The organism is Thermomicrobiales bacterium, assembly GCA_037045155.1.
Lineage (GTDB): Bacteria > Chloroflexota > Chloroflexia > Thermomicrobiales > CFX8 > JAMLIA01.
Window position 1 is genome coordinate 1,266,316 of record JBAOIG010000003.1, and the last position, 115,343, is coordinate 1,381,658.

103 protein-coding genes, 1 tRNA gene and 1 pseudogene (2 of these 105 only partly in view) are annotated in these 115,343 nt (G+C 64.9%); 49 read left to right on the forward strand and 56 right to left on the reverse strand.

Annotated elements, in window-relative coordinates:
• Window positions 1-75 carry the 3' end of a thioredoxin gene (gene trxA / locus V9F06_09105; GenBank protein MEI2617774.1) on the forward strand. 249 nt of this gene lie to the left of the window's left edge, so the window shows 75 of its 324 coding nt (coding positions 250-324); the start codon falls outside the window, past its left edge; it ends in the stop codon at window positions 73-75.
• 70 nt (window positions 76-145) lie between these two features.
• Here the strand turns inward: trxA and V9F06_09110 are convergent, their stop codons facing one another.
• The 23 genes from V9F06_09110 to V9F06_09220 all read right to left on the reverse strand — a co-directional run bounded on the left by V9F06_09110 (window position 146) and on the right by V9F06_09220 (window position 26,941).
• Window positions 146-1,192, reverse strand: a complete 1,047-nt coding sequence (locus tag V9F06_09110; GenBank protein ID MEI2617775.1) for a hypothetical protein — start codon at window positions 1,190-1,192, stop codon at window positions 146-148.
• Between the two features lie 72 nt (window positions 1,193-1,264).
• Window positions 1,265-1,744 carry a transcriptional regulator NrdR gene (gene nrdR / locus V9F06_09115; protein ID MEI2617776.1) on the reverse strand — a complete coding sequence of 160 codons (480 nt, stop codon included), beginning with the start codon at window positions 1,742-1,744 and terminating at the stop codon, window positions 1,265-1,267.
• A gap of 96 nt (window positions 1,745-1,840) precedes the next feature.
• On the reverse strand, window positions 1,841-2,959 hold the full coding sequence (gene ftsZ / locus V9F06_09120; protein MEI2617777.1) for a cell division protein FtsZ: 1,119 nt from the start codon (window positions 2,957-2,959) through the stop codon (window positions 1,841-1,843).
• A 79-nt stretch (window positions 2,960-3,038) separates the two neighbouring features.
• On the reverse strand, window positions 3,039-4,400 hold the full coding sequence (gene ftsA, locus V9F06_09125) for a cell division protein FtsA (GenBank protein MEI2617778.1): 1,362 nt from the start codon (window positions 4,398-4,400) through the stop codon (window positions 3,039-3,041).
• Window positions 4,401-4,538: 138 nt separating this feature from the next.
• Complete coding sequence (locus tag V9F06_09130; GenBank protein ID MEI2617779.1) at window positions 4,539-5,288, reverse strand: FtsQ-type POTRA domain-containing protein; 750 nt, start codon at window positions 5,286-5,288, stop codon at window positions 4,539-4,541.
• Window positions 5,281-6,408, reverse strand: coding sequence for a D-alanine--D-alanine ligase family protein (locus V9F06_09135; protein ID MEI2617780.1), 1,128 nt, complete (start codon window positions 6,406-6,408; stop codon window positions 5,281-5,283). Before V9F06_09135 ends, V9F06_09130 begins: the two co-directional genes overlap by 8 nt.
• A complete protein-coding gene (murB, locus tag V9F06_09140; GenBank protein ID MEI2617781.1) occupies window positions 6,405-7,373 on the reverse strand; it encodes a UDP-N-acetylmuramate dehydrogenase in 969 nt (322 codons plus the stop codon). Before murB ends, V9F06_09135 begins: the two co-directional genes overlap by 4 nt.
• Window positions 7,374-7,425: 52 nt before the next feature.
• The gene (gene murC, locus V9F06_09145) at window positions 7,426-8,817 is read right to left on the reverse strand and encodes a UDP-N-acetylmuramate--L-alanine ligase (GenBank protein ID MEI2617782.1); all 1,392 of its coding nucleotides are present in this window, start codon (window positions 8,815-8,817) and stop codon (window positions 7,426-7,428) included.
• A complete protein-coding gene (ftsW, locus tag V9F06_09150) occupies window positions 8,814-10,145 on the reverse strand; it encodes a putative lipid II flippase FtsW (protein ID MEI2617783.1) in 1,332 nt (443 codons plus the stop codon). Before ftsW ends, murC begins: the two co-directional genes overlap by 4 nt.
• Window positions 10,145-11,557, reverse strand: coding sequence for a UDP-N-acetylmuramoyl-L-alanine--D-glutamate ligase (gene murD / locus V9F06_09155; protein MEI2617784.1), 1,413 nt, complete (start codon window positions 11,555-11,557; stop codon window positions 10,145-10,147). The genes ftsW and murD overlap by 1 nt, the downstream gene beginning before the upstream one ends.
• A complete protein-coding gene (gene mraY, locus V9F06_09160; protein ID MEI2617785.1) occupies window positions 11,554-12,606 on the reverse strand; it encodes a phospho-N-acetylmuramoyl-pentapeptide-transferase in 1,053 nt (350 codons plus the stop codon). Before mraY ends, murD begins: the two co-directional genes overlap by 4 nt.
• A gap of 2 nt (window positions 12,607-12,608) precedes the next feature.
• A complete protein-coding gene (gene murF, locus V9F06_09165; protein ID MEI2617786.1) occupies window positions 12,609-14,006 on the reverse strand; it encodes a UDP-N-acetylmuramoyl-tripeptide--D-alanyl-D-alanine ligase in 1,398 nt (465 codons plus the stop codon).
• A complete protein-coding gene (locus V9F06_09170; GenBank protein MEI2617787.1) occupies window positions 14,003-15,721 on the reverse strand; it encodes a penicillin-binding protein 2 in 1,719 nt (572 codons plus the stop codon). Before V9F06_09170 ends, murF begins: the two co-directional genes overlap by 4 nt.
• Window positions 15,718-16,224 carry a hypothetical protein gene (locus V9F06_09175; protein MEI2617788.1) on the reverse strand — a complete coding sequence of 169 codons (507 nt, stop codon included), beginning with the start codon at window positions 16,222-16,224 and terminating at the stop codon, window positions 15,718-15,720. Before V9F06_09175 ends, V9F06_09170 begins: the two co-directional genes overlap by 4 nt.
• On the reverse strand, window positions 16,221-17,228 hold the full coding sequence (gene rsmH / locus V9F06_09180; GenBank protein MEI2617789.1) for a 16S rRNA (cytosine(1402)-N(4))-methyltransferase RsmH: 1,008 nt from the start codon (window positions 17,226-17,228) through the stop codon (window positions 16,221-16,223). The genes V9F06_09175 and rsmH overlap by 4 nt, the downstream gene beginning before the upstream one ends.
• 51 nt (window positions 17,229-17,279) lie before the next feature.
• Window positions 17,280-17,708, reverse strand: coding sequence for a division/cell wall cluster transcriptional repressor MraZ (gene mraZ, locus V9F06_09185; protein ID MEI2617790.1), 429 nt, complete (start codon window positions 17,706-17,708; stop codon window positions 17,280-17,282).
• Between the two features lie 374 nt (window positions 17,709-18,082).
• Complete coding sequence (locus V9F06_09190; GenBank protein ID MEI2617791.1) at window positions 18,083-19,828, reverse strand: biotin carboxylase N-terminal domain-containing protein; 1,746 nt, start codon at window positions 19,826-19,828, stop codon at window positions 18,083-18,085.
• A gap of 219 nt (window positions 19,829-20,047) precedes the next feature.
• Window positions 20,048-20,218, reverse strand: coding sequence for a hypothetical protein (locus V9F06_09195; protein ID MEI2617792.1), 171 nt, complete (start codon window positions 20,216-20,218; stop codon window positions 20,048-20,050).
• Window positions 20,215-21,789, reverse strand: coding sequence for an acyl-CoA carboxylase subunit beta (locus tag V9F06_09200; GenBank protein MEI2617793.1), 1,575 nt, complete (start codon window positions 21,787-21,789; stop codon window positions 20,215-20,217). Before V9F06_09200 ends, V9F06_09195 begins: the two co-directional genes overlap by 4 nt.
• 63 nt (window positions 21,790-21,852) lie before the next feature.
• Window positions 21,853-22,455 carry a hypothetical protein gene (locus V9F06_09205; protein MEI2617794.1) on the reverse strand — a complete coding sequence of 201 codons (603 nt, stop codon included), beginning with the start codon at window positions 22,453-22,455 and terminating at the stop codon, window positions 21,853-21,855.
• Window positions 22,456-22,686: 231 nt separating this feature from the next.
• Complete coding sequence (gene pepF / locus V9F06_09210; GenBank protein MEI2617795.1) at window positions 22,687-24,525, reverse strand: oligoendopeptidase F; 1,839 nt, start codon at window positions 24,523-24,525, stop codon at window positions 22,687-22,689.
• 109 nt (window positions 24,526-24,634) lie between these two features.
• A complete protein-coding gene (locus V9F06_09215) occupies window positions 24,635-25,741 on the reverse strand; it encodes an alanine racemase (GenBank protein MEI2617796.1) in 1,107 nt (368 codons plus the stop codon).
• Between the two features lie 66 nt (window positions 25,742-25,807).
• Window positions 25,808-26,941, reverse strand: coding sequence for a Gfo/Idh/MocA family oxidoreductase (locus V9F06_09220; GenBank protein MEI2617797.1), 1,134 nt, complete (start codon window positions 26,939-26,941; stop codon window positions 25,808-25,810).
• A 140-nt stretch (window positions 26,942-27,081) separates the two neighbouring features.
• Here V9F06_09220 and V9F06_09225 point away from each other — a divergent pair, with 140 nt between their 5' ends.
• Window positions 27,082-27,432: a PspC domain-containing protein gene (locus V9F06_09225; protein ID MEI2617798.1), complete on the forward strand. Its 351-nt coding sequence runs from the start codon at window positions 27,082-27,084 to the stop codon at window positions 27,430-27,432.
• 26 nt (window positions 27,433-27,458) lie between these two features.
• Here the strand turns inward: V9F06_09225 and purN are convergent, their stop codons facing one another.
• Window positions 27,459-28,094: a phosphoribosylglycinamide formyltransferase gene (gene purN, locus V9F06_09230; GenBank protein MEI2617799.1), complete on the reverse strand. Its 636-nt coding sequence runs from the start codon at window positions 28,092-28,094 to the stop codon at window positions 27,459-27,461.
• 71 nt (window positions 28,095-28,165) lie between these two features.
• On the opposite strand from purN, the gene V9F06_09235 reads away from it, so the two are divergent.
• Complete coding sequence (locus V9F06_09235) at window positions 28,166-28,582, forward strand: RusA family crossover junction endodeoxyribonuclease (GenBank protein MEI2617800.1); 417 nt, start codon at window positions 28,166-28,168, stop codon at window positions 28,580-28,582.
• 16 nt (window positions 28,583-28,598) lie between these two features.
• On the opposite strand, the gene V9F06_09240 is transcribed toward V9F06_09235, so the two are convergent.
• Window positions 28,599-30,248 (reverse strand): cellulase family glycosylhydrolase, encoded by a 1,650-nt coding sequence (locus V9F06_09240; GenBank protein MEI2617801.1) that lies wholly within the window; start codon window positions 30,246-30,248, stop codon window positions 28,599-28,601.
• Window positions 30,249-30,428: 180 nt separating this feature from the next.
• On the opposite strand from V9F06_09240, the gene apbC reads away from it, so the two are divergent.
• From apbC to V9F06_09275, 7 genes are all read left to right on the forward strand, one after another.
• The gene (apbC, locus tag V9F06_09245; protein MEI2617802.1) at window positions 30,429-31,520 is read left to right on the forward strand and encodes an iron-sulfur cluster carrier protein ApbC; all 1,092 of its coding nucleotides are present in this window, start codon (window positions 30,429-30,431) and stop codon (window positions 31,518-31,520) included.
• 485 nt (window positions 31,521-32,005) lie between these two features.
• On the forward strand, window positions 32,006-34,075 hold the full coding sequence (locus V9F06_09250) for a vWA domain-containing protein (protein ID MEI2617803.1): 2,070 nt from the start codon (window positions 32,006-32,008) through the stop codon (window positions 34,073-34,075).
• 15 nt (window positions 34,076-34,090) lie between these two features.
• The gene (locus tag V9F06_09255; protein ID MEI2617804.1) at window positions 34,091-37,216 is read left to right on the forward strand and encodes a tubulin-like doman-containing protein; all 3,126 of its coding nucleotides are present in this window, start codon (window positions 34,091-34,093) and stop codon (window positions 37,214-37,216) included.
• Window positions 37,213-39,426 (forward strand): hypothetical protein, encoded by a 2,214-nt coding sequence (locus V9F06_09260; protein MEI2617805.1) that lies wholly within the window; start codon window positions 37,213-37,215, stop codon window positions 39,424-39,426. Before V9F06_09255 ends, V9F06_09260 begins: the two co-directional genes overlap by 4 nt.
• A gap of 23 nt (window positions 39,427-39,449) precedes the next feature.
• On the forward strand, window positions 39,450-43,175 hold the full coding sequence (locus tag V9F06_09265) for a Zn-binding domain-containing protein (GenBank protein MEI2617806.1): 3,726 nt from the start codon (window positions 39,450-39,452) through the stop codon (window positions 43,173-43,175).
• A gap of 145 nt (window positions 43,176-43,320) precedes the next feature.
• On the forward strand, window positions 43,321-44,256 hold the full coding sequence (locus V9F06_09270; protein ID MEI2617807.1) for a fumarylacetoacetate hydrolase family protein: 936 nt from the start codon (window positions 43,321-43,323) through the stop codon (window positions 44,254-44,256).
• Window positions 44,253-45,143: a fumarylacetoacetate hydrolase family protein gene (locus V9F06_09275; protein ID MEI2617808.1), complete on the forward strand. Its 891-nt coding sequence runs from the start codon at window positions 44,253-44,255 to the stop codon at window positions 45,141-45,143. Before V9F06_09270 ends, V9F06_09275 begins: the two co-directional genes overlap by 4 nt.
• Window positions 45,144-45,220: 77 nt before the next feature.
• Here V9F06_09275 and V9F06_09280 read toward each other — a convergent pair whose 3' ends face one another.
• Window positions 45,221-46,960 carry a dynamin family protein gene (locus tag V9F06_09280; protein MEI2617809.1) on the reverse strand — a complete coding sequence of 580 codons (1,740 nt, stop codon included), beginning with the start codon at window positions 46,958-46,960 and terminating at the stop codon, window positions 45,221-45,223.
• Window positions 46,961-47,146: 186 nt separating this feature from the next.
• Here V9F06_09280 and V9F06_09285 point away from each other — a divergent pair, with 186 nt between their 5' ends.
• Complete coding sequence (locus V9F06_09285) at window positions 47,147-48,103, forward strand: DUF6789 family protein (GenBank protein ID MEI2617810.1); 957 nt, start codon at window positions 47,147-47,149, stop codon at window positions 48,101-48,103.
• Between the two features lie 60 nt (window positions 48,104-48,163).
• Here V9F06_09285 and V9F06_09290 read toward each other — a convergent pair whose 3' ends face one another.
• Window positions 48,164-50,098, reverse strand: coding sequence for a S9 family peptidase (locus V9F06_09290; GenBank protein ID MEI2617811.1), 1,935 nt, complete (start codon window positions 50,096-50,098; stop codon window positions 48,164-48,166).
• 164 nt (window positions 50,099-50,262) lie between these two features.
• Here V9F06_09290 and V9F06_09295 point away from each other — a divergent pair, with 164 nt between their 5' ends.
• The gene (locus V9F06_09295; GenBank protein MEI2617812.1) at window positions 50,263-50,778 is read left to right on the forward strand and encodes an RNHCP domain-containing protein; all 516 of its coding nucleotides are present in this window, start codon (window positions 50,263-50,265) and stop codon (window positions 50,776-50,778) included.
• Between the two features lie 12 nt (window positions 50,779-50,790).
• Here the strand turns inward: V9F06_09295 and V9F06_09300 are convergent, their stop codons facing one another.
• Together V9F06_09300 and V9F06_09305 are read right to left on the reverse strand one after the other, a co-directional pair.
• Entirely contained in the window at window positions 50,791-52,722 is a 1,932-nt protein-coding gene (locus V9F06_09300; GenBank protein ID MEI2617813.1) for a beta-galactosidase, read from the reverse strand.
• A gap of 10 nt (window positions 52,723-52,732) precedes the next feature.
• Window positions 52,733-53,776, reverse strand: a complete 1,044-nt coding sequence (locus V9F06_09305; protein ID MEI2617814.1) for an SIS domain-containing protein — start codon at window positions 53,774-53,776, stop codon at window positions 52,733-52,735.
• Between the two features lie 105 nt (window positions 53,777-53,881).
• On the opposite strand from V9F06_09305, the gene V9F06_09310 reads away from it, so the two are divergent.
• The gene (locus V9F06_09310; GenBank protein MEI2617815.1) at window positions 53,882-54,316 is read left to right on the forward strand and encodes a VOC family protein; all 435 of its coding nucleotides are present in this window, start codon (window positions 53,882-53,884) and stop codon (window positions 54,314-54,316) included.
• Window positions 54,317-54,867: 551 nt separating this feature from the next.
• On the opposite strand, the gene V9F06_09315 is transcribed toward V9F06_09310, so the two are convergent.
• Entirely contained in the window at window positions 54,868-56,058 is a 1,191-nt protein-coding gene (locus V9F06_09315) for a CoA transferase (GenBank protein ID MEI2617816.1), read from the reverse strand.
• A 69-nt stretch (window positions 56,059-56,127) separates the two neighbouring features.
• Window positions 56,128-57,024, reverse strand: a complete 897-nt coding sequence (locus V9F06_09320) for a serine hydrolase (GenBank protein MEI2617817.1) — start codon at window positions 57,022-57,024, stop codon at window positions 56,128-56,130.
• Window positions 57,025-57,422: 398 nt separating this feature from the next.
• Between V9F06_09320 and V9F06_09325 the strand changes: the two genes are divergently transcribed.
• Window positions 57,423-57,854, forward strand: a complete 432-nt coding sequence (locus V9F06_09325) for a hypothetical protein (GenBank protein ID MEI2617818.1) — start codon at window positions 57,423-57,425, stop codon at window positions 57,852-57,854.
• 172 nt (window positions 57,855-58,026) lie between these two features.
• Window positions 58,027-59,541 carry a leucyl aminopeptidase gene (locus tag V9F06_09330; protein ID MEI2617819.1) on the forward strand — a complete coding sequence of 505 codons (1,515 nt, stop codon included), beginning with the start codon at window positions 58,027-58,029 and terminating at the stop codon, window positions 59,539-59,541.
• Window positions 59,542-59,608: 67 nt separating this feature from the next.
• On the opposite strand, the gene V9F06_09335 is transcribed toward V9F06_09330, so the two are convergent.
• Complete coding sequence (locus tag V9F06_09335) at window positions 59,609-59,980, reverse strand: hypothetical protein (GenBank protein MEI2617820.1); 372 nt, start codon at window positions 59,978-59,980, stop codon at window positions 59,609-59,611.
• A complete protein-coding gene (gene ispH / locus V9F06_09340) occupies window positions 59,952-60,908 on the reverse strand; it encodes a 4-hydroxy-3-methylbut-2-enyl diphosphate reductase (GenBank protein MEI2617821.1) in 957 nt (318 codons plus the stop codon). The genes V9F06_09335 and ispH overlap by 29 nt, the downstream gene beginning before the upstream one ends.
• Before the next feature lie 164 nt (window positions 60,909-61,072).
• Between ispH and V9F06_09345 the strand changes: the two genes are divergently transcribed.
• A tRNA-Cys gene (locus V9F06_09345) sits at window positions 61,073-61,143 on the forward strand.
• Between the two features lie 124 nt (window positions 61,144-61,267).
• Window positions 61,268-62,725 carry a hypothetical protein gene (locus V9F06_09350; GenBank protein ID MEI2617822.1) on the forward strand — a complete coding sequence of 486 codons (1,458 nt, stop codon included), beginning with the start codon at window positions 61,268-61,270 and terminating at the stop codon, window positions 62,723-62,725.
• A 239-nt stretch (window positions 62,726-62,964) separates the two neighbouring features.
• Here V9F06_09350 and V9F06_09355 read toward each other — a convergent pair whose 3' ends face one another.
• A complete protein-coding gene (locus tag V9F06_09355) occupies window positions 62,965-63,189 on the reverse strand; it encodes a DUF2905 domain-containing protein (protein ID MEI2617823.1) in 225 nt (74 codons plus the stop codon).
• A 49-nt stretch (window positions 63,190-63,238) separates the two neighbouring features.
• Here V9F06_09355 and V9F06_09360 point away from each other — a divergent pair, with 49 nt between their 5' ends.
• The gene (locus V9F06_09360) at window positions 63,239-64,009 is read left to right on the forward strand and encodes a class I SAM-dependent methyltransferase (GenBank protein ID MEI2617824.1); all 771 of its coding nucleotides are present in this window, start codon (window positions 63,239-63,241) and stop codon (window positions 64,007-64,009) included.
• Here the strand turns inward: V9F06_09360 and V9F06_09365 are convergent.
• The 3 genes from V9F06_09365 to V9F06_09375 form a co-directional block, all read right to left on the reverse strand.
• A complete protein-coding gene (locus V9F06_09365; protein MEI2617825.1) occupies window positions 64,006-65,151 on the reverse strand; it encodes an aminotransferase class V-fold PLP-dependent enzyme in 1,146 nt (381 codons plus the stop codon). The genes V9F06_09360 and V9F06_09365 overlap by 4 nt on opposite strands.
• A gap of 173 nt (window positions 65,152-65,324) precedes the next feature.
• Window positions 65,325-66,470 carry an aminotransferase class V-fold PLP-dependent enzyme gene (locus V9F06_09370; GenBank protein ID MEI2617826.1) on the reverse strand — a complete coding sequence of 382 codons (1,146 nt, stop codon included), beginning with the start codon at window positions 66,468-66,470 and terminating at the stop codon, window positions 65,325-65,327.
• A 65-nt stretch (window positions 66,471-66,535) separates the two neighbouring features.
• Window positions 66,536-67,156 carry a PRC-barrel domain-containing protein gene (locus tag V9F06_09375; GenBank protein ID MEI2617827.1) on the reverse strand — a complete coding sequence of 207 codons (621 nt, stop codon included), beginning with the start codon at window positions 67,154-67,156 and terminating at the stop codon, window positions 66,536-66,538.
• 203 nt (window positions 67,157-67,359) lie between these two features.
• Between V9F06_09375 and V9F06_09380 the strand changes: the two genes are divergently transcribed.
• The 4 genes from V9F06_09380 (at window position 67,360) to V9F06_09395 (ending at window position 71,237) form a co-directional block, all read left to right on the forward strand.
• The gene (locus V9F06_09380; GenBank protein ID MEI2617828.1) at window positions 67,360-68,070 is read left to right on the forward strand and encodes an HAD family hydrolase; all 711 of its coding nucleotides are present in this window, start codon (window positions 67,360-67,362) and stop codon (window positions 68,068-68,070) included.
• Window positions 68,071-68,072: 2 nt separating this feature from the next.
• Complete coding sequence (locus tag V9F06_09385) at window positions 68,073-69,212, forward strand: polysaccharide deacetylase family protein (protein MEI2617829.1); 1,140 nt, start codon at window positions 68,073-68,075, stop codon at window positions 69,210-69,212.
• A 328-nt stretch (window positions 69,213-69,540) separates the two neighbouring features.
• The gene (locus tag V9F06_09390; GenBank protein MEI2617830.1) at window positions 69,541-70,686 is read left to right on the forward strand and encodes a hypothetical protein; all 1,146 of its coding nucleotides are present in this window, start codon (window positions 69,541-69,543) and stop codon (window positions 70,684-70,686) included.
• A gap of 254 nt (window positions 70,687-70,940) precedes the next feature.
• A complete protein-coding gene (locus V9F06_09395) occupies window positions 70,941-71,237 on the forward strand; it encodes a hypothetical protein (protein ID MEI2617831.1) in 297 nt (98 codons plus the stop codon).
• A gap of 2 nt (window positions 71,238-71,239) precedes the next feature.
• Here the strand turns inward: V9F06_09395 and V9F06_09400 are convergent, their stop codons facing one another.
• The 4 genes from V9F06_09400 to V9F06_09415 form a co-directional block, all read right to left on the reverse strand.
• Complete coding sequence (locus tag V9F06_09400) at window positions 71,240-72,256, reverse strand: N-acetylmuramoyl-L-alanine amidase (GenBank protein MEI2617832.1); 1,017 nt, start codon at window positions 72,254-72,256, stop codon at window positions 71,240-71,242.
• Window positions 72,222-73,169, reverse strand: a complete 948-nt coding sequence (locus V9F06_09405) for a cation diffusion facilitator family transporter (GenBank protein MEI2617833.1) — start codon at window positions 73,167-73,169, stop codon at window positions 72,222-72,224. The genes V9F06_09400 and V9F06_09405 overlap by 35 nt, the downstream gene beginning before the upstream one ends.
• A gap of 193 nt (window positions 73,170-73,362) precedes the next feature.
• On the reverse strand, window positions 73,363-74,106 hold the full coding sequence (locus tag V9F06_09410; protein ID MEI2617834.1) for a YebC/PmpR family DNA-binding transcriptional regulator: 744 nt from the start codon (window positions 74,104-74,106) through the stop codon (window positions 73,363-73,365).
• 101 nt (window positions 74,107-74,207) lie between these two features.
• Window positions 74,208-75,491, reverse strand: coding sequence for an MFS transporter (locus tag V9F06_09415; protein ID MEI2617835.1), 1,284 nt, complete (start codon window positions 75,489-75,491; stop codon window positions 74,208-74,210).
• A 93-nt stretch (window positions 75,492-75,584) separates the two neighbouring features.
• Between V9F06_09415 and V9F06_09420 the strand changes: the two genes are divergently transcribed.
• A complete protein-coding gene (locus tag V9F06_09420; protein MEI2617836.1) occupies window positions 75,585-76,010 on the forward strand; it encodes a hypothetical protein in 426 nt (141 codons plus the stop codon).
• 28 nt (window positions 76,011-76,038) lie between these two features.
• Here V9F06_09420 and V9F06_09425 read toward each other — a convergent pair whose 3' ends face one another.
• On the reverse strand, window positions 76,039-76,776 hold the full coding sequence (locus tag V9F06_09425; GenBank protein MEI2617837.1) for a helix-turn-helix domain-containing protein: 738 nt from the start codon (window positions 76,774-76,776) through the stop codon (window positions 76,039-76,041).
• Between the two features lie 120 nt (window positions 76,777-76,896).
• Here V9F06_09425 and V9F06_09430 point away from each other — a divergent pair, with 120 nt between their 5' ends.
• Window positions 76,897-77,217 carry a nucleotide pyrophosphohydrolase gene (locus V9F06_09430; protein MEI2617838.1) on the forward strand — a complete coding sequence of 107 codons (321 nt, stop codon included), beginning with the start codon at window positions 76,897-76,899 and terminating at the stop codon, window positions 77,215-77,217.
• Here the strand turns inward: V9F06_09430 and V9F06_09435 are convergent.
• Entirely contained in the window at window positions 77,214-77,432 is a 219-nt protein-coding gene (locus V9F06_09435) for an SDR family oxidoreductase (GenBank protein ID MEI2617839.1), read from the reverse strand. The two genes, V9F06_09430 and V9F06_09435, sit on opposite strands and share 4 nt — an antisense overlap.
• Window positions 77,433-77,511: 79 nt before the next feature.
• Between V9F06_09435 and moaC the strand changes: the two genes are divergently transcribed.
• From moaC to V9F06_09465, 6 genes are all read left to right on the forward strand, one after another.
• Window positions 77,512-78,000, forward strand: coding sequence for a cyclic pyranopterin monophosphate synthase MoaC (moaC, locus tag V9F06_09440; protein ID MEI2617840.1), 489 nt, complete (start codon window positions 77,512-77,514; stop codon window positions 77,998-78,000).
• A 104-nt stretch (window positions 78,001-78,104) separates the two neighbouring features.
• Complete coding sequence (locus V9F06_09445) at window positions 78,105-78,926, forward strand: HipA family kinase (protein MEI2617841.1); 822 nt, start codon at window positions 78,105-78,107, stop codon at window positions 78,924-78,926.
• Window positions 78,868-79,332: a DUF3037 domain-containing protein gene (locus tag V9F06_09450; GenBank protein MEI2617842.1), complete on the forward strand. Its 465-nt coding sequence runs from the start codon at window positions 78,868-78,870 to the stop codon at window positions 79,330-79,332. The genes V9F06_09445 and V9F06_09450 overlap by 59 nt, the downstream gene beginning before the upstream one ends.
• Window position 79,333: 1 nt before the next feature.
• The gene (locus tag V9F06_09455; protein MEI2617843.1) at window positions 79,334-80,179 is read left to right on the forward strand and encodes a methyltransferase domain-containing protein; all 846 of its coding nucleotides are present in this window, start codon (window positions 79,334-79,336) and stop codon (window positions 80,177-80,179) included.
• Between the two features lie 11 nt (window positions 80,180-80,190).
• Window positions 80,191-80,664, forward strand: a complete 474-nt coding sequence (locus V9F06_09460) for a RidA family protein (GenBank protein ID MEI2617844.1) — start codon at window positions 80,191-80,193, stop codon at window positions 80,662-80,664.
• A gap of 237 nt (window positions 80,665-80,901) precedes the next feature.
• Entirely contained in the window at window positions 80,902-81,678 is a 777-nt protein-coding gene (locus tag V9F06_09465; protein MEI2617845.1) for an SDR family oxidoreductase, read from the forward strand.
• A 242-nt stretch (window positions 81,679-81,920) separates the two neighbouring features.
• On the opposite strand, the gene V9F06_09470 is transcribed toward V9F06_09465, so the two are convergent.
• Both V9F06_09470 and V9F06_09475 read right to left on the reverse strand, forming a co-directional pair.
• Complete coding sequence (locus V9F06_09470; protein MEI2617846.1) at window positions 81,921-82,508, reverse strand: GNAT family protein; 588 nt, start codon at window positions 82,506-82,508, stop codon at window positions 81,921-81,923.
• Window positions 82,501-83,055: a hypothetical protein gene (locus V9F06_09475; protein MEI2617847.1), complete on the reverse strand. Its 555-nt coding sequence runs from the start codon at window positions 83,053-83,055 to the stop codon at window positions 82,501-82,503. The genes V9F06_09470 and V9F06_09475 overlap by 8 nt, the downstream gene beginning before the upstream one ends.
• 135 nt (window positions 83,056-83,190) lie before the next feature.
• On the opposite strand from V9F06_09475, the gene V9F06_09480 reads away from it, so the two are divergent.
• Window positions 83,191-83,925 (forward strand): SRPBCC family protein, encoded by a 735-nt coding sequence (locus tag V9F06_09480; protein MEI2617848.1) that lies wholly within the window; start codon window positions 83,191-83,193, stop codon window positions 83,923-83,925.
• On the opposite strand, the gene V9F06_09485 is transcribed toward V9F06_09480, so the two are convergent.
• The 3 genes from V9F06_09485 to V9F06_09495 all read right to left on the reverse strand — a co-directional run bounded on the left by V9F06_09485 (window position 83,926) and on the right by V9F06_09495 (window position 86,037).
• Window positions 83,926-84,585 (reverse strand): hypothetical protein, encoded by a 660-nt coding sequence (locus tag V9F06_09485; protein ID MEI2617849.1) that lies wholly within the window; start codon window positions 84,583-84,585, stop codon window positions 83,926-83,928.
• A gap of 1 nt (window position 84,586) precedes the next feature.
• A complete protein-coding gene (locus V9F06_09490; protein ID MEI2617850.1) occupies window positions 84,587-85,198 on the reverse strand; it encodes a hypothetical protein in 612 nt (203 codons plus the stop codon).
• A 236-nt stretch (window positions 85,199-85,434) separates the two neighbouring features.
• Window positions 85,435-86,037, reverse strand: a complete 603-nt coding sequence (locus V9F06_09495; GenBank protein ID MEI2617851.1) for a hypothetical protein — start codon at window positions 86,035-86,037, stop codon at window positions 85,435-85,437.
• A gap of 159 nt (window positions 86,038-86,196) precedes the next feature.
• Between V9F06_09495 and V9F06_09500 the strand changes: the two genes are divergently transcribed.
• Window positions 86,197-86,907 carry a GNAT family protein gene (locus tag V9F06_09500; GenBank protein ID MEI2617852.1) on the forward strand — a complete coding sequence of 237 codons (711 nt, stop codon included), beginning with the start codon at window positions 86,197-86,199 and terminating at the stop codon, window positions 86,905-86,907.
• A gap of 200 nt (window positions 86,908-87,107) precedes the next feature.
• Here V9F06_09500 and dnaA read toward each other — a convergent pair whose 3' ends face one another.
• Entirely contained in the window at window positions 87,108-88,526 is a 1,419-nt protein-coding gene (gene dnaA / locus V9F06_09505) for a chromosomal replication initiator protein DnaA (protein ID MEI2617853.1), read from the reverse strand.
• A gap of 335 nt (window positions 88,527-88,861) precedes the next feature.
• On the opposite strand from dnaA, the gene V9F06_09510 reads away from it, so the two are divergent.
• The 3 genes from V9F06_09510 to gltX all read left to right on the forward strand — a co-directional run bounded on the left by V9F06_09510 (window position 88,862) and on the right by gltX (window position 92,461).
• Window positions 88,862-89,176: a hypothetical protein gene (locus tag V9F06_09510; GenBank protein ID MEI2617854.1), complete on the forward strand. Its 315-nt coding sequence runs from the start codon at window positions 88,862-88,864 to the stop codon at window positions 89,174-89,176.
• A 95-nt stretch (window positions 89,177-89,271) separates the two neighbouring features.
• Window positions 89,272-90,714 (forward strand): amidohydrolase family protein, encoded by a 1,443-nt coding sequence (locus tag V9F06_09515; protein MEI2617855.1) that lies wholly within the window; start codon window positions 89,272-89,274, stop codon window positions 90,712-90,714.
• A 232-nt stretch (window positions 90,715-90,946) separates the two neighbouring features.
• Window positions 90,947-92,461 carry a glutamate--tRNA ligase gene (gene gltX / locus V9F06_09520; protein ID MEI2617856.1) on the forward strand — a complete coding sequence of 505 codons (1,515 nt, stop codon included), beginning with the start codon at window positions 90,947-90,949 and terminating at the stop codon, window positions 92,459-92,461.
• A 367-nt stretch (window positions 92,462-92,828) separates the two neighbouring features.
• On the opposite strand, the gene V9F06_09525 is transcribed toward gltX, so the two are convergent.
• The 4 genes from V9F06_09525 to dinB all read right to left on the reverse strand — a co-directional run bounded on the left by V9F06_09525 (window position 92,829) and on the right by dinB (window position 96,245).
• Window positions 92,829-93,914 carry an FAD-dependent oxidoreductase gene (locus V9F06_09525; GenBank protein MEI2617857.1) on the reverse strand — a complete coding sequence of 362 codons (1,086 nt, stop codon included), beginning with the start codon at window positions 93,912-93,914 and terminating at the stop codon, window positions 92,829-92,831.
• 54 nt (window positions 93,915-93,968) lie between these two features.
• On the reverse strand, window positions 93,969-94,625 hold the full coding sequence (locus V9F06_09530; GenBank protein MEI2617858.1) for a sigma-70 family RNA polymerase sigma factor: 657 nt from the start codon (window positions 94,623-94,625) through the stop codon (window positions 93,969-93,971).
• Between the two features lie 130 nt (window positions 94,626-94,755).
• Window positions 94,756-95,019 carry a hypothetical protein gene (locus tag V9F06_09535; protein MEI2617859.1) on the reverse strand — a complete coding sequence of 88 codons (264 nt, stop codon included), beginning with the start codon at window positions 95,017-95,019 and terminating at the stop codon, window positions 94,756-94,758.
• A 5-nt stretch (window positions 95,020-95,024) separates the two neighbouring features.
• Window positions 95,025-96,245 (reverse strand): DNA polymerase IV, encoded by a 1,221-nt coding sequence (gene dinB, locus V9F06_09540; GenBank protein MEI2617860.1) that lies wholly within the window; start codon window positions 96,243-96,245, stop codon window positions 95,025-95,027.
• Window positions 96,246-96,435: 190 nt separating this feature from the next.
• Between dinB and V9F06_09545 the strand changes: the two genes are divergently transcribed.
• The 7 genes and pseudogenes from V9F06_09545 to V9F06_09575 all read left to right on the forward strand — a co-directional run bounded on the left by V9F06_09545 (window position 96,436) and on the right by V9F06_09575 (window position 102,811).
• The gene (locus V9F06_09545; GenBank protein ID MEI2617861.1) at window positions 96,436-97,191 is read left to right on the forward strand and encodes a metallophosphoesterase family protein; all 756 of its coding nucleotides are present in this window, start codon (window positions 96,436-96,438) and stop codon (window positions 97,189-97,191) included.
• A gap of 344 nt (window positions 97,192-97,535) precedes the next feature.
• Window positions 97,536-97,799 carry a hypothetical protein gene (locus V9F06_09550; GenBank protein MEI2617862.1) on the forward strand — a complete coding sequence of 88 codons (264 nt, stop codon included), beginning with the start codon at window positions 97,536-97,538 and terminating at the stop codon, window positions 97,797-97,799.
• Window positions 97,792-100,089, forward strand: coding sequence for a penicillin-binding transpeptidase domain-containing protein (locus tag V9F06_09555; protein ID MEI2617863.1), 2,298 nt, complete (start codon window positions 97,792-97,794; stop codon window positions 100,087-100,089). Before V9F06_09550 ends, V9F06_09555 begins: the two co-directional genes overlap by 8 nt.
• Before the next feature lie 32 nt (window positions 100,090-100,121).
• The gene (locus V9F06_09560) at window positions 100,122-100,592 is read left to right on the forward strand and encodes a VOC family protein (GenBank protein MEI2617864.1); all 471 of its coding nucleotides are present in this window, start codon (window positions 100,122-100,124) and stop codon (window positions 100,590-100,592) included.
• A gap of 632 nt (window positions 100,593-101,224) precedes the next feature.
• Window positions 101,225-101,443 (forward strand): annotated as a pseudogene (locus V9F06_09565) (methylmalonyl-CoA mutase family protein).
• 58 nt (window positions 101,444-101,501) lie between these two features.
• A complete protein-coding gene (locus V9F06_09570) occupies window positions 101,502-102,410 on the forward strand; it encodes a methylmalonyl-CoA mutase family protein (GenBank protein ID MEI2617865.1) in 909 nt (302 codons plus the stop codon).
• Entirely contained in the window at window positions 102,386-102,811 is a 426-nt protein-coding gene (locus V9F06_09575; protein MEI2617866.1) for a methylmalonyl-CoA mutase family protein, read from the forward strand. Before V9F06_09570 ends, V9F06_09575 begins: the two co-directional genes overlap by 25 nt.
• A gap of 87 nt (window positions 102,812-102,898) precedes the next feature.
• On the opposite strand, the gene V9F06_09580 is transcribed toward V9F06_09575, so the two are convergent.
• Complete coding sequence (locus tag V9F06_09580; protein MEI2617867.1) at window positions 102,899-103,840, reverse strand: LLM class flavin-dependent oxidoreductase; 942 nt, start codon at window positions 103,838-103,840, stop codon at window positions 102,899-102,901.
• Window positions 103,841-103,985: 145 nt separating this feature from the next.
• Here V9F06_09580 and V9F06_09585 point away from each other — a divergent pair, with 145 nt between their 5' ends.
• On the forward strand, window positions 103,986-104,228 hold the full coding sequence (locus V9F06_09585; GenBank protein ID MEI2617868.1) for a hypothetical protein: 243 nt from the start codon (window positions 103,986-103,988) through the stop codon (window positions 104,226-104,228).
• A gap of 222 nt (window positions 104,229-104,450) precedes the next feature.
• On the opposite strand, the gene V9F06_09590 is transcribed toward V9F06_09585, so the two are convergent.
• Together V9F06_09590 and V9F06_09595 are read right to left on the reverse strand one after the other, a co-directional pair.
• The gene (locus V9F06_09590; protein ID MEI2617869.1) at window positions 104,451-105,668 is read right to left on the reverse strand and encodes an MFS transporter; all 1,218 of its coding nucleotides are present in this window, start codon (window positions 105,666-105,668) and stop codon (window positions 104,451-104,453) included.
• Between the two features lie 90 nt (window positions 105,669-105,758).
• On the reverse strand, window positions 105,759-105,914 hold the full coding sequence (locus tag V9F06_09595; protein MEI2617870.1) for a hypothetical protein: 156 nt from the start codon (window positions 105,912-105,914) through the stop codon (window positions 105,759-105,761).
• 242 nt (window positions 105,915-106,156) lie between these two features.
• Here V9F06_09595 and V9F06_09600 point away from each other — a divergent pair, with 242 nt between their 5' ends.
• From V9F06_09600 to V9F06_09625, 6 genes are all read left to right on the forward strand, one after another.
• Entirely contained in the window at window positions 106,157-106,927 is a 771-nt protein-coding gene (locus V9F06_09600; protein ID MEI2617871.1) for a DNA methyltransferase, read from the forward strand.
• Between the two features lie 752 nt (window positions 106,928-107,679).
• Window positions 107,680-108,903: a hypothetical protein gene (locus tag V9F06_09605; protein ID MEI2617872.1), complete on the forward strand. Its 1,224-nt coding sequence runs from the start codon at window positions 107,680-107,682 to the stop codon at window positions 108,901-108,903.
• Window positions 108,900-111,824: a DEAD/DEAH box helicase family protein gene (locus tag V9F06_09610; protein MEI2617873.1), complete on the forward strand. Its 2,925-nt coding sequence runs from the start codon at window positions 108,900-108,902 to the stop codon at window positions 111,822-111,824. The genes V9F06_09605 and V9F06_09610 overlap by 4 nt, the downstream gene beginning before the upstream one ends.
• A gap of 426 nt (window positions 111,825-112,250) precedes the next feature.
• Window positions 112,251-113,267: a pyruvate dehydrogenase (acetyl-transferring) E1 component subunit alpha gene (gene pdhA, locus V9F06_09615; GenBank protein MEI2617874.1), complete on the forward strand. Its 1,017-nt coding sequence runs from the start codon at window positions 112,251-112,253 to the stop codon at window positions 113,265-113,267.
• 57 nt (window positions 113,268-113,324) lie between these two features.
• On the forward strand, window positions 113,325-114,371 hold the full coding sequence (locus V9F06_09620; protein MEI2617875.1) for an alpha-ketoacid dehydrogenase subunit beta: 1,047 nt from the start codon (window positions 113,325-113,327) through the stop codon (window positions 114,369-114,371).
• 112 nt (window positions 114,372-114,483) lie between these two features.
• A protein-coding gene (locus tag V9F06_09625) for a dihydrolipoamide acetyltransferase family protein (GenBank protein ID MEI2617876.1) crosses the window boundary here: on the forward strand, window positions 114,484-115,343 show its 5' portion. Its footprint extends 478 nt past the window's final position; the window shows 860 of its 1,338 coding nt (coding positions 1-860); its start codon is at window positions 114,484-114,486; its stop codon lies off the right edge, out of view.

The window sequence follows — 115,343 nt, forward strand, 5'->3', positions numbered from 1 at the left end:
GGCCAGCCGGTCGAGAAGATCGTTGGCGCATACCCGAAGCCACGCATCCTCGAGAAGGTCGAACCGCACCTCTAGGACGCGATCGCGACATCTGTCTCATCACGCTGCCCGGGTTCTTCGGCCCGGGCAGCGCATTCTGTTTGCGTTAGCCCCCCCGCTCACGATGTCGAGCGAATAGCGCCGACGCAACGGTCGCGAATATGGCCGTCCCCCGGCTCATATATTCCCGTTGCCGGATAGCAATCATCCCGACGTTGTCTTGCTCCATCGACACAAGGGCGCCGTAGCTGTATCGGTTGCGCCGCAGATCGAACTCGATGATCCGCGGCTCACCAGCATCGATCAGATCCGGGCGGTTTGGGTCGTACACTGCGATCCAGCCTCGCTCATCGCTCTCCTGGACGAGGTGGTACGGGACGACGGTGTGTCCCTGCTCGACGAGGGCAGTCGCCACATCGCGCCGCCAAGGCTTCGGAACTCCGATGTCGAGCGCTCGGTCGGTTGTTCCAGCGCGCAGCAGGTCGTCGCGGACGGCGAAGAAAGCCGCCCGTGGCGAGGCGCGAAGGAACCAGCCGGCGGCTGCTAGCAACGACCGATCAAGAAGCTGCCGGCCATGATAGACCGCGATCCGCTCCAGCGCGGCTGCCTGCGTCGGCGGAGCCGGCTCTTGCCCCTGCCCACGGGCGATGGCCCAGCGCGCCATCCCGGTACAAAGACCGCCTGTCGGAGCAACGGAGCGGATAAACACGATAGCCGAGTACAGGCCCTCAAAGAGCAGCCGAGCTGCGAAGTCCGGCATCGGCGCGTAGGTCTGGTCGAAGATCTGTCGGTCGGGCTCGACGTCCCCGAGAGCGCCAGGGCTGTTGGGCAGAGAAAACGCATGCTGTCGGATGTCGAATGAGCTGCGGAGGTCGAAAGTCAACGGCACACGAACCGACCCGCGGACAGTATCGCGAGTGTCCACCAGACGGAACTCGGCGTTCTGGCCGACTCTCACCCGATTGGCGCGCGCGCGCCAGTGGCCGGGCCCGACGGGTTCGATCTGCCAGCCGGCCGGCCCGACTACCCGCAGATCATCGTCCGTCGCATTCTGGGCCCCGAAGGTGGTGGCTTCGAGATCGATCCAGTCAACCCGAACGCGCGGGGCGTCGAGTCCGTTCCTCGTAATCAGCACCGGCCTCACGAGCGCCATCGGCCCTCCCTGCTTCGTCGCGCACGATGAGTGTCCGGGATCGATCTGGGACAACACAGCGGGGATTCGCTGCTACGAGGAAGGTGCGTCGCTCGCGCGCCTCGTCTCGTCCAGCGTCGCCATCTCTCGGCGCCAGTCGTCCAGATCGCGGAACTCGCGATAGACCGACGCGAACCGGATGTAGGCAATCTGGTCAAGCTCCTTGAGCTTGACGAGCACGAGCTCGCCGATATCGGTGCTCGACACTTCGCTGGCGTTCCGGTCGATCAGCTCGGTCTCGATCTCGCGCACGATTCGCTCGACCTCAGTCATCGGCACGGGTCGCTTGGTCAACGCGATCAGGAGCTTGTCCGTCAGCTTGCGCTGGCTGAATGGCTCACGACGCCCATCACGCTTGACAACGACCAGCTCGCGCGCTTCGACCGTCTCGTAGGTCGTGAATCGACGGCCACAGACGACGCACTCTCGACGACGTCGAATCGACTCGCCATCGCGGACATCCCGCGAGTCAACGACGCGCGAGTCGGGCTTCCCACAATATGGACATCTCATGACCCCTCCTCGCCGCCTGACGACGAAACGGGACAACCTGCCGCGGCCCTGGCCCGACGCAGCATCGCCCCGCCTCGCATGAAGTCGTATCCGTTGCTATTGACGTTCGCGGAGGAACCGCAGGATCGCAGGCTCCGCCCACTCATCATCTGGCAACACCGGAGTCCGCGGCGGCGCGCTGCCCTCGATCGCGCGCTGCGAGCGTCGCTCCGATCGCTCTGAACGTTCCTCGCGAGGGCGCTGGCGGGTCGGCCGCGCTCCCTGGAAGCCGGTTGCAATGAGTGTGATCGTGATGTCGCGACCCAGAGATTCGTCGATCGACGTGCCGAAGATGATCTCGGCATCGTCATCAGCCGCCGAGCGGATGATCTCCGCAGCCTCGCCAACCTCGGCGATCGTCAGATCGCTGCTGGCGGCAATGTTGTAGAGCACGCCAGTAGCGCCGTCGATGCTCATCTCCAGCAGCGGGCTCTCGATCGCCATCCGCGCGGCGTCTGTCGTCCGGTTGTCGCCACTGCCGTGGCCAATTGCCATCAACGCAGAACCGGCGTCGCGCATGATCGTCTTCACGTCGGCGAAGTCGAGGTTGATCATTCCCGGCTTGACGATCAGATCCGAGATTCCCTGAATACCCTGCCGGAGCACGTCGTCCGCGATGCGGAACGCCTCGGAGAATGGGGTTTTCGGATCGACCATCTGCATCAATCGTTCGTTGGGGATCGTGATCAACGCGTCGACGTGCTCGCGAAGGGCCGCGATCGACTCATCTGCGACACGGCGGCGCTTGGCGCCCTCAAAATCGAACGGCTTGGTCACGACACCAACGGTGAGCGCGCCGGATTCGCGGGCGAGCTTGGCAACGATCGGTGATGCGCCACTGCCGGTGCCACCACCCATGCCGGCGGTGATGAATACCATGTCTGCGCCGCGAATGACCTCCGCCAGCGTCTCCAGGCTCTCCTCGGCCGCGCGTTCGCCGATTTCCGGCCGGCCGCCCGCGCCGAGCCCTTTGGTCAGCTTGTCCCCGATACGCAGCGTTATCGGCGCGTTGGAGTTGATCAGCATCTGGGCGTCGGTATTGATCGCGACGAATTCGACCCCGTCGACTCCGGAGTCGATCATGCGATTGATCGCATTCCCGCCACCGCCACCAACACCAACAACCTTGATCCTCGCGAAGTTTGCCGTGTACTCGTCCCCATGCCCGTCAAACATGTGATTTCCCTCCGGGTTACCCTGCCACTCCGTCAGGCCACGAACCCAAACAGCGCACCAGCGCTGGTATTATGTGTCGCTAGTCGTCGGGGCTGACCGGGACAAACTCGCGAACCCAGTCTCTGAAGATCCGGCCCCAGTCTCGTTGGCCGCTGTCATTCGACCGCGGTCGTTGTCGCATTACGTCAATTGTATCGTGTCGCGCGAATGGGTTCATCACCAGCGGATGAACGAACCCAGCCGCCGCCGGGCTGCGCTGGCGCGTCGGCGTTGGCCCGACCGACCGGCCAGACACGTAGCGGATAAGCCCGACCGCGGCGCTCACTCCCGGGTCAGCGATGCTCGGGAATCCGCGCCCTGGCAGCACCTGACCTGCGCGGGCCGTCGTGCCGAGGATCGCCCGGGTGATGTCGATGATGCCGATCAGCTGCGCAGTGCCGCCGGTCAGGATCACGCCGGCCGGAAGGCGGCCCGTGTCGTCCAGCGCGTCGAGCGTCTCCTTCACCTTGTCGATGATCTGAACCGTGCGCGCGGCGACGATCGACCGCACCGCGAACCCGGGTATCGTCCCGTACTTCGCCTGGCGCTGCAGCGCCGCGATGGTTTTCGGTGTCCAGTCGATCAGCTCTTCGTCGACATCCTCGCTGATCGCGCCGTGCTCGCGCTTCAGACGATCGGCTTCCTCCACCGGGATCTGCAGGATCGACGCGACGTCGGCCGTGATGTGGTGACCGCCGAGCGGGATCGATGCCAGATGCTGGAGCTCACCGTTGAGATAGACCGCGATGTCGGTCGAGGCGCTGCCGATATCGACAACGGCAACGCCGGCCTCGCGCTCTGATTGCGACGAAACGGCCGCAACGACGGCAACGCCAGTCGGGACGAGTGTATGTACGCGAATCCCGGCAATATCGGCGGCCCGCCGCAACCCCTCGGTCAGCTGAGTCGGAACGGCAAAATCTCGCATCCAGACGTCCAGCCGGCGTCCGACGCGACCAGAGGGATCGTCGACCGGCTCGCCATCGATCGCGAAGGCGCGAACGACGCGATGGATCGTCGACCAGCCACCCGCGTCACGTCCGCGCGCGTCCTCGATCGCCCGACGAATATCGCGCGCCTCGATCGGCCGACCAGCGTTCAGCTCGACCCCGCCCATCCGCTCGAGCGTCTCGACCCGAGCGCCTGACACCGTCGCCACGATATCCTCGACGCTAACGCCGATGAGATAGCGTGCCTCCTCGACCGCGCGCTTCAACGCGCCGCCCAACGCCTCCGGGTCGGCGATTTCGCCGGCGCGCAAACCGCCAGACGAGGTGCTGCCGTGACCGACGTAGCGCACGCCGCCATCGCGATCGCGGAGCGCCACAGCCGAGCAGAGCTTGCTCGCGCCAATGTCGATACCGACGATGAACTGGTCAGGCACGGCTGCTACTCCGGTCATTCGTCTCGTCGCGGCCTGCGCGAGCGTCCGCTCCTCATCGCCTGACGGTGATTTCGATCGTACCCCACCCGCGACCCTACGAAACTCAACATGAGACTGCTCTCAACCACTGTACCACACTGTACGTACACTCTGCATCTACTTATAATACGGACGGTCGGGTTCGCGCAAGTCCAGTAGTTGCCAGGCTGCGCCGCTACCGACGACGGTCTGGTAAACAGCCAGCTTCATTGGCATCCGGTCGGGCGATCCCAGGATGACGTGCCGCCCGTCGCGCAGCGTGGCGACGAGGCCATCGTCCCGAGTCCAGCGCACCTCGGTCGAGACCGTCCCGAGCATCTGGGTAGCAGCAACTCCCGCTGCGACGATCGCAGGGTCGAGCGTGCCTCCCACCGCTGGCGCGTCCATCTCGCTGACAATGGTCGGGACACCATCCGGCACGGGCGCGGACCCTGTGAGGATATGACCACGCGTGTCGACCAGCCAGACCTGCCCGCCGGCCTGCCAGGCAAGCACTGGTTGGCGCTCGACGACGGTGATCGTCACCTTATCCGGGAAGCTGGTGCGAACGGTAACCCGCTCGACGTAGGGCAGCCGGGCGACCCTCCCAGCGGCCTGGCTGGCGTCGATGCTGAAGATCGGCTCACCAATCGCATCGGCGACGGTCGCCACTTCGGCCGGATCCCCGAGGCTCGTGCCACGCACCACAACCGACGCGACCAGGAAATCGCCGGAGAACAGAAAGCCGTAGAGCAAGATGCCGCATGCAACAACGATGACACCGGCTGGAATACGACCCGAGCGCGCGACGCCGCCGCCATGCCGGCGCCGGCCACTCGCGATGCTCGACGCGGGCAGTGCTCCAGCGGACGAGCGTGGCTCAGCCACCGCCTCGTAGCTCCTCGTGGCGCTCGATCGCCAGCCCGATCAGCCGCTCCACCAGATCCGGCAGCGGGATCCCGCTTGCTTCCCAGAGCTTGGGGTACATGCTGATCGCGGTGAAGCCCGGGATCGTGTTGATCTCATTGAGCAGCACCCGATTCGTCTGCCGCTCGAGGAAGAAATCCACGCGGGCCATCCCTGCACAGTCGAGCGTGCGGAACGCGCGTATTGCCAGTCCGCGGACCTCTTCGGCCACCTCATCAGGGATCATCGCCGGGATGATCAACTGCGAGGAGTCGTCGACATACTTGTCCTCGTAGTCATAGAACTCGTGGCCGGGGACAACCTCACCGACGGTCGACGCGGTCGGCTCATCGTTGCCAAGAACGGACACTTCCAGCTCGCGGGCGTCAACCCCCTTCTCGATCACGATCTTGCGGTCATGCCGGCCGGCCTCGGCCATCGCCGCCGGCAGCTCGCTGGCGCTGTGCGCCTTGGTGACGCCGACACTCGACCCCAGGTTGGCAGGCTTGACGAAGCATGGGTAGCCCAGCTCACGTTCGACGTCGGCAACGACAGACTCCGGGAACCGATCCCACTCTTTGCGGAGCACCGCCAACCACGGAGTCTGCGGAATGCCGGCATGCGCGAGCACCTGCTTGGAGATCGCCTTGTCCATCGCAACGGCCGAAGCCATCACGCCGGCCCCGACATAGGGCAGGCCGGCCAGCTCGAACAGACCCTGGACGGCGCCATCCTCACCCATCGGGCCATGCAACACCGGGAAGATCACGTCGAAGCTGCCTGCCCAGTTTTCAGCCGGGATCACCGCCACCTCGGCCGAACCGCGAGCCCGCAGCGAAAGCTCCTCGACCTCATCCAGCACCGAGCCGCGCGAACGACCGTCGTCCGTCAGCGCGAATAGTGGCGACTGGGCCTGAAGCTCACCCATCGGGTCGCCGCTGGTCAGCCACGCCCCCTGGCGGGTGACGCCGATCGGCACCACCTGGTGGCCGGCCGCCTCAAGCGCACTCATCACTGTCTGCGCCGAGCGCAACGAGACGTCGTGCTCGCCAGACCGGCCGCCGAAGACAACCCCGACTCTGACGCGACGGCGGCCGGTCATGACCAGTCTCCTGTTCGTTCGACTTCCGGATCAAGCCGGATGCCGGTCTGGCGCTCGACCTCGTCCTGGACGAGGCGGATCAGCTCGATGATATCGGCCGCGGTGCCCTTCTCATCGTTGACGATGAAATTGGCATGCATGGTCGATACCGTCGCGCCGCCCACTCGCGCGCCCTTCAGGCCGGCTTGCTCGATCAGCCTTCCGGAATAGTCTCCGTCCGGGTTCTTGAAGATCGACCCGGCGCACGCGCCGGTTGGCTGCGTGCGATGACGATACTCAGCGTACTCGTCCGCCTCTGCCAGTAGCTCGACCGCCGAACGCTTGGCAAACCGGAACGTCGCGTCCACGACAACGATCGTCTCTCTGTGCGCGGGATACTTCAGCCGGGTGCCACGATAGCGTGGCTGAAGCCAGTCGCGATCGTGCTCGACCAGCACACCGTCCTCGCCAACGACCCGGACCGACACGAGGAAGTCCGAGATCTCGCCGCCGTGCGCCCCGGCGTTGTTGACAACCGCGCCGCCGACATTCCCCGGCAGCCCGACCAGCCAGGCGAGTCCTGCCCAGCCGCGCTCTGCGGCAGTCCGGCCAAACCAGCTCGACGGCGCCGACGCTGGCACGCGGACGAGAACGCTCTTGTCGTCCTCCTCCAGCACCTCAAGACCGGCCTCGGCATCCTTGCCGGGCCGGCGGACCAGCACAACCAACCCACGGATGCCACGATCGCTGACCAGCTGGTTCGATCCGCCACCGAAGATAGTGACCGGTAGACCGTGCTCTCCCGCCCAGCGTAACGCGAGGCCGATCTCGTCTGCCGTTCCTGCCCGGACGAGATAATCAGCCGGCCCTCCGACCCGAAATGTGTTGTAGAGGTCGGTCCGTGCCTGTGGCTGGATCTTGATCGTCGCGTCCTGCTCGGACACCTCGATCGGGGGCACGCTCGCCGCGCGCGTTCGTCCGCTCATGATTATGGTCCTGCCTTCCGCCACCACCGCCGGCCTGCCCGCCAGTAGTGACTCAGTCTTCCGGCGTATCGTCGCCAGCAAGCGCCTCGGCCGCCTGATAGATGTCGCCCGCTCCCATCACCAGGACGACATCGCCTGGCTGCAGCAGCGCGCGCGTGCTGTGCGCGGCGTCACTCGCCTGGTCCACAACGGACGGCTGACGCTGCATCCGGACGGCGATATCCGCCGATGCGACGCCGAGCGAATCCACCTCCCGCGCCGGGTAGATCTCGGCCAGCACGACTATGTCCGCCGCATCGAGCGCGGACGCGAACTCGACGAGCAGCGCGCGGGTGCGAGAGTACGTGTGCGGCTGGAAGATGGCGACAATTCGCCGCCCCGGATAGCGCTCCCGCGCCGCGGCGATCGTCGCTGCCACCTCGGTGGGGTGATGCGCGTAATCGCTGACGACCGTAAGATCGTCGTCGCGCAGGATCTCGAACCGGCGACTGACACCGCCAAACGAATCGAGTCCGGCAACCAGCCGGGTAGCATCAACCCCAAGCCCGTCGGCCGCCGCCAACACCGCCAACGCATTCAGAAGATTGTGCCTGCCTGGCACCGCGAGCCGCAACTCGAACACCTGCCCGGCCGGCCCGGAGACAGTCGCGCCCGACTCGCTGCGGTTCACCCGCCAATCGCCATCATGCTCGCCGAACGTGATGATCTTCCGGTCGTATCCGCCTCGCTCAAGCCGATCGTAGAGGGCGTGACTGCCCGCGTCCTCGGCCGGCAACACCAGCGTCCCGCCGTGTTGGATACCGGCAGCGAAGCGTTCGAAAGCATGCAGCACGGCGTCGAGATCGGGGAAGATATCCGGGTGATCGTGCTCGATATTGGTGACGATCGCAACACGGGGTCGAAGCCAGAGGAACGAATAGTCGTACTCATCGGCTTCGACGACGAAGTGCGGGCCGGCGCCCGATCGTGCGTTCGTGCCGAGCTCTCGAACGGTCGCTCCGACGGCGAATGACGGATCCAGGCCGGCCCGCTCAAGCGCCAGCGCGGCCATCCCCGATGTAGTGGACTTGCCATGTGAACCAGACACGGCCAGGCACACCGCCGGGTTGGCGAGCAGACCAAGCACCGCGGCGCGCTTGACGACGCGGATACCCCGTCGTGTCGCCTCGATGAGCTCCGGATTTTCCGGCCGCAGCGCCGCGGTCATCACAACCAGCTCGGCGTCACCGACGTTAGCCGCGTCGTGGCCGACGGCAACGGGGATGCCTTCCGAACGCAGATCGCGGACGGTTGGCGAGTCATTCAGATCAGAGCCAGTCAAGGTATAGCCACGCCTGGCCAGCATCCGGGCCAGCCCGCTGACGCCAACTCCGCCGATCCCGATCATGTGCAACCGGGCCGGCGGGTCAGGGAGGCGCAGATCGCCGAGATCGAATCCGCTCACGACCACGGCTCCGACCACTCGGATCGCGGGCCAGGCGACAGCGATTCGGCCGGGCGCCGCTCCGACGGTTGGCGACGCGGTGTCCGGCGATGGCTCGGGCGGGATGGATGGGGTCGATAGGCTGGCTGTGTCACGATGGCTGGTTCGGGACGCGTGTCGGGTTGCGCGACGCTGACTGGACGAAGCTCTGCCTCGGAAAGCGTCTGGCGCGAGATGTTGAGCAGCACGCCAACGGCGGTCATCGCAACGACGAGTGACGAGCCGCCGGCCGAAATGAACGGCAGTGGGATCCCGGTGAACGGAATCGCCAGCGTGACGCCGCCGATGTTGTATGCCGCCTGGAACGCAATCCAGGTTGTAATACCGACCGCAATCAGCGTTCCGAACGTGTCCGGCGCACGCATGGCGATCCGGTAGCCGTGGTAGGCGAGGATGATGAACAGGCCAACGACGACGACCGCGCCGACCAACCCCAGCTCCTCGCCGATGACAGCGAAGATCGCGTCGTTGTGCGCCGCCGGTAGCCAGGAGAACTTCTGCCGGCTGGCGCCCAACCCAACGCCGAAAAGCCCGCCGGACCCGAGCGCCAGTCGCGCCTGAAACAGTTGCCAACCCAGATTCTGCAAATCGGAGTCGGGGTTGAGAAACAACAACAGCCGGTCGCGTCGGTACGAGGCGCTGAGCGCCATTGCCAGGAAGCCAGCGGCCCCGGCGATCAGCAGCGCCGCGAACTGGATGGGCGCGGCCCCGGCGACGAAAAACATCGCCACGCCGATTGTCGCCACCAGCGACGCCGTGCCCAGATCCGGTTCGAGCATCAGCAGCCCGATCAACAACCCCAGGACGACGCAGAATTGCGCCAGACCCGACGAGACCGAGCGGACTTTGCCTCCCTTGCCGGCAAACCAGGCTGCCATATACAGAATCATCGCCAGCTTGGCCATCTCGCTCGGCTGGATCGAGATCGGCCCGACGAATATCCATGCCTTCGCCCCGTACACCTCAGCGCCGACGCCAGGGACGAAGACGAGAGCGGCCAGGACGAACAGAATTGCGACCATCCCGACGAGCGACCAGCGCGCGTAGCGGTGATAGTCCACCTGCATCGCGACCAGCAATCCTGCCGTGCCGATCAGAACGTAGATGATCTGGCGGGCGAGGACGCTGTACTGACCGACACCGCCGGTGCTGGCAGTGTCGGGGAATGTCGCGGAAAAGATCATCACGGTGCCGAACATGACTAGCGTTGCCAGCACCGCGAAGAGCCACCAGTCAGGGTCGTGATACCGTGGCCGCGCCGCGGCCGCCGAAGCAGGACGTCGCCTCATCATTGAGCGTCCCGTTCCAGCCGCTGCACCGCGGCGCGAAACTCCTCGCCCCGGTGGAACTCATCGCGAAAGAGGCCGAAGCTGGCGCAACCAGGCGACAGCAGGACGATATCGCCGGGCTCGGCCAGCGACGCCGCTCGGTCGACCGCCTCCTGCATTGAGCTTGCAGGCGCGCCGGCAGGATGCACCGCGCGCTCGGCCAGCAGTCGCTCCAGCGTCGGTGTCACCGTCCCGGCGAGCAGCACAATGTGACGCGCCGAGCGGGCCAGCTCGTCGGCAACGTCCTCCATCGGCAGCTTCTTATCAAACCCGCCGGAGATCACGACGATCCCACGGCCGGCGAAGGCGCGCAGGGCGGCGATAGCAGCCGCCGGAGCGGTGGCGGCAGTGTCGTTGACAAACTCGACCCCGCCGACCGTCGTCACCGGCTCCAGCCGGTGTGGCACGCCGGCGAATGCGGCGATCGCCTGCCGGATCTCCCTGGCCGACACGCCGACCGCCAGCGCCGCGGCGGCGGCCGCCATCGCATTCAGCCACAGATGCTGACCAGGGACGCGCAGCGCAGAAACGGGGCCGAGATCAACTGGCTCGTGCTCCCAGGCTGCCCAGAAGTGACCATCCTCCACCCAGACATCGGGCTTCAGTCCGTGACCGTACCCCGAGCCAAACAGCACCCATTGGCCAGGCGCGTCCGCCGTCAATGCCTTGACGCGAGGATCACCGGGATCAAAGACAACATAGTCGACTCGCGGCGTCTGCCAGCGGAATATCGCCGATTTCGACTTCGCATAGTCGTCGAAGCTGGAGTAGCGATCGAGATGGTCTGGCGACAGGTTGGTCAGAACAGCGACGTGCGGCGAAAGTCGGTGCTCGTCGAGACCCTCAAGCTGAAACGAGGACAGCTCGATTGCGACCGGCACGCCGGTTTCCAGATGGGGAAGCTGCTGGAGCGCGGAGACACCCATATTGCCGGCCAGCACTGATCCGGGCCAATGCTGACGGAGCATCGCGTGGAGGAGCGTCGTTGTCGTCGTCTTCCCCTTGGTGCCGGTGACACCAACAATCGGCGCGGGACAGGCGCGGAAGAAAAGGGTCATCTCCATCTCGACCGGCTTGCCCAGCGAACGGGCCAGCGCCAGCCACGGAGATTCGGCCGGCACAGCCGGATTGCGGACGACGACATCGGCCCAGGCGATGTCCTCTTCCCGGTGAGCGCCGAGGGTCCAACCGATTGGAAGCCCGGCCAGGTCGGCCAGCGACGGCGCGAGCTGCTCCGCGTTGCGCAAGTCGGTGACGCGTACCTCGGCGCCCTGCTCGACAAGATAGCGGGCAACACCGACCCCACCCTGGCGACCGCCGAGGCCGATCAGCAGCACTCGCCGGCCGGCGAGCGCCAGCGGCTTCTGCCTCATACTGGCCCTCCGACCGCCAGCGCAACGCCGAGGAGGCCGGCCATCATGCCGATCAACCAGAAGCGCAAGGTCACCTGTGTCTCGCTCCAGCCGAGCAATTCGAAATGGTGGTGAAGCGGCGTCATGCGAAATAGACGCTTGCCGTGCGTGCGCTTGAAATAGGCGACCTGCAGCATCACCGAAGCAGTCTCGGCGAAGAACACCGCGCCAACGACCGGCAGCAGAAGCCACTGGCCGGTCATGAACGCGACAGTCGCCAATGACGCGCCGAGGGCCAGCGAACCGGTGTCTCCCATGAACACTTGCGCGGGGTGCGCGTTGAACCAGAGGAATCCAAACAGGGCGCCGACCATCATGAAGCAGAAGGTCACTACCTGCACTTGCCCCTGGAGAAACGCGATGATCCCGTAGGCGGTGAAGGCCACCGCGGCCGTTCCGCCGGCCAGCGTATCCAGCCCGTCGGTGAGATTCACCGCGTTGGCTGTGCCGGAGATAACGAGAATTGCGATCGGGATATAGAACAACCCGATCTCATACCGGCCGATGAACGGCACATAGATGCTGTGCAGACCCAGAGGGTAGTACAGCACGAGCGCGCCGATACCGGCGAAAAGCAGCAACCAGATCATCTTGAAGCGCGCCGTCAGCCCCGTCCTCTGGCCGCCGACGAGATTGAGCCGATCGTCGATCCCTCCGAGGATGGCGGTTCCGATCAGCACTCCGAGAGGCAACAACATCGAAAGCCGGCCGATCAGATTGAAGACGATCGTCAGAATGACGACCGTCGAGATGAAGATAACCCCGCCCATCGTTGGCGTGCCGGTCTTGGTCATATGCCCTTCGGGACCTTCGATCCGGATCTGCTTGCCGATCCCACGCGCCCGGAGGAAGTCGATGCACGGGCGTCCGATCGCGACGGACAACATGAAGGCGACCCCTGCCAGCGCAAGTGAAATAGCCAGATTGTCGAGAGGATCGAGCGGAAGCAGCGAGTTGTGGACCACATGATCCTCTATCGCGCGCACCAGCTCGATGGCATACGTCGGCATCGTCAATCCGTTTCCTCAGCCATCTGGTTGCGAAGCGCCGACACCAGCGTCTCCAGCTCCAACCCTCGCGATCCCTTGATGAGGACCAGGTCACCCGGACGCAGATCGCGCCGCAGCGCGTCTTCGAGCGCGCGCTTGTCGTCGAACATCTCGACCGGCAGGTCTGGTCGCGCCTTGACGGCTTCGGCCGCGATCAATCGAGCCAGCGGTCCCATCGTATAGAGCGCGTCCACTGTCTCGGCGGCACGACCGCCGACTCGTCGGTGGCCTTCCTCCTCATATGTCCCCAACTCGTACATATCGCCAAATACAGCGACTCGCCTGGTCGCGTCCAGCTCGGCCAACAGGTTCAATGCGGCGACGCAGGAGGCGGGGTTGGCGTTGTAGCTGTCATCGAGCACGGTCGAGCCATTGACACCCGGCAGAAGCAGCAGCCGGAGCTGGATATCCGGCGCCTGAAAGCCGCGCAGGATGTCGGCCAGCGAGAGCCCGAGCTCCGTCCCGATCGCCACACCCACCAGCGCCATGTGGACGCTATGTCGCCCCATGAGCGGCACGCTCACGTAACTCTGGACATCGCCGTGGTGCAAGGTGAACGAGATGCCCTCGATCCCGTGGCTCTCCAGCTCAGTCGCGTAGTAATCAGCGGCAGGGTCGGTGCCGTAGTAGACGACGCGGCACTTCGCTCGCTCCGCCATGGCGCGGACACGCCGGTCGTCGATATTCAGCACTGCGAGCCCGTCGGCCGGCAGCGCCTCTACGAGCTCGGTCTTGGTCTTCGCGATCGCGTCGAGAGAGCCCATCCGGCCAAGGTGCGAGTGCGACACATTCGTGACGACGCCGATCGTCGGCCGGGCGATCTGAGCGAGATGGCCGATCTCGCCGAAGGCATAGGCGCCGCCCATCTCCAGCACAACGACATCCGTGTCCGGCGTCATCTCCAGCACCGATAGCGGCAGGCCGATCTCGTTGTTGAAGCTCTTTCGGCTGCGCGTTACTTCGTAGCGCTGCGCAAGGACGGCCGAGATCACCTCCTTGGTGCTCGACTTGCCGATACTACCCGTGATACCGATCACCCGGGCTTCGCTGAAGAGCGACCGCCAGTAGGCGGCCAGCGACTGTAGCGCCACGAGCGTGTCCGGCACGACAATGACCGGCAGATCGCCCAGGTCGAAGCGCCGAAACCAGCTCTCGTCCACCATCACCGCGCCAGCGCCCGCCTCGAGCGCATCCGGCACGAACCGATGACCGTCCGTCCGCTCCCCCTTCAGGGCGATGAAGAGATCCCCCTTATCGACGTCACGCGAGTCGTGGACGACTCGTGCCAGCAGATCATTCCGCGAGATACTGCCGAACAATCGACCGTGTGTCCCAGCAAGGATGTCGTGCACGCGAATCACGGCGCCGCCTCCAGATCATCCGGTGGAATCCCATAGAGCAGGAAGAGCTGCTCGAACACCTTCTGGAGGACGGGTCCGCTGACCTGGAGCCCCGTGCCCTCCTCCTTCGGCCAGTCGATCTTGACCAACACGCTGAAGCGCGGGTGCTCGACCGGGCCGAAGCCGATGATCGATGCGATCGTCGCGTTGTCGATATAGCCTCCGGCCGGCGACGGAACCTGAGCCGTCCCGGTCTTCGCGCCGATCCGATAGCCCGGGACAGTCGGATAGAGGCTGTTCGGATGATCGACGACGCTCTCGAGCATTGTCCGCATTGTCGACGACGACGTCTCGGAAATCACCTGTCGGACGACCTGAGGCTGGGTCACTGTCGTCCCGTTCGCAGAATGAACCTCGCTGACGACATAGGGTGTCATCAGCCGGCCACCGTTGACGATCGCGGAAAAGGCGTTCACGAGCTGAAGCGGCGTGCAGGCGATTCCCTGCCCAAAGGAGTTCGTCGCGTAGAGCGCGTCATTCCAGCCCATCTCGCCGGGCAGCGTCAGAATACCCTGTTCCTCGCCCTGCAGATCAACGCCGGTCGGTGTTCCAAAGCCAAACGCCTGGATGCCATCGTAGAACCGCTCGCGGCCGGTCTTCTCGGCAACATAGATGGCGCCAAGGTTGGACGACCGCTGCAGGACCTCGGTCATCGTCTCGGTGCCCCAGACCGCGCCTTCGAAGTTCGTGATCCGGCTGCCGTCCGGCAGCTCCACGTACCCCGGCTCGTCATTGTGCGTGCTGTCAGGAGTCACCGCGCCACTGTCGATGCCGATCGCCATGACGACCGACTTGAACGTCGATCCCGGCTCATAGACAGCAGAGATGGCCGGGTTGAGGAAGGTGGATGCGTTCTTGACGTCTACGAAGGCGTTCGGATCGAAGCTCGGCGCGCTGGCCATCCCGAGAATGGCTCCGGTGTTCGGGTCCTGCACGATGATCGTGCCGCCGATCGCGCGCTGCTCCTTGATCGTCTGACGCAGGATGACCTCGATCGCCTCCTGGACAGCGCTATCGATCGTCAGCGTCACGTCCGAGCCATCGACAGGCGGATCCCAGGTGGACTGGGTCAGGGCGATGACGTTGCCCTGGCCATCGCGCTCTCCGATGAGCTTGCCCGGAGTTCCACCCAGGAGGGAGTCATACTGCCCCTCGACCCCGTAGTTGCCGGCCATCGCGTTGTTCGTGAAGCCAAGCAGCTGGCCCGCGAAATCGCCGAACGGGTAGACCCGGCTCGGTTCAGCATCGAGAACGATGCCAGGCAGGTTCAACGCCCGCACCTTGTCGCCATCCTCGGGCGAGAGATTCCGAGCGAGCACGACCCACTCGATATCCTTCTGGTTCAGCGCGTCAAGCACGTCGGCCGGCGTTCGCCCGATCAGCGGCGCAAGCTGCTGGGCGGCAAGCGCACGGTCGGGAATCTGATCGACGATCGCGGATACGCGGGCGGCCGGCATGTTCGTCGCTAGCCGGACACCATGGCTATCGTAGATCTCGCCGCGGCGCGCCGGGACGATGTCCTGCTGCATCCGCTCGGCGACCGCCCAGCGGCTGAACTCGCTCGATCGAACAACCTGGACGGCGACGACGCGATAGCCGATCAACGCCATCAACAGAATGAAGACCGAGAACAGCACCATGATCCGGCTGTGTGGCTTGACGTGTGGCTGGTTCATGGCGTTATCTCGATCGGGTGATTCGCTTCGGCCTCGCCGGTCAGCCGGTCCCAGAGACGCTCACCGAGAGACCGGGTGCGCCCTTCCTGCGGCGACGGCAGCTTGAGCTGCTCGCTGGCGGGCGCGGGAACTGTCAGGTAGACATGCGCGTCCATCGGCTGCATATGCAGATCGTCGAGCGCCATCTTCTCAATCGCGGGGAGTGACTGGCGCCGCGCAATCTCATAGGTCAGCCGTTGATTCTCCAGCGCGACATCCATCCGCTGGCGCTCCAGCCGGCTCACCTCATAGCCAAGGCCCGCGACATGGCTGGTCTGAACCAGGTACAGGAGCCCGACGACCGAGATCGTCAGGACGATCAGAACGAACATCATCGCGTTGTTGAGCCGCCGCGGCGCAACCGTCGTCACCGGCGACGGGCGTTCGATCGCGGGGATCACCGGCGTCTCGGCGGTTTCACCGTCCAGCGCCGGCCAGCCTGTCGTCTGGCGCGATCCACTCACGGCAGGCGCTCCACAACGCGCAGCCGTGCGCTGCGCGCCCGCGGGTTGCGGGCAACCTCGGCCTCACTCGGCCGAACCCCTTTGCCGACGTGCCGGACGAGCGGGACGCGGCCGCAGACACAGACTGGCGTCTCGCGAGGACAGATGCAGCCGCGTGAAGCCTCCGCGAACGCGCGCTTGACGATGCGATCCTCCAGAGAATGGAACGAGATCACCGCCATGCGTCCACCCGGGCGCAGCAGGTCGATTGCCGCCTTGACGCCACGCTCGACCTCGCCGAGCTCATCATTGACGGCGATGCGCAATGCCTGAAAGGTTCGGGTGGCGGGGTGTATCCGCGCGCCTGGCCGGCGGCCGATCGTGCGTTCGACAAGCGCGGCCAACTGCGTCGTCGTCTCAATCGACTGGCGCTCGCGCGCAGTGACGATGGCGCGGGCGATCCGGCGGGATTGACGCTCCTCACCATACTCAAACAGGATCCGAGCCAGCTCGAACTCGCTCGCCGTGGCGATCAGATCCGAGGCCGAGCCACCACGGCTCTGGTCGAAGCGCATATCGAGCGGCCCCTCGGCCTGAAAGCTGAACCCTCGTCCGGCTTCGCCGAGCTGCATCGACGACAACCCGAGATCGAGCAGAACGCCGTCGATCCCGTCGAGCCCGAGCCGGTGGACGATCGCTGTCATGTTGGCGTAACTGTCGATAACGAAGATGGCGCGTTCGGGGAAATCGGCAACCAGAGCGCCGAAGTACCGCTCGACGTCCGGGTCGCGGTCGATGCAGATGACGCAGCCATCCGGCCCGACCCGCTCGGCGATCCGCCGGGCGTGGCCGCCAGCGCCGAATGTGCCGTCGATGTAGACCCCTCCCGGGCGCACAGCCAGCGAGTCGATCGCTTCGTCGGCGAGGACGCTGATGTGACTTTCTGTCACATCAACCGGCGGCGCAACATGCACTTTTGCCCCGGCCACGATGGGCTGGGCGTTCTCAGGCTCTTGTTCGTTCACGACCATGCTTCATCACCGCATCCCGCCTGCAACGGAACCACGGCTCAGTTATCAGACCAGCGCCGCCAGCCGTTCGGCAATCGACGCCCCATCGCGCTCGACCAGCTCATCCTGCTCCGCCCACTTCGCGGGCGACCAGATCTCGAGGAACGCATGCATACCTGCGACGATCGCCTCACGCTCCAGCTCCGCATGGACCCGCAACTCGGCTGGAACCAGGATGCGTCCCTGGCGATCGAGCTGAACGTCGACCGCGTTCGCGAAGAGCATGCGGCGTAGAACTCTGCCATCCGGATCGCCAATCGACAACGCTGATACACGCTCGGCCAGTGGGATCCAGGCTGCCATCGGATAGACAAGCAGGCATCGGTCGAAGCCGCGTGTGACGACGACTCCGTCCTGCAGCTCCTCGCGGTACTTCGCTGGCAGGGCGAGTCGGCCCTTTTCGTCCAGATTGTGTTGGTGACGTCCGAGAAACACCGGTCGTCCGCCTCATCTGCCTGCCGGCGCGTCACGCCGCGTCGTCGCTATCGCCAATCGGGCGGTTATCCACATACCGCCCCACTTATCCCCACTTCCCCCCACAGTTATCCACAGTATGACATGAAAAGGGTGTACGTACAAGCATCAGGCGACCGAGGTCGCGCTCTTGGCCAGCCCGCATGAGTCGAACCGCGCAGCAAAAGATCCTCCCCCAGCCGGCGGCAAACGGGGGAGGATCCGGTGCGTGCGAGATTACGATGACAGGTGAACGACGTGACGACCGATCCGCCAGATTGGCCCTGACAGGCTACCGCCGCTGGCGTTCGGACATGCCCACTCGGGAGGGGCGCAATCCGTCCAGGTTCGAAGAATCAGTCCGCCGGCATGATAACGGCGATTGTCGCGCCGGTCTGGATCGTTGCGCCCGGCTCGACCGCCAGCTCGGTGACGGTGCCGGACTGGTGCGCCGTGATCTCATTCTCCATCTTCATCGCCTCGACGACGCAGATGAGCTGACCAGTCTCAACGGCCGCACCCTGCTCGACCGCGATCGACAGCACTGTCCCCTGGATCGGGCTACGGAGCTCGTTGCTGGTCGGCGCGACGACTTGCGCCCCACCCGACCGCCCCGCCCGCGCAGGCCGGCGCGCTGCCCGGCTGCTGGACGCGACGCCGAGACCATCCGGCAGCCGGACCCGGTAGGCGCGACCGTCAACCTCAACCATCACCACGCCATCGTCCACCGGTTCGATGGACGGCTGGGTGAATGGCGCGACTCGAGCCGCCAGGCCGGACTGTTCGAGTGTTCGCGTGTCGTAGTCACCGGAGGCGAACTTCGGCGTGCGTATCAGCGCGCGAAAGAGCGGTATCGTTGTCGCGACCCCCTCGACCTGAAAGTCCTCCAGGGCCCGGTCGAGTCGCGAGAGCGCCTCTGCCCGATCGCGACCCCAGACGATCAGCTTAGCGATCAGCGAGTCGAAGCGCGGGTCGATCGCGCCACCTTCGTCGAAGCCGGTGTCTACGCGAATTCCGAACCCTTCTGGCCGGCGGAATGCGCGAAGCGGCCCGGGAGTCGGCTTGAAGTCATTCGCCGGGTCCTCGGCATTGATCCGGCACTCGATCGCGTGGCCCCACGGCTGCGGCGCAGCGTCGAACGACAGCGGCTTGCCGGCCGCGACCCGCAGCTGCTCGCGGACGAGATCAATCCCGGTAACCTGTTCGGTAACCGGATGCTCGACCTGGATGCGCGTGTTCATCTCCAGAAAGTAGAACTTGCCATCCTGGACAAGGAACTCGAGCGTTCCGGCGCTCACGTAGCCGACAGCGCGGGCGAGCTGCTCTGCGGTGCGGTTCATCGTCGCGCGCATCTCGGCGTCGATCGCCGGGGACGGACTCTCCTCGACCAGCTTCTGGTGTCGACGCTGGATCGAGCAGTCGCGTTCGCCGAGGCCGACGACAGCGCCGTGCTGGTCGGCCATGACCTGGATCTCGATATGGCGAGGATGGTCAAAATAGCGCTCGACGTAGACGGCCGGGTTACTGAAGTAGCGCGTCGCCTCGCCGCTGGCGCCCCGCCACGCGTCGTCGACCTCGTCCGCCGACCAGGCGACACGGAAGCCTCGCCCGCCACCACCGGCCGACGCCTTGATCGCGATCGGGTATCCGTGCTCGTCGCCGAATACGCGCGCGCCGGTGACGTCCACCTCGCCGTCGGTGCCGGGGACGACAGGGATGCCGGCCGCGAGCGCTGTCTCACGAGCGCGAACCTTGTCGCCCATTGTCGCGATGGCGCTGGCCGGCGGGCCAACGAAGATGAGTCCCGCCTCTGCACACGCGCGGGCGAAGACGGCGTTCTCGGCCAGAAAGCCATAGCCTGGGTGGACCGCGTCCGCGCCCGTCTCCGTCGCTGCCCGCAGGATCGCGTCCATGTCGAGATAGGGTAGCGGGTTGGCCGAGACCAGCGTCACCACCTCGTCTGCATAGCGTGCGTGGCGCGGACTACCCTCCCCCTCGGAGACGACTGCCACGCTGACGAGCCCCTCTTCGCGGCAGGCCCGCATTACCCGAATCGCAATCTCTCCACGGTTGGCGACCAGGACTTTGCGCAAGTCAGGCATTGGCCCTCACCCCCTGCCCCCTCTCCCAACGCTGGGAGAGGGGGGATGTCATATGTCTCACGTGTCGGTTGCCATTCTCAGTGCCACTAACCCACCCGCCCCTCTCCCAACGCTGGGAGAGGACGGATGTCGGATGTCTCACGTGTCGGTTGCCATTCTCAGTACCGATAACCCACTCTCCCCTCTCCCAAGGTTGGGAGAGGGGCCGGGGGTGAGGGCCTACCGCCCCCACTCCGCATCGCCGCGCCATGTCGGAGCGACAAGGCCCGACCGCGCCCAGTCGGATGCCTCTACCGGCTCGTCATCCCTCCCGTTGACGCTTGCGAGGAGGGCGACGATGGCGGCGACAACGGCCTCGGGCAGGTCTTCGTGTTCGGTGTCGCGGGTCATAGCGGGATGTTCCCGTGCTTGCGCTTCGGGCGTTCCTCGCGCTTGTTGCGCAGCATCTCCAACGATCGGATCAGCCAGCGTCGTGTTTCGCGCGGAGGGATAACCGCCTCGATATAGCCACGGCCGGCCGCCTGCCATGGGCTGGCAAACTGCTCGCGGTACTCGGCGATCAGCTCACGCTCCTTCGCCGCCGGGTCATCCGCTGCCGCGATCTCGCGTCGCGAGATCAAGCGGACCGCCGCATCGGAGCCCATCACGGCAATCTCGGCTGTCGGCCAGGCGACGCTCAGGTCGGAACGAATCGACTGCGAGCTCATCACGACATAGGCCCCGCCATACGCCTTGCGGGTGATGACCGTCACCTTCGGCACGGTCGCCTCGCAGTAGGCGTAGAGCAATTTCGATCCATGACGGATGATCCCGCCGTGCTCCTGGTTGACGCCCGGCAAGAATCCGGGAACATCTTCGAACGTCACCAGCGGGATATTGAACGCATCACAGAAGCGAACGAAGCGGGCAGCCTTCTCGGACGCATCGATATCTAACGTGCCGGCCAGCACTTTCGGCTGGTTCGCGACGATGCCAACCGGCCGCCCGTTCAGTCGAGCGAACCCGATGAGGATGTTCCGCGCCCAGAGCGACTGCACCTCCAGGAATTCTCCGTCGTCCACCACCCTGCTGATAACATCGCGCATGTCGTATGGCTTGGTCGACTCCTCGGGGACGATCTCATCCAGCTCAGGATCGTCGCGATCGGGATCGTCGGCCGGCGGGAACGCTGGCAGGTGGTCGAGATTGTTCGATGGCAGATAGGAAAGGACGGCGCGAACGAGCTCGAAGGTGTCCTCCTCGTCGCGCCCGAGGAAATGGGCGACACCCGATACTGAATTGTGCGTCATCCCGCCACCGAGCTGCTCGTGGGTCACGTCCTCACCGGTGACTGTCTTGATGACATCCGGGCCGGTAATGAACATCTGCGAGATGTCCTCGACCATGAAGACGAAGTCGGTCATGGCCGGCGAGTAAACCGCTCCGCCAGCGCACGGGCCGGCGATGATCGAGAGCTGCGGGACGACGCCGGAGGCCTGGACATTGCGCCAGAACACCTCGCCATAGCCGGCCAGCCCCTCGACCCCCTCCTGAATCCGCGCCCCGGCCGAGTCGTTGATGCCGATGATCGGACAGCCGATCTTCAGCGCCAGATCCATGATCTTGACCATCTTCTCGGCAAATGCCTCGCCAAGCGAGCCGCCGAGAACGGTGAAGTCCTGCGAGAAGACGGCAACGTCGCGACCGTCGATCTTGCCGACGCCGGTGACAACCCCATCACCGTAGGGCCGCCGCTCCTGCATCCCGAAGTAGGTCGAGCGGTGCTGGACAAAAGCGTCGTACTCGATGAACGAACCGGGATCGAGCAGCCGCTCGATGCGCTCGCGGGCCGAGAGCTTGCCGCGGCCGGCTTGCTTGTCGGCTGCTGCCGCGCCCTGCTCCTCCAGCTGCTCATGCCGCTCGCGATATTGCCCGGCGCGGGATTGCGCAGGCGCGTTCAATTGCTCTGGTGTTTGTGCCACGCTCGCGTCCCCTTGTCCCTCGACGTCTATCAGATCAGAGTCTAGCAGGACGAGGGGTGGAGGCTAGGAACGCCGAGCCATCATCTCCCAGAGCCAGAGAGCGGTCGCCAGGACAACGAGCGACGCCAGCCAGACGCCGAGGCTTGTCATGCCCTCTGCCCGGGTTATGACATCACTGGTTCCGTACGACACGTTGCCATTCGTCCATGAACGGGGATCCTCGTGCTGGAAGAGCGCGAGGAAGGCGAGGACGCCAGTCGCGACGATCCAGACCGCGATCAATGCGGCCGGCCACTCCGGAGACGTGTCCCTCGCTCCAAGCGCCTGAATTGCGGCTGCGAGCAACAGCCCGCCCGGAAGGATCAGCACGAGGCTCACGCCAGAAAACGCGACGATCGATCCTGCCAGGCCGAGCGCCCCACACCCCAGCCAGACGGCCGCGCGCATCGTTGCGCGGTTCAGCCGCAGTGCACCGAGCGCGAGGGCAAACGGCGCCACGAAGGCAGCCAGGAACGCGAGGTTGCCGGTCGAGACTGCGTCCGGCGAGTCATCGAGAAACATCCGCAACGACCCGAGCCCCGCGCCGAACACCAACCCGATCAACGCGCCACTGCGGCCTAGCGAGCGTCCGCCGCTATTGTCGCTGATCTGCGTCAAATTGGCCATCGCCCGCCGATGCTCCCCTCGCTGCCCTCTACGTTGCCACACTCACAGCAGCGGGTACGCGATCCAGCCCGCGTCGGGCGCCCACTGGGTCCAAAGATCTCCCCACTCTGCTGCATACGACCGTGGGGAGATCCTTCACTGCGGTTCAGGAAGACAAATCGAGAGTGAGGTTCCCGATCCAGCAGATTGGCGGTGACAGACTACGTGGTGAGGCGAGATCGCCCGTAGACATCACCCGACCAACTGCTCCAGCCGGTCGACGTAGCCGGCCAGGATGTCGAAGGCGGCCTGGATCGGGGCCGGAGTGCTCATGTCGATGCCGGCCTTCTTCAGCGCCTCCACCGGATAGTCGGCGTCGCCGGTCTTCAGGAACTCGATGTACCGCGCGGCGGCTTCCGGTCCGCCGCTCCGCACCTGCTGGGCAAGCTGAGCGGCAGCCGCGATTCCTGTTGCGTACTGAAACACGTAGTAGTTGGCAAACAGGTGCGGGAAGCGCGCCCAGGTGATTCCCTGACGTTGGCGATCGAGGGCAACCGCATCGCCATAGGCCTCTGCATACAGATCGGCCATCAATTCGATGAGCCCCTCCGCCGTCAGCGCCTCGCCGTGCTCGATGCTCGTGTGCGTCTCCAGCTCGAATCTGGCCAGGATCGGCATCGTGAAGAGATAGCGCAGATTGTTGCCCATGCGCTCCTCGATGACGGTGGTCAGGAAGTAGGGATCGTCCACGGTCTCCAGCAGGTGAGCGCCCATCAGCGCCTGATTCATGTTGGAGGCCACCTCGGCGACGAACATGCTGTAGCTGGAATAGACCAACGGCTGGTTGTTCCAGGTGTAGTGAGAGTGCAGCGAGTGGCCAATTTCGTGGATCAGGGTCGAGACGCTGCCGAGATCATCGTGCCAGCTCATCATAATGAACGGGTGGTGACCTGGCATACCGGTCGAGAATGCGCCACCCACCTTGCCCGCGTTGACGGCGTAGTCGACCCAGCGGTCCTCGACACCCTGCTGAACGGTGCGAACGTAGTCAGCGCCGAGCGGCGCCAGGGAGGCGGAGACGATGTCGATGCCTTCGTTGAAGCCGATCTTCCGCTGCGGCGGCGCGCCGGCCGGCTGGATCGGCGACTCGGAAATGTCCCAGGCGTGCGCCTGATCGATCCCGAGCAGCTTCGCGCGCACCCGGAAGTAGCGCTGCCAGGTGGGGAAGTTCTTCCAGACTGTGTCGAGAAGGTTGTGGAAGACCTCCAGCGGGATCGCGTTCGGCGATAGCGATGCCGCAAGCGCAGACTCATAATTGTGCGCGCGGGCCATCAGAACCGCGCGCTTGACCGCGCCTGAGTAGTTGGCGGCGAACGTGTTCTTCATCGACAGGTAGGCATCGGCCGATGTCTCCCAGGCGGCTTGCCGGACCCGTCGGTCGGCGTTATGGATGTACTCTGCCAGGCTGCCCTGGCCAAGCTCGACCTTCGCGCCGTGGGCATCCTCGATCGTGCCGAGCTTCAGGTCGGCCTCGGACAGCGCCGTGCGAACCGACGAGAAGGTCGCCAGCGGCTCGCTGGCCATCGCCAGAACCTGCTCGACCTCGGCCGAGCGCACATGCGGGCGCTGCCGGCCCAGCTTGTCGAGGTAGTGGGCGTACTCGCGCAGGCCGGTGGTTGATTTCACCCAGCCGGCCAGCATCTCCGGATCGATCGACAGAATCTCCGGCTCGACAAAGGCCGCTGCCGCCTCAATGCGCGAAAACAGGCCATCGGCCCGGTCGTTGAGCGCCAGGGAGGCACCGTTGGTGGCGTCCTCAGCCACGCGCATGTTTGCGTAGAGCGCCAGCTGCCAGACGTCGGCTATCAGCGCGTCGCGCCGGACCAGCGCTTCCAGCAGCGTGTCTGCCGACTCGCCGAGCCGGCCGTGATAGACGTCAAGCTCTCCGGTTCGGGCGGAAACAGCGGAATACGACGCCTCCCAATCCGCTGCTGTGGCAAAGATGCTCTCGATATCCCAGGTCTGTTCCGGCGCGACATCGGCGCGCTTCGGCAGGCTTGTGGCCATCCGTGCCTCCTTGTTGGCGCTCATTCCCGACTCCTCTCCCAGCATCGAAAGCGGGATGACTCGGGATGGGCATTCTTTTGACACTCTCCCCCTCTCCCAGAATTGGCAGAGGGGGCAGGGGGTGGGGGCCTCGCTATCGCACCTTGCCCCGCGCGATCACCGGCCACGTCTCGACGACTTCGCCGTCGCGGACGAGATAGATCTCATCTTGCAGATTCACGGTCGGGCAGACGTGATTCGGAATGATCTCGACCTTGTCGCCGACCTTGAGTCCCTGTGCCGACTCCGGCAGTTGCATGACGCCGTGCTCCTCGCTGATCCGGACGATCACGGCCTCGGGGTACTCGACGATGAGCCCGTGGCCGGGGATGCCCATGGCCATGTCGCTGGTAAGTGTCTTCGAGCCGGCGTCAACGATGGCGCGGTCGGGCGCGGGGCGGCTGGTGACGGTCGCGAGAATACGCAACGCGCAGTCGTCGGGGCTGAGGCCGAAGCGCAGGTAGTTGCGATCGTTGAACACGTAGGTGCCGGGTCGCATCTCGCTGACGCCTTCGAGCGTCGTGGTTGTGAACGCGGCCGGCGTCGAGCCAACGCTGACGACACTGATGTCGAAGCCGTGCTCACGCAGCAGTTCGGCAGTGTCGATGATGGCGTGGCCGGCGGCGAGGGCGGTCTCAGTCATCCCCTCGATCCCCGCGGTGTTGTTGACCTGCCCCTCGTGGGTCATCAACCCGATGACACGCAGATGCGGCATCCCCGCGCGGATCACCTCGGCCAGCGTCAGCGCCTCGTCGCCCGGCCTGATCCCCGCTCGATCCTGGCCGGTGTTCAGCTCGATGATGACGTCCAGCGTCTTGCCCGCATCGGCCATCGCTGCGTTGAGGCCGGCGGCCACGTCCGCGGTGTCGACGGCGACGCGGACTTTCGCGCGGTCCATCAACGCGACAAGTCGCTTCAGCTTGAGCGGGCCGACGATCTGGTTGGCGACGAAGAAATCATCGTAGACGCCAGCATCGGCCAGCGCCTCGGCCTCGCCGAGCTTGGCGCAGGTGATGCCGCCAGCGCCCAGCGACTTCTGCATGACGGCAACCGCCGCGGTCTTATGCGTCTTGAAGTGCGGCCGCAACGCGATTTCTTTCGCCGCGGCATAGTCGGCCATCCTGTGCAGGTTGTGCTGGAGGATTTCCTCGTGCACCACCAGCGCCGGGGTATCAAGGTCCTCACGGTATCCCAAGGTCATGCTCCGCTCTTGTCGAGATACGTCTCACGCGATCCAGCTATACTGTGCCACGAGAATCGACGACCGTCAGACGGGCCACTTGTTGCCGCTGAGGTCGATCCAGCGGCTCAACTGCTGTGAGCGCGACACCGCGTCCAGCACCTCTTGCACCTTCGCGCCGTCGTCGAACGAAGGCGACGCCTCCGCGCCCGTGCGCATCGCCAGGATCCACTCACCAACGAGGATAGAGAACGCGCGGATATGACGCGCCGGGCCGGATCGATCACCGGAGCCGGGGACATAGGCCGGCAGCAGGTTCTGAATCCGTTCGCCACGGCGCGCGCCGAAGAGCCGGCCATTGTCCTGGATGATCAGGACACCGTCACTCCCTGTGGCGATGATCTCCTCGCCGATATCAACCGCTGAGGTATAGGAGATATGGACAGAGCCGAGCGCTCCGTTGGAGAAGCGCACGACAAACGCCGTGTTGTCGTCGGCATCAACCGGCAGCAACCCCTCGCGTCCACTAATCGCGCGTTCCGGGATGGCGGTTGACACTGCGCCGGCCACCCAGTGGATATCGCCGAACCACCAGCGCAGCGCGTCGATATAGTGCGAGCCAATCGCCGAAAGGACACCCCCGGCGCTCGCAGCGTCGGTCAGCCAGCCGGATGTGCGCCGGGTCGGGTCGGCGAGCGCCGAACGGTAGACCATGACGGACACCGAGTGCAGCCGGCCGATGAATCCGTCATCCAGCAGCTCTTTGAGCCGGTGGCGCGCGGGATCGTGGCGCATCTGATGGGCAACGGCATGGCAGACCCCGGCCTCGCGAGCCATCCGCAACATGTCGCGCGCCTCAGCGACGCTACGAGCCATCGGCTTCTCGCAAAGGACATGGAGGCCAGCTTCGCAGGCGGCCAGCGCCACTGGATGGTGAAGGTGTGGCGGCGTTGCGATCGTCACCGCGTCGATGGCGCCGGATTCGAACAGCTCACGGTAGTCGCTAAATGAAGCAGGGATCTCCAGCTCCGCGGCGACATCACGGATCCGGCCGGCGTGAGCGCCGCAAATTGCAGCGACGGTAACCCCCGGCACGCGTCGCAAGGCAGGAACATGGACGCTCGCTCCAAAGCCTGCGCCAATGACACCGACCCGAATCGTCTCGCGCTCAACCGGCCGTCGCACGACGGCGTTCGTAACGACGTGTTCCGACAGACTCACGCGGCCTTCCTGCTCTCCTTCAACATCGCAGCCAACGATCCTCCCACTGACGAACGTATACAACTGGCTCAGCCGCCACGCAACCACACTGCTCGCGCGGACGTTGTATGATCGTGCCACGCACTGAAATGGAGGGAAAAATGGACGAGAATCAGCCTGCTGATCTCAACGTGACCCCAACGCCGTCGAAGAAACGGCTTCATCGCAGCTCGTCGGACAAGATGCTCCTCGGCGTCTGCGGCGGGATCGGCGAGCACTTCGACATCGATCCGACGTTCCTTCGGTTGATCTTCGCGGTCGGAGTCTTCCTCGGTGGCTCAACAATTCTGCTCTATGCCGTGCTGGCGATCATCATGCCATCCGATCATGGGTTGGACCTGGAGCCACGCGACGCGGCCCACGAAACGATGGACGAGGCAGTTACCGAGATTCGCTCGGTGACGGGAAAGCTGGGCGCGAAGCTAAAGGGGCTTACCGGCAAGCTCGGGTGATCACCCGGCCCACCGGAGCGGCGGGCTCAGATTGGCGCATCGATCACGCGCACACGCCGTCCCTCGATGCGCAATCGCCCGGTCTGGAACATCTGGATTGCCTCCGGGTACGCCACCTGTTCGGCGGCGAAGACACGCGCGCCGAGCGTATCGGGCGTGTCGTCCTCGGCTACCGCCACGCACCGTTGGAGGATGATCGGGCCGGCGTCATACTCCGCGTCTACGAAGTGGACCGTGCAGCCAGAGACTTTCACCCCGGCCGCCAACACCGCCTCATGAACCCGCCCACCGTACTGGCCATGACCACCAAACAGGGGCAACAGCGACGGGTGGACGTTGATCATCCGCCCTTCCCATTCCGGGAGGATCTCAAGCCGCGACAGATAGCCGGCCAGAGCGATCAGTCCGATGCCGTGCGGCGCGAGCAGCTCACGCAGCCGCGCGCTCATCGCCGACGGAGTGGGGCACTGTTTGCGCGTGACGACGTGGGTATCGATTCCAGCCGCTTGCGCGATCTCGATGCCGCGGACCGACGGTCGGCTGGAGACGACGATCGGGATGTCGATATCCAGCTCGCCCGTTGCCCGACGATCCAGCAGGTTCTCCAGCGTCCGGCCTGTGCCGGACAGCAGCACCGCGACCTGCAATCGCTCGCTCGCCATCGAATCGCCCATCCCTGCATCATCACCACTGCGCCAGGCCCGGCAGGGCACGATGATACATGGCGTCGTCGGTGAAGACTCTGCGACTGACCCTTCCGCTGCCACCGAGCGTCAACAACCAGTACGTCACGGTTGGCCGCCGTCGGGTGCTCAGCAGCGAGGCAAAGGCATTCCGCAAGGACACCCGTGTCATCATCCAGCGGCTATTGGAGCAGGGCACAATCGGCGAGGGCTGGCTCGACGAAGTGCGTGGCCGGCCGTTCGCCTGCGACCTTGCCTTCTACTTCGAGACCCCGTTCAAGCGTGATCTCGACGGTGGCCTCAAGATCGCGCTCGACGCGCTCTGCGACTGCCTCGACCTTGACGATCGCCACGTCGTCTCGCTGACCCTCGAAAAACGGATCGACCCGCTTCGCCCACGGCTGGAGCTGGAGCTCGGGCCAGCGCTCGATTGGCAGATGGACCAGGAATACGTGCTGCTGGAGTAGGCCGCAGCGTCGACGCTTACCCGCTTCGCGCGCGTTGCGCTCGGTAGTCGCGAATCATCCACACGACCGACGCGATATTCAAGACGATCGCGACCGCCAGCGCTCCATTGATCCATGGGTAAATCCAGCCCTGGATCGACGACGCCGACACGATGAAGCCGATCGGAACGAGATTAGCCCCGGACGATGGGCTGGCGCGGAGCACGACATCGTGGACTCCGTCGCCAAGGCCGCGAGCAAGGGTGACGCGGCCGGTGTCGTCAAGCCGGACATCCCCCCGTTCGACCCCGTCGATCGTTACCCCGAACGTCCCAGCGCCGCCGGCCACCAGGTCGATGCGATCCCCGACGACGCGGAGCTTGACCGACTCGCGATCCAGAAGACGCTCGACCTGCGCGTTGGAAAACGGATGCGACCCGACTCCGGTCGCGTGGATCGTCGGAGCAGCACGCTGGAGGGCCGTGTAGGCCGGCTGTGGCGAGAAATCGTGATTGACGATGCCGAACCCGCGAGTCGGGTTGTGCGCTTGATCCGGGTCGTCCGGCTGGGACGGGAAGCGCAACGCCCAAACCGCCATCCTGCCCATCCAGGGCCACTCACTCTGCGCCCGCAGATAGCCCTGGACCAGATAGTCCGCCTGAGTCGTCTCCGACACTGGCTTGCCCCAGGGTGACGGATCGCCGGCCCAGCCGCTCGGCAACGACACCCAGCCGTACTCGACCGCCCAGAGCGGCTTGTCCCGATCACCGTTGCGCTCCATGATCTCGCGCGTCTGGATCGGCCGGGAGAAGTTGTTGCGCTCGAAGGAAACGCGACGATCCCACGGAGAATAGCCATACCCATAGACCATCGCCGCCGCGACGTCGAAGTAGCTGGCCGCGCCCGCGTCGTACATCTGCTGGAGAAAGAGGAGGTCGCTCAGGTTGGACGGGCCGAGCTGGTCGGTCGGCGCAAGGCCGGCCATCACAACGACGATATCCGGGTCTGCGTGCTTGGCCGCTTCATAGCCAACCTTGAGCAGTTGGACGTAGGCCTCCGGATCAATCGGCCCACCGCCCCACTCCCCCTTGAGATTCGGCTCGTTCCAGATCTGGACGAAGCGAACCTTGCCGCGATAACGCTCGACGAATCGCTCGACGAATGCGCCATAGTCGGCCAGATTGTCAGGCGGACCCTCGATCGCGGGGTTCGGCCGGCCGGCCAGCGCCCAGGCTGGCGGCTTCTCCAGCCGCGCCAGCACATCGATGCCGCGCGCAGCCGCGCCGTCGACGATCCGGTCGTACTTCTCCCAGGTCGAGCGCCCCTGTGCATCGACGAATACCCCTGGTTGCGGCTCGATCTCGTACCAGCCAACCAGCTGGCGAATCATGCCGAACCCGCCATCACGCACCATATCCAGCGTCCGCTCGACGTTCGCCGGATCCGGCTCGTCGTTCAGGAAGGTGTTGACCGCCATCGGGTTTTCGCCGGTCCAGGGAATCGGGTCCCAGGTCGACCCCGTCTCGGCACCACGGGTGAAGTATGGTTCGGCAACGTATGACCCGACGATGGCCATTGCCAGCCCACCCAGCGCGGCTACGTGAAGCACGACGCGCAGCACACGAAACCAGCGCCGCTCGCGCGGACGCGGGCGCAGCATCCGCCCGGCATCACCGGTGTCTGTCACGTTCGTCATCATCGGCGGGAGTGTACCGTGTCGCCACACTGAACGACTTCGCCGCCTTTCGCAACGTCAACGTTGAGAAAGGCGGCATTCTGCGGCAGAATTGGCGTAATACCCGGGTCGATGCCACAATCCGCGCGGCAATACCCGGAGCGGATGATCACGGGAGGGATATACAACCGCATGTCAGGACTTACCCAGGAGTTAGTGATCGAGGCGATCCGGCCGGTCCAGGATCCGGACTTTCGCCGCAGCCTCGTCGAGCTGAATATGGTTAAGGAGGTCGTTGTCGATGGCGGCGCGGTGAAAATCCACGTCGAGCTGACGACGCCGGCCTGCCCGCTGAAGGGCAAGATCGAAAGCGACTTGCGCGAGGCAGCTGCGCCACTGCCGGGGATGACGAGCCTCGAGATCGAGTTCAGCTCCCGCGTGCGAGCCAGCGGGCGTGGCGCGCCGGACAAGACGCCAATCCCCGGCGTCAAGAACACAATCGCCGTTGCGTCTGGCAAGGGCGGCGTCGGCAAGTCGACGGTTGCCGTCAACCTCGCCGTCGCGCTGGCTCAGGATGGCGCTCGCGTCGGCCTGCTGGACGCTGACGTCTACGGCCCGAGCATCCCGCTGATGATGGGCACCAGCGCCCGGCCATTCATGAACAACAACAAGATTATCCCGTTGGAAGCATTCGGCGTAAAGCTGATGTCGATCGGCTTCCTGCTCGATGCCAACCGGGCCCTGATCTGGCGCGGCCCGCTTGTCGCCCAGCTCATCAACCAGTTCCTCAACGAGGTTGACTGGGGCGAGCTGGACTATCTGATCATCGACCTGCCGCCCGGCACCGGGGATGTCCAGCTGACGCTGGTCCAGAAGATCCCACTATCCGGCGCGGTCATCGTCACGACCCCGCAGGACGTTGCGCTGGCCGACGCGATCAAGGGCATCCAGATGTTCCAGGAGGTGAAGACGCCGATCCTGGGCATCGTCGAGAACATGTCCTTCTTCGTCTGCCCGCACTGCGGAGAGCGATCGGAGATCTTCGGCTTCGGCGGCGGCGAGCGCACTGCCGAGCGGTACGAGGTGCCACTGCTGGGCCGCATTCCGCTCGACACCGCCATCCGTCAGGGTGGCGATATCGGTCACCCGATCATCGTCTCCGAGCCCGAGTCGCCGCCGGCCGAGGCCTTCCGCGCCGCCGCGCGCGAATCCGCCCGCAAGCTGGCGATCGACGCCGTCGAAAAGCCGCGCCGCGCGACGATCATGCTCAAGCAGGCGGGGTAGGAGCGAGTAGCCGCGGGGCGGCATTCAGATCGAACCCTCCGAATCAGGGCCGCGCGAGACATCTCGCGCGGCCCCGTCCTCTCTGGCGGTATCGCCAACCATAGTCCCCGAATCAGACCGTAAACGGAAGAAATCACCGTACGATCCGGAGCCATCGTCGCGCCGCTTATTCGCTACGGATATCGGCGGCGAAAAAGACGTCAAGAATTGGCCGGCAGGATATATACTTGCCCAACAACGGAATCAGATCTGATTGCAGCGCAGCGGATAAGGGACGACGAGGTGTGCGAATCGCGCTTCACGACGGCGCCGCGACGGCATTTCCGTTCCATTCGATTCCCTGCCACCACGCAGATGTGGTAGATCAATAGCCTTGACCACTGTGCCTGTTGGATGAATGACCGGGATAGTTTGTGTGCCATGCAATGCCAGCGACGTCTTTCGGATACCCGATTGTCCCGGTCCGTGATGAGTAGGCGAGATACATGAATGTGAAGTCCAGAGGGGTCACGTCACCCCGGCTTCGCTCGATGCTCTTCGTCGCGTTACTGCTGACGACGCTGCTGGCCGGGTCGGCCGGCCGTGCGGCGCAGGCGGCGCAGGGCCGCGATGTCATCATCCTGCTCGACACGACGGTGTCGATGAAGGGCGAAGGCGGAACGGCCAACATCTGGGACGAGGTTCGCAACCGCGTCTCCCGGCAGATCAGCTACCTCGGCGACGATGTTCACTTCGCGCTCATCCCGTTTGCAGACGGCCCGCGCATCAAGGGTATCTGGCCACCGCAGAGCAACGATCCAACGGCAACATTCCAGCTCTCGCCATCGACGGAGCAGACGCGGAAGGAAGCCGACGAGTTCCTGAGCGGGATGACTCCCGACGGGCGCGGCACCTACATCTGCGAGTCACTCGAGTACGCGATCCAGAAACTGGCCGATTGGAGCGCCGGCCAGGGCGGCGGCGATCGCATCCAGACCATCTATCTCTACACCGACGGCGACGAAGAAGGCGAGCAGTGCCGGCAGAACTTCGCCGAGTCGCTCGCCAAGATCTTCAACTCCAAATCCGGTGAGTATCCCTATCTCAACACCGTCTACGTCGATCTCGGCAAACAGATTTCCGATGCTGACAAGGTGATCATCGAGCAAGCGCCGGGCATTACGATTGTCCCGAACATCCCCGATGTCATCTCGATCTCCGACGATCCGATCGATCTCGGCAACCTCTACGACCATCCCACAGGCGTCACCATCTCACTCACGCTGAAGAGCGGTGCGCCGGTTAGCAACGGCGTGGCGCGCGGTGCGGTGTTGAATATCCTGCCGGCCAACCTGGGCATCACATTCGCGCCGACAACGATCAACCTGACACAGCCGATGAACATCACCTTCACGGCCAGCGGTAATCTCGTGCGTGGCCAATACAATGGCGTGCTGCGCCTGAACCCGATTCAGGACAACTGGGTCTTTGCGAACAACTCGATCCCGATCACCTTCACATGGCAGCCGCCCGAACCGACGGCGACGATCCCGCCAACGGCGACACTGGTCCCGCTAACGCCCACGCCGGTGCCACCAACGCCGACACCCGTGCCACCGACACCCACACCCACGCCGGTCGCCGGCATCACTATCGATCGACAGGGTGGCGGCGATCTCGGCACGGTGACAGCGGGTTCAGATACTCCACTGTCCGGGACATCCACGCTCATCGTCACGTTCGATGACGAGGCCCTGCGCCAGAACGCTGGCGTCGACCTGCGCACGACAATCGGCGACGCAGCCGACAGCGGGCGATTCTGGCTCATCGATCCCGAGACATCCCAGCCACGTGACACGATCACCGTCACGGCGAACGGTCGCGCCACTGCCTCGGTGGAGGTCGGCTACGACATCACCCCGCCGAGCAGCGGGCGCTTCATCCCCGGCAGCAGCAAGCAGCCCGCGGTCGTCGCAGTCACCAGCGGCAACGCGACCATTGCGACGGCCGGCAACGACGGCGCGGCCGACGGCCAACTCAGGTACTCGTACACCATCCGCTATCCCTTTGGGCCCATACAGTTGCTTGCTCTGCTGGTCCTGCTCCTGCTGATCCTGCTCGCGCTATTCTGGAAATTCCACGCGCGCTTCCCGAAGAACGCGACGGTTGTCGCTGGCAATGGGCAAGTGGAAACCGTGCGACCAATGTCAGAGCGAGGCATGCTCGCGAAATTCTTCCCGAGGGAGATCGAGGTCGGCACGCTCGCTGGCATCAACATCAATGCCCTCGGGCCAGTCGCCCGCCTGACACCCCGCACCTCCGTGCTCAGCATGTTCCGAAACGCGACCTATCTGGTCCCGGAGTCCACATCGGACGACAACCAGTTGCGGGTCAACGGCTCGGCGATCACGATGCGATGCCAGCTGAATGACGGGGATAACATCACGACCAACACCGGCTCGTTTACCTACCGAGACGACCGGGCCGGACGGACCGCGCAAAGCGGCGGTAGTGGCAATGCATTTGACGGCAAGGCATCACCACCACCATCAAATAGCTCGTACTTCGGTGCTTAGAAGGGACCAGTCTTCATGATTCCACCGTCCATCATCGTCGGCGTCGGGGGCCAGGGCTCGGCGATCGCGCTCGGCGTCAAGGAACGCCTCAAAGAGTTCGCCCGCGCCCGAGCAACGCCGTTGACCGAAAAGGCTGAGCTAGACGCGATCGAGAAGTCCGTTCGCATCTTCTCTCTCGACATCGACCACAACACGGCGATCAACAGCCGGTTCACCCAGAACGAGCTGCTGCTACTGAAGCCTGCATCGCCGGACGCGATGATCAAATCCCGCACTGGAAATCTGGACAAGTGGTGGCCGGAGCACGTCACACAACCGGGAGGATTCATCAACGGCGCTGGTGGCATGCGCGCCAAGGGCCGTCTCGCCTACTACATGCTGGGCAGAAAGCACGCCGAGCAGATCGCCGATTCGGTTGATAAACTGCGCGCCAACGCCCAGACAGCGGGTTACGGCATCGGCACAGCGATTACCGTGTTCGTCTACATCGTCGGCTCGGTATCGGGTGGGACCGGCAGCGGGATCATGCTGACGCTCGCTCAGCATCTGCGCTCGCTCGTGGACGATGACGTGCATATCGTCGGCGCCATCCCGCTGGCCAGCATCATGCAGCATGGACCAGGCGATTTTCAGCGCGACAACATCTATGCCAACTGCTCGGCAGCCCTGCGGGAGATAGACTGGTGGATGTTGCCCGAGAAGTATCGGCCAGCGTCGATCGCGCCGTTCTTCTATCTCAATGGCACACCCATCGCAGGTAACGGGAGTGATCACAAGAACGAAACGCCATTCGACCTCTGTTATCTCTTCGCTGAAAGCAATCAGGCCGGCAAGCCACTGCCATCCTTCGGAGCCTACACCGAGCTGATCGCCGACTGCATCGCCCTCGATGTCGATTCTCCAGCGGCCAGCGCCAGCCACTCACTTATCTCCAACATTCTCGGAGGGTTGAATAACAAGATAAGCCCGCCGGTCGACGACGGCAGCAAGGCCACCAAATCGGTCCTCTTCGCCGGCGCGGGCGCGGCGTCGATCGTCTTCTCCGTCCCCGAGACGACCGGGTATCTCGGCGACCATCTCCTGCTGCACGTGCTCGATTCGATCGTGTTGATCAGCCAGGACCGCGGCGACGAGGCACGTCGATGGCTCAATAACGGAGACCGAGAAGTTCTCCCGAACGCTGGGCAAGTCAGGCTACGCGAGCGACTGAAGCAGGCCCATACCGACGTCGCCACCGGGCAGGTGCACCAGGCTGAAGCTGCTCCGGAGCCCAGGTTCGAAAATGTCGACCGGAAGAGCTGGGTTACCCTCGTTCGGAACCAGCGATCCCTGGTCGATGACACCTGGCTCAAGACGCTCAGAGGTCTTCTGGCCAGGAACGAGCCGATCATCCTCAATGAGCTCTGGGGCCAGCTGCTGGTCACAGTCAACACGACGCTGGAGGAAAACAGAGGCAACGGACTGCGCCACGCTGCGGATCTGCTCCGCGGGATCAGTGGCAGTCTCGCCAACCGCATTGAAGCACTGACGAACGAGATCGACAGCACAGAGCCAAACCGTCCAGGTCTTCGACAGAAGCTCGATCTGGGGGTCAGAAGATACGACGAGGCCATTGAGCGGTTGACGGTGGGCGGCAAGTCGCCGTTCGGCGGCAAGGGCAAGCAGGACGCTCAGGCGCAGGCGTTCCTCAGCACCTGGTGGCGACCGTATGTCAGCACGCAGCGAGATATTGCCGAGGCCAGTGCGGAGCTCTCGCTACTCACGAACCTCAATGCCCATGTCGCCCGTCTGCGTACCGCGCTGGAGCAGGCGATTACCGAGCTGGAACGACAGCGAGTAGATCTGAGACTTGGTCTCGACGACCACTTCAAGCAGTCTCGCGGCCAGATGGCACAGCAGGATCGCGTCCTTGCCGACCGGGCGCTGGTCGACGAGGTCTTTGCTCGCGACATCACGAACGCTCAGACGCCAGATTCTCAGGCGCTCAGGGACATTGCGGTCGGATTTACCACCAGCGGCAGCTCTTTGCGGACCTGGCTGCTCAAGCCCGCCAACCAACGCGGCACGCAGGCACAGGAGGCCGCACATCTCAGCACCGCAGTGAGCAGCGCCGTTAGGGACGCAAGGAACAAGGCAGCCGATCAGTTCAGCGCCACCGTCCAGAGCATGTCCATCTGGGATGCGATGGAGCATGAGTTCTACGCGCGGGTCGGGCTGGGTAAGGTCGACACGTTCCTCGATGCGGTTGGCGGCGTACCGGGCACTGGCGATGCTGCCCGCAGGCTCACCCAGTACATGCAGTCACGGGTCAGCTCATGTATCGCCGCGGCGGTCCCCTACTGGTCGCTGAGCCGGGCGAATCAGGAGCGCTACCAGGATCTCTACCACATCATTCATTCCGTGCAGGCTTCCTATGCCAAGGAGCCGTTCGATGCTCCAGATGCGTCCGAGGCGTTGAAAACTCTCAAGGAAGCGCTCAAAGGAATGCTCAGCGGTGGGTCCGCGCCGGACACGTCGGGGCAATCGATCCACCACTTCTTCGTGTCGTCTCGCGAGTGGGGCGCTCCGCTGTTCATGATCAATGACGACGAGCGCCAGCAAATGGCCAATAGCGAGCGAACCTGGACCAAACAAAAGGGCCACGTCTACATCGACCAGCGCTACGTCGGCGTGCTGCCGGATGACCTCTCGCTCGAGGGCATGCAGCAGCGTATCGATCAGCTCGCCGAGCAGAAACGGCATGCGGACGCCGCGACGCAGACAACCCTGCGGCGGGTGGTCGAGACGCTGGGCATCGCGCTGGAGTTGGACTATGCCCGGGAGAACAAGGTCGGGGGATCGTTCGATATCGCCACCTCGGCCAGCAAGCATGTCTACTACCCATACGCACAGGATATCTACGCGGCCATCCGGCGGTTGCACGATCGCTCCGACGAGCTCAAAGAGTTCGCAGTCGTGGTCAACGCCGGATGGTCAAAGCTCCTCACCAGCGAGCAGTGCCATCGAATCAGTAACCGCATCGACGTGATTGACCGGCAGATCGGCGAGATGCCGATCGGGGAGGATCCGAAGAAGGACACGCTCGTGTTGATGCGCGACGCCATGGTGGGATTGCAACAGGACCTGAACGGCCACCGATGAGCGTGACCACTGCGCTGCAGCGTCCAGTACTGGTGATGGCGGTCGGTGACGCCGCCATGCGGCCGACCATGCTGCTGGCTGACTGGCTGCCGGCCATGCCGGCGGTCCGCCTCGTCGCGCTGAGCGCGGTGGATTCCGATGACGACCGCATCGCCACGATCGCGCCGGAGCAGGTTGACCTCGAGCTGGATCGGGTGCTCCGCGGCCAGACCTCCGGCGACGCGCAGCGGATCCACTGGATCGTGCTGGCGCAGATCTCCGGGGAGGACGGGGCAGATGCGAGGCAGCTTCTGCTTGAGACGATCGTTCCGGCAGCCCGGCAGCTGAACATCAACACTCGCCCGTTCGCGCTGACGATGGTGCTGCTCGATACGGCGGTCGAGCGCGGGGGGATATCCAGCGAATTCCTCCAGCGGCTCGCAGGTGAGATTCACTCGGCGTCGATCGCCGACAAATCACAGGTGTACGTCGTGCAGGCGCTGCTCGCCAGTGGGTTCGCGCTGGAGCAGTACGAGGTCGATGAGGCCGGCGCGCTCGCCTGTCAGGCACTCATCCTCAGCAATTTGCCGGGGAATGTCGTGCCAGTAGACCTCGCCGTGGCAAGTCCGAATAACGTCATCGTCATCGCCAACAACGCGGACCAACTCGGCATCTTCGGGCGTATCGCCGTCTCCTCCATTCGGTCGCGAGATGCGGAGATCGCCGATCGCTCCGCGACGCGGCACGTCTCGGAGTTCGGATTACGTCAGACCGATCCCAAAGCGCGTGTCGCGGCACACTGGAAACCGCCGATCTTCAGCGTCAATCGACCGCAGATGAGCAACGACGCCAGCGCCCGGATCGGCGCGTCGCTGTCCGGCGGGCCGAAGGCGTCGTTCGGCGGCGCGCCGAGTCTCTGGGGCGATCCGGAGCGCGAGCTGCGGCGCGTCCTCGGGGACGCGGGCTCCTGGATCGCGCAACTCGACGGCTGGCAGCGGAGGGTGCGCACCGATTTCTCCAGCGTGCTGCGCGAGTTGCGCGAGGCATCAGCTACGGAGCGCCACCGGGTCCGGGATGTGATCGACCACCAGGCGAGCGCGCTCTGGAGCGACCCGAAGATTGACCAGCCGATCCCCTATCTGCACGAGTGGATCGATCGGCAGCATCTACATCTGGCCGAAGACCGTCGCCCACAACAACAGTACACCGAGGGGTTGCGTCTGGACACACAGGCGAATGCCCACATCTCTTTGGAGGGTTCTTTTCAATCCTTGAGCATCGAGATGTCTCGCAGGCCGAACATGGCGTTGCTGGCGGCGTTCACCGCACTCGTACTCTTCGGCGGGGTTGCGTTGCTCTGGTCGATGACCGGGCGACTGGCCGAACTGGCGACCAGGGCCGATATATTGTGGCTCGGCCCGAATATCACTGACCAGGTTGTGCTGCTGCGTGTCATCGTCCTCTTGCTCTTCATCGGACTGACCCTCGCAGCCGGCGCGTCGTCCATCTGGGATGCGCACATGCGCTGGACTCGGGCGTATCAGGGTATTCTCGCCGCGACTCAGCGCGTCGGACAACGAGAGACCGACGCACTGAGCCGCGAAATACAGCTGGTCGATAGCCACTGGCACCTGAAAACGATCTCGGCGGCGCAGCGACATATGAAGAACGTCAACGAACGGCTGACGCAGATCGGGCTGCAGCTCAGGCGCGCACCACGGCCGCGAGGGCCGGCCGGATATTCCTCAGGTCGCCTCATCCATTATGTGCCACGCATCGCCTTCGCTGCGGGGACATCCGAGGACTCCACGCCACTACCGCCAGAGACTGCACTTCAGCTGCTGCGCGCGCCCGATGCCGCCGAACGCTGGGTCGTTGGAGATGTCGAGCGGTGGAGGCGTGATTCTCACACCGAGCTGAAGAATCGCGATCTCGAGCTACTCCAGACCGACCCCAATACTGCCGGAGTTGATTTACGCAACGCCTACGCCGACTACGCCTCGCATTGGACGGACATCGCGAACGAGTTCATGATCCCCGTCTACCAACTGCCCGATATGCAGGTGGCGGGGCATGACATGGTATTCACAACCGGCCGGCTCTCGACAATCGCGGTCACGAGCGACGGACAATTGAGTGTCGGTAGGATTATTGAGTACCCGAGTGAGCGAGATGAAATCCTCTTCTGCCGGTTTCAGATGGGATTAACCGCGGCGACTGTACGGCTGTGACGCCAAGAGGAGGATGTTGACGAATGGCAGCCCTTCTGGCGTACGTCTGCACGCTCGTCGTGATTCCGCTTTTCCTCGCGATGGACCGGCTGGCCGGCGGCTATCTCATCGATATGCTCTACTCACCGGTTCCGATCATTCGGAACATTTCGTGGGTGCCGGCGACGATCTTCTATCTCGTTGTTATCTACGCGGGCGCCTGGGCTGCGTTCACCGTGCTACTACGCGGCGTTCGGGAACTGGACGATCTCGATGCATCGCCGCGCCGTGCATCCGGCCTCGTCAGGCTCGACCGGACAATCCGCTGGGACTACGGTCAGTGGCCGGTCTATCTCTCGCTCATCGTCATTATTGTGTCGCTGGTTACCCTGCCGGCGATGGTCACCCACCTGGTATCGCCAGTCGTCTGGACGCTGGTCGCGCTCCTCGCGCCAACCATCATCAGCGTCCGGAGGGAACGCGAACCAGCGCCAATCATGTCCACCTCACGACCTGTTGATCACAAGGTCGCCAAGCCGGATTCGCTTCCGCTGAATGAGGTGACGCAGCATTTACGCAACCATAAGCGGTACCGGGGGCAATTGCGCGCGGCGATGCATCTACCCGCCCGTGCGTCGCTGACCTATGCCGACGCCTACGCGCACATCCTGGAACGGCATTTTCAGGACGGCACGCTTATGCGAGCGGTACTGGCATCGCTCGGCATCACCGGGACTGAGCAGCTCTACCCGCATCAGCGCGATGCGCTGGCCCAACTGCTGGACGACGACGAAGGCTCGCCGACGAGTCACCTGATTCTGGCGACTGGACCAGGCAGCGGTCGGCATATGACACTCTTCCTGGCAACGCTCGAACGTGCGTTGCGCCGCGGGTCGAATGTGCTCGTCGTCACCCCCAACGAGCAGATTCTGAAGCGCGAATACGAGCGATTTCGCGAGTTAGCCGATCAGACTGACTGGCACTACGCGCTCCATGAAATGCGGCTGGACGCGTCGTATCGCCGCGGCATACCTGACCCACCGCCGGAGATCGTCTTCTGCTCGCTCGACACGCTGCATGGCGTCATGCTGAAGGACACTCGCCCGTGGGGTGAGTTCTTCGCCGGGCTGGATCTGGTGATCACGTACGATATCGATCACTATACGAGCATCGTGGGCGCGAATGCAGCACAGGTCTTTCGTCGGCTGCGCCTGGTTACAGCAGCGGCCGGCGGCAAGCTGCAGTTCACAGCCACTGCGCGCCCAGCCGCGAATCTCGAAGCGTTCGCGACTGCACTTTTCGGCATCGACCCGAGTGTCGACCACGTTCACCGCTACGCAGTTGACGGCAGCGCCCGGCCCGAGCAAACGTTCGGCGTCTGGCTTCCACCACTCGATCGCTACGGGGAAGCCGGAGTCGGTGGCCATGCAGTCGCGCGGGTACGCCGGCAATCTGCCTTGGCAGCAGCCGTCGAGCTGGCGAGCGTGCTCGTCAGCCTGACCGACGACTATCGACTGCTCGTGCACTGTTACGATCGAGGTCGCGTTGATGCCGAGTGGTTGAGCAACGAGATCGACCGGGCAGTCGGGATGTCCCTCCCGGAACAGCGGCTGCGCGTCACGACCGAAGAGGCCGAACTCAGCGGTCGCCAGGCGCACTACGACGGGCTCATCATACTCGGGACACCAGAGCACGTATCCGAGATCGAGCGCTTGTGTGGGCAGCTTGGTGGCGAGCGACGGGGTGGGCTCGCGCTGGTTCTGGGCACGCATTCCCCGGCAGCGCTCCACATGATCCGGAGCTTTCATACCTCAGGATCGATCGATTTCCTGGATACCCGGGCACGGACACAGTTGACGATCAATACGCGCCATGCCGACGTCGTCGCGAAGCACCTGGCTTGCGCAGTGCACGAGACGCGCATGCGTCGCTCCCAGATTGTCGAGACATTCGGTCTACCCGGCGTGCAGGCAGCAGACGCGCTGGTGGCTAACGGGTTTGCGGCGTGGCAGGACGTCGTGGCCGACCGCAGCGTCTTTGGATACCAGGACTCTGTCCTGATTCTGGGTCAGACTGATCCTGACGTTATCTACGAACACTGCCGTCTCGACACGATCGGCGCCGACGGACTTATCCCTGTCCGGAGTGATAACGGCGGATTCCCCGTACGGTGGATCGACTCGAATCGGGAGACCACCGAACTCTTCGAGCATCGAGTTATTCAAACCGGCGCTCAGCCGCTCGTCCTGGTCCGGAGCCGTACATCAAACGATCTGGTCGCACAGATACCGAACAGTCGGTTGCCGGTGGATGTCTTGCCACACTATCGGTATCAAATGAGGTTGGCGCCCGACGAACAGCCCGCGGACATGCTGCCATCGCGCATCGGGAATGGCGATGCATTTGTCATCCAACGCAAGTCGATTGTGGTCTGGCAGGAGCTTCTTGGCACGCGACAGCCCGACGAGATCGCAACGCACTTCTACCCGGACGCGCGCGGGAAGGCATCCAGCATTGTTGCTGACGCGATTGTTTTCACGGCAGATCGCCCCGGGATGTCGCTTGACCTCCGGGTCGCACATATGTTGGCGCACGCGCTAGCGGTGGCGCTGCGAGCTGTGCTGCCGGCAACCATGCAACCAACCGACGTGCGCGTACTCGCCGTTCCAGCGGTCGATGGGCTGACCGAGGCGCCGGCAGTGCTGCTCTTCGACACTGTGGACGGCGGGGCTGGCCTCGCTGACGGACTCCTGAGCATCATGCACGATCTGCTGCGTGATACGTATCGAGTGCTGGTGACCTGTCCGTGCCAGGTTGGCTGTCCCGCCTGCACGAACATCGGAATTTGCGCGCAGTGCGACGACGGCGGATCGTGCGTGCCGCTGCTGGACAAGCGCGGTGCGTTGATCTATCTGGGGCGGCTGCTCGGCGACACAGGCCGATCGGTGGCAGGCCGCACGCCGGAGCAGCTCGACTCGATGCGCTACGTCGCCGTCACCGATCCGAACGATCTCGTCGCGGTGCGGGAGCAAGTCTTCCAGCTCGGGCTATCACCGCTCCTCAATCTCACTGATGAGCGAGCGGACATCGCGCCCATCAGGTTCGTCACGCAGGCGGAGGCTGAGCAGGTCGACGCCGAGCTCGACGGCTTCTACAACATTCTCACGCGGGAGGTCGCCGTCCGCCCGAACGTTGAGGAGCATCTCGTCGGAGTGATCGCCCACGAATACGCACACGACTGGCTGTTGCGGACGAACGAGCAGGGCGTCCCGAACGTGCACCCTTCGCTGCTCGATTCCGCAGTTGTTCCCTACAAGGGGCATCTGTTCGTCGAGGGGTTTGCACAGTGGGCGGAGTTACGCGTTCTCGACGCATACGGTTTCAAGCAGGACGTCGATGAGATCGGTTTCCGCTTTTATGACGAATATGGTGAAGGCTTTCAGATCATCAAGGCCGTTGAGGATCAACAGGGTATCGACGGAATCCTGCGTCTGATGCGCTCGCCGATGACTCGGGATACGCTGAATGCCTTGATGGCGGCCTCGAACACACGCGACCGAGTCATCGCGAAGTGGCGGCTGCTCGAAGGTGGCGAGATTCAGCTGCCGCCCTCGGATGTGATCAGCGATCCGGGTGTCGGCACGGGCACCGACGCCTATCGCATTCTCAGTAACGCCGAAACTGAGCACGCACCGACAGACAAGAACGACAACGATAACGACACTGAGCTAGTCGACGCCGGCCAGCCGGAGGCAGCCGATGTCCTGTGAGCAGTGGCTGATCACGGAGTGTGGGTTAGCGGCTCTGCTTCGCTGGATGCCCGGCATTGACACGACTCAGGCTTCGTGTGAACATCGCCTGTCATGCGGACATTGAGCATATCCCCGCGTCACTTGCCGAGGATGAGGAGGTCACATGCGTGTTGCCACGTTCGGTGACGGGATGATGGGCGTCGTCGCGGATGACGAGACCGTCGTCGAGATCACCGACTTGCTGGAGCAGTACGAACCGCCCGGCCCGGAACATCTGTTGCCGGACCTGATCGAGCACTTCGATGCGCTGCGGCCGGAGCTCGCTCGGCGCGTCGCCGCCGGCGGGGGAACGCCGGTCAGCGAAGCACGCCTTGGCGCTCCACTGATCCGACCATCGAAGATCATCTGCCTGATCGGCAACTATCGCGAGGGCACCGATCGACCCCTGCAGATCCTCGACATCTTTTTCAAGTCGCCCGAGGCAATCGTCGGTCACGGCGGCACCGTCGCCCTGCCCAGCCATCAAACGAGTATCTTCCACCACGAGGCGGAGATCGCCGTCGTCGTTGGCCGCGAGGCGAAGAACCTCAGCGACGACAACGCGATGGATGCAGTCTTCGGCTACACGGTCTTCGAGGATATCTCGGCGCGCAGCGGCGGCCGGCCGGGGATCGTCAGCTTCCTTGGCAAGTCCTACGATACGTTCGCCGGCTTCGGACCATGGATCACGACGAGTGATGAGATTGCCGATCCGCAGGCGTTGCACATCACTGTCGACGTCAACGGTGAGCGGCGACAGGACTACTCCACCGCCGACATGGAGCGGCCAATCCGCGAGCTGATGACCTACCTGTCGTCCGTCACGACGCTGAACCCCGGTGATGTTATCTGCTGTGGGACCAACCATCAGGGGCTTGGCGCGGTGCAGAACGGCGATGAGGTCATCACGACCATCGATGGGATTGGCTCGTTTACCCTCCACGTTCGCGACGACCTGCAGCGTGAATGGCAGCGCGGAATCGATCACGAGATGGCCGAGCGGGTCAAGGCGATGGCGCAGAACCCGGCCCACCAGCAGAACGGAGAACAGGCGTCATGAGGCTCGTGCTTACTAGTGATGGCCGGATTGCCGCGCAGCGCGACGGCGGCTGGGTCGATGTCTCGGCCGCGTTTGACGACATTCCCTACCGCGCCGCGGCTGATCGTATGCCACGCATCATGGGGGTGCTGGCCGGTCGGCGCGAGCAGGCCGAGGCGCTGGCCGCCAGCGGCGCTGTCGAGCCGGCCGGCGAGGTACAGGCGCCAGTTCCTCGTCCAACCAAGCTGATCGCAGCATTCGGCAACTACCGCGAAGGAACCGATCGCGAGCGCCAGGCACAGGACATGTTCCTGGAGAGCCCGGACTCGGTGATCGGCCCAGGTGGCACGGTCGTCCTACCGAACCATCCGGCAAGTATCTTCCACCACGAAGCTGAACTGGCACTCGTTATCGGCGCGCGGGCGAAGGATCTGCCGGCCGACGAGCGAGCGCTGGCGGCGCTGGCGGGCTACACCTGCGCAATCGACGTCTCGGCTCGTGGCATCGGGCGCATGCCGCCCAGCCGGATGGGCAAGTCGTTCGACACGTTCACCCCGCTCGGCCCCGCTATCGTTACGCCCAACGAGGTGCCTGACCCACAGAACCTGCGCGTCACGCTGGCGGTCAATGGTGAAATCAGGCAGGATTACTCCACTTCAGACATGGAGTATTCCGTCGTCGAGATCCTCGCCTACATCAGTGGCTACATGACCCTCGTCCCCGGCGATGTCATCCTGTGCGGCACCAACCACCAGGGTATCGGACCGCTGCAAGGTGGCGACCAGGTTCGTATGGAGATAGAGGGCATCGGCACGCTCGAGGTGGGAGTCAGCGACCCACTGAAGCGAGAGTGGCCACGTGGCGTCGACACCGAGATGGCTGCCCGGGTGCGTGGGACAGCGGGATAGGCTGAATCGAAGCTACTACAGTCGGCTGGTCGTGTGCGCGACCAGCCGACGGTCTGGCGCGATGGGCAGGTCAGCTATCAGCCGCTCACCGCGCTCCGGAGATCGCGAAGCTCGGCGGTAACGTCTGCGATATCAGTGCGCACACCCTCCAGCCGTGTTCGCTCGGTGGCGACGAATCGGGTGTAGGGGGCGATCGCATCACGGATGCGGCGGATCGATCGGCCCAGCTCGGCCTCGAAGCCATCCCCGAGCACATCGGCAAGCTGCCGCTCCAGCTCAGCGGACCGGCGACGCAGCTCGTTGCGCGCCGAACGCTTTCGGGCCGGCAGGATAAACAGCCCCAGGCCGGCCACTGTCGCGGCAGCCAGGATCCCGGTCACATCCATCGCGGCGGTAGTCGCCATCGCGACAACGATCGCGCCCAGCGAGACAGCTCCGGCCTGAACGACGGCTGTCTGCGCCAGCGCCGAGCGCACGTTCGTCGCCAGCAACGTTGCCTCGGTGTGCTGATCGTAGCGGTTCACGACCAGCTCTGCTTGTCGGGCCACCTGGGTAATCAGCGTCTGACGGTCGGAGGCAAACCGGCTGCCGACCTCGCCGACCATATCGTCGCGGTAGCGTTCCAGCGCCCGGCGATCGAGCGTCTCGCGAACCGACTCCCAGGCGCGGAAATCCTGCTGGACCATCCAGTCGATCAGCTCGGTGATCGTGTCGTCGATCTGGCGCTCCGTGTCCGCTACCACGTCACGCTGGAATGCCTCTCTCGTCTTCTCCGAACGCATCAGATCGATCACGCGGCCGATGCGGATATATTCGTCGAAGAATCGGTCGGCGCGTTCGTTGAGTCGATGGACGATATTCTCAACGCGGGTGACATATGCGCCGAACTCGCGACGCATCTCCGCGTCGTAGTCCTCCAGCACCGCGTCAATCCGATCGATCGTCAGCGCGTCTGAGGCCAGCAGCGAGAGACGATCCTCGACAACGCTGCTATAGCGACCGAGCAGACGCTCCGCGACGCCGAGCGGATTCAGGACCTTGAGCCGGAATTTCTCTTTCTCGTCGAGGGTGTTCATGATGTAGTCGCGAAGCGGCTGGAACCGGCCGGCCGGGTCGCGGCGCTCGGCCAGCTTGGCGGAGATCGGGAATATCAGCGGTTCAATGCCGAGCAGACGCTGGGCGTTGTCGCTGATGAAGCGGACAACCTCTTTGACTTGCGTGTCGCTTTCCAGGAGGTCGATCTTGTTCAGCACGAAGACGATCTTCTTGCCCCAGTTACGGATCTCCTCCAGAAATCCGCGCTCCGACTCGGAGAAGGGGCGGTCGGCCGAAGTGACGAAGAGGACGAGGTCGGACCGCGGCACGAAACGCTGGGAGATTGCCTCGTGCTCGCGAATGATGGCGTTGGCGCCGGGAGTATCGACGACGTTGATCTCGCGCAGAAACGGCGCCGGGTGATGGTGGATGACGACGCCATCACTGAGGATATCCTCGAGTCCCTCGTCGCCAGAGACGAGCAGGTGGATCATCGCCGTTGTCGGGGTGACTCCTTCAGGCATGATCGGCTCGCCAACGAGCGCGTTGATAAACGCTGACTTGCCGGAGTTGAACTCGCCGACGACGACGAGCAGGAACAGCGTCTCCAGCTGCTGACGCGCCTGGCGCAGCACGCGGAGCTCGTTCTCGACACCGTCCGACGAGGGAAAGACGCGAGCAACTCCCTCGACTCGCGCAAGCAGGGCAATCGCGCGATCTCGCAGCTCTTCCTCGGATTTCGACAGCACGGCGCCGGTCCCAGGCTGGTGCCCCTCAACCACCTTCCGCTCCTTCTGATATCGCCACCAACACGGCAGGGCGCGCTACATCATGGGCATATTTCATGGCATCACCTCTGCGACATCCAGCGGTGGGCCAGGCAGTCGACAAGGTTAATCCATCCGATTCGCCCGCTGCGAAGCCCTCTGGCCGCATTCTGTACGCTATCTGGAGTCTGGAGGCCAGCGATGCGACGTCATCTGACGACATGGGATCTGGGTTTTCTGATACTGATGATGCTTGGAATTGCCGCGGCTGTCTACCATGCCACCCACGGGCGCTACGCAAACGCGCTGATGGCGATCGGCGCGGTCATCCTCGGCACGATTGTTCTGCTGACCGATCAGACGGCGCGCCAACTGCCCACGCAGACACATCGCCCACATCGGCCACACCATCCTCCATGGCGGGATCGCGCGGGCGCTCAGCACGACAGGCCATCCGGCCGGTGGCTGAATAGCAGTATTCTGGCCGGCTTCTGCGCAACTGCCGTGATGTCGATGGCGCTGGTTCTGGCCTACCTGATCGTTGGCTACATCGGCAGCGAGTCCGGTAGCCAGTTGAGCCGCTGGTTCTGGGCACTCAACCATAACGACCTGACCAACGGGATTTACGACGTTCCGGTCGCGGCCTTCAGTATCAACCTGATTGCCGGCCTGGTCTGGGCGCTGATCTACGCTCGCTTTATCGAACCCAGCATGCGCGGCGCGGGCTGGTGGCGTGGGCTCACCTTCGCAATACTCCCCTGGCTGCTATCGCTGGTCGTCTTCTTTCCGGTCGTCGGGGCTGGATTCTTTGGTCTGGGGCTCGGCGCGGGGCCATTGCCAGCGATCGGCAACCTCGTGCTCCACCTGATCTACGGCGCGGTCCTTGGCGGCGTCTACGCTCTGCCCGATCTCAGCGCAGTCGATGAGGGGCTCAACGCCCACGAGGCACAGGTCGAAAACGACGGCATCGCTTATGGGCTCGTGGCTGGGCTCGCCGCCGGTATCGTTGTCGGCGCGATCATCAGCGCGATCCTCGCGGACAGCCTCGATACGGCTGTCAATGTCATGCTGGCCGGCGCGGCGTTCGGCAGCTTCATCGGCGGCATGGCCGGGCCATTCCTGACGATCGATCGCGACATCCGGCATCACTCGCAGTGATACTGCGTGTCGATCGTCCGGGCGCTGCGCTCCGCGAGGACAGCGCCCGGACGCCGATATTCAGTCGAGATACGTGTTGAACCAGTCGAGCGCGCGCTGCCAGCAGTCGAGACGATGCTCGGCATGGCCGGCGCGTCGGAAACCGTGGGCCGCGCCCGGGTATCGCGCGAACTCCACGTCGCAGCCTGCCTTGATCAGCGCGACGAACATCTGCTCTCCCTGGCCGATCGGGCAGCGCTCGTCCGCTTCGCCGTGGATAATCAGCGTTGGTGTCGTCGCGCGGTGCGCGAAGGTCGATGGCGAGTGCGCGGCATACCACTCGGTCGAGACGTGCGGCTGGCCGCCCCACTGAAGCTCGCCAAAGACGTGGCTGATGTCACTCGTCCCGTACATCGACTCCAGGTCGAAGCACGGCGCGCCGCAGACTGCCGCCTTGAAGCGATCGGTCTGACCGATCGTCCAGGCGGTCATGTAACCACCGTATGAATAGCCAGTCACTCCGGTTCGCGACGCGTCGGCCCACGGCCGCTTCAGCGCCTCGTCCATGACGGCCATCAGATCCTGAAAGTCCTCGCCACCCCAGTCTTCCGTCACCATCTGAGTGAACTCGCGACCATACGAGCTGGAGCCACGCGGATTGCTGTAGACGACGACGTACCCGGCGGTCGCCAACGACTGATGGGCCGGCGACAGAGCGTAGCCGTAGAACCCGTTCGGCCCGCCATGGATATCGAGGACGACGGGGTATTGCTTTGACTCGTCGAAGTCGGCTGGCCTGAGCAGCCAAGCCTCGATCGTCTGCCCACCGCGCTCGACATCGAATCGCTCCCACTGGGCCGGCGGGTGCTCGGTGAGCACATCCTTGTTGGGATCAACGATGACCTGCTGTGCGTTCGTTTGTAGATCGTAAACGACGATTTGGCCGGCCGTCTCCATCGTCGTGCGCGACTGAGCGACGTAACGATTCGCGGCATCGCTGCTCATCCCGGCGTGCTGCGCCTGCCACCACGCGACCTTTTCGACCGCCCCACCCTCGGCGTCGACGACCCACAGGCCGCTGCCGCCGGCCCGGACGGCGTGGAACAGCACCTGACGATCGTCGAGCCAGAGTGGCTGCGACGCGCCCTCGCCAGGCATGCCGCCCACTGGCAGGCATTCGAGGTCGTCAGTCAGCCGTCGAGTCTCGCCGCTCGCGACATCGTAGACGAACAGATCGGATTGCCAGGTCATTTCAATGTCGCCGGTGTAGAGGATCAGACCGCCATCGGGCGACCAGGACCAGGTCGATACGTTGCCATCCTCAGGAGTGACATACTCGACCGCGCCAGATTCCACGTCAATCAGCGCGAGCCGCGAATGCATGCCGTTCATCAACGACTCCTGGGCGGCGATACGCGCGCCATCCGGCGACCACTGCGGCGAGCCGTGGTCGTTGGGTGTGGTTGTCAGCCGGCGGCGCTCGCCGCTTTCGACATCGACGACCCAGACCTGCATCCGCTTATCCGCCAGATAGCCGCGTCCGTCCTGCTTGTAATCGATCCGGCGGGTGACACGGACAGGCGCGGCGGCGTCTTTCGCCGGCTCCGTCTCGTCCGGATTCGCTGGATCGTACAGCGTGGTGTAGGCGATCCGCGCTCCATCTGGCGACCAGATCAAGCCGGAGATCGGCTGGGCGTGGCGGGTAACCTCACGCGCTTCGCCGCCAGTCAGCGGCATGATGAATAAGCCGGACTTCTTGACTCGGTCGGACACGAACGCGATGCTCTCGCCATCCGGCGACCATCGCGCACCGCCGTTGTGCTCCCCGGTCTGGGTCAGCTGTCGAGAGTTCGACCCATCGAGGTCGCAAATCCAGAGCTGGGATAGCGGGCCGGCCTGGCCACGCTCGGGCGTCGAAAGTGTGTATAGCACCGCGCTGCCGTCGGGGGCGATCTGCGGGTCGTCGGCCGACCGCAGCCCGTACACCAGCACGTCGGGAGTTAGCGCCTGCGCCATCAATCTGTCTCCATTCTCACAATCCTCCGGATCTGGCCCCGAGGAGGATAGGCGCGAGGCAGTAAATCCGCAACCCGGGGCGTATTGCCCGCGGCCCTCTCTTGTCGCACCATACTGCGCTAGCGAATGGCCGAATCAGCAGAGGAAGTACGGAGAGATCCCGGGTGCGATACGACAAGTGGCAGCTCGATAACGAGGACGAGCTGGAGGATGAAACGACACACCGCCGCAGGGGCGGGCAACGCGCGAAGCCGCGTAGCGGCCATCGAGCGTCGGAGGAAGAGCCAGAGAGCGACGGCGGCTGGGAGAGCGAGCACGAGCGTCGCGAGCGGGAGCGCCGGCGGGCGACAGTCAGCGAGCCATTCAAGTGCCGCAACTGCCGAGCGTTCATCGGTGAGCCGCCGTCCGGAGGCCGACAGCGCAATCACTGCCCGATGTGCCTCTATTCGCTCCATGTCGACCTCAAGACACCCGGCGATCGCGCCAGCGAATGCGGATCGCTCATGGCGCCGATCGGTGTCTTCTATCGTCCGAATCTGGAGCAGATGGTCGTCCACCGCTGCCTCGGCTGCGGCGCAGTGCGCTACAACCGCGTTGCCGCCGACGACAACCCGGTGTTGCTCGCCGAGTTACCGGTGATCGATCCGCAAACGATCGAGGATCGCGACGCGACAATCTGAATCGGAGGGCGCTCAGTCGATCCGGTAAGAGACCGGCGCGAGCGGCGTGCCATCGTCGAGAGCGACCGGGGCTTCGGTGAAGTTGGTCAACATCGTCCGGCCGGCACGCCGGGTGATGCGGACTCCGTCGGGCAGGTCGCGCGTCGCGATGCCGAGCCCAGCCAACTCATCGCGCAGCAGCGACCGGATCAACGTCGCCGACCACGCGCCGATAGTCGCCACCGGTCCGTTGCGAACGACCGCCGCATCCCCGGTCAGTGGGCCGTCGTCGTATCGCGCGACCGCCTCGCCGCCAGCCAACCGGTAGCTCTCGGCCCAGATCGTTGTCTCGTGGCCGGCAACGTGGACCGCCATGCCGGGCGGCAGGCCGTCGATGTTCAGCACCCGGCAGCCGAGCAGCCCTGCCAGTTGGCCCGGTTGTCCGTCAGGCCACGCACGGCCGGATTCATCACGCGAACCTGCCCGTGGGCCGAAGACAAGCCGGGCGTCGCCGGCCCAGCGCGCCAGCCGCTGGGCGCGACCGGTGTCGCAGAGGACGAGCGCCGGGACGACGATCAGCTGGTAGCCAGCAAGGTCGGCATCGACGTGACGAATGTCGACATCGACACCCAGCGAGCGCAACGCGCGATAGAACAGCAGCATCTGCCCCCAGTAGCTCGCCCCGGCGGTATGGCGCTGGCGATCGAAGGCCCAGAGGCTCTCGTAGTCGTGGAGCAGGACGACCGGGGCGCGATGCTCGGAAACGGGAAGGCCGGGAAGGCTCATCTCCGCGACTTCCGCGCCACCGCGATCGAGCGTACCGTCATGGCGCAGCAGCCCGGAGTGCATCTGCTCCTGCCCGAACAGGCCGGCACGCCAGCGGAAATAGGAGACGACGCTCGCGCCGTGCGCCCAGGCGTGCGCGGTCCAGAGCGCGACCGCGCCGGCCGGCGGCAGCGGGTTCGACGGCGCCCAGTTGATCTGCCCTGCCTGCTGCTCCATCACCCAGAACGACCGTCCGTCCTTCAGCCCGCGATACAGATCGTGGTTGAAGCCGGTCAGATCCGGGTGGCCAGTTCGAGCAAAGCGCAGCCTGCCGGCGAGATCGAAGTCGGAGTACGCCACCGCGCCGGTCGGGTATGAATCCCACGAGACGAAATCGAGGCACTCCGACGCCCGGTAATGATCGAAATCAGGGGTCAGCCGCATCACGTTGTGCGTAATCCATCGACCCGGCGAAAGTTCCCGAACGATCGCTGCCTGCTCGGCCAGGAACTCGACGATCGTGTCACTGCGGTAGCGCTGGAAGTCGAGCGCCAGCGACGGATTCGGCTCGTCCACACCGACATTGGGCAGCTGGATCTGCTCCCAGTCGGTGTAGCCCTGACTCCAGAATACGGTCCCCCAGGCTTCGTTGAGGATCGGCAACGTCTCGTAGCGTTCGCTGAGCCAGCGTCGGAAGCCGGCCAGGCTCGCGTCCGAATAGCTCAGGCCAGTGTCGTGGTCAGCCATCTCGTTGTCGAGCTGCCAGCCGACGACCGACGGGTGTTGCCCGTACCGCCGGGCGACCGCGCGAGTGATCCGACGGCTATGCTCGCGGAAAACCCGGCTGGCGGTGTCGTAATGTCGTCGCGCGCCGAACCCACGAATACGCCCGTCCGAGCCGGCCGGCAGGATCTCGGGGTGTTGCTGGACCAGCCACGCCGGCGGAGCCGCAGTCGGCGTCGACATCACGACCAGCAGGCCGGCCTCCGACAGCGTGTCGATCGCCTCATCGAGCCAGCCCCAGTCCCACTCCTGCTGGCGAGGCTCGATCAGCGCCCAGGCAAACTCGGCGACGCGGACATAGCGCAGCCCGAGCTCGCGCATCCGACGCGCGTCCTCAGCCCACTGTTCTCGCGGCCATTGTTCGGGGTAGTAGCACACCCCCAACGCGAACCCGTCTTCGCGGCGCGAATCCGTCATTCCTCATCCCTCACCGCGTGAACGTCACCTTCGTCAGGCCGCGGGGCTGGTCGGGGTTGAAGCCGCGCAACTCTGTCTGTGCCAACGCCAGCAGCTGGCCCGGCGCAACCGCAACGATCGGCGAAAGCCACTCCGGCACAGCCGGCGCGAGCGGCAGGACAATGCCCGACTCGGACACCACATCTGCCTGGTCGGTTATCGTGATGATCTCCGCGCCAAGATCGTTCAGCCGCGCGATAAGCTGCGCCACATCGGGGAACGCCTCCCCGGACGGCGCGACCAGAATGACCGGGAATCCTGCCTCGATCACGGCAATCGGGCCATGCTGAAAGTCGGCCGAAGAAAACGGCTCGGCAACAACATAGCTCGTCTCTTTCAGCTTGAGCGCCACTTCGCAAGCGGTGGCGTAGTTGTAGCCGCGGCCGATTACCACGAAGTGACGGACGTAGGTGTAGCGCGCCGTCTGCTGGGCCAACCGGTCATTCGCGTCGATAGTCGCGGCGAGCGCTTCCGGAACTCCAGCCAGCGCATCCCATTCCTCTTCATCACTGGCAAGCGCGGCGCTCAGCATCGCCACTGCCAGCAGCTCATTCGTGTAGGTCTTCGTCGCCGCAACGGCGCGCTCGACGCCGGCGCGCAGCGGAAAGCAGAACTCGGCCGCGTTGGCCATCGGTGAATCCGCGTCGTTGGTCACGGCCAGGGTAAACGCGCCCTGCCGTCGCGCCTCACCCACGACGCTGACAATATCGGTCGACTGGCCCGACTGGCTGATCCCGATAACCAGCGAGCCGGAGAGGTCGGGCGGCTGTTGGTAGACGGTGTAGAGTGACGGCGTCGCCAGCGCGACGGACAGTCGGTTATGCGCGCCGAAGACATACTGCGCATAACGACCAGCATTCCCCGAGGTTCCGCGCGCGGCGATGACGACCGACCGTGGGTGGTAAGCGCGTATTCGCTCGGCCACCTCTTCGATTGGCTCGCGGCCACCAGCCAGCAGGCCGGCCAGAACATCCGGCTGTTCCCGGATCTCGCGTTCGAACCAGGTATTCCCCATCACCACCCATCCCTGCCGCCACGCCGACGTCGTCAGGCCCGATGATACGATCTCACTTCATCCAACGGGGGATTCGTCCGCACAGAACGCGCGAAGGAGCATGTCATGGACCAACGAATCAGCCTCATCACCCTCGGCGTCGACGACCTTGCCCGCGCTCGCCGGTTCTACGAAGAAGGACTCGGCTGGACGCCGCACCGTAAGTCCGAAGGCGACATCGTGTTCTATCAGCTGCCGGGTATCGCGCTCGCGCTCTACCCCCGAGCCGCGCTGCTGGACGACGCGACGCTCCCGTCCGACACACCGCGCGGCCCGGTTCTGTCCATTGCCATCAACGCTCGATCGAAAGAAGAGGTCGACGCGATCTTCGCCGAGGTTGCCGCTGCCGACGCCCGGATCGTCAAGCCGCCAGAAGATGTCTTCTGGGGCGGCTACTCCGGTTACTTCAGCGACCCCGACGGCCACCTCTGGGAGGTCGCCTGGAATCCCGGCTTCGCAATCGCCAAGGATGGGACGATTAGCCTGGATAGTCCCGAATGAAGGGGTCACGCGCAGAGCAACCAGGCAAGGCCAATCCGCCAGATCCGAAGCGTCGCCGTTGACTTGTCATCCTGAATGTTCCGACCAGGATAAAGTGTCAGGTTGGCAGCCTCTCCGCACCTTGTCATCCTGAGGCCGCAGCCGAAGGATCTCTCCTGCGTCTGAATGCATCCAGCCAGGGGAGATTCCTCGCTGCGGCTCGGAATGACAACGAGCGGTGGTGGCTGTCGCACCACAGTACAGGACACATCACGCTGGTCGGAGCACTGAATGCTCTGACCAACGTGATGTGTCAGGTTGTTGGTTGCGGCCGCCACCCCTTCCTCTGTCATCCGACGCCCAGAGGGCACCCGGCAGTGAAGGATCCGTTTCCCCTCGTCTGTACGCCCAGTAGCGGGGAGGACGGATGTTTCGCTCCGCTCAACATGACAGAACCGGGGAACCCGCCAGAACGACAGGATCACTGCGGTCGACTACTGAGGCCGCGGTGAAGGATTCGCATGTCTTGTGTATTGACGCAAGACATGCATCCAGACATCAGGCGACTGCGACTATTCGTCGCTAGCAATCTCCGCGTCGCTGAACCCCAGCTCGCGCAGAACCTCGGCGGTGTGCTGGCCGTGGAGGGGCGGCGGGGTGCGCAGGCTCGCATCGGATTCGGAGAGGCGATAGGGAAAGCCAGTAACCGAGATCTCGCCGAGCGTCGGGTGGTCGATCCGGCGTTCCATCCCGGCGTGCTGGACCTGCGGGTCGGCGAAGACCTCCGGCACGGTGTAGATCGGGCCAGACGGCACTGCGGCTGCGTCGAGCGTGGCGACGATCTCGTCGGTCGTTTGCGAGGCGAAGCGCGCCGTGATGATCTCGCGAAGCGCGGGCAGGTTGGTGATCCGGCCGGCGTTGTCGACAAAGCGCGGGTCGGCGGCTGTGTCGGCCATGCCCATCGCGTCGGTAAAGCGCTTCCAGAGCCCGTCGTTGCCGACGGCGATGTTGACGAAGCCGTCGCTAGTCGGGAACGTCTCGTAGGGCGCGACGATCGGGTGCGCGTTCCAGGTGCTCGGCGGTGTCTCCCTGGTCGCGAAGTAGATGGCAGCCTGGTAGGAGAGCAGAGCAATCTGACCTCCGAGCATCGAGGTGTCGATGATCTGGCCCTTGCCGGTCTGGCTACGGTGATAGAGGGCCGAGGCGATCGCATAGCTGGCGAACATGCCGCTGGCGATGTCGGCGATCGGCACACCGAACTTGGTCGGCTGCCCCGGCGGGCCGGTGACGCTCATCATGCCGCTCATGCCCTGGACGATGAGGTCGTAGGCCGTCCGCGCGCTGGATGGGCCGGTCTGTCCGAAGCCCGAGATCGAGCAGAAGATCATCTCCGGCCGGCGCGCGAGAACTGTCTCGGCCCCGAAGCCGAGCCGGGCGATCGTGCCGGGCGAGAAGTTCTCGACGAGCACATCGGCGCGGTCGATCAGTCGCCAGAGCGCCTCCTTACCGAGGTCGCTTTTCAGATCGAGCACGATCGAGCGCTTGTTGCGATTGACCGAGAGATAGTAGGCGGACTCACGCGCGCCGTCTGGCCCGTCCACCCAGGGCGGCCCCCAGACGCGAGTGTCGTCGCCCTTGCCCGGCGCTTCGATCTTGACAACGTCGGCGCCCATGTCGGCCAGCATCATCGAGCAGTACGGCCCCGACATCACCCGCGTCAGGTCGACAACCCGTATCCCCGCCAACGGACCCGTATTCTCCACGCTCACTCCCCTGTCACCGGGGCGACCGCGAGGTTCGCCCCCAACACTCCCATGTGTCCTGGGCGCCGATCAGCCGATCGCCTCCCAGACGATCTTCGACAGGTCGCCGAGCGCCTGGATCCCGGCCTTCTCGCTTCCCAGCCGCTTTGAGAAGAGCGCGATGGTATACGGGCCGGCCGGCGCGTAGACGATCCCCGCGTCGTTGCGAACGCCTTTCAGCGAGCCGGTCTTGTGGGCGATATCGGTGTTCTCCGGCACGCCGGCCGGAATGCGATCGTTGAACTTCTGACGCTTCATAATGTCAAGCATGCTCTCACGGGCGCCCGCGCTCAGGCCAACTCCCTGTTCGATCGCTTCGCAGAGCCGCGCCATCTCGCGTGGTGTCGTCAGGTCGTTTCCGCTGCCGTCGACATCCGACCAGGACGCGCCCTCGTAGTTGAATTCCTCTTTGCGCATACGCTCGATCGACATCTCGTAGGTGTGCTCGGGATTGTCGGGGTCCATCCCGACGTAGTCGTACAGCAACGCCTTCGTCGACATCGGCACACGGGTACGATGGAGCTCAAGCGCGTCCATCGCGGCGTGGATACGGTCGGCGCCAACGATCGCATAGAGCATGTCAGTTGCCTGGTTGTCGGAGAGGACGATCATCAGCACCGCGATATCGCGGATGGTCGGCTCGATCCCGATGTCAAGATCCTGGAGCACACCCGACCCCGGCACGAGGTGCTCCTTCTCGACGCGGATGCGCTGGGCGAGATCCACCTCGCCACGGTCGTGCATCTGATACAGCGCGTACAGCAGCGGCACCTTGAAGGTGCTGGCAGTCGGGAACGATTCGTCCATGTTGATGCCGAATGCCTCGTCCGGCTTGCCAACTGGCCAGGCCGCCACGCCGAACTGCCCCTCGACATCAGCCACGCGCTCTCCGAGCAGCGCAGTGACGTGTTCCAGCTTCTCGTTCATCCTCACTCCTTCGAAATGTCACTATCACGGGCAACCGGATACCCGCACACGACCGCGCCTCACCGTGTCCGGCGCATGGCAGCCGTTGGCTCACATGGTAACCCAGGCAGTGGGCATGCCCGAGGAATCGGCGTCATAACAGCCAGACTCGCGTCTCGGTCGACACAGGCACCGTTGGATTTCAGGCTTGCCCGGCGCCATCGCCGGTCACCTGTGCCGATGCTCTATAATGCAGGCAGGTGGTCGGCCTCGGATACGCCGAAGACAGGACACCGGAGCGCCGGACAACCGGCGCGAGCGGCCACGGTGGCCGCGATGCCCCGACACGGGGGTGAATCAGGCGGACGGATGCGCACATGAGTCGTCAACAGCGACGATCGCGCGTGGAGTCCGCGTCCATGACCGGGGACACTCGCGAGAGCGAGTGGTTCGGCTCGTCGGAAGAAGGCGAGTCTTACCCATGTGGTTGTTCGATGCTATCGCGGATTCGTCTGCAACCTCGAAATCTTCAGGCATTCGCGACAATGCGCTGTTCGCTCGGATACGCGCTACGTACCGACGAAGATGTCACGAAATGTCTGGAGGTCGAAGGACCGGGCGAATGCTGGAAGACGGCGCACAATTGGCGGGTCGCGCCGGCCGAGCCACCACAGATGGCCGAGCAGACCCGACGACAGATCACCGCGATCACGGATAACGGCGAGCCAGAGGAGGCGATGACGTCCCCGCCGGCCGAGACGGCCTCTCAACCGTCAATGGTCATCGAGGTAGTCGAAGTGGTTCAGGTGACACAGGTCCGCATCACGGGCACTGTTGACGGGAACGACTGATCCGCCTCTGTAACTACCACGGACGCGACACCAACGCGATCGATACCAGGCAAGGCCGGCGGGATAACACCGCCGGCCTTGGCACTTTCCGCGCGTCCTGGCATAAGATGCTCCTGCGTCCGGCACGGGCCGGATGTCAACGACGCAAACGCTCAACGCCAAGGGAGACGGCATGCCAGCTCGAACGACCGCCCAACCACCAGCGACACAGATTGCCTTTGCCACGACCGTCGCCGCCGAGTCCGCGCCCGATGCCCTCGTCCTGACTGTGCCTCCCGGCGCGGATGGGGATGCCGCCTGGCAGGGGCCGCTTGCTGAGGTCGATGCCGCGCTGGGGGGCGCGTTGCGCAACGCCCTTCGCGACGCGCGCTTCGATGGCAAGGTCGGATCGACCCTGGCGCTTTCGACGCTCGGGCAACTACCGGCCCGCCGGATCGTCGCGACCGGCCTGCCCGAATCTGGCGCCAGCACAACCGACATTCGCCGGGCATACGGCGCGGCGTTGACAGCGGCCCGCAAGGCCGGCGCGAAAACAGTGGCCAGCCCGGCCCCCGGCAGCGATGCGGCAAGCTATCGAGCAGCCGTGGAAGGCCTCCTGCTGGCCGGCTACGACTTCCGCGGCTATAAGGCCAGCCGCGCTGACGACGAGGGCCTGACCTCATGGACGTTCCTCGCCGCTGAGACGGACTCTGCCCGCAAGGGTGTCGCCGACGGGTTCACAATGGCGTCGGGCATTTACCTCGCGCGCGATCTCGTCGCGGAGCCGGGCCAGGCCATCTACCCGGAGACACTCGCAGCCGTCGCCCGACAGATGGCGACTGACAACGAGCTGGACTATCGCGAATATGACGAGAAGCAGCTCGTTGAGATGGGCGCGACGGCCATCTACGACGTCGGCAAGGGCAGCGCCCATCTGCCACGGATGCTGCATCTGACATACAAGCCGGCCGGCGAGTCGAAAGGCACGATCGCTTTCGTCGGCAAGGGGATCACATTCGACACAGGCGGCTATAACCTGAAGCCGACCGGCGCGATCGAGACGATGAAGACCGACATGGCCGGCGCGGCCGCGGTGATCGGCGCGATGCGCGCGATTGCCGGGCTGGATCTGCCATTTACCGTCTATGGCATCGTCGCCAGCGCCGAGAATATGGCTTCCGGCACGGCATTCCGCCCCGGTGATGTCCTCTCGACGATGAACGGTAAGACGATCGAGATTACCTCGACCGACGCCGAAGGCCGGCTGGTGCTCGCCGACGCGCTGGTCTATGCCGCCCGCGAGGGCGCCGACGAAATGATCGACCTGGCGACCCTCACTGGCGCGAAGATGATCGCGCTCGGATCCGAGCCAGTCGCGGTCTTCGCCAACGACGACGACCTCGCCCGACGGATCGTCGCGGCAGGAACAGAGGCCGGCGACCTGTTCTGGCATATGCCACTCTGGGATGCGCTGAAGCCACAGATCAAGAGCGACATCGCCGACATGAAGAACACCGGCGGCCGCGCTGGCGGCGCAATCACCGCCGCGTTGCTGCTGGCCGAGTTCACCGAGGGCAAGCCCTGGGCGCACCTCGACATCGCTGGCGCTTGCTGGGCCGACACCGCGCGTGACGACACGCCGAAGGGGCCGACCGGCATCGGCGTCCGCGCGCTGGTGAATTACCTCGAAGCCAAAGCCGCCGAATAACCGACGGCTGACCGCGCGACGCCCCTGCTCCCGGGAGCAGGGGCGTCTTCGTTCCAACGACCCGGCATCAACCGCCCAGCAATGCCACCTTGCGATCGGCGAGCTCGGCGAAGACGTCGAGCAGCCAGGGAATCATCTCGTCCGAGATGCCGGCTTCGCCAATGAAGTCGGCCAGCATCAATGCCTGAGTAGCGGCGTCGAACGATGTCGCAGCCCAGACAAACTCCGCAATCGAGGCAGCCGACTGGAACTCCGCCTCGCTGCGGGCGGTGAGCAGCAGCGGCGCGGCGAACTCGAAGAACAGCTCGCTGGCCGGATCGATCTCCACCGGCGTCGATGAATCGTCCGCCAGTTGGCGAACGGCAACATGCGCCTGGTCGATCGACTCCCGCGCGTTGCGCAAGCGCCGGTTAGTATGACGGTGTTGCTTCGAGGTCAACCTGTCGCAGCCCTCCTATCGGCGCCGGGAAGCCGTAGCCGACGAGATGGTCGATGACCGACTGGATCACATCATCCGGCGTCGACGCGCCGGCGGTGATGCCGACAGCGTCCTTGCCCTCCAGCCAGTCGGCGTCGATATCCGACGCGCGCTCGATGTGGTAGCTCGGCACGCCCATCAGGTTGCCAACCTCGGCCAGCCGCGCTGTATTGGACGACTTCTTGCCGCCGATCGCCAGGATGACATCCGCCTCGCGGGCGAGCTGCTTCAGCGCGTTCTGGCGCTCGAATGTCGGCTCGCAGATCGTGTTGGTGATCCGGACCTCGCCACCCTCCGGCGACACGAGCGCCGTCAGATCGGCGACGAAGCGCAGCAGCTCGTCGGTGTTCTTGGTCGTCTGCGAGACGATCGCGACCTTACGTGGCGGCGTCACCGCGCCTTCCTTGCGCGAGCCGCGCGGCGCGTTCCACGGCAGGTCGGCGATCTTCTTGGCCGGGTAGACCCGCGTCGTGCCGGACCAGGACATGATTCCCTTGACCTCCGGGTGAAAGTAATCGCCATAGACGACGATGGTGTAGCCCTGCTTGGCCAGCTTCTGGGCCATGCGCTGGACTTTGGTCACCAACGGGCAGGTCGTGTCGATCAGCTCCAGCCCGTAGCGCTCGGCCTCGGCGGCGCGCTCAGGGCCGGCCCCGTGGGCAGTGATTGCCACGCGCGTATAGCCACGCTGGGCCGCTTCTTCAATAGTCCCGGCAGTGTCGACACCCTTGGAGCGCAAGCGCTCGACAACTTGCGGGTTATGGATCACGTCGCCGATGGTCGCCACCGGGTTGGCAACATCGCCGGCATCCTGGATGATCTCCAGTGCGCGGCGAACGCCCCAGCAGTAGCCCATCTCGTTTGCCAATATGATTCGTCGATCGCCCATGAGCGTCGCATTCCCCTTCCGGACCAGTCATCCCTTGCCCGCTGCGGCATGTCAAGCTGCGGCCGGCAGGCTGAGTATACGAGGTCGGGACATGGGATGGGTGACGAGTGGCGCGAGATTCGCGGCGTCGGAGGCATGGTAGAATCCGGGTCGCGAACGCTTACGGCGTCGTAGCCAAGTGGCAAGGCAGGAGTCTGCAAAACTCTGATCGGCGGTTCGAATCCGCCCGACGCCTCCCGGTTGTGTCGCAGCGTCCGAGGACGGCGTCCGCTTTCGCGGGCGTCGTCGTGCTTCTGGTGGCGCTGCTGCTCGGCGCGTGCAGCGGGCCACGGCAGCGCAACGTGGAGCCCAGCCCGACGGTGAGCGCTGCCGCCACGGCAACAGAGTCACCTTCGCCACCAGTGACGCTGCCAACCGCCCGCCCGGCTGCGCCTTCTCCGACGGCCACACCCCCGCCAACGGCGACGAGCACGCCATCCCCCACCGCGACAATGGAGCCGACGGCCACCGCCACACGGGAACCAGCGCCGGCCGATCAGGCGCTCGGCCTGCCGGATGTCGACACGCACTACCAGCTCAACATTACGTCAATCGATGTCGCCAGCGGCGTAGTCGAGGCAAACGAGACGATCACCGTCCGCGAGTTCCGCGGGCCGGTTCCAAAGGCACTCTACCTGCAAGTTGTGCCGGCCTCCGACGGCTTCTTTACATTGGGGACACTGACCTCACAGGGCCGGATACTCGACTCGGAGGTGCGGAACGATGGGACGACCTACGTCGTGGGCATCCCCGAGGACCTGGTGATGCCGTTCGTCATCGACCTGTCGTTCCGGCTGGACGTCGGGTTCGAGGCGACTGGCTGGGCCGGCACATCGCGTGACGGTCAGGTGCTACGCCTCGGCTACTGGTTCCCGGTGATCTCGACCGATCACCCGTTCAGCACGACGCTGGACCCGTCCTACACGGCCGTCGCGACATTCGACGTGACGATGGAGATCGACCCCGCGATCCAGTTCGCGCACACCGGAGAGATCACCGGCCGGCAGACGCTACCCGACGGACGGACGCGCTACGTGATGCACGCCGACAACGTCCGCGACTTCGCGCTGGCGCTCTCGCCTGCCTACAGCGTCGACAGATCGACCTCGGCCGGCGGGGTGACAATCGAGCTGTACACGGTCGATGCCAGCGCACGGGCGCGGCAAACCATCCTTGCCACAGCGGCCGACGCGCTCGATCAACTCTCAGCGCTGATCGGGCCATACCCCTACGCGACGTTCCGGATCGCCGACGCAGGGCCGTCGATGCCGGGCGGCGTCGAGTTCCCGATGCTGATCTACATCAACCCTGCCTATTCGCCGCTGGACCGGCTGATCTATCACGAGACGGCGCATCAGTGGCTCTACGGCATCATAGGCAATCGGACGCTGCTCGACGGCTGGATCGACGAGGGGGGCGCCGAGTTCTTCGAGCGCGGGCTCCCGACCGGTTTCACCGAGGCGCCGGAGATACCCGCCGAGGGCTACCGCTATCCGATCGATGCGACTGCGTTCGAGATGTCCGGCGTGGATCGGCAGTGGTACTACTCGATCTACGAGCAGGGCGCGCGCTTCTGGTACGCCGTGGCCTGGCAGATAGGCTGGGAGTTCTTCTGGGCCGCGATGCGCGATGTCTACGTCGAGCATGCCTTCGGCATCATCACGCCGTGGGAGCTCCTCTCGACTTGGCAGCGATACTCGGTGACCGACCTGCGTCCGCTCTTCCACGACACGTTCCGCTACACCTGGATCGACCAGATCCCGCCGCCGGGACGATAACTGCGCGCCCCGCAATCCACTCATGGGCTGTCAACGTCAAAGTGACGAATTAGCCAGCACGGAAACTGACCCCGTTCCTTTGTCATCCTCCGCCCAGAGGGCACCCGGCAGCGAAGGATCTCCCACCCGCTCGACACAGTCCAACGCAGGAGAGATCTTTCGCGTGCGCGCTCAAGATGACAGGCCACGGGGGTGGCTGCCGCGCCAACATATGTGCCACTTTGACGTTGACAGCCCACTCACGAGAGCAGCCGTCGCACGATGGCCATGATGACGCTGAGGGCGATCGAGACAAGCAGCATCGAGGCGAGCGGGATGTAGACGCGACTGTGGCCGCGCACGATCCGGATATCACCGGGCAGCCGGCCAAACCACGACAACGCCCCGGTCATCACGACCAGCCCGACGACGATCGCAGCCACCCCCAGCGCAACGATGACCAGCCCGACTGCCCGTGAATCCACCAGTTCCCGTCCCTCGCCACCACTGCTACACTGCGCCGCAGGAGGATCGATGAGCGAGACATCACCACGACCGGTGCGCCGGTCGGACGAGCACTATACGCCGATTGCCAGCGCCTACACCACGAGCGCAATCCACGCGCAAGGCGCCGACCTGGCGCGGCTGGTCGAGCTAGCGGCGCTGCCGGCCGGCGCGCTCGTTCTCGATGTTGGAACGGGAACCGGACACACCGGGCTGGCTTTCGCAGCGGCCGGCGCGAAGTTCGTGGGCCTCGACATGACCCGCGCGATGCTGGCCGAGGCGCGCGGATTGGCGACCACGCGGGGGGTGGTGTTCTCCCCGGCCCTTGGCGTCGCCGAGGCGTTGCCGCTCGCCGATGGAGCATTCGACGCCGTCGTCTGCCGCTACTGTGCCCACCACTTCAACGATGTCGGCGCGGCCATTCACGAGATGGCCCGCGTCGTCCGCCCGGGCGGGATCGTGCTTCTTGACGATCACATTGCGCCAGAGGACGATGCTGCCGATGAGCTCATCAACCGGCTCGACTGGCTACGAGACCCATCACATCGCCGCGAACCGCGGCTCAGCGAATACGAGCGATGGTTCAGCGACGCGGGTCTACGCGTCACCACCATCGAGCATCGCCGCGAGCGGATTGACGCCGATGGCTGGTTCGCTCGCGCACAGACAGCGCCCGAACGCGAGGCGGACGCGCGCGAGCTGATGGCGACCGCAACGCCGGCGCTGCGCGATCTCTTCGCCATCACCAGCAGCCCGGCCGGATTCGATCTGCACGCGGTCATCATCGCCGCGCGACGCTAGCGTTCGGGCAACGCCTCAAGCAACCGGTCGATGTCGGCAGCCGTGTTGAAAAAGTAGGGCGCGACGCGGAACCCGGAGGGGCGTTGCGTCACTGACACGCGCGCCTCCGTCAGCAGCCGAAACACCTCATCGTTCTTCTGCTGGTCGTCGCTCGTGAAGGTCATGATCTGCGAGCGATGCCTCGGGTCCAGATCGGAGACGACCCGGTAGCCGGCCGCCGTGACGCCCTCCGCCAGCCGATCGAGCAGCCCGATCGCGTGTGCTGCGCTGCGTTCGGAGCCGACCTCCCTCACCAGGGAGAGCGAAGCGTGCAACGCGGTCATGCCCGCCTCGTTCAGCCCACCGGTCTGGAAGCGTGCCGCGCCATCGCGCCATTCCAGCGCGTACTCCGGATCGTCGAACGGGCGGCGCACAGACAAGCGGCCCGCGTACGTGACGTGTAATCGTTCGACCGCTCCCGGCGCGAACACGACGACCCCGAGGCCAAAACCGGCCATCAGCCACTTGAAGCAGTGGGAGACGATCGCCGTCGCGCCCAAAGCGGGGACGTCGATTGGCTGTGCGCCAAGAGCCTGGGTTGCGTCGACGAATAGCTCGACGCCGCGGTCGCGGCACAGCGAGCCAAGCGCTTCCAGGTCGTTGCGATAGCCATCGATGTACTCAACGTACGAGATCGCCACGGCCCGGGTGCGATCGTCGATCGCAGCATCGATGCGGGCCAGATCGGCGCGGCCGGCGACATCACGAGGAACGAGCTTCACTGCCACGTCGTGCCGTTCGAGCGCGCGGAACGGATAGACGACCGAGGGGTATTCGCCATCGAGGAGGACGACGTTGTCCCCCGGCCGGTAGTCGATGCTATGTGCCAGCAGGTTCATGCCGTCGGCAAGCGACGGGACCCAGGCAATCGCGTCCGGCGAGGAGCCGGTCAGCGCGGCCATCATGCGCGTCGCGTCGGCGGTCGTGTCCGGGCGGGCGGTCTCGAAGTAGTTGGGTGCGTCCCCAATCCCCGCCACCCACGCCTGCATTGCGCGCACGGTGCGCTGCGGGAATGGGCCATACGAGGCGGTGTTGAGGTAGGCCCACTCCGCGGTAAACGGAAACTCACTACGTCGCATCTGCGCGTCGATCGGATTTGTCACCCGTTGCCTCCCGTGCTGATCGTGTCACCTGGTTGCCGAACGCGAACGTCGCTCAGGATAGCAAAGCATCACTCGGGGCCAGCGTCGCGATACACACGGCCCATTCACAACACGACATCCCGGCGGCGGCTTGAGCATCGTCGTCGACGCGAGGCGGTTCTAGCCCCGGTCCGTCAGCGCAGCGGCAACGCTCGCAGCAGACGATCGATGTCCTCGTCGGTATTGTAGAAGTAGGGTGAGACCCGGACGCCCCGCCCACGCAGGGTGACCGCAACCCGGGCCTTCTCCAGCTCCTCGACCAGCTGGCCATCGCGAACGTGGTCGCCACTGGTGAAGGTCAGAATCTGCGAACGATGATTCGGGTCCATGTCCGAAACGACGTCGTAACCCTTCTCGTCCACCCCCTCGGCCAGCCGGTTGGTCAGTGCCAACGTATGAGCCGCCGACCAGGCCGGCCCTGCCTGCGTGATCAGTGAGAGGGACGCGTGCAGCGCCGTCAGGCCGAGCACGTTGAGGCCGCCGGTCTGGAAGCGAGCCGCCCCATCGCGCCAGGCGAGCGCGTAGTCGTGGTCCTCGTAGTCGGACTTCACCGACAGGCGGCCGGCGTAGGTAACACCGATTCGCTCGATCGCATCCTCCGCGAAGATGACAACCCCGACACCGAAGCCGGCCATCAGCCACTTGTAGCCATGCGAGGCAATCGCGGTTACCCCGGTGCCGACGAGATCGACAGGTTGGGCCGCCAACGACTGCGTCGCGTCGACGAACAGCTCGATCCCACGCTCGCGACAGAGCCCGCCGAGCGCGACCAGATCATTCCGGAAGCCATCCATATACTCGACATGGGAGATCGCCAGGGCGCGAGTGCGGTCGTCCATCGCCGCCTCGATCAGTCGCGGATCGGTCCGCCCCTCCGCGTTGCGCGGGACGACGCGAATTTCGACGCCGAAGCGCTGGAGATTGAGGAACGGGTAGACGACCGAGGGGAACTCATCCGCCGGGATCAGGACGTTGTCGCCCTGCTTCCAGGTCAGGCCGTTGGCCAGCAAGTTCATCCCGTCGGCCAGCGACGGGACCCAGGCAACCATGTCGCCGCGGGTTCCGGCCAGCCCGGCCACCAACTCGGCTGTCTCTTCCGGCGTCGACCGCCGGCGAGAGAAGAAATCCTCCGACGGGCTGGAGAACTCGTCTGCCCAGCGCTTGACCGCCTCAACCGTGCGACGGGGGAAAGGCCCGTAGGCAGCGTGGTTCAGATACGACCACTCGCCGGTCATCGGGAACTCGTCGCGAAACATCTGGACATCGACAGTCTGGGCCACTCAGTCCCTCCCTGTTGTCACAATCATCGCCCATCGCATGGTTCAGCGCGGCATCGTACCCCAGGTTAGCCCTGGCTCTGGCCAGCGTCGGTGGTCTGCGCGCCAGTCACCTCGGCCAGCGAGCTCTTGTCTACCGAGAGATGGACGACGACATCGTCGGCGCGCTCGATCAGGTTCGCTGGAATGTAGCGCTCGTGATGCCGGAAGAAGCCTTGCTCCACGCGGAAACCCTGGACACGCCGCTGGGCGTCGCTGGCGATCTCGGTGATCCGCCCGACCTCGTGTTCGTCCTTATCGACAACCATCGTGCCCTCGGAAAGCATGACCGCGTTCGGCATCCGCTGATGAATCTCGTCGTCCACCATCAGATCGCTGGCGATGTATGGGGTCGCCGGCCACATGTAGCCACCGGCTCCGTAATAGCCGGCCGGCGGCATCACATAGTCGGCGTCGAGGTATTCCATCATCTGATCAGCTTCGGCGGTCGATAGCCGGACGTGAACCTTGCCATGGTCGACGTGGTCCACCAGGTCGATCGGCACGATCTTGTCGGTCGGAAAGAACCAGCCCCTCCGAACGATAATCGCGCGTTCCTCGCCACCAGTCGGGTCGATCACGATGCTATCCACGACGCCCAGCTTCGCGCCATCCGACCCGATGATGTCCGCCCCAAGCTCAATGGTCATGGGTCTGCCTCCTCCGTAGTCCATGTCCGGGCCGGATGCCCGGCTCGGGTGATAACGCAATCCGCATTCCCGTATCAAACCCGCCCGCCGAGGTGGCCGGCAGGCTGCCCGTGCGTGTATCATCGGCCTCGCAACAGCACACGTCATCCCGCCGCTCCGGACCTGGCCGGATAGATGGCGAGCCCGAGGAAGTGCCACCAACGATGACATCACTGGCTCCACGCCGGCCGTTTTACCCCCAACCTCGGCTGATCCTCTTCGATCTCGACAATACCATCTGCGATTATCGCACCGCCCGGATCACGCGTACACGCCACGCGTTCAGCCCCTGGTTCCAGGCCGAGGGCGATCTGGAAGAGGCGGTCCACGCCGCGATGCAGTATCCGACCGAAGGGGACGAACACCTGGCCGAGGTGCTGGCCGATTACGGCATCGACGCATCAGGCGTCGCCGAGCTTGCCCGCCAGCGCTTTGTCGAGGATCGCTTTCGCGGCCTGAGGCTATTCGAGGAGGCGCTCGACGCGATCGCCGTCATCAGCGAGGTCGCCTCGGTCGGGCTGGTGACCAATGGCCCATCGACGATCCAGCGGGCCAAGATCGAGATGTTCCGACTGGAGGCGCGTTTCCCGGTCATCGTCGTCTCCGAGGAGGTCGGGTCCTGGAAACCGGACCCGCGTATCTTCGCGATTGCGCTGGAGCGCTCCGGCCATCGGCCCGAGGACGCAATCTACGTCGGCGACTCTGCCGACCACGACATCCCTGGCGCGCGAGCAGCCGGGATGCGATCGGTCTGGGTCAATCGCTGGGGGATGACCTGGCCCGGTGGCGAGGAGCCGGACGCGTCGATCGCGACGCTTGACGAGCTGCTGCCATTGCTTGGGCTCGCTACCCCGGCCGAATCTGGCAGGAGTTGAGGATGGCCCGAGCACTCGTGCTGCTTCTCGCAGTCGTCGCGGTCGTGGCAGTGGCATATGGCAGCGTCGGTCGTCGTGGTGGTGACGCCACCCCGACAGTTGTGGCAACTCAACCAGCCGCCGCCCAGGGGGGGCAGACTCCCGCCGGGGAAACGCCGGTAAGCCAGCCTGCCGAAACTCCTGTGACGTCATCCGCGCCGCTGACGCCCGAACAGCTTCAGCAATACAAGCCAAACGAGCTGGGCCAGATCCCGATCCTCGAATACCACCAGATCGGCCCCAACCCCGAGCAATTCGTTCGCACTCCGGACCAGATGCGCGGGGATCTCCAGTGGCTCTACGACCACGGCTTCTACGTCATCAACATCAGCGAGATCCTCGCCGATCGGATCGACGTGCCGCTCGGCAAGAAGCCGGTCGTGCTGACGTTCGACGACAGCCCGGCCGGCCAGTTCCGGCTGTTGCGCCTGGACACTGGCCAGTACGCGATCGATCCGAACTGCGCCGTCGGCATCATGGAGACGTTCTTCGCCGCCCACCCCGACTTCGGCCGTGGCGGCCTGTTCGTCGTCCTGCCGAACATGGTGTTCGACTGGACGACGGTCGCAGCAGAGCCGGATCAGCAGGGCCTCGACCAGATGAAGGTACAGTGGCTCGTGGCCAACGGCTACGAGCTCAGCAATCACACGCGCGACCATGTCAGCCTCGGGGATCTGACGAACGACCAGATCATGTATCAGCTGGCCGAGGCAAACATCGAGATCAACAAGCTTGCGCCCGACGCGCCGATCCGCGTCGTGACACTGCCGTTCGGCATCTATCCTACGGGTGGTGACGACACGCTCCTGCGCGGATTCGATTACAACGGCCAGCACTTTGAATGGGAGGCGGCGCTTCTCGTCGGCGCTAATCCGACCGTGGTCCCCCTCAGCACCGAGTACGATCCATATGCGATGGCGCGGATCCAGGCGTTCGATGACGAGCTAAACAAGTGGTTCGGCGTGTTCGAGGACAACCCGGGGATACTGTATGTCTCCGACGGCAACCCGGACACCGTCACAATTCCCAATGACCTGCATTCATGGCTGGTCGGCACATTCGACGAATCAAAGGTTCACGGGCGTACGGTCATCCGGTACTGACGGTCCAACGACGCGCATTCCACCGGCGCAGTAACCTGGCCGTCACGCATCACACGAGCTTGATCATTGAGTCCGTCAGTCGCTCCAGCGTCCCTGAGCGCTTGCGATCATCGGGGCCTCGCGTTTGCACAACCTGCCCGGAATGTCAGACATGCAGTGATGTCTTCGTATCTCACGTGTCAATCATTCCTTCTCTGACGGTGTATCGCACATTGTTATGAGATTGTTGTATGTTGGCGGATGATCGTCATGGTCCTGTCGCGTCCGTTTTGTACCATCGAGTCGGCACGACATTTGTCGACCAACGGCCACGATCGGCGGACAAGCGATGGTGACGAGGCACGCCACCGGCGGACAGCATCGACTCGACTTCCTCAGCGATAGCGTCATCGTTCATCTCGATCCTGACGAGACTTCCTCGATCACACAATGCGATTGCTGGCGTCTGACTGATCCCGAGACCGTCGAGCCGCTCCCCGATCATGTCTGCCCGGCGACGATGCGCGCGACAGTCGCCCGCTGGGCCAATCGCATGGCCGAGCCGGCGCCACTCCTGACGCGGCTCGACTATCCGGCTGACGCCTGGCCGAATCGACCACAGCCCGTCGCTGATTTCCGGATCGACCAGGCAATCCACTGGCCCCTTCCAACACCGCGCGGCTATCTCGGGATGGTGATCGAGCAGTGGATCCAGGAACCGCCGAATGCGGCGCTCGCCGCCGAGCTGGCGCAGAACGACCGCTGGCTGGAGGCAATTGCCACCACCCGACTTGGCATCTTCGCCGCTGCGCTCGATCTCGGGATCGACGAGCTTCCAGATGACCTCGCCCGCCGGCCGGTCGTCGTGCCAGAGCCCACCCGCCGGATTCGGCGTCAGATCGCGGCAACCCTACGGTTCGCTGGCTTGCCGGACACACCGCGAACCGTCCAGCATATGCTCGCGGCCGCGGCAGGGAAACGACAACCGCTGCCGGCGCTCGGACTGCTCGTCGTGACATTCGTTCTGGTTCATCCACGTGCAGACGGCCTGACGCTGGCAGTTGGTTCCGAGCCGGATGTTGCGATCTTCGGGTCGATCGACGCCGCCAGCGGCCAACTGCTGGACGACGCCCGCGAAGCTCTTCGCCAGCATCGCGACTGGGTTGGCCGGCATCTGACCGATGATATCCGAATCGACATGCCCGATATTCCGACACATCGGAGGCCGTGCGGCCGCCACCACGACCCCGACAATCCACGCTATGACTACCTTGCCGAAGCCGTGCGCGATATCAGCAGCATCGTCGGACCCATTCACCACGATCCCGACCGCAGGCGCGAGATCGTCCGCGATCACCTGAACGATGTCTATTACCGCGTCCATCGACGCCGGAAGACGGCAGGGCTACCGCTGGAGCCACCTCAGGGGTGGCGGGTTCGCGCGCGGCGGAGGATCAACGATCTTCTCGACGGTTATCCCACCGCATTCAACTGACGACCGTCGATCAATGGGATGCTATCCTGCTGATCGACGCGATTGGTCGGCCACGCATCCGACAAAATCTTCTCGATATTCTGTCAAATGCTTGCCAGGTGTCTGACCGATTCATCTGTGCCACATATCTCGACGAAACAATCACGTGCGTTCCGATGCCGGTATGGTGCATGATTATCTGCGGAGTGAATCGGACTCGGTCGAGAATCACTCCACTTGTATTTGTGCGTTATCGGCAACGGAAGGATGGCTTCATGAAGTGGCGAAAGGTCACTGGAGAAGAACGAGATCAGCTATTGGCCAGTAAGAAGCCATCTGGCTTTGACTACCAGCCCTATCTTGAGGTGATCGACAGCGCCAGTGATGGCGAGGTCGTCGCTGTTGAGATCGACGCACGTTACGAGCGTGGCGAGAAGATCCGTTTCAGCAGGGCCGCGCGATTGCGTGGTAAGTCATTGAGCTGGCTTGCTCCGTCCGAGGAGGATGAGGTCGTCTTCCAGCTCGGCCCGGCCAAGGCGCCCCGCAGCCGCGCGCGACGGGCGACGCAGTAGGCCTAACGGCCGAACCAGGCATTCACTGCCACGAGATAGCCGCGGGCGAGCGCATCGTAGGTAGACTGATCGTTCAATAACGCGCGCTCGTCCGGGTTCGTCTCGAAGAGCGGCTCGGTCAACACCGCCGGCACACCCACCAGCCGGTTCCCCGCGAATACAAACGGCGCGTCATAGGCATTGCCAAGCGTCGCCAGATGGCCATACGCCTTCCCGATCGTGCCATCTTCAGCTGTCACTGCGTACGGCGGCTCATAGCCGACCGACGCCAGCGCGTCGACGAGCGCGTCTCGGACAACAACGGCGAATTGCGCATTCTGCTCTCCACCAGCATCGCAGTAGTAAATCGTCATCCCTGCCGCCGCCGGATCGGAGCTGCCGTTGTAGTGCAGTGAGATCAGCAGGTCTGCGTCAAGCGCGATCGCGGCGCTCGCATGGACATACCCCTGGACGTAGCCGAGCTCCATTGTGTCTGCATTCCACGGTCGCAGGTCCGCCCGGTCGAGCAGGACGGTCTCCGCGTCTGCCCGGGTCAGGCGGACATCGTAGCCAGCCGCCTCGAGCACGTCGCGAGTCGCCAGCGCTGTCCGCAACGTGTCCACATGCTCGACGCCCAGCGCGCCGCCGGTGGACGGATCGTGGCCGGCATCGAGGACGATCACCGGCCGGCCGCCGGTCGAGGTGGGCGACGGAGTGGCTGTCGGCTCAGGCGCGTGTGTGGGTTCCGAGGTGGCCGTCGGCGTCGGTGCGAGTGTGGGCGTTGGCGCGCTAGTCGCAGTCGCTATCGGGCTGCGCGGCGGCGCGCGAGTCGGCGAGGGCCGGATAGTGACCGCCGGTTGCGTTGCCCCGTGGGCCGTCGGGGTTGGCGTCGTGGTGACGGTGGCCGGCAACGCGGTGGGATCGGTCGATTCGCCCCCACCTCTGGCGCAACTGGCGAGCAGCACCATCGCGCCCAGCAGCACGATGAGCGCTCGCAACAGGCTCTTAGTGCCCGCCCGCCGCGTAGGGGTCGTGGCCACGTTCCTCACCCAGATGCCCCTCATCGGCCGGCTCGACGTGAACGGTGACATCGGCCGGCGGCCCAACCGCCGCCTCGACCTCCCGCGCGACGACACTGGCGATCGTGTGCGACTCGTCGACGGTCATCGACGGATCCACCTGGATATGGAGGTCAACCCAGGTCCAGCCTTCACCGCCGCGAGATCGGATGTTGTGTGTCCCCTCAACGCCGGGAACAGACATCGCTGTCGCAGCAATCTGCTCCGGCTCGACAGCAACGGCGTCGCTGAGGACGAAGGTCGCGTCGCGGACGATCTCCCAGGCGCCCCAGGCAATCGCCATAGCAATCAGAAAGGTGATCCCCGCGTCAGCCCAGTCGATCCCCATCCGGACAACGATCAGCGCAACGATAACCGACACCGACACGTAGATGTCACTCGCCGTGTGACGCGCATCGGCCATCAGCAGGCTGCTCGATAGCCTCCGTCCAACTCGGCGCTCCCAGATCGTGACTGTTATGTTGATTGCCAATGTGACAAGCATGACGACGAAGCTGGCAGCCGAGACCACCGGCGCGCCGCCGGCGTGTAACCGGTCCCATGCCTGCTGAACGAGCAGGAACAGCCCGAGCAACATCACTGCGGCGATCCCGAGTGAGGTCAACGTCTCATATCGATGGTGCCCGTAGGGATGGTTCGGGTCGGGCGGGCGGGCGGATACCGCCAGGCCGATCAGAGCAACGACGTTCCCCGATGCGTCCATGATGGAGTGAAACCCGTCCGCCGCAATCGCCAGCGACCCGGTCAGTGTCCCGAAGGTGATCTTCGCCGCGGCAACGAGGAAATTGAGCACGAGGATAGTGGCAAGAACGCGCCGGACCTCGCTCGTCCGGGCGTTCGAATGCAGACCGCGCGGGTGCGCAGATGGACTCACCCTCGCCGTCGTGTCCTCGGAACTGGAGTCGTTCACGGCGGTCCCAATCATCTCCGCTGCCCACCGACGCGCAACAAGTGGCGTGAGCCTCCCAGTCTAGCGGTCGGGCGTGGGGAAGTCAGGGGGGAATTCGGGGATTAGCGACGGCGAACGTGTTGTTCGCTGCGGCCTCACGATCGTCGAGAAGCACATGTCAGGCCGCGGCGGTTTCCTCGGAGAACGAGGCGTTGGTATACACCTCCTGGACGTCTTCCAGGTCTTCGAGCGCCTCCAGCAGCTTCATCGCAGTCTGCGCCTGCGAGCCCTCGATCTCCACCTGATTCTGTGGGACGCGGGTTACGTCGGCTGCCTCGACATCGAGGCCGACGGCGCGCAACGTCTCGGCGACAGCGTTGACCTCGGCCGCCTCGGTGATGATCGTGACCTCGCCGTCCTCGCTGCTGACATCGGTCGCGCCGGCCTCGATCGCCTGCAGCTCGATCTCGTCCGGATCCTGATTGCCTGCGATGACGACGATCTGACCGATGGTGTCGAACTGCCAGCCAACGGTGCCAGTCTCGCCAAGCGCGCCGCCGTGGCGATTGAACGCCTGGCGGACTTCAGCCGCGGTCCGGTTGCGGTTCTCAGTCAGCGCGACCGCCATGACGGCCACTCCTCCGGGGCCATAGCCCTCGTAGAACACGGTCTGGTAATCGAGCCCATCGGCGCTGGCGCCGTTCCCCTTGGCGATCGCCCGCTCGACGGTATCGCCACTCATGCCCTCACGCTTGGCGCGCTCCATCGCGAATCGCAGTCGCACGTTGAGGTCCGGGCTGGGGCCGCTCTCGCGCACCGCGACGTAGATCTCGCGCGCGAGCTTCGAGAAGATCTGACCCTTCTTGTGGTCGTTCGCGGCCTTCTGACGCTTGATCTGAGACCATTTGGAATGTCCGGCCATCGCGATCGTCCTCCCTCATCCGGAACGGCGCGGCGCGACGTCTGGAGCCGCATGCCGGCGGGTCGTAAAGCGACCTCCAATTATAGCAAGTCGCGGTCTGCTCAGGCCGGCGCAGGCTGGAGACGGCGACTGGCCGAAGGTCGGCGCTCGTCGATCATCAGGCTGGCGGCGCTGCCGGCCAGCAGCAAGACAACGCATGGCGCGAGCGCCAGGTTGTACGAGCCGGTCAGGTCATAGGCAAGCCCGCCGGCGAACGCGCCCAGCGCGGCCGCGAGCTGGTGGAACATCGTCGTATAGCCCAGGATCGACCCGACAGCCCGACGCCCGTAGAGATCAATCACAGCGGCTGATACGAGCGCCCCGTTGGCCCGCGAGAGACCGAACATCACCGCGAACAGATACAGCGCCTCGGTGCTGTGGGCGCCCATGAGAACGACAACCGAGGCGGCGCGTAGCAAATAGAGCCCCGCCAGCAGATGCTTCCGCCCAATCCGGTCGGAGAGTGACCCGACGATGACGCCGGAGACGAGGCTCGTGCCCCCGACCAGGCCAAGCGCGGTGCCCGCCTGTGTTGCGGAGATGCCCCGGTCGGTCGCCAAGGCGGCGACATGCGTCATGAGCAGGTAGATGGTGAAGCCGCAACCCATGAAGCCGCCGATCAGCAGCCAGAAGGCGCGACTCCGAAAGGCAGCCTGTGTGTCGCGGCGAATCAGCTCGGCCGCCAAACAGGCGGTCTCGGGCAACTCGCTGACGGCGACGGAATCGTCAGCTTCGTGATGCCCGTCGGGCGGTTCGGGGCGACGCAGCACGAAGAAGCAGATCGGAACCATCACCAGCGACATCGACCCGATGACGATGAACGATATGCGCCACGAGAAGTTGATGATCAGCAACGTCGCCAGCGGCAGCAGAACAAGCTGGCCCATGCCAAGGCCGGTTGACGAGACGCTGAGCGCCATACCCCGTCGCTTGACGAACCAGCGCGCCAGCAGCGCCGCATTCGTGGACTGCCCCGCGACGCCAAATCCCAGACCAATGACGCCACCGTAGATGAGGTAGGCGTACCAGAGGCTCGAGGTGAACGCCATCAGGATCATGCCGATACCATTGAGCAGCGCGCCGACCGTCAGCACCAGCCGCGGGCCGTAACGGTCCGCCAGCCGGCCGGCAAACGGTGGCACGAGCGCCGAGACAATGGCGAAGAGCGACATCGCCAGCGCAAACGACGACCTGTCCCATCCGAAATCCTCGGTCATCGGCTTGAGGAAGATCCCGAACGCCTGCGACAGGCCGGCCGTGAAGAACATCAGCATCCAGGAAACGAGCAGAATCACCCAGCCGTAGTAGAATCCGCTCGCCGGCTTGCGCGTCGTATCTGACCCCACTATTCCCCCCGCGTTTCGGCGATACTTTCGAAGAGGTGTAGCACGGAGCGCCGCGCGCTGTCGAGCCTGGCCAGACCATGGAGGAGAAGCCCGATGTCAGACACGCCTGTGAGCAACCCCAAGCCCGCTATTGATGAGATCGCCAAGCTGACTGCGCCGAACGAATTTCGGCTGGCGATTACGATGGATCCGTTTTCGAGCACATACACCTTTGACTATGACGCCTATCGCGGCGCGCCGATCGACCCCGCCTCGACCTGCCTCGGTGGCTCGATCGTGCCACTCAGCGGCTATTACATCGATATCTCCGGCGCCGTGATCGATTTCTACAACGAGGGCGAACTCTTCCCCCACCTCGGCCCGGGCGAAGGCAGCGGCCACTACGTCTTCCTGACCGATCGACGGTCTGCCACTGTCTCCGACCTGCGCTTCATGGCGCTTCGGCGGGGATGGGCGGGCAACGTGCGCGAGCTGCACAGCTTCTGGGCCGGCCGGCCGCGCCAGTTGCACGTCCGCTAGCTGCTCGTTGGCCGACGGTGTTCGGCGCTCAGTCTCCCCCACCGTATGCCTGGTGAGCGCGGACTGTTGCGACGAGCACCTGGTCCATAAAGTGGGTGAGATCGCCCGAAATGCGCGATGCGCGCTGGCTCGACAGATGCTCGTCGAGGATCTGGCCAGAAACCGTCTGAATCACTGGTGTGCGAAAGAAGAGAAACGCCTCCAGCGCGTCAGCGGTCGAAAGACCAACTCGCGCCGAGTAGTAGCCATATTCCCGCCCCAGATCACGCCCCTCATCGAGGAGGGATTCGCGGTCGCCGCGGCCGCTGATATAGCGGATGGTGAGGTCGACCATGCGCCTCCCGAGCGGACGCATCTCATCGAGCGTGCGCGGGTCATAGGCGCGATACCAGGCCCGGGTGCGGGCCTGCGCAAGGTAGTCGTGCTCGTAGGCCGACATCGAGCGATTGGTCAACACCCGTCGGTTGATGCCACTACGCTGCGGGTCGCCGGTAACGATCGCCTTCAGATCATCCTCGGCATAGCGTCGGTGGCCGCCGGGGGTGCGAAACACCGGCACCTTGCCACTGTCAGACCAGCGCCGAAGCGTGGATGGATCGACACCAAGCATCTGGCAGGCCTGGTCAATCGAGAGCCAGCGTGAGCCAACCGAGGCCGGTTGATCGGCCGGCGGGCTAGCGTCGCGGCGCGGACGCGCCTGCTGCGTTGTCGTCTCGTCGTCGGGGATCGGGAGATCGGCGTCGTAGGCAGAAGAGAAGGCGGTCATGTGCGCTCCAGACGCTGACGCAGATATATCCACGCACCGCTGCACAATTGGGTACTGTCCGAGCGCGCATTGTCAACCCGCTATCCGGGTCTGTCAATGCCGTGGGAGGGAGCGAAGGTGATGATGCCGCCGTTGACCGTTGTTCAGGCTCAGGTAGACGAGTGGGCCGCCCGCTACTGGAATGGCCAATACTGGCCGCCGCTCGCCAATCTCGCCCGGCTGGTCGAGGAGGTCGGGGAGGTTGCGCGCGCCGTCAATCAGGTGCACGGCCCCAAACGTGTGAAGCCCGACGAGGAGCAGGCCGAGATTGGCGGCGAGCTGGCCGATGCCCTGTTCACGCTCGTCTGCATCGCCAATAGCACCGGGGTCGATCTCCAGCGGGCGTTCGACGCTGCCCTGGAGAAGTACCAGGTCCGTGACGAAGGACGATCGATCAGCTAGAAATACGAGCCGATGTTGTGCAGGATAGACTCGCCGCCATCGACCACCATGATCGAGCCCGAGCAGAATGAGGCATCGTCGCTGGCCAGGTAAACTGCCATACCCGCCATCTCGTCTGGCTGAGCCTGACGCCCGATCGGCTGCATCGCTGCCTTCGCCTCGCGGGCGACGATCCCGGCGCAGCCCTCGATGTCCACTGACAGGTAGATCTTCATTCTCATGCTCCTCTTCCGCTCCCCGATCGAAGTCGCTAGGGCATCATACGGGCAGGACGCGCAATCCGGAGGAGGGACGATGAACGACGAGCAGCGGTTGACGCATTTCGACGCAGCCGGCCGCGCGCGGATGGTCGATGTCGGCGAGAAGGCGGAGACTCGCCGGATCGCGGTCGCTCGCGGCCGCGTGGTGATGCAACCAGAAACGCTTCGACTCATCATCGAGGGTCGCGCCAGCAAAGGTGATGTCCTCGGCGTCGCACAGGTGGCGGCGATCATGGGCGCCAAGCGGACAGCCGACCTGGTGCCGATGTGTCATCCATTGCCGATCACGTCGGTGGAGGTCGCCCTGACCCCGGACGAGGCCGGTCCGGCGGTCGAGATCGAGGCGCGGGTCGAGACGCGCGGCAAGACCGGCGTGGAGATGGAGGCGCTCACCGCCGTCACCGTCGCGGCGCTTACCGTCTACGATATGGTCAAGGCAGTCGATCGGGGAATGCGGATCGAGGGCGTCCGGCTGATTCACAAGAGCGGCGGACGTAGCGGCGAATGGAACGCGCCGGAGTAGACTGTTGCGGGTGCGGCGTGCGACCGACGGCGGTGGCGACAGTCTGGCGACTAGCCGCGTGACGCCGTCCAGATGCCGGCCAACCATGTTGAATCGAGGTGCTGGTGCCACTACCGCAATACACGTGCGCGCGCTACGTCGTCCCGCTCCGCGAGGGGGGATCGCTTCCCGCCGTCGTCGATACCGTCGAGGACGGACAATACGTCGTCAAGCTGCGCGGCGCTGGGCAGGGAGAACGCGCCCTCATCGCCGAGGTGATCGTTGCCGAACTGAGTCATGCTCTGGGGCTGCCGACGCCCGACGCAGCCATCCTCGAATTGGGCGAGGGGTTTGGCAAGGGCGAGCCGGATCCAGAGATCCAGGACGTCCTGCGGTGGAGTGTCGGCCTCAACTTCGGGTTGCGCTGGCTGCCGGGCGCGCTGCCGTTTGACCCGGCAGTCGACACAAACCTGTCGCCCGATCTCGCGGCCGAGATCGTCTGGCTCGACGCCTGGCTGACCAACATCGATCGGACACCGCGCAACCCCAACCTGCTCGTCTGGCAGGATCAGCTCTGGATGATCGACCATGGCGCCGCACTCTACATCCACCACAGCTGGGCGGGCTGGGAGGAACGCGTCCAGTCGCCGTTCCCGCAGATCAAGGATCACATCCTCCTGCCGGCGGCCGGCGATCTTCGCGCTGCCGACGAGCGCCTGCGTCCGCACGTAACGCCCGAGGTTCTGCGCGCGGCGGTCGCATCCATACCGGATGTATGGCTCGCGGGCGACGCGCAGTTCGCGACCGTGGCAGCGCACCGTGAGCGCTACGTCACCTATCTCGACGCGCGCCTGAACGGACCGCGCGCCTGGCTACAGGAGGCGATCGATGCGAGAGAGCGCGGACCGGAGCGCTACCAGCCACGGCTCACCCACCGGGTGGTATAGCTACGCCATCGTCCGCGTCGTCCCGCGCGTCGAGCGCGGCGAATGCGTGAACGTCGGCATCATCCTGTTCGCGCGCGAGCAAGGCTACCTGGCAGCGCGGATCGAGCTGGACGCCGAGCGGCTGAGGGCGCTCGACCCGGCCGCCGATCTATCGCTGATCGAACGCCACCTGGCGACGTTCCAGGCGATCGCGAGCGGAGACGCCACGGCGGGTGGCCCGATGGCCGGGTGGCCGCCCTCCGAACGGTTTCACTGGCTGACTGCGCCGCGCAGTACCATCATCCAGACCTCTCCGGTGCACGTCGGCACAACCGATAACCCGGAGGCGGTAGTTGAAACATTGCTCGATGAGCTCGTCCGCCGGAGCCACCACGACGGACGGACAGCACATAACGGAGGACAATGACATGATTCGACGATCCCCCCTGCGGCCGGATCCCAACGCGCTCTATGCCGACTGGGCGACAATCGTTGCGGCCGAAAAGGAGCAGGTCGAACGGCTGCGTGAGTGGCAGGAAGCCGATTATTACGCCCCGGTCGCTCACCATTTTCTGGACGATCCTCGCCGCCAGGGTGACCCGGTGCTGGACGCGCTGTTCGGCCTTGGCGGCCCGGGGACGCGCTGGCTCGATGTCGGCGCCGGGGGCGGACGCTACGCGCTGCCACTAGCCGCCTCTGGCCGGCCCGTCGTCGCGGTCGAGCCAAGCCCGGCGATGCGTGAGGTGCTTGACCAGGGCATGAGTCAGTACGACATCGGGGATATTGAAGTCATCCCCGGGCGCTGGCCAGCCTCGGCTGGTGGTATCGAGGTCGATGCCGCGCTGATGGCCCACGTTGGCTACGATCTGCCTGATATCGGCGACTTCCTCGATGCGTTCGAGGGCGCGACGCGCCACTGGTGCTGTGCGGTGACGATGGATCGCGCGCCATCGGGCGGCTTCGTCGACCTGTGGGAGGAAATCCACGGCGAGGAGCGGTATGTCCTGCCAGCCATGTGCGAGCTATTGCACGTGCTGCTGGCTCGCGGCGCAACGCCGGAAGTGCGCATCCTCGAGCGTCACATGCGGATGATGGACGAGAACGACCTGCGCGATAGCGCGCGGCGACGGCTCTGGCTCAGCGAGGGCTCCGAGAAGGACCAGCAACTGCAACGCAAGCTCGACGGGATGCTGGCACGAGGCGATCGCGACTGGGGATTCCCACGCGCGGTCGCGATGATCATCTGGCAGCCGCCGTCCGCTAGCCGGCAGTAGAGGGAGGGACGATGCGGATCGAGCAACGTCTGACAGAGATGGGACTGGTCCTGCCGCCACAAGTGCCAGTCGCGCTCCCCTTCCCCTGGGTGCGGGTCCACGAGAATCGCGCATTCATCTCCGGCCACGGCCCACAGTTGCCGGACGGCGCTCTGGCCGGCCCGTTCGGCAAGGTCGGTGATGATCTGACGTTGGAGCAGGGCTACCAGGCATCGCGGTTGACTGCGCTCGCGATACTCGGCAGCCTCCAGCGCGCCATCGGCGACCTCGATCGGGTGACCGCGTGGCTACGCGTGTTTGGAATGGTGAACGTCGCGCCCGGCTTCAACAACACTCCCGCTGTCATCAACGGATTTTCCGATCTGATCCTCGAGCTCTGGGGAGGCGAGGTCGGCCAGCACGCCCGCTCCGCCGTCGGCATGGCCGCCCTGCCCTTCGATATCCCGGTCGAGATCGAGGCGGAGGTTGAGATCGACGGGGGGTGATGTGGAAGAGATGGCCACCGGCGTGCCGTCGATAACGCGAGCGCGGTCTGGACGGCGTCCTCGCCGTGCTCGCGCCGAGCCAGCGGCCATCGACGTGTCACCCGTAGGCCATATACTGCGGCAGAGAGCATAGCGGTCGAGTAGCGAACGACGGGCCGAGCGCTGACCGCCCAACTCGATCGGTGGCGCAAGGGGTTCTGAACGCAACTGCACGCAGCGCCGGCACAAGGAGACACCATGAATATCTCTGCCGCTGATCTTCAGGTGATTGTTACTGCTGGGGCGGCCGGCATCGGCCTTGCCATCGCCACCACCTTCGCGGATGCCGGCGCCCGCGTCTTTGTGTGCGACATTGACCGCGACGCGCTCAGCGCGCTGCATTCCGCCCGTTCAGATATTGGAGTCGCGTACGCAGACGTGTCGAACCCTGATGACGTCGAGGCGATGTTCGGAGAAGCGCTCGCATTCCTTGGGGGGATGAACGTCCTGGTCAACAATGCCGGCATCGCTGGACCGACAGCGCCAATTGAAGACATCAGCATTGACGAGTGGAACAGGACGGTCGCCATCGACCTGAACGGCATGTTCTACTGCACCCGTCTGGCCGTTCCGTTCCTGAAGACGGCGGGCGGCGGGAGCATCATCAACCTCTCGTCGATCGGCGGCCGGCTGGGCTATCCGCTCCGGACGCCCTACGCCGCCGCTAAATGGGGTGTGGTGGGATTGACCAAGAGCCTCGCCATCGAACTCGGACCGTTTAACGTGCGCGTCAATGCCATTCAACCGGGCGTCGTGGAAGGACAACGCATCGACCAGGTCGTTGCTGCGCGAGCGGCGATGCGCGGAATCGACGTTGACGAGGCGATGAAGCGGTTTCTAGCGCCGATCTCCCTTGGCCGCATGGTGAGCGCCCAGGACATCGCGAACATGGCCTTGTTCCTTGCAAGCCCAGCGGGCGCGAGCATCTCCGGGCAAGCGCTGTCGGTGTGCGGAGATCACGGCTACATGGCGTAGTCCCGGCCTCAGGCGACCAGCGGCGGTGGCCCGTCATGTAGCGGCGTGGATAGCCCGCCAACTGATGCTGACGGTGACAGTGTCGATTCTCAGGCCAGCCCCAGCCTCCTGTGCCGCAGCCTGTCTCTCGGTGACCAGCGTTATCGCGACGGCCCCGTGACGGGTGGATGATCCGAACGGACCCTGTCTACGACGTTCCCGGCGTTCTCTGTCGTCCCAATAACCGGAATATGACGATTCTCCTACGTCTGCTCCCGCGCGGCCAGCGAAACACGCCAGGCGTCGCGGGCGACGACCCACTCGTCGCGCAGCAGGTCGAACAGCAGCGCGTCGCGGTGAACGCCGTGCTTGACATCCTCCCACTTCAACCGGCCGGCCGGCCGATACCCCTGCTTCTGAACCGCGGACGCCGAGCGCACGTTCGGCTCCCAGACGTAGGAGTTGAGCGCGTGCAGCTGCAAGTGGTCGAAGGCGTACTCCAGCAGCAGGTGCTTCGCCTCGGTGCCATACCCCTGTCCACGGTAGGCCGGGTCGTAGATCCAGGCGCCGGTCTCGGCGGTGCGGTTGATCCAATCGATATCGAAGAGCTGAAACGCGCCAATCAGGGCGTCGCCCGCCTTCGCGCAGGCCGTGAGCCAGACTTCCGACGGCGGTTGCTGCTTGAAGATGTCGTCGATCAGCGCGTCGAAGGCCAACGGACTGAACGGGACGCGGCCGCGTTCCATGAACGTCTCCGGCTCGGTCGCCTGAAAGCGCGCGAGATCCCCGCCGTCCTCCTTCTCGCTGGGCCGCAGATAGAGCCGTGGCCCGACCACGAGCGCGTTACGCATTGCCGGCCTCCTCGTCCTCGAACCGCCAGAGGCGATTGACCTTCTGATAATAGAGCTTGTCAGTTCGCCCCGAGGGCCGGGCAAAGTGCTGTCGTAGCCGGCCAGTCTGGTCCATGCCAGCCGCCTCGGCCGCGGCGATCCCCTCCCGGTCGTCGGCGGCCAACTCCAGCGTCGTTACCAGCATCTCGCGCTCCTCATGGAGCCAGGGAACGATGACACGGATCGCATCGGCGCGGATTGCCCCGGCATCCTCGACCCACGGCGCAATATGCAACGCCACCGACGCATGCCGAGCGTCACTCCAGATCCTGGCCGATCCGACGATCTCGTCGTCGCTCGCTTCAGGTGTCGCCGCGCCTTCGATCCGCACCAACGCGTAATGCGCCTCACGCGACCAGAAGCTCTTGTGCTTCTCCTTCAGCCATTCCTCCGCTCGGGAGGCGTCGATCGGATATGGGGATGGGTGCCACGCGCTTGCAACCGCCTTGTCGCCCATGACGAGAGGCCGGAACGCGACCACAGTGCCTGTCAGGTAGCTCACGCGCATCGGGGAGATGCTCCTGGTTCTTTCTCGCTTCATCGTTACCAAACCCATCGAGTATAGCGGCCCCGCATGGCATGCGTGATGCGCGAGCCTGAATCAGCCGGCCTTCGCGGCCGCGCGGATTGGAGCGAGGGCGAAATGCCAGGCACAACAACTCCCGGCCCGCTCGTCGGGCTACGAGATGTCGATCCGAATGCGTTCAACATACCAGCCGCCCGCGATCAGCAGGATCGCGCAGAGTTGGCCGAACGACAGCGATTCGACTGGCGGCCGATCGCACTCGGAGGGGCGCTCGTCTGGATCGGGCTACGCCGTCGGTCGCTTCCCGGGTTCATCCTCGGCGCTGGCGGAAGCGGCCTTGCCCTGGCCGGGTTGATGGGCAAGGTCTGGTTGCGCGGTCCGCTCGCGCCGGAAGGTGAGATGAGCGTGCGGGTTGAGGAGTCAATCACGATCGACCGACCGCTCGAGCAGGTATATCGCGACTGGCACGATATCGAGAACCTGCCGCGTATCCTGTCGAACGTGATCTCGGTGCGCGACCACGGTGACGGACGCTCGCGGTGGGTTGTGGCCGGCCCACTTGGCAGGACCGTTACCTGGGAGGCGGAAGCGATCAACGATGATGCGAATCGGGTGTTGTCGTGGCGCTCGGTCGGCAAGACGGCAGCGCCAAACGTCGGCGCGGTCCACTTCCACGCCACCCCAGACGCACGCGGCAGCGAGGTGCGGGTGCGGATCGAGTACGACCCGCCGGGCGGTCCGGCCGGCGCCGCCATCGCCCGCCTGCTGGGCAGCACTGCGAGCGAGCAGGTCGCCAGCGATCTGCGCCGCTTCAAGACCTGGGTCGAGAGCAGCACTCCCACCGAGACTTGATCAGACCACAGTCGGGGATCGGAACGTCAGATTATTCGCGCGCATCATCTCCAGCAGGAGTGGACGCAAGGACGAGTGATCAAGCCGGATCACCGCTTCCCGGTCACATTGGAGCCCATCCATCGCACGTTCGTACAACATCAGCGCCGGTTCGTCATTATGCGCGTTCCGATACAGTACGCCATCGAGCGTGGAATAGGTTGTCGAGGTATCGTAGAAGTACCGCGACCATGGCTGTGAGTGCTGGTAAGGGCACTTCGCGACGGCGGCAATAGTGCCAGCACGCATGGCACCCCGCCCACGGAGATCCAGCAGATGGAGCGAGCGAGTCGCGCAAGGCATCGCGACCACACGATTAGCTAACTCAACGATTCCGGTATCCCCGAATACCTCGACCAGCGCACTGGAAAACGCTTCCGCTGGCTTCCTGGACCACGCCGCGTAGTAGACGGCGCGGTCTGGATCATCGGCCGGTATCCGTTCGGGCCCCTCTCCTCGATGATGGTCGAAACGCTTCCGAGGACCATTATGACGAAAGGTCAGTGCGTTCGCGCCCCGTCGATCAGGATCAAAGATACGAACAATTGTCGCGCCCTGGGATAACGTGACGAACACCGGTCCAGGCTTTCGTGCCGGGGGCGGCGGCGCGATCCGGGCCACGTCAGTCGACACCGACGCCTTGGGCGAGCGAGGTGACATCGGCGACTCGGCCGGCCTTCAGCGCCGCTAGCGGAGTCGCGCCAGAGAGCATCTCGTTGGGCTTCGTCAGCCAGCGCACCTTCGCCAGCGACGAAACGTTCAACGCCCGGAACACTCGCGGGAGATCGGCGATGACGCCATCCGGTCCGTCCGGGTCAAATTGCCAGGCAGGGAAGCGGAGCGCGCCGCGATCTCTCACCGCGAGCAGCGATCCACTGCCAACACGATCATGCGGCGTCTGGCGCGTAACATCCAGCAGACAAGCGACCTCCGCTGTCGTCAGCGCCCCGTCGAGCAGCTCGCGACGACGCTGAAACGAACGCATCAGCACATCGACCTCCACCGCCGCCCGCTCGGCTGGCGTCAGTTGGGCGCCACCGACCAATCTGCGGACGACGTCAGGAACATCATCTTCGACCGGCGCCAACGCGCGAGCAACGGCGCCGATGACGGCCGCGACCTCCTCCGGCGCGAGTGCGTTTAGCCGGTCCTGAAGCAGCCGCGCCGACTCGTCGATCTTCGGCTCGATCAACTCGAACGCAGGTGTCGCGCTGATCCGAACTGTCGCTACCATCCATCACCTCTATATCATCGTTCGGTCATGAGCATAATGACCTGCGTAAGACATGTCAAGTCGCGATGATATCACTCCTGCATTCAGGTTGCGGCGCCATGTGGTCGCTTTCCGTGGAATGCGAATCGATCTCACCTCCACGACACCGAGGGTCTGCAGGTTCGTTGAAGGCTCGGTGTGACGGGCCGCGGGTATCGACGTGCGCTGCCGGAGAGTAGAAGGAAGTGGCTCCCTCTCTACGGCACGATGATCTGCCCGGGGAACTCGACCTCCATCTCGGCCCCGTCGCGATAGATCTGGATTGTGCCAGTGACGCAAACGGTCTTACCCATAAACAGCTCCTCCGGCGGCGCGTCGAAGCGGTAGCGCGCGTCGATCCACATCAGCACCGTGAAGCGGCCGGGGTCGGGGTAGGCAGCGCCCAGATTGAGAAAGGTGGGCTTGCCGCGACTCGAGCTGGCCCAGGTGGCATCCATAACCTGGCCGATCACGGTGATCTCCTGGCCGGCGTGGTCGATTGCCTGGTTCCAGGGGATCGCGCCGGGGCAGGGGTCAGGGGTTGGAGTCGGCGGCTCGGACGTCGGCGTCATTGTCGGAAGTTGCGTAGTGGGCGTGACGGTCGGGGGCAATGCGGTGGGGCTAGCCGTTGCTGTCGGCGCCGGTCGCTGGGTTGGCTGAGACGTGGCGAAGACGGCGGGCGGTTGGGTCGGATTCACCGCCGGTGGGGCAACTGTTGATCGAGCGTCGATCAAGGCGCTGGGTTGCGTGCCGCCGCAGCCGGCCAGCAGCATTGCGCCGAGGAGGACGAAGGCCCACATGGACAGCCATCTACTGGTCACCCGCACGCGCGCCTCCAACTCCCTGATGATCAAACCTTGTCACTTGTGACGCGCAGCATAGCACGCCAACACAGACTCCCGTCTATTGCTGGAAGCGATCTGTGTCTGCTATCTCGTTTCTGCAATCATTTGACGACCAGCGACGATGAAGGAGACAACATGAGCGACGAGCGACCCTTTGGCATTCCCCTCTCCGACGATGTGCTCGCGCGACGAGCGCGGCTGCCGATCAAGCCCGACCCGGTGACGTTGGAGGGCAAGCGGGTACGGCTACGGCCACTCGATCTGGAGCATGACGTCGCGCCGCTGCACGCCGTCTCAAACGGTGAGCCGGCCACGCTCGGGGAGCGCCGCGTCGGGGCCTACGACGCCGACGCCGAGATCTGGCGCTACATGCCGGCCGGCCCATTCGTCGACGCCGCCGGGCTGGGCGGGTATCTGCGCGGACTCGCCGAGACGCCCAATCTGCTGCCGCTCTGTGTCGAGGACGTCGCAACCGGCCAGCCAGTCGGCGTCGTCACCTTCATGAGCAACTTCCCCGAGCATCTGAAGATCGAGCTCGGCAACATCTGGTACACCCCGCTCGTCCAGGGCACCGGCGCGAACCGCGAGGCGACGTACCTGATGCTGCGGCACGCCTTCGGCCTCGGCTACCGACGGGTAGAGTGGAAGTGCGACGCGCTCAATGCCCGCTCGCGCCACACTGCCGAGCGCATGGGCTTCATCTTCGAGGGCATCCAGCAGGCGCACCTCATCGTCAAGGGCCGCAACCGCGACACCGCCTGGTTCCGCATCCTCGATCATGAGTGGCCGGCGGTTGAAGCACGGTTGCGGGCGATGATGTCGGGACGCAGGGTCGATCCCGCGTAGGGAAGGGCGCCACGCGACCACGTCCGACACATCCGACGTTGGAACGCTCTCCCACGTTGGGGTTCTGGCCGGGCGTTGCCGCGGCGAGTCGTTATGCGGCTTGCCCCACGGCGGGCGGGCGGTCTCCGGTGTTCATGAGCCGACCGATCGTTCCGCGCCCGCCCCTACGCGGAACTCGCCCCTCGTCCCCTCATCCCTCGCTACCCGTACAACGCTTCCCGGATTGTGCTGACCTGCTGACGTAGCGCAGTGTTCGTCTCGATCTCGCGCTCGATCTTGCCGATGCCATGCATGACCGTCGAGTGGTCGCGGCCGCCGAGCAGCGCGCCGATCTCGACCAGCGACGAGCCGGTCTCCTCGCGCAGCACGTACATCGCCACCTGGCGCGGCAGGACGACCTCCTTGCTGCGGCCGCGGCCGCGCAGGTCGGCCAGCGTCGCCTTGTAGTGCTTCATCACTTCAGCCAGCACCCGTTCGGGGGTGATCTGTGCGCGACGCGCCTCGAGCGCGGCGTCGTTGAGCGCCTGGCTGGCGATGTCCATCCGGATCGGGGCGTTGAAGAGCTGGGCCAGCGCGATGATCTTGTTGAGAGCCCCCTCCAGCTCGCGGATGTTCGACTGCACCTTGCGCGCAACGTATTCCAGCACGTCGTTCGGCACATGGACGCCGAGCGACTGGCCCTTGCGGGAGAGGATCGCCGTGCGCGTCTCGATGTCCGGCGGCTGGACGTCGACGATCAGGCCGCCCTCGAAGCGCGAGCGCAGCCGTTCGGCCAGTGTCGGGATCGCCTTGGGTGGGCGGTCGGAGGAGACGATGATCTGCCGGCCAGACTGGAACAGGTCGTTGAAGGTGTGGAAGAACTCCTCTTGCGTCGCCTCCTTACCGGCAATGAACTGAATGTCGTCGATCATCAGGATGTCAGCCGAGCGGTAACGATCGCGGAACTCGTCGGTCCTCTGCCCCATGATCGACTTGATCAGATCGTTGGTGAATTTCTCGGAGGAGACGTAGAGCACGCGCGTCTCCGGCCGCTGGTCGATCGCGCGGTGGCCGACAGCGTGCATCAGGTGCGTCTTGCCCAACCCGACGCCGCCGTAGATGAACAGCGGGTTGAATGCCTGGGCCGGTTTGTCGCCGACCGCCATCGACGCGGCGTGGGCTAGCCGGTTCGATGGACCAACGACGAACGTCTCGAACGTGTAGCCGGGGTTCAGCCCCGGGCGGGCATCGGCAGAGAGCGTCATCTGGTGCGACTCCGGTCGTGGCGCAGGATCCTCCCTCAGCGAACGCGAGGCCGGCGGGGTAGGCCGGGTCTTCGGCTTCGGCGCGCGAACCGGGGAGGCAGACCCCTGCCCGCCGACAACGTACTCGACTGTCAGCCGCCGGTTGGCGATCGCCGAGAGCGCAGCGACGATCTCATCGTCGAACTTCAGCCGCAGTTGGTCGACCGCGAAGGCATTCGGCGCGGCGACGGTCGCCACCCCGTTCTCGACACCGAGAAGGGTCGTCGAGCGCAGCCACGTCTCGTAATTCGCCCGCGAGATGCGCCCCTGCAAGTCGGACAGGGCCGATTGCCAGAGTTGCTGGTAGCGGGGATCGAGCGCGGCGCTGTCTGCCATCGGCACCCTCTCGCGATGAGTCGTCCGGTTCCTGGTCATCGTTGTACCCTGTGGACAGATTCATCCACAAGCTGTACGTACACTCATTCTAGCAGAGAAGCCGGTGATTGAGGTTGTGAAGAAGCAGACCGGGCCGTGGGGTGGCCCGGTCTGCGGGGAGGGGGTATGGAGCATAGGCGGCTCCACGCTCGACGGGGTCGGCGCGCATAACGCATTGCGACGCCGTCATTGACATATACGTTTCATCGGGCATTCTGGTTCCAACGATCGGGATCCAGCAATCCCCCGAATGCTCCGCCGGACGATGGCCGGAACGGGAAGAAAGCAGTGCCGCCATGCAGCACCTGGACGAGTCATTGCTCCCTGAGATCGAGGGCGCAAAGCAGGACCTCTCGACGCGGCTGGATCAACCAGCGTCCGTCATCGAGACAATCCGCGCGGAGCGCGTGACCTGGCCAGACGGCAGCCTCGGCTGCCCGCGCCCCGGACTGCTCTACACCCAGGCACTGGTGCGCGGCTATTTCATCCAGCTTCGCGCCGCCGGCCGCGACTGGAATTACCACGGCGGCCGTGGCCGTCTGCCCCGGCTATGCGACTCCGTCAACGAACGACTGCCCGAGGATCTCCGGAGCGGCGATCTCACGATGTGACTGGTCGGACGCGGGGAGCCGCGTCTGTCGATAGAATGCGTCCAGTATGCAGAGAGTCGGCCGGCCAGATCCGGCGACAGGAAGGGCACTGGACGATGGTCGACACGCTGATCACTGGTGGGCATCTGCTGACGATGCAGGGGGATGGCGCCGGGTTCGTCGAGAATGGCGCGGTGGCGATCGAGGGGCGGCGGATCGTCGCCGTCGGGCCGCGGGAGAAGGTCGAGGCGCTCGGGCCGGCCAGACGCACGATCGACGCGACCGGCAAGCTGGTCATGCCCGGGCTGATCGACGCCCACACGCATTCTCACTCCGATCTCGGGCGTGGCTGGGCGCAGGAGGTCCAGCCCTGGATGGCCTCGTCCTATGGGCCGCTGATGCGCCACGCCGATGAGCGCGACAGCCCGATCGGCACGATGCTGATGCTGATGGAGGGCGTCGCCAACGGCACCACGACGTTCGGCGACTATGACCGCCCGATGGATGCGCTGCTCGCCGTCCATGAGCAATTCGGCAATCGCGCCGTCGTCTGCGAGAACATCTCCGAGCTGAACTGGGACAAGCGTGAAGAGTGGGTCGCGCAGGGCTGGAAGCCCGGAGATCCCACCCCGCTCGACCCTGAGACAGGGGAGAGGACGCTGGCGACCGCGCTGGCGCTCTACGATCGTTGGCACGGCCGGGACGAGGGGCGGCTCCGCGTGATCCTCGGCCCGCACGCCCCGGACTTCCTCTCGAAGGAGATGCTGCTACGGGTTCAGGAGGAGGCGCGTAAGCGCAACACGCTGATGCACCTCCACGTCGCCCAGGATCCGCGCGAGAACAACGCGACCCTGCAGCGCTACGGGCTGCGGGCGATCCCGTTCCTCGACTCCATTGGCCTGCTGGCGCCCGATCTGATCGCCGTCCACCTCTGCTTCGCCGAGCCGGAAGAGGTCGAGATGGTCGTCCGTAGCGGCGCGCCGATGACCTGCTGCTCGAACTCGATCGGCATCATCGATGGCGTTGTCCCGCCGGCCTGGCAGTTCGTCCAACTGGGCGGCACCGTCGCGCTCGGCTCCGACCAGGCGCCGGGCAACAACTCGCACAACGTCTTCTCCGAGATGCGGGCGACGGCGATGTACGCCAAGATCGCCGCCCGCAGCCCGCTGCCGATGCCGGCCTGGCAGGTGCTGCGGATGGCGACGATCGACGGCGCGAAGGTGCTGGGCATCGACGATGTCGTCGGCAGCCTGGAGGAGGGCAAGGAGGCCGACATCATCATGCTCGACCTGACCCGCCCGCCGCTGGCCCCGGTGCTGCTGCGGCCGGCCCGCAACATCGTCCCGAACCTCGTCTACGCCGAGACCGGATCCAACGTACTCATGACGATGGTCGCCGGCAACATCATCTACCAGGACGGCGAGTACACCAACATCGATCGCCACAAGGTCGCCGCCCGGGTCGCCGAGGCGTCCGCGCGCCTGCAGGACGCAGTCGCCGCCGACCCGCTCACCCACGACCTGGCGATCACCCGGCTGACCAACGAGGGGAAGATCTAGCGGCCACGCGACGACGGGAGGCTCAAGGTGGCGCTCTGCGGAGCGTGGACAGGGCGAGCCCTGCCCCTACGAAACGGTTTCATACCGGTCATACATCGACCCACCAGTACTGCGACTTCCCCTCTCCCACGGTTGGGAGAGGGGCGGGGCGCCCTCTGGGCCGCGGGTGAGGGCCGCTCCCCAACGTGCTAGACTCGTCGGTTGACATATGAAGAGGGAGCGAGGACAGCGAATGACGACTTCTGGCAGCGACGCAACCGCGGGTCGGGTGCGCGTCCGCTTCGCGCCGAGCCCGACCGGCGACCTGCACGTCGGCGGTCTGCGCTCGGCGCTATTCACCTGGCTGTTCGCCCGCAAGCACGGTGGCGACTTCATCCTGCGCATCGAGGACACCGATCGGCGGCGTTACAAGGAAGAGAGCGTCGGGACCATCATTGGCGCGCTGCGCTGGGTCGGGCTCGATTGGGATGAAGGGCCAGAAGTCGGTGGGGAGTACGGCCCGTACTTCCAGAGCGAGCGTCTGTCGCTCTACCAGCAGCATGCTCGCGCGCTGGTAGAGGCCGGCCTGGCGTACGAATGCTTCTGCTCGCCGGAGCGGCTCGACACACTGCGCGCCGAGCAGGTCGCTCGCAAAGTGCCGCCGGGCTACGACCGCCACTGCCGAAACCTGACCGACGAAGAGCGGGCGGCGAAGCACGCCGAGGGGATAACTCCGGTGATCCGCTTCAAGATCCCGGTGGAGGGCACGACGATCGTCCGCGACGAGCTGCGCGGCGAGATCAGCTACGAGAACCGGCTGCTCGAGGACGCAGTGCTGCTGAAGTCGGACGGCTTCCCGACCTACCACCTCGGCGTCGTGGTCGACGATCATCTGATGGAGATCAGCCACGTGATGCGCGGCGAGGAGTGGATTCCCTCCTTCCCGTTGCACGTGCTGATCTACGCGGCGTTTGGCTGGGAGCTGCCAGCCTTCTACCACCTGCCGGTAATCCTCAGCCCGGAGGGCGGCAAGCTCTCCAAGCGCCACGGCGCGGCCGGCGCGCTACAGTACAAGCAGGAGGGCTATCTGCCGGAGGCGCTCCGCAACTATCTGGCGCTCCAGGGGTGGTCGTATGACGACCGCGAGGAGTTCTTCCCGACGCTGGACGACCTGGTCCAGAAGTTCTCGATGGAACGCGTCAGCTCCAGCCCCTCAAAGTACAACTTCGAGAAAGTGCTCTGGTTCAACCAGCAGTACATCAACCACATCGTCGAGCTGGATGACCTGACCCGCCGCACGCTGCCGTGGCTGCGGGAGGCCGGTCTCGTCGGCGACGTTGTCGAGGGCACGCCGGAGTACGCGCGCGTCCACGACGCGGTCGGGCTGATTAAGGACAAGATGCGGCTGCTCAGTGAAGCGCCGGACCTGCTGCGCTTCTTCTTCGCCGCGCCGGACGATTACGCCGCGGAGCTGCTGGTTCCGAAGAAGACCGAGCCGGCCCAGATCGCCGCGGCGCTGCCCCGCGTGCGCGAGATCATCGGTGAGACAGGTGTCGAGGACGAGGCTGGGCTGGAAGCGCGGCTACGGGCGGTGGGAGATGAGCTCGGGCTGAAGGCCGGCCAGCTGTTCATGCCGATCCGCGTCGCCATCAGTGGCCGGACCGTCTCGCCGGGCCTGTTCGGCACACTGCGTGTCCTCGGCCAGGATCGAGCATTGGAGCGTCTGGACGCCGCGATCGACAAGCTGGGGGCGACCGCCTCGGCATGAGCCTGCCGGGTCGATAGCGCGCCGCCCACTTGTCATCCTGAACCGCAGTGAAGGATCTCCTCTGCGTTCGACTGTATCGAATATCGGGGGAGATTCTTCGCGCGCACGCTCAGAATGACAACGGGCGGGGGATGCTGCCACCCTGCCAGCTTGTCATCCTGAACCGCAGTGAAGGATCTCTCACCCGTTCGATGCCAGTCCAACGCAGGAGAGATCTTTCGCGTGCGCGCTCAAGATGACAAAGAACCGGCAGGCTGCCGATCGGACAGTCTGACGTTGACAGCCCACCGAGCCGCAGCGAAGGATCTCCCCATCGTTCGTAACGGACAGGCGAGGAGACCCTTCGACTGCGCAGGCGCAATCACGTCTACCCGAAGCGATCCGGCGAGAACGGCGCGAGCAGCGGATCTGTCTGGCCGTCGACGATCTGACGGGTGACGAGCGTCGCCAGCAATGGCCCGAGCGTGACGCCGGAGTGTGTGACTACCTCAGCATAGCCAGGGAGCACGCTGACAAGGCCGGCGCTCGTCCGGCCATCGGCCGGGATCGGCCGCGTGCCGACCGACCAGCGCGAGACGCGAGCCGCCTCAAGCGCCGGGAGGTAGTCGGCCGCGCGGCGCAGCAGCTCGACTGCCCACTCGGCCGGCGACTCGCCGCGCTCGATGCCCACATCGGCATCGCCGTGGTGCAGCATCAGGAGATCACCGTCCGGCCGCAGGTGCACTCGCGGTGTGTGGACGATGCGCCGAACCTGTCCGCTCGCGTGGCTGGCGCGAACGATCAGCCCGCGGGTCGGCGCTAGCGGCAACTCCCTGCCGGCCAGCCGGGCAATCGCATCCGCGGCAGGGCCGGCGCAGTTGACGACGAGGTCGGCGGGGATGCGCTCGCCGTTCGCCAACTGGACACCGCTGATTCGCCCGCCATCGCGCTCGATCGCCGTCACCTGGCTGGCAACGTGAACCTCTGCGCCGTGTTTACGAGCCTCGTCGGCCATCGCTCGGGCCATGGCAGGCCCATCGACCCATGACTCGGTCGGGAAGTAGACCCCTTGCTCGACATCGTCCTCGACGCGGAGCGCTGGCTCCAGATTCGCCATCTCGGCCCGACTCAACCATTCAACCGGGTAGCTCCAGGCGCGGAGCCGCGCAACCTGCGCCTCGAGCCGGCCGCCATCGTCACCCACGATCCAGGCGAGGTTGCCCCCCTCGCTGTACCACGGGGCGTCGCCAAGCTCATCGCGTAGCTCGCCCCAGGCACGCATTCCGGCAACGTTGAGGGCAAAGTAGTCTTCAGGCGTCTTGGTGTTTGAGTTGGTCCAAGCGAAGCTCGAGCCGGTTGTGCCCCAGCCCGGCTCGGCGGAGTCGAGCAGCGCAACTGCCTGGCCGGCCTGTGCCAGCCGGAAGGCAAGCGACGCGCCAACCACGCCAGCCCCGATAACAACGATCCTTCGCATCCTCACCGCCCTTTCGTTCTCGCAGAGCTCTCTCCGCGGCAGGATACCGCAGGCTCAACTAGCATCGCGCAGGCGCTCACGAGCGATCGAAACGATCGCCGGCCAGTGACGATGGATGGTGCGGCGGTTGACTCCGATCAGCTCCGCGATCCGCGATGGACCGTGGCCATCCCGGACCGAGAGCTGGAAGATAGCCTGGTCGCGCGAGTTGAGGTAACCGCAGATCTCAACGATCACCTGGTTGGCCAGGACGATATCTTCGATATCGATCGAGTCCAGCGGGTCGTGCGGCGCTCCGTCTTGTGGCGCGACGATCGCGCCCTCGCGCAGCAGCGCGCGCACCCGGCCGGCCAGGCGCATCGGAAACACGCGCAGGAAGTAGTAGCCGAAGCCAGCCGGACCGTCCTGGCTCGTCAGCGGCTGCCACCCTGCCAACACATCGACGAACGCAAGAAACGCTTCCTGCTGGACATCGTCGATCTCCCACGGGTCAATGGCACGGCGGCGGTAGCGGGCACAGAATCGTGCCACCTTCCACGAGAGCATCGTCAGCAATCGGTCGCGGATGGCCAGGTCGTCGCGAGCGAGGAGCGCATAACGCGAGAGCGCCAGATCGAGATCCGGGGTCATCTCGACATCGCCGAGCGAGCGCGCAATGAGCGCGGTGAGCCAGTCGCTGGGGTCTGGGGTAGATCGTTCGGTACTGTTCATTGCCACTCCAGTGGCCGGGCAGCCCGGAGGGCGGGACGCGAGCGCACCGCCAGTCCGGGTTGTCCGGATGTCGTGGCGCTTGTGCGCTCAGTTCAGGAAGAACAGCATCAGGTGCTGTAGGTAGGGGGAATCAGCGCCAGCCGCCATGGTCGCCGGCCAGGCTCTCTGGCAGGTCGCCGCTGGCAGACGCTGGCCGCAGATCGAGGATGTGCTGTGCGCCACAGCGTGGGCAGGTTGCATGGACACAACCCGACGCCTCGTAGAATCGGTCGCGGACCTTGATTTGAATCTGGCCGCCTGGCTCGTACATCCCCAACAGGATCGGGGGTTCGCCGCAGCGACACTCCCAGCGCTGCTTCGCCACCCGCCCGATGCGGGCTTGCCGTTCGGTCATGCTCCTCACCTCCTTTCCTTCGTGTTGCTGGCTGCGTCGCGCCGCGCCGGATCGCGGGCGAAGCGGGCCGGCACGATCATCGGCGCGCCGGTGCGTTCGGTGATCCGATCGATAGCTGCGTTCAGCTGGCGCAGCCGGACCCGATGGTCGTCGAACAGGTCGAGCTGGTGCGACGCCGACGCCAGGCTCGCGACCCGGACGCCAAGTAGCCGCACCGGCGCCCGCCGCTCGGCCAGCGCGCGATCGAGCAGCTCGGCCGCGACGACGTGGATAACCTGGTGGGCGTCGGTCGGCCGATCGAGCGACTGTTGGCGACTGATCGTCGCAAAGTCGTCGTAGCGGAGCTTCAGCGCGACCGTCGTCGCCATCAGTCCACGGCGGCGCAACTCGGCCCCCGTCCGCTCGCAGAGCCGATAGAGCGTCGAATCGAGCTCGGCATGGGCGACGATGTCCCGGTCGAACGTCTGCTCGTGGCCGAGCGACTTGCGCTCGCCCGGCTCGCCACGCACTGCCCGGTCATCCTCCCCACGGGCGCGCGCTTGCAGCCGGCCGGCGTCGCTCCCAACGATGTCGAGCAGCAGCACGCCCGGCGCGACGGCCAGATCCGCCAGCGTCACGATCCCGGCGGCGCGTAGCCGCGCGGTCGCCTTCGGCCCGACTCCCGGCAACCGTTCGACCGGCAACGGGCCCAGCGTCGCCGCCTCCTGCCCGCGGCGGACGATCCGCAGCCCGTCGGGCTTGTCGAGGTCGGAGGCGATCTTGGCTACCAGCTTGTTCGAGGCAACACCAAGCGAGACGGCCAGACCGACCTCGTCGCGAACTCGCTGCTTCAGCGCCCGCGAGAGCTGCTCGACGCTACCGAACAGCCGCTCCGAGTTGCTGATGTCGAGGTAGGCTTCGTCGATACTGACCACTTCGACCAGCGGCGAGAAGTCGTCGAGGACAAGTCGGAAGCGCTGTGACAGCTCGCGGTACAACGCGCCGTCGGGCCGTACGATGACCGCTTGCGGACAGAGGCGGACCGCCTGCGCCATCGGCATCGCCGAGCAAACGCCGTGCTGGCGGGCTTCGTAGGTGGCCGAGGCAACCACACCGCGCCCCTCCGGCGACCCGCCGACGATAACCGGCCGGCCGCGCAGCTCGGGGCGACGCAGCACCTCGGCTGCGGCGAAGAACGCGTCGAGGTCCGCATGGACGACCCAGCGGTCGGCGTCGTGCGCGTACACTTCATCCTCCCGGCTGCCAATACCAAGAATAGAACATATGTTCTATTCTGACTCGATAGTAAAGCCCCGCGCCGCCGATGTCAACCATGTGTCACACAGATGTTGGCGGCGAACGCGGATATTGTCCGCGCGCCGCCCGTCGGGCTATTCTGGTCGCCAGCGGGCTAGTTGACAGAGAGGTAGACGTCAGATGGCAGATGTAGCGCGAGTGGCGATCATTTCCGATGTCCATGGCAACCGACCGGCGTTTGAGGCAGTGCTGGCCGAGGTCGATCGGCGCGGCCCCTTCGACACGCTCGTCGGAGGCGGCGACTATGCGTTTGGCGGGGCGTTCCCCGACGACTCACTGGCGCTGGTTGTCGAGCGCGGGCTGACGTGCGTCCGCGGCAACACGGATGAGTGGATCATCGAGGCGGCCACCAATGGACGCCAGCCGGCCCACGGCTACGAGCCGGAGCAGGCGCACAGCGAGCTGCTGCGCTCGGTCGATGCCTGGGCCGCCGCCCGGTTGAGCGACGACCATCGGCGGCTTCTGGCCAACCTGCCGGTAAGTTGGGAGACGACGGGACCGAGCGGTCAGACACTCGCCTTCGTCCATTCCACGCCCTGGAGCACCCACCCGGTCATTCTCCCCGACGCGCCGGAGGAGATGGCGCGCCGGATGCTCGACGCCGCCGGCGCTCAGATGCTGCTCTACGGTCACATCCACTACGCTTACACCAGGCAGGTCGACGATCGAACGCTGGCGTGTGTCGGCAGCGTCGGGATGCCGTTCGACGGGGACTGGCGGCCGTGCTTCGCGGTTGCCGAGGATGATGGCGCTGGCTGGCGTGTCGAGCACGTCCGGGTCGAGTATGACCGCGAGCCATATCTGGCAGCGCTGCTGGAATCGGGCGTGCCGAACGCGGCGGAATTCATCAGCTCGATCCGCCAGCGAGGCGGATGAGCCGGGCGGAGAGTCCGCGACCGCGTGGTATCATCGCCAGAATGTGGAGACTGGCGAACGATCTTGCACACACCGGTTGGGGCGGCTCGGTACCCGCGCTCCACGGAGTCACCCAGATATGACCAGAGTGTTCTTCGGGCTCTCGCTGGCGCTGGTTGCGATGCTCCAGGCATCGTTTGTGCCGGCCCTCGGGCTGATTGCTATCCAGCCGGATCTCGCGCTGATCCTGTTGCTCGCGTGGAGCGCGTCCCGTGGGATGGCCGAGGGAATGGCTTGGGCGCTGGGTCTCGGCATCTGGCTCGACCTGCTGACACTTCGATCCTCTCGGAACCCATGCATTCTCGTTGCTGGTCGTTGCCGTTATCGGCGGGCTGGCCGGCCAACGGATATTCCGGTCGGGGATCGTCCTGCCGATCGTCCTGGTCGTCGTGGCGACACTGGCCTCCGGCCTGGTCGCATCGCTTGTGGCACGCTTCAGTGGGGATGCGGCCGGCGGGCTGGAGATGATGCGGCCGATCGTCGCAGCCGTGTTTCTGAACACCATGTTCGTGCTCGTTGGCTGGGTCGTCCTGCTCATCGTGGATCGCTGGATACCGCGTCATGTTTAAGAAGAATAAGCGCATGGAGCTCGTCCGCCCCGGCGAGCGCCGCCGTCGCGAAGAGAGCGACGGCGATGACAATCGAATCACGCGCCGGGTCCTTCTGGCCCGCGGGACGATCGGGCTGGCGTTCGTCGGGCTGGGTGGCAAGCTCTGGCAGATGCAGATTGCCGAGGGCAACGAGTTCCGGCGTATCGCTCGCGAAAACGTCATCGAGTTCCAGCGGCTGAAAGCGCCGCGCGGGCGGATCCTCGATCGCGCAGGCGAGCCACTCGCCGAGAATCGTCGCTCGTGGAGCGTCCAGGTCACCCAGAGCCGGTTGCCGGACGACAAGGATCAGCGGGAGCACATCCTCGGCGTCGTGTCCCAGAAGCTGGCCCTCGGCAAGTCGCTCGTCATCGACCGGACTCTCGTCCCGGTCGGCTCCGAGGCGGCGGTTGTCAACGCGATCTCGAAGCGACTGGAGGTCGACAGCGCCACGCTGATCGCCCGCCTGACCGGCAGCGATATCGCGATGCTCATGCTTCGCGAGAATCTCTCCGAGCAGGACGCGGCAGGCTATGCGGCGAGCATGATCGATATCCCGGGCGTCCGCGTCGTGAATACTATCGACTACCAGCTCGCGAATCACCCACTCCAGGATATGCCACTGATCGTCAAGAAGGACGTCGACCAGGCGATCGCGCTCGATCTGGCGTCGAACGCGCTCTACTTGCCCGGTGTCATCGTGGATGACGCGCTTCTGGTGCGTCACTACCCGGCCGGCCCGACCTTCTCGCACATCCTCGGCTACGTCGGTCCGATTACCGAGGAGGAGTACGACCACGAGCTGACGCCCAGTGGCGGCCATCTCTACGAAACCGACGACCGGGTGGGGCGAGGCGGGATCGAGCAGGCACTCGAGACGAGTCTGCGCGGAGAGAAGGGCGCCCGCTGGGTGCAGATCGACGCCAATGGGGTCGTCCGGGACGAGCTGCTCGACCAGCGCAAAGACCCACGCGCCGGCCTGAGCGCGCGGCTGACGCTCATTCGCGACTTCCAGATCGCCGCCGAGGCTGCGCTGCGCGATGGGATCGCCAACGCAAATGCCGACGCGCTGGAGAACGGCCGCGACCCGGTTGGCGCAGGCGTCGCGATCGCAATGAACCCGCAGAACGGCGAGATCCTGGCGATGGCCTCGCTGCCGACCTTCGACAACCAGAAGTTCGTCGATGGGATCTCCGACGCCGACTACCAGGCCTATCTCGACGATCCGTTCGAGCCACTGCTCGACCGCTCGATCTCCGGCCAGTTCCCGCCAGGGTCGACATTCAAGCCGATGATGGCTGCGGCCGGCCTGCACGATGGCGCTCAGCGGCCCGACGGACTCAGGCCGGACACGAAATTCCGCTGTCTCGGCCGCATCCGGGTGCCATGGACCTGGGACGAGACGCAGGGCAACGACTACCCGTGCTGGGAATTGGAGACGGGCCATGGAGACGTCGATGTCTTCACGGGCATCTCACACTCCTGCGACGTCTATTTCTACAACGTCGGCGCGCCGGACTCTGTCGCCGACAATGGCGTGCGCGTCCACTTCTACATCCCCAACGACCCGAACCAGCACTTCTTCATGGGCATGGGGGTCGAGAAGATGCATGCGTACATGACGAAAGTGTTCGGCTACGGTCGCGCGAGCGGCATCGAGCTGGCCGGCGAAGCGGATGGCATCGTCCCCAACCCCAAGTGGCTCTTCCAGACACTCGACCAGAACTGGTCGATTGGTGACACGATTAATATGTCAATCGGCCAGGGACATCTGCTCTGCACACCGTTGCAACTGCTCAATAGCACCGCGTCGATCGCGGCCGGCGGGAAGCTCTTTCGTCCGCGACTGATCCGCGACCTCATCCGCGAGGATGGCGTCGTCGACCGCACGTTCCAGCCCGAGATGATCAACGACATGACGATCGACAAAGGCCCGAACGACCCGTGGATCGCCGCCGAACACCTGGCGACGGTTCGCGAGGGAATGCGCCGGACGGTGACAGAAGGCACAGGCATGGGCAAGGTCGATGTGCCGGGGATCGAGATCGGCGCGAAGTCGGGCACCGCCGAGTATGGCGAGGCAATCGAGGGCAAGTACAAGCAGGGGCACGCCTGGTTCACCGCATTCGGGCCGTTCGAAAACCCCGAGATCTGCGTCGCGGTGATGATCTCCGGCGGCGGCGCGGGATCGGTCTACTCCGGCCCGATTGCCAACAGCATCCTGCGGACCTACTTCGAGAATCAGTCGATTCGCGACGCCGCGCGGGCGTGACCGCTTCGGCGCACAGAGAGGAACGCCGGCACGTGGCCGAGACGCACGCTACAATGAGCCAGCAGTCACCAAACCACGTCGAGGCCGCAAGCGTCGCCCCTGGCCCGATCCATCACCTCGGCATCGTTGTTCGCGACATCACGGTTGCCGTCGAGCAGTACCGCGCGCTGGGATTCACCGGCGGCGAGGTGACGCGGGTGGCCGAGCAGAACGCCGACATCGCCGCGCTGCGGGCCGGCGAGAGCTGGGTCGAGATCCTCGCGCCGATCGAGCACGACTCGCCAATCGGCCGATTCCTCGACGCACGCGGCCCCGGCGTCCACCACATCGCCTACCTCGTCGACGACCTGCCGGCCACGCTCGACCAGCTGGCGGCAGCCGGCGTCGAGCTGATCGACCGTCAGCCTCGCCGCGGCCTGCACGACTGGCTGATCGCGTTCGTCCACCCGCGCGCCTGCGCCGGGGTGCTGACCGAGCTGGTGGACCGGGCGAGCGTGGAGTAGCGACGCGGCGGGCGCAGCGCATCGACAAGCGTAACGCGTCGGGATGGCAGCATCCCCGCCCGTTGTCATTCTGAGCGCGCACGCGAGGAATCTCTCCTCCGGTGGAATGGGTCGAACGTGGGGGAGATCTTTCGCTGCGGCTCAAGATGACAAAGACACGGGATGGCAGCATCCCCCGCCCGTTGTCATTCTGAGTGCGCACGCGAGGAATCTCTCCTCCGGTGGAATGGGTCGAACGTGGGGGAGATCCTTCACTGCGGCTCAAGATGACAAAGACACGGGGTGGCAGCATCCCCCGCCCGTTGTCATTCTGAGCGCGCACGCGAGGAATCTCTCCTCCGTTGGAATGGGTCGAACGTGGGGGAGATCTTTCGCTGCGGCTCAAGATGACAAAGACACGGGGTGGCAGCATCCCCCGCTCGTTGTCATTCTGAGCGCGCACGCGAGGAATCTCTCCTCCGGTGGAATGGGTCGAACGTGGGGGAGATCTTTCGCTGCGGCTCAAGATGACAAAGACGCAGGGTGGCTGCCACCTTGACGCTTTATGCCAGCCGGAGCGCTGAGTGCTATGCCACTGTCGATCCCGATGGTACGCTCCCCGCGGCAACAGGACGCGACAGGAGGCGGGCGGCATGAGCACCAGCAAGAAGACCGACCAGCGGGTGACGACCTCGGGGATCGAGATCAGGCCGGTCTATCGGCCGGCCGACATCGCCAGCGAGCCAGCGCCGGATCCCGGCGAGTTCCCCTACACACGCGGGCCGTACCCGACGATGTATCGCGGCCGGCTCTGGACGATGCGCCAGTATGCCGGGTTCTCCTCAGCCGAGGAGACGAACACGCGCTTCAAGCTGCTGCTCGAACGCGGGCAGACCGGGCTCTCCGTGCGCCTTCGACCTGCCGACCCAGTTGGGGCTGGACGCCGACGACCCACGCGCGCAGGCCGAGGTCGGCCTGGTCGGCGTCTCGATCTCGACGCTCGACGACATGCGACGTCTGCTGGATGGCATCCAGCTGGACAGCGTCACCACCTCGATGACGATCAACGCGCCCGCCTCGGTCCTGCTGTTGATGTACCAGATCGTCGGCGAGGAGCAGGGGGCCGACCTGTCGAAGCTGGGCGGGACGATTCAGAACGACATCCTCAAGGAATACGCCGCCCGCGGCACTTACATCTTCCCACCACGCCCGTCGATGCGGCTCGTCACCGATACCTTCCGCTATTGCGCGGAGGCGCTGCCGAGCTGGAACACGATCTCGATCTCCGGTTACCACATCCGCGAGGCCGGCTCGTCAGCAGTCCAGGAGGTCGCCTTCACGCTGGCCAACGGGGTCGCCTACGTCCAGGCTGCGATTGACGCCGGCCTCGCAATCGACGACTTCGCCCCGCGCCTGTCGTTCTTCTTCAACGCCCACAACGGCTTCCTGGAGGAGGTCGCCAAGTACCGCGCAGCGCGCAGGATGTGGGCGACGATCATGCGCGACCGCTTCGGCGCGCGCGACTCGAAGTCGCTGACGCTGCGCTTCCACACCCAGACGGGCGGCTCGACGCTGACCGCCCAGCAGCCGCTCAACAACGTCGTCCGCGTCGCGATCCAGGCGCTCTCGGCAGTGCTGGGCGGGACGCAGTCGCTGCACACTAACGGCTACGACGAGGCGCTCTCGCTGCCGACCGACCGAGGCGGCGACGCTGGCGCTGCGAACGCAGCAGATTATCGCCCACGAGGCAGGCGTGATCGACGACGGCCGACCCGCTGGCCGGGTCCTACGCCATCGAGGCGCTCACCGACGAGATCGAGCGGCGGGCATACGAGCTGATGGACGCTGTTGAGTCGATGGGCGGCGCGGTCGCAGCGATCGAGAGCGGCTTCATGCAGGACCAGATCGCCGAGACGGCCTACCGGTGGGAGGAGGCGGTCGACAGCGGCGAACGGGTCATCGTCGGCGTCAACTACCAGCGCGAGGAGGAGGAAGCTGGCGTCCCGCTGCACCACATCGACCGCGAGCTCGTCCAGCGCCAGATCGACCGCACCACGCACTACAAGGCAGAGCGCGCGTCCCCAGAGGTCGACAACGTTCTGGCGAGGGTCAGCGCCGCGGCTAGCGCGACCGACAACCTGCTGCCTGTCATGCGCGAGGCGCTATTGGCTGGCGCGACCCTCGGTCAGATCTGCAACGCGCTGCGCGCCGAGTGGGGCGAGTATCGGCCAGTTGGGTAGGAGACCGCACTCCCGACATCCCGACAGGAACACCCGATGAGCGAGCCAGAGCGGCTCAGCCACTCGACGCGGCGCGTCTGGACTGATCTACCCTCGATCCAGCGCCTCCAGCACCGGAACAAAGCGCTCGACACCCTCGATGTTCAGCGGTTCGGTGTAGACCTGCACGTGCGAGACGCCGAGATCTGCGTATCGACGCAGCGCGTCGGCAATCTGCTCCGGCTCGCCGCTGATCGGCGGGACGCCGGTCGGATTGACCGACGACGCGCTGCCGGCCGACCCGGTGAAATCGACGTAGACGGTCGCCGAGCGGGCCAGCGTGGCTGGGTCGCGGCCGGCTGCCTCGCAGGCCGCGTCGACTCGCTCCAGCAGCGGGAGCATCCCCTCCGGCGTATTGCCAGTGCGCGAGAAGTAGACGTTCCAGCTATCGGCGTAGCGGGCGGTCAGCCCCAGCATCCGCTCGCCTGTCGTGCCCATCATGATCGGCGGGCCGTGCTTGCGCGGGCCGCGTGGGTGCAGGGCGCAGTCTCGTGCCTGATAGTAGCGTCCCTCGAAATCGACCTTACCGTCGTGCAACAACCCGTGGATGATCTGCAGCGCCTCCTCGAAGCGCGACACGCGGTGGTCGAAGGGGTAGCCGAACGCGCGATACTCCGGCTCGTGCCAGCCAGCGCCGAGCCCGAGGATCACGCGGCCACCGCTGATCTCGTCGATCGTGTCGGCGATCTTCGCCGTCAGCGCAGGGTTGCGGAACGACGTGCAGGTCACCAGCGTGCCGACCTCGACGCGGCTGGTGATGGCGGCTAGCGCAGAGAGCATCGAGAACGACTCCCAGACACCTTCGGTCTTGCCGTCTGCCAGCCGGAAGAGCAGATGGTCCTGGACCCAGACCGAATCGAAGCCGGCCGCCTCCGCGCGCAGCGCCACCGCCGCGATCTCGCGCCACGACGCCGTCGTTCCCGTCCGAGCATCCTCCGAATCCGGCAGCCCGAACCCGATCTTTAGCGGCCTGCGCCGTCCATCAACCATCGTCCCTCCTCACAAGAACCCGCGACACACGCCGATCATCGCACGAATTGGCCTCCCGAGTTTGCCCCAGCGCAATGAATATGCCTGGTCGACGGCGCATGATGGCTGAGGAAGGCGGACCTGGAGGCAGGAAAGGAACAACGCCATGTCTGCAACGATCACGAGTCCCAACCCCGATCACTTCGAGATGTGCCTGGACACTGGCAACTGCCTGGTTGAGTACTACCTGACCCAGCCGGCCGCGACTCAGTGGGTGGCCGTTGGCCTGGCGAGGCCGGCCAACGACGGCTCCTGCTGCGACGCCCACCGCCGCATGGTCGCTGGCTCCGGCCCAACCGAGACTGATGCCATCCGCGCGATGCTCGGCCGGTGCGCGGGGCAGGGGTGACGGCAAGCGAGGCAGCCCGGGCAGACGCGAGCCGGTTATGTCAGCTATCGCGGGCAGGGCGTCCGCTCCAGAGGGTGGCAGACGCCGCCGGACTGGCAAACGAGCGCACGGATGCCACCGGTAACTGCGGCTCTCCTGGGTGAGCTGCCCGGCAAACGCGAAGCGCTGACGAATCGGCTCGCGCCTGCCCCGGCATGGGGCGGAGCTGGCAGGGATCTGTCTCTACGCGATGCCCTCGCGCACAGCACGTCCTGCCGTCGTCCCCCGACCGGACCCCATGCAGACCAACGCCGCAGCCAGCGCAACGAGCGGGAGGCCCAACCCCAGCGCCGAATAATTGCCAACCGCCAGCAGCAGGCCGCCGGTCAGTGCGCCGACCGCGGTGCCAAAGCGGGTGATCGACGAGTTGAGCGCCATCGTTGTCCCCTGTGTGGTCGGCGTTTCGCCAGACATGATCGTCACCGCCGTCACCTCGGCGATTCCGCCAAAGAACGCCGCGCCCAGCAGCGTTGCCCATGTCAGCAGAATCGGTGGTTGGACAACGAAGACGACCGCGATCAACGCCCCCATCGCCAGAACCGTGACAAAGAACGTGCGCCGCGCCGGAATATGGCGCAGAGGCCCGCTGACCAGCAGGCTGCCAGTCATGAACCCAGGCCCAAGCGCCAGCCAGATCAGGCCGGCCTCCTGCAGCGATCGCCCCATCTGCTCGACCAGAAACGCGCCGATGTAGGTCAGCAATCCCGTCCAGGCAACGCCGCGGCAGAACTGGGCGGCGTACACGAGCGCAACCGGTGGGTGCCGCAATAGCGGGACATAGGTCGCCAGCAGCGCGCGGAGCCGCAACGGCTCGTGGGCGGAGATGACATCGGCATCGAGCGTGGCAGCGGTGAACACCAGGCCGGCCACAGCAATGAACGCCAGCGCCACAAACGACCAGCGCCACGACGACTGGCTCGCGATGAAGGTCAGAATCGGGAAGCCAACGATGCTGGCGACCGAGGCCGAGGCGAACATTCTGCTGATCACCTGACGGCGGACATCGCCATGGTAGCGGATCCCCGCGATCGCAAACGCCATCGGCGAGATCGTCGCCGCGCTGAGCCCGCTCAGCAGCTGGGCCGCGACGAGGAAGCCGAACGCGGGGGCCAGCGCAATTCCGACGTTGCACATCACCAGCGCGATCAGGCCAAGCAACAGCAAGCGGCGGTAGCCGAGCCACTCGGCCGACGGGCCGATCGCCAGCCCGACGATCCCGCCGACCAGCGAGGAGACCATCACCGCCTGGCCGAGCAGGGCTGTCGAGGTGTTGAGATCCCCGCCGATCGCTGGCAGGAACGGCGAGAGCGAGAGCGATGTGAGGACGCTGAGCGACGTTGCAAGGCAGAGAGTCAGAAAGACCGTCCGGTCCTCGCCGATGCTGACAACCCCCTCGCGCACGCGCCCGCCCCTCTCCCAACGTCTACCGCCCGGCGGATGATCGTTGGCGAGCGCTCGCACGTCAAGACACTCGGGGCTGCCTGTTCGCGCTTACGGCCGTCGCTCGCCCGTCAGCGTGCGGAGAACGAGCACCAGCACGACGACGACCAGCAATACCAGCAGCACGCGGCTCAGCAGACCAACAACCGCGCCAAGCAGCCAGATGGTCAAAACCACCGCAACAACGATCAGGATGACCCGCGCCATCGCCACCCCCGATTCACTCCGAGGAATAGCGTAGCACGAGACCCCCTCCTTCCCTGCGGGGGAGGGTGTCTCGGTGGCGCCGAACGTCGCGCCGGGGGTGGATCCTGCAGCGAAGCGTTGTCTTCGGTCGGCTGTGAACGCTGTGGGTGGGCAGCCTGCGCGCTCGGGGGAGGCTGGAGCCATCCTTGCGTCTGCGCTAGGATAGGCGAAGATGTCAGCTTCAGTCGGGCGAGGGGGCGACGATGGTGAAGAAGCCGGAGAAGTTGGTCAGCGCGTATCGGTATGACGAGACGCGGAAGAACAACCCGCCGATCGGGCTGGCCGGCTACGAGCCGGCCCTCCAGGAGCCGCAGACGCGGCAGTACGCCTACGACCCACACCTCTCGCCGCAGCTCATCTGGGCCGGCAAGCCGGGGCTGGAGAGCATCGAGGTCGCTGATGCAGCGGGCGTTGATGTCGAAACCGTCTCGCTCCACGTCCACGAGCGCATCTCGACACAGGCGATCATCGACGCTGTTCGTCGCCCGGAGGTCAAGCAGCTCGGCCTGTTCTCCGATCCGCAACTGCCGCTCGGCGAAGCGGTGAAGTTCTATCAGCACGATGTCGATTGGGCGAACCGCCTCATTCTGGGCGACTCGCTCGTCGTCATGAACTCGCTGCTGGAACGCGAGGGCATGGCCGGCAAAGTCCAGATGATCTACATGGACCCGCCCTATGGCGTGAAGTACAGCAGCAACTTCCAGCCACGCATCAACCAGCGCGACGTCAGGGAGGACGACGCCTCCCTCTCGCGCGAGCCGGAGATGATCAAGGCATATCGCGATACCTGGACGCTCGGCATCCACTCCTACTTGACCTACATACGCGACCGCCTGCGGGTTGCCCGCGAACTCCTCACCGACTCAGGCAGCATCTTCGTCCAGATCTCCGATGAGAACGTGCATCGCGTGCGGGCGGTGCTGGACGAGGTGTTTGGTGCGGAGAATTTCTGCCGCCTCATATCCGTTTGCTAAGACAGCATCCACCGCGTCGAGCAATTCTGAGCGATGGCACGTTCGACTACCTGCTTTGGTACGCCAGAGACGATCACCGCAGTCAAGTACTTGTCAGTTATGGTTGCCGACAGGTGTTGGGCACCTTCAACGATGCTATAGTGCGACGTCGAAGTACCAGACGAGACGCTACGTACGTATAAGGTCAGAAGAGTATGCCAATCCCAACTCGCTTTCCTGAAGGAGCACGAGTGCTTCGGCGTGAGCTTCGTAGCTTCTCAGGACCCTGGTAATCCAGACGAACGTTACTACGTACTTACTGAAGGTGTCAAGATACGACTGCGGTGCCCATCGAGCGATTGGAAGACGACTAATCCAAAAGGATTAGATAGGCTTCGCGGCTGCAGGACGACTTGGTAGGCCTTGGCATCCCAGCTCAACTACAAACGCTACCTTGATGACTTTCCTGCCACACCGATGACTAACGCTTGGACAGATACGGGAAGTGCAGGCTTTTCTAGTTCCGACCCGAAGGTCTACGTCGTACAGACCGCATACGTCCGTAATCGCCCGCTGCCTCCTCATGACCACCGATCCTGGCGACCTCGTGCTCGATCCAACCTGCGGCAGCGGAACGACCGCCTACGTCGCGGAGCAGTGGGGGCGGCGCTGGATCACCATCGACACCAGCCGCGTGGCGCTGTCGTTGGCTCGACAACGATTGATGACAGCGAGCTTTCCCGTATTACCGGCTCGCGAACGCCGAAGACGGAGTGGATGGCGGGTTCATCTACAAGACAGTTCCGCACATCATGCTCAAGTCGATCGCGCAGAACACGCGCATCGACCCTGTCGCTGAAAAGTACAAGGCGAAGATCGACGCACTTCTGGCGGGGGGGGCAAATCCTGAATCTGAAGATATCCGGCAACTCAGGCTGGCCCAGAAGCGCGAGATTGACGCGATCATCGCTGAGGACGCCGAACAGGAAACGCTGTACGACCAGCCGGAGATTGACAACGACTTCGTGCGCGTGTCCGGCCCGTTCACTGTCGAAGCAATCCCACCGGCTGTGCTGTCGGTTCAGATGGAATCGCCGATCGGCGGCGCGCCCGAACCCGGCGACGACATCATCGCCAGCATCGAAAGCAACGCGCTCAGCGACGCCAACGACGACGGTGCGGTCATCGACCGGCTCATCGACCTGCTGGGCCAAGACGGCATCACGTTCCCCAATAACAAGAAGTTGACCCTCGACGATCTCCGACCCGTCTCCGGCGGCGTCATCCACGCCGAAGGCGAGGCCAGCGCCGACAGTGCGCTCGGACGCGTGGCCATCTCGTTTGGCCCGCAAAACGGCGCGGTTTCCGCCCGACAGGTGGAGGATGGGTTGTACGCCGCCCGCCGAGGTGGCTACGATGCAATTGTCTTTGCCGGCTTCGGCTTCCAGGCCGAGGCGCAGCAGGCGATCAGCGAAATGCGGCACCCGAACCTCACCGCGCTGATGTCGCAGATCCGCCCGGACGTCATCATGACCGACGCGCGCGGCGAGAGCCTGCTCAAGACAACAGCCAATTCGCAACTCTTTGCCGTCTTCGGTGAGCCAGATGTCCGGCTGCATGCGGGCGAGGACGGGCTATACACGGTCGAGTTGCGTGGTGTCGATGTCTACAACCCACTCGACGGCACCGTCGCCTCGGCGCGCGCTGAGCAAGTCGCCGCCTGGTTCCTGGACACCGATTACGACGGACGCACGTTCGCGATCTGCCAGGCATCGTTCCCCAACTCGAACGCGTGGGAGAAGCTGGAGCGTGCGCTAAAGGGCACGCTCGACGCTGATCGGTTTGAGCAACTGACGAGTACGACGTCGTTGTCATTCCTGCCGGGCGAACACAAGCGCGTTGCCGCCAAGGTCATCGATCAGCGTGGCAACGAGGTCATGCGCGTGTTGCATCTCGATCAGCAAGCCGGCTACAGCGAACGCGAGGCCACCCGATGAGCCTTGCCGTCGACAAACCGATCCTGAACAATCCCTTTCGCGAGCCCAAGCGCTACTGGCTTTATGAGCAGGATACCGGCCTGCCGCGCGTCGCTCCGGGTCGGCGGCCTGCTGGCTACTACTACCGCGATCCATCGCGGGCGCGCGAGGCATCGGCCCAAATGTCGATGCTGGCCGACGAGACCTTCGTCCAGCTGGAGATCGTCAATGAGATTCGCGAGCGCGTCGGGCGCTGGCGCGAGCAAGGCTATCCAGGCGCGACGAGCATCACCAAACGGCTGCTAGAGCACTGGCAGCAGTCGGAGCGGGAGCGGCAGCTCTTCTTCTGCCAACGCGAGGCAGCCGAGACGATCGTCTGGCTGACAGAGACGGAGGCCGGCCGCCGGATGGCGAACCGGGTTCCGACCGACGTTCCCGCCGATCCGGACAGCGTCGAGCGCGGCTACGGCCCGCTCACTCGCTACTGCGCCAAGATGGCGACCGGCAGCGGCAAGACGGTCGTCATGGCGATGGTCATCGCCTGGTCGGTGCTGAACAAGGTCCACGGGTCGCGATCGAACCGGTACTCGGACGCTGTCCTCATTCTCTGCCCGAACCTTACAATCAAGGAGCGGCTCGGCGGCGCGCCACGCGACCTGACGCTGGATGGGCAGGAGCCGGAGCGCGCGCTCATCCCCGGCGCGCGGGGCAACTACTACGAACGCTTCGACCTCGTCCCGGCCGGTCTGCTCGCCGACCTCGGCCAGGCGCGCATCCACATTACAAACTGGCACGCGCTGGCGATCGCCGACGACAGCGGCCGGCGAGGTGTGGTCCAGCGCGGCCGCGAGAGCGACGCGGCGTTCTGCTCACGAGTCCTGCGCAACCTTGGCAGCCGCAACAACCTGCTGGTCATCAATGACGAGGCACACCACGCCTATCGTCCCAGGCCGCTCGACGAGGAGGACGACAAGCTCAGCGGGCTGTCGGCAGAGGACAAGAACGCCCTACGTCGTGACAAGGAGGAAGCCACCGTCTGGGTCTCCGGCATCGACCGGATCAAGAGCGTGCGCGGTATCAACTTCTGCCTCGATCTGTCGGCAACCCCGTTCTACATCAAGGGCAGCGGCTACGAGGAGAGCACGCCGTTCCCGTGGGTCGTGTCCGACTTCGGCCTAGTGGACGCGATCGAGTCGGGGATCGTGAAGATCCCGCGCGTGCCGGTGGCCGACGACACCGGAGCACCTGAGCCGCGCTACTTCCGGCTCTGGAAATGGATCATGGACAACCTGCCAGCGGCAGAGCGCGGTACTGCTCGGCGCAAACCGAAGCCAGAAGCAGTCCTTCGCGAGGCAGAAGGCGCACTCCAGCAACTGGCCGGGCTCTGGGTCGCCAACGCCGATGCATGGGCGGGCAGCGGCTATGCAGTACCTCCGTGCATGATCGTCGTCTGCGACAACACCGACATCTCGAAGGTTGTCTACGAGTACATCGCGAACGACGGCAAGGGAGCGCTGGAGCGGCTGCGAAACGAACCCGGCGAGGAGAACACGCTGCGGATCGATTCGAAGCTGCTGGCCGACGCGGACTTTGCTGAAGGCTCATCCAATAAGGCCGTTGCCGCCGAGGAGTTGCGGCGTAAAGTCTCGACCGTTGGCAAGCTGGAAGAGCCCGGCGCGGATGTCCGCTGCGTCGTCTCAGTCGGCATGCTGACCGAAGGGTGGGACGCGAACAACGTCACTCAGATACTCGGGCTACGGGCGTTCGACTCGCAGCTCCTGTGCGAGCAGGTCGTCGGACGCGGATTGCGGCGGTCCTCGTACGACTTCGACCTCGACGAAGACGGCGTCCCGATGAACGAGGAATACGTTGATGTCTATGGCATCCCGTTCGAAGTCATCCCAATTAAGAAGCGCGCGGCAGGCCCGCCGCCAGCGCCGAAGCCGTCCACGTTGATTCAGGCGCTCAAGGAGCGCGAGCACCTCAAGATCGAGTTCCCTCGCGTCGACGGGTTCGTATTTGCGGCCACCGACAAGATCGCCGTGAATCTGGCCGACGTCGAGCCGATCAGCGTTACCCCCTCGGTCGAGCCGACCACTGTCATCGCCCGAGCGAGAGTGGGCTACGAAACAGGCGGCACTGCGCTGCACGGGGTCGGCGAGCCGGTGACGCAGACACGCCAGGAGTTCTACGAATCCGTCCGACTCCAGGAGATCGAATACGAGATCGCGCGTCTCGTCACCGAACAGATGGTTACTCGCGACGAGTTCCGATTCCGCGCTCGTCACCTGCTCTTTCCTCAGGTGCTCGCGATCGTCCGTACCTATGTCCGCCGGAGCGTGCGCTTCAACGGGGCCGACCAGCGCGAGATTGGCCTACTCACCTACGTCGAGGCGATCGTTAGCCGTCTCGGCACGGCGATCCGTCCTGTCAGCGACGACGGCTCAGCGAAGTTGCTGCCACGCATCGAACGCTTCCGGCCGACTGGCTCGACCGACGAGGTCTCCTTCCGCACCGGCAGGGACGTGCGCGGGACGATCAAGAGCCATATCAGCCACGTCGTCCTCGATACGACGACCTGGGAGGCGTCCGTCGCGTTCCAACTAGAGACGTCGTCGCTCGTGCGAACCTATGCCCGAAACGACCACCTCGACCTGACCATCCCTTACGACTTCGCGGGCGCCCAGCATCACTTTCTGCCCGACTTCGTCGTCACGCTCGACAACGGGGCGCACCTGCTTCTCGAAGTCAAGGGATATGAGGACGAGCAAGACCGGCAGAAGTACGAAGCGGCCAAGCGCTGGTGTGACGCCGTTAACAATCTGGGCAGTAAGGGTCTTTGGGTCTTTCGACCTTGCCGAACCACCACCGAGGTTCCGACGATACTCATGGAAGTCGTGAACCTGTCATCGCCTTCCATCCCCGTGCGCCAGACGTCGTAACTCGTTTTCCGTCAACCTGACCCTGCGTCTCGTCCGGTTCGGCACGATCCATGCTCAGCGCCGCCGATTCGGTGCGTATCGGGGTGGCCGGCCGCCGATTTGGATGATCGGCAGATCGGCCAATTCAGGCCAGCCATAGACCCGTCTGGAATCGGTGGCGTACAATCGGTGGGGAGATGGCGGAGCGCCGTTGCGCAGCCGACATCCTGGCTGGGATCGGGGGAGTGACACGCGAAACCAGCCATGTCTGGCGCTATTGTTACGCGATTCACAAGGTCGCGAGGCGAGCGCCGCGGAGGTATCGGAAGGCTGGACGGGTTGCCGCGATCATCGCCCAACAAGCAGGGCACAACGGCCAGATCCGCGCCGGCCAATGCGGACACGACAACAGGAACCAACCGGGCGAACCGGGTGAAAGGACGTGGCATGGCTAGCAAGGCTGAGCCGGCCGTACGGGCTGGCGACGTGGCCCTCGGCTCGATGAGCAAGGACGAGCTACTCGAGCTCTACCGCCAGATGGTCCTCATCCGCAGGTTCGAGGAACACTCGGCCGAACAGTACGCCTTCGCCAAGATCGGCGGGTTCCTCCACCTCTATATCGGAGAGGAAGCTGTCGCCGTCGGCGCGATCCACGCCATGCGCCAGCAGGATCACCTCATCACCCACTATCGCGACCACGGCTACGCCCTGGCGATCGGGTCCGACCCGAACGCCGTTATGGCGGAGCTGTTCGGCCGCTCGACTGGCACGACCGGCGGACGCGGCGGCTCGATGCACCTGATCCACCCCGAGCGAAACTTCTGGGGCGGCTATGCGATCGTCTCTGGCCATATTCTGATCGGCGCGGGCATCGGACTGGCGCTCCAGTACCAGGAGATCGACGGGATCGCCGTGGTCATCTTCGGCGATGGGGCAACCAACGGCGGCGCGTTCTTCGAGGCGCTCAACATGGCCTCACTCTGGAAGCTGCCAGTTGTCTTCCTCTGCGAGAACAACCTCTATGCGATGGGCACCGCCAGCGAATATCACTCGGCCGTCCCGCAGATGGCCACCAAGGCTGCCGGGCTGGGGATCACGTCCGAGATCATCGACGGACAGGATGTCCTGGCGATGTACGAAGCCACCCAGCGCGCGCGGGAATACTGCACGGCCGGCAACGGTCCCTACTTTATCGAGGCGATGACGTATCGCTTCCGCGGCCACTCGCTCGCCGACCCGGAGACATATCGGGACAAGGACGAGATCGAGGAGCACCGCGCCGATGACCCGATCTCGCTGTACCGCGAGCGCCTGTTGCAGGCCGACAAGGCCGCGCAGGCCGACTTCGACAGCATCGACGCGGCGATCGAGCTGGTTGTCGACGAGGCGGTCGAGTTTGCCGACAAGAGCCCCTGGCCGGATCCATCGACCCTGCGGGACTTTGTCTACGCGGACGAGTACTAGCGCGGCCGGCCGTCGCTGGCTTCGACCTTTGAGCGATCGAAACGGAGTAGGAACACCGTGGCAAGCACGCTGGCTGAGCTGGAGGATATGCAACGCAGGGCCCAGGAGGCCGTCGCCCAGAACGAACAGGGCGAGCGCGAGATCACCTATCGCGACGCGCTGCGCGAAGCAATCACCGAGGAGATGGATCGCAACAAGAACGTCCTGCTGATGGGCGAGGACATCGGGGCCTATGGGGGATCCTACGTCGTCACCCGCGGCTTTCAGGAGCAATACGGACGCAAGCGCGTCATCGACACCCCGATCGCCGAGCTGGGCATCGTCGGGATGGCAGTCGGCGCATCGATGGCCGGCCTGCGGCCGATTGTCGAGCTGATGACGATCAACTTCTCGCTGCTGGCGATCGACCAGATCGTCAACCACGCCGCGAAGATCCACTATATGTTCGACGGCAAGTTCACCGCCCCGATCGTCGTCCGCACCGCCTCCGGCTGGGGGCAGCTCGGCGCGACACACTCGCAGACCTTCGAGGGCTGGTTCGCCCACATCCCCGGCCTGCGCGTCGTGATGCCGGCCACCCCGAAGGACGCCAAGGGCTTCCTCAAGTCGGCCATTCGCGGCAACGACCCTGTCGTATTCATCGAGCATTCGCTGATCTACCGCAACCGCGGGCTGGTGCCGGCCGGCGACTATACACTGCCGCTGGAGGGCGCCGAGGTGCGCCGCGAAGGGACCGACGTCACCCTCGTCTCCTGGTCGCGCGGCCTCTACCTGGCTCTCGGCGCGGCCGAGGAGCTGGCCGAGCAGGGCATCTCCGCCGAGGTGATCGACATGCGCGTCCTGCGCCCGCTGGACACCGAGACGGTGATTGAGTCGGTCAGGAAGACCAGCCGCTGCGTGATCGTCGAAGAGTCGTGGCGCACGATGGGCCTCGGCGCAGAGATCGCCGCCGCCGTCCAGGAGCACGCGTTCGACTATCTCGACGCCCCAGTCGGCCGCGTCGGCAGCATCGAGGTGCCGATGCCGTATGCCCGGAACCTTGAACGGCTGGTCATTCCTGGCAAGGACGAGGTCGTCGCCGCAGCCAAGCAGGCGCTGGCGTAACCTCACCGCTGCCCAGAGGGCTCCCTGCCCCCTCTCCTCGCGAGGAGAGGGGGGAGATTGAATTGATAGATTGACGGACCCCGCAGACGGGGAATGGGGAGAGGCAAGCAAGATGGCGAAGACGGTCGTCATGCCCCAGATGGGCTACGACATGGATGCCGGGACGCTGCTGCGCTGGCTGAAGAACGTCGGCGACCCGGTCGCGCGCGGCGAGGCGATCGCCGAAATCGAGACCGACAAGGTCAATATCGAGATCGAGGCGTTCGAGGGCGGCGTGCTGCGCAAGACGCTCATCACCGAGGGGCAGACCGTCCCGGTCGGCGAGCCAATCGCGATCATCGGCGGGGCCGACGAGGTGATCCCGGAGGTCGAGACCGCCGCGCAGGCCGCGCCGCCGGCTGCCGCCGCGCCAACCCCTGCGCCTGCGCCGGCCCCTGTAGTTGAAGCCGCGCCCGTCGCTGCGGCAGCGCCAGCTATCGCCGAGCCGGTCGCGCAAGCGCCCCAGGTCGTGAGCCACGAGCCGGGAGAGCGCATCCGCGCGTCACCCCTGGTTCGTCGCCTCGCCGCCGAGCACGCAATCGACCTCTCCCAGGTTCGTGGCACTGGTCCGCAGGGCCGCATCGTCAAGCGCGACGTCGACCCGTACCTGACCGGCGCGAAGCCGATGCCGCAGGCCGCTCCGACGCAAGCCCCCGTCGCCCCGGCCCCCGCGCCGGCGCCCGTCGCAGCTGCGGCTGCCGAGCCGATTCCGACCGTCGGCGGCGAGCTGAAGGATCTGCCGCGCATTCGCCAGACGATCGGCAAGCGGATGAGCCAGTCCTTCCAGGAAGCGCCGCACTTCTACGTCACGATGGCGATCGGCATGGACAAGGCGCTGCAGCTGCGCAAGCAGGTCAACGGCGATCTCGACGAAGCCAGCCAGGTGTCGGTCAACGATCTCATCGTCAAGGCTGCCGCGCTGGCGCTGCGCGA

Excerpts from the sequence above, each read along its gene's own strand:
- apbC (MEI2617802.1), top strand. The coding sequence starts at position 30,429 with ATGTCAGGACTTACCCAGGAGTTAGTGATCGAGGCGATCCGGCCGGTC.
- V9F06_09270 (MEI2617807.1), top strand. The coding sequence starts at position 43,321 with ATGCGTGTTGCCACGTTCGGTGACGGGATGATGGGCGTCGTCGCGGAT.
- V9F06_09425 (MEI2617837.1), bottom strand. The coding sequence starts at position 76,776 with ATGACCGCCTTCTCTTCTGCCTACGACGCCGATCTCCCGATCCCCGAC.
- V9F06_09265 (MEI2617806.1), top strand. The coding sequence starts at position 39,450 with ATGGCAGCCCTTCTGGCGTACGTCTGCACGCTCGTCGTGATTCCGCTT.
- V9F06_09190 (MEI2617791.1), bottom strand. The coding sequence starts at position 19,828 with ATGCCTGACTTGCGCAAAGTCCTGGTCGCCAACCGTGGAGAGATTGCG.
- V9F06_09305 (MEI2617814.1), bottom strand. The coding sequence starts at position 53,776 with ATGGGGAATACCTGGTTCGAACGCGAGATCCGGGAACAGCCGGATGTT.
- V9F06_09420 (MEI2617836.1), top strand. The coding sequence starts at position 75,585 with ATGTCAGACACGCCTGTGAGCAACCCCAAGCCCGCTATTGATGAGATC.
- V9F06_09600 (MEI2617871.1), top strand. The coding sequence starts at position 106,157 with ATGGTGAAGAAGCCGGAGAAGTTGGTCAGCGCGTATCGGTATGACGAG.
- V9F06_09435 (MEI2617839.1), bottom strand. The coding sequence starts at position 77,432 with ATGAAGATCTACCTGTCAGTGGACATCGAGGGCTGCGCCGGGATCGTC.
- V9F06_09460 (MEI2617844.1), top strand. The coding sequence starts at position 80,191 with ATGCGGATCGAGCAACGTCTGACAGAGATGGGACTGGTCCTGCCGCCA.
- ftsA (MEI2617778.1), bottom strand. The coding sequence starts at position 4,400 with ATGACCGGAGTAGCAGCCGTGCCTGACCAGTTCATCGTCGGTATCGAC.
- V9F06_09490 (MEI2617850.1), bottom strand. The coding sequence starts at position 85,198 with ATGGTAGCGACAGTTCGGATCAGCGCGACACCTGCGTTCGAGTTGATC.
- V9F06_09255 (MEI2617804.1), top strand. The coding sequence starts at position 34,091 with ATGATTCCACCGTCCATCATCGTCGGCGTCGGGGGCCAGGGCTCGGCG.
- nrdR (MEI2617776.1), bottom strand. The coding sequence starts at position 1,744 with ATGAGATGTCCATATTGTGGGAAGCCCGACTCGCGCGTCGTTGACTCG.
- V9F06_09500 (MEI2617852.1), top strand. The coding sequence starts at position 86,197 with ATGAGCGACGAGCGACCCTTTGGCATTCCCCTCTCCGACGATGTGCTC.
- V9F06_09275 (MEI2617808.1), top strand. The coding sequence starts at position 44,253 with ATGAGGCTCGTGCTTACTAGTGATGGCCGGATTGCCGCGCAGCGCGAC.
- V9F06_09110 (MEI2617775.1), bottom strand. The coding sequence starts at position 1,192 with ATGGCGCTCGTGAGGCCGGTGCTGATTACGAGGAACGGACTCGACGCC.
- V9F06_09285 (MEI2617810.1), top strand. The coding sequence starts at position 47,147 with ATGCGACGTCATCTGACGACATGGGATCTGGGTTTTCTGATACTGATG.
- V9F06_09525 (MEI2617857.1), bottom strand. The coding sequence starts at position 93,914 with ATGCGAAGGATCGTTGTTATCGGGGCTGGCGTGGTTGGCGCGTCGCTT.
- V9F06_09410 (MEI2617834.1), bottom strand. The coding sequence starts at position 74,106 with ATGGCCGGACATTCCAAATGGTCTCAGATCAAGCGTCAGAAGGCCGCG.
- murB (MEI2617781.1), bottom strand. The coding sequence starts at position 7,373 with ATGAGCGGACGAACGCGCGCGGCGAGCGTGCCCCCGATCGAGGTGTCC.
- gltX (MEI2617856.1), top strand. The coding sequence starts at position 90,947 with ATGACGACTTCTGGCAGCGACGCAACCGCGGGTCGGGTGCGCGTCCGC.
- V9F06_09475 (MEI2617847.1), bottom strand. The coding sequence starts at position 83,055 with ATGCGCGTGAGCTACCTGACAGGCACTGTGGTCGCGTTCCGGCCTCTC.
- V9F06_09320 (MEI2617817.1), bottom strand. The coding sequence starts at position 57,024 with ATGAACGAGAAGCTGGAACACGTCACTGCGCTGCTCGGAGAGCGCGTG.
- V9F06_09450 (MEI2617842.1), top strand. The coding sequence starts at position 78,868 with ATGCGAGAGAGCGCGGACCGGAGCGCTACCAGCCACGGCTCACCCACC.
- V9F06_09470 (MEI2617846.1), bottom strand. The coding sequence starts at position 82,508 with ATGCGTAACGCGCTCGTGGTCGGGCCACGGCTCTATCTGCGGCCCAGC.
- V9F06_09535 (MEI2617859.1), bottom strand. The coding sequence starts at position 95,019 with ATGACCGAACGGCAAGCCCGCATCGGGCGGGTGGCGAAGCAGCGCTGG.
- ftsZ (MEI2617777.1), bottom strand. The coding sequence starts at position 2,959 with ATGTTTGACGGGCATGGGGACGAGTACACGGCAAACTTCGCGAGGATC.
- V9F06_09390 (MEI2617830.1), top strand. The coding sequence starts at position 69,541 with ATGGTGACGAGGCACGCCACCGGCGGACAGCATCGACTCGACTTCCTC.
- V9F06_09595 (MEI2617870.1), bottom strand. The coding sequence starts at position 105,914 with ATGGCGCGGGTCATCCTGATCGTTGTTGCGGTGGTTTTGACCATCTGG.
- mraY (MEI2617785.1), bottom strand. The coding sequence starts at position 12,606 with ATGCCGACGTATGCCATCGAGCTGGTGCGCGCGATAGAGGATCATGTG.
- V9F06_09260 (MEI2617805.1), top strand. The coding sequence starts at position 37,213 with ATGAGCGTGACCACTGCGCTGCAGCGTCCAGTACTGGTGATGGCGGTC.
- V9F06_09610 (MEI2617873.1), top strand. The coding sequence starts at position 108,900 with ATGAGCCTTGCCGTCGACAAACCGATCCTGAACAATCCCTTTCGCGAG.
- dnaA (MEI2617853.1), bottom strand. The coding sequence starts at position 88,526 with ATGGCAGACAGCGCCGCGCTCGATCCCCGCTACCAGCAACTCTGGCAA.
- V9F06_09555 (MEI2617863.1), top strand. The coding sequence starts at position 97,792 with ATGTTTAAGAAGAATAAGCGCATGGAGCTCGTCCGCCCCGGCGAGCGC.
- V9F06_09205 (MEI2617794.1), bottom strand. The coding sequence starts at position 22,455 with ATGGCCAATTTGACGCAGATCAGCGACAATAGCGGCGGACGCTCGCTA.
- V9F06_09300 (MEI2617813.1), bottom strand. The coding sequence starts at position 52,722 with ATGACGGATTCGCGCCGCGAAGACGGGTTCGCGTTGGGGGTGTGCTAC.
- pepF (MEI2617795.1), bottom strand. The coding sequence starts at position 24,525 with ATGAGCGCCAACAAGGAGGCACGGATGGCCACAAGCCTGCCGAAGCGC.
- V9F06_09455 (MEI2617843.1), top strand. The coding sequence starts at position 79,334 with ATGATTCGACGATCCCCCCTGCGGCCGGATCCCAACGCGCTCTATGCC.
- V9F06_09225 (MEI2617798.1), top strand. The coding sequence starts at position 27,082 with ATGGACGAGAATCAGCCTGCTGATCTCAACGTGACCCCAACGCCGTCG.
- V9F06_09375 (MEI2617827.1), bottom strand. The coding sequence starts at position 67,156 with ATGACCATTGAGCTTGGGGCGGACATCATCGGGTCGGATGGCGCGAAG.
- V9F06_09515 (MEI2617855.1), top strand. The coding sequence starts at position 89,272 with ATGGTCGACACGCTGATCACTGGTGGGCATCTGCTGACGATGCAGGGG.
- V9F06_09310 (MEI2617815.1), top strand. The coding sequence starts at position 53,882 with ATGGACCAACGAATCAGCCTCATCACCCTCGGCGTCGACGACCTTGCC.
- murD (MEI2617784.1), bottom strand. The coding sequence starts at position 11,557 with ATGAGGCAGAAGCCGCTGGCGCTCGCCGGCCGGCGAGTGCTGCTGATC.
- moaC (MEI2617840.1), top strand. The coding sequence starts at position 77,512 with ATGAACGACGAGCAGCGGTTGACGCATTTCGACGCAGCCGGCCGCGCG.
- V9F06_09395 (MEI2617831.1), top strand. The coding sequence starts at position 70,941 with ATGAAGTGGCGAAAGGTCACTGGAGAAGAACGAGATCAGCTATTGGCC.
- V9F06_09170 (MEI2617787.1), bottom strand. The coding sequence starts at position 15,721 with ATGAACCAGCCACACGTCAAGCCACACAGCCGGATCATGGTGCTGTTC.
- V9F06_09290 (MEI2617811.1), bottom strand. The coding sequence starts at position 50,098 with ATGGCGCAGGCGCTAACTCCCGACGTGCTGGTGTACGGGCTGCGGTCG.
- V9F06_09585 (MEI2617868.1), top strand. The coding sequence starts at position 103,986 with ATGTCTGCAACGATCACGAGTCCCAACCCCGATCACTTCGAGATGTGC.
- V9F06_09250 (MEI2617803.1), top strand. The coding sequence starts at position 32,006 with ATGAATGTGAAGTCCAGAGGGGTCACGTCACCCCGGCTTCGCTCGATG.
- ispH (MEI2617821.1), bottom strand. The coding sequence starts at position 60,908 with ATGGGCGATCGACGAATCATATTGGCAAACGAGATGGGCTACTGCTGG.
- V9F06_09580 (MEI2617867.1), bottom strand. The coding sequence starts at position 103,840 with ATGGTTGATGGACGGCGCAGGCCGCTAAAGATCGGGTTCGGGCTGCCG.
- V9F06_09510 (MEI2617854.1), top strand. The coding sequence starts at position 88,862 with ATGCAGCACCTGGACGAGTCATTGCTCCCTGAGATCGAGGGCGCAAAG.
- V9F06_09360 (MEI2617824.1), top strand. The coding sequence starts at position 63,239 with ATGAGCGAGACATCACCACGACCGGTGCGCCGGTCGGACGAGCACTAT.
- V9F06_09380 (MEI2617828.1), top strand. The coding sequence starts at position 67,360 with ATGACATCACTGGCTCCACGCCGGCCGTTTTACCCCCAACCTCGGCTG.
- V9F06_09330 (MEI2617819.1), top strand. The coding sequence starts at position 58,027 with ATGCCAGCTCGAACGACCGCCCAACCACCAGCGACACAGATTGCCTTT.
- V9F06_09195 (MEI2617792.1), bottom strand. The coding sequence starts at position 20,218 with ATGACCCGCGACACCGAACACGAAGACCTGCCCGAGGCCGTTGTCGCC.
- ftsW (MEI2617783.1), bottom strand. The coding sequence starts at position 10,145 with ATGAGGCGACGTCCTGCTTCGGCGGCCGCGGCGCGGCCACGGTATCAC.
- V9F06_09545 (MEI2617861.1), top strand. The coding sequence starts at position 96,436 with ATGGCAGATGTAGCGCGAGTGGCGATCATTTCCGATGTCCATGGCAAC.
- V9F06_09215 (MEI2617796.1), bottom strand. The coding sequence starts at position 25,741 with ATGACCTTGGGATACCGTGAGGACCTTGATACCCCGGCGCTGGTGGTG.
- purN (MEI2617799.1), bottom strand. The coding sequence starts at position 28,094 with ATGGCGAGCGAGCGATTGCAGGTCGCGGTGCTGCTGTCCGGCACAGGC.
- V9F06_09465 (MEI2617845.1), top strand. The coding sequence starts at position 80,902 with ATGAATATCTCTGCCGCTGATCTTCAGGTGATTGTTACTGCTGGGGCG.
- V9F06_09325 (MEI2617818.1), top strand. The coding sequence starts at position 57,423 with ATGACCGGGGACACTCGCGAGAGCGAGTGGTTCGGCTCGTCGGAAGAA.
- V9F06_09530 (MEI2617858.1), bottom strand. The coding sequence starts at position 94,625 with ATGAACAGTACCGAACGATCTACCCCAGACCCCAGCGACTGGCTCACC.
- V9F06_09480 (MEI2617848.1), top strand. The coding sequence starts at position 83,191 with ATGCCAGGCACAACAACTCCCGGCCCGCTCGTCGGGCTACGAGATGTC.
- V9F06_09385 (MEI2617829.1), top strand. The coding sequence starts at position 68,073 with ATGGCCCGAGCACTCGTGCTGCTTCTCGCAGTCGTCGCGGTCGTGGCA.
- V9F06_09135 (MEI2617780.1), bottom strand. The coding sequence starts at position 6,408 with ATGACCGGCCGCCGTCGCGTCAGAGTCGGGGTTGTCTTCGGCGGCCGG.
- V9F06_09430 (MEI2617838.1), top strand. The coding sequence starts at position 76,897 with ATGATGCCGCCGTTGACCGTTGTTCAGGCTCAGGTAGACGAGTGGGCC.
- pdhA (MEI2617874.1), top strand. The coding sequence starts at position 112,251 with ATGGCTAGCAAGGCTGAGCCGGCCGTACGGGCTGGCGACGTGGCCCTC.